The 115,343-nt window shown below is 42.3% G+C and carries 89 protein-coding genes and 3 pseudogenes (1 of these 92 running past the window's edge); 65 read left to right on the top strand and 27 right to left on the bottom strand.

All coding sequences use genetic code 11. The annotated features are described in order from the left end of the window. Nucleotides 1-2,223, top strand: the 3' portion of a protein-coding gene (locus E5329_RS03070) for a hypothetical protein (protein WP_135988117.1). Its footprint begins 795 nt before the window's first position; only the last 2,223 of its 3,018 coding nucleotides appear in the window; its start codon lies beyond the left edge, outside the window; it ends in the stop codon at nucleotides 2,221-2,223. A gap of 26 nt (nucleotides 2,224-2,249) precedes the next feature. Continuing rightward, the gene (locus tag E5329_RS03065) at nucleotides 2,250-4,964 is read left to right on the top strand and encodes an amidohydrolase family protein (protein ID WP_135988116.1); all 2,715 of its coding nucleotides are present in this window, start codon (nucleotides 2,250-2,252) and stop codon (nucleotides 4,962-4,964) included. A gap of 148 nt (nucleotides 4,965-5,112) precedes the next feature. Here E5329_RS03065 and E5329_RS03060 read toward each other — a convergent pair whose 3' ends face one another. From E5329_RS03060 to E5329_RS03030, 7 genes are all read right to left on the bottom strand, one after another. After that, on the bottom strand, nucleotides 5,113-6,354 hold the full coding sequence (locus E5329_RS03060) for an AGE family epimerase/isomerase (RefSeq protein ID WP_135988115.1): 1,242 nt from the start codon (nucleotides 6,352-6,354) through the stop codon (nucleotides 5,113-5,115). A 71-nt stretch (nucleotides 6,355-6,425) separates the two neighbouring features. Continuing rightward, nucleotides 6,426-9,569, bottom strand: a complete 3,144-nt coding sequence (locus E5329_RS03055) for an alpha-mannosidase (protein WP_135988113.1) — start codon at nucleotides 9,567-9,569, stop codon at nucleotides 6,426-6,428. 85 nt (nucleotides 9,570-9,654) lie between these two features. After that, nucleotides 9,655-10,974 (bottom strand): glycoside hydrolase family 125 protein, encoded by a 1,320-nt coding sequence (locus E5329_RS03050; protein WP_135988112.1) that lies wholly within the window; start codon nucleotides 10,972-10,974, stop codon nucleotides 9,655-9,657. 19 nt (nucleotides 10,975-10,993) lie between these two features. Next, the gene (locus E5329_RS03045) at nucleotides 10,994-11,812 is read right to left on the bottom strand and encodes a carbohydrate ABC transporter permease (RefSeq protein WP_330571917.1); all 819 of its coding nucleotides are present in this window, start codon (nucleotides 11,810-11,812) and stop codon (nucleotides 10,994-10,996) included. Beyond that, nucleotides 11,809-12,678 (bottom strand): carbohydrate ABC transporter permease, encoded by an 870-nt coding sequence (locus E5329_RS03040; protein WP_135988111.1) that lies wholly within the window; start codon nucleotides 12,676-12,678, stop codon nucleotides 11,809-11,811. The genes E5329_RS03045 and E5329_RS03040 overlap by 4 nt, the downstream gene beginning before the upstream one ends. A gap of 199 nt (nucleotides 12,679-12,877) precedes the next feature. Continuing rightward, complete coding sequence (locus E5329_RS03035) at nucleotides 12,878-14,320, bottom strand: extracellular solute-binding protein (protein WP_135988110.1); 1,443 nt, start codon at nucleotides 14,318-14,320, stop codon at nucleotides 12,878-12,880. 343 nt (nucleotides 14,321-14,663) lie between these two features. Continuing rightward, nucleotides 14,664-15,758: a GntR family transcriptional regulator gene (locus E5329_RS03030; protein ID WP_135988109.1), complete on the bottom strand. Its 1,095-nt coding sequence runs from the start codon at nucleotides 15,756-15,758 to the stop codon at nucleotides 14,664-14,666. A 331-nt stretch (nucleotides 15,759-16,089) separates the two neighbouring features. On the opposite strand from E5329_RS03030, the gene E5329_RS03025 reads away from it, so the two are divergent. From E5329_RS03025 to E5329_RS02990, 8 genes are all read left to right on the top strand, one after another. Further along, complete coding sequence (locus E5329_RS03025) at nucleotides 16,090-17,322, top strand: extracellular solute-binding protein (RefSeq protein ID WP_135988108.1); 1,233 nt, start codon at nucleotides 16,090-16,092, stop codon at nucleotides 17,320-17,322. Nucleotides 17,323-17,362: 40 nt separating this feature from the next. Continuing rightward, nucleotides 17,363-18,949 carry a HAMP domain-containing methyl-accepting chemotaxis protein gene (locus tag E5329_RS03020; protein ID WP_135988106.1) on the top strand — a complete coding sequence of 529 codons (1,587 nt, stop codon included), beginning with the start codon at nucleotides 17,363-17,365 and terminating at the stop codon, nucleotides 18,947-18,949. A 345-nt stretch (nucleotides 18,950-19,294) separates the two neighbouring features. Then, nucleotides 19,295-20,194, top strand: coding sequence for a Rossmann-like and DUF2520 domain-containing protein (locus tag E5329_RS03015; RefSeq protein ID WP_168356496.1), 900 nt, complete (start codon nucleotides 19,295-19,297; stop codon nucleotides 20,192-20,194). 56 nt (nucleotides 20,195-20,250) lie between these two features. Next, nucleotides 20,251-21,078 (top strand): 3-methyl-2-oxobutanoate hydroxymethyltransferase, encoded by an 828-nt coding sequence (panB, locus tag E5329_RS03010; RefSeq protein ID WP_135988173.1) that lies wholly within the window; start codon nucleotides 20,251-20,253, stop codon nucleotides 21,076-21,078. Nucleotides 21,079-21,189: 111 nt separating this feature from the next. Beyond that, on the top strand, nucleotides 21,190-22,041 hold the full coding sequence (gene panC, locus E5329_RS03005; RefSeq protein WP_135988104.1) for a pantoate--beta-alanine ligase: 852 nt from the start codon (nucleotides 21,190-21,192) through the stop codon (nucleotides 22,039-22,041). Nucleotides 22,042-22,113: 72 nt separating this feature from the next. Then, a complete protein-coding gene (gene panD / locus E5329_RS03000; protein ID WP_135988103.1) occupies nucleotides 22,114-22,500 on the top strand; it encodes an aspartate 1-decarboxylase in 387 nt (128 codons plus the stop codon). 77 nt (nucleotides 22,501-22,577) lie between these two features. Beyond that, complete coding sequence (gene coaBC / locus E5329_RS02995) at nucleotides 22,578-23,780, top strand: bifunctional phosphopantothenoylcysteine decarboxylase/phosphopantothenate--cysteine ligase CoaBC (protein WP_135988102.1); 1,203 nt, start codon at nucleotides 22,578-22,580, stop codon at nucleotides 23,778-23,780. Beyond that, nucleotides 23,755-24,006 carry a hypothetical protein gene (locus tag E5329_RS02990; protein WP_135988101.1) on the top strand — a complete coding sequence of 84 codons (252 nt, stop codon included), beginning with the start codon at nucleotides 23,755-23,757 and terminating at the stop codon, nucleotides 24,004-24,006. The genes coaBC and E5329_RS02990 overlap by 26 nt, the downstream gene beginning before the upstream one ends. Before the next feature lie 47 nt (nucleotides 24,007-24,053). Here the strand turns inward: E5329_RS02990 and E5329_RS02985 are convergent, their stop codons facing one another. Together E5329_RS02985 and E5329_RS02980 are read right to left on the bottom strand one after the other, a co-directional pair. Further along, nucleotides 24,054-24,677 carry a chemotaxis protein CheC gene (locus E5329_RS02985; RefSeq protein ID WP_135988100.1) on the bottom strand — a complete coding sequence of 208 codons (624 nt, stop codon included), beginning with the start codon at nucleotides 24,675-24,677 and terminating at the stop codon, nucleotides 24,054-24,056. A 1,497-nt stretch (nucleotides 24,678-26,174) separates the two neighbouring features. Further along, nucleotides 26,175-27,332 (bottom strand): alpha/beta hydrolase, encoded by a 1,158-nt coding sequence (locus tag E5329_RS02980; RefSeq protein ID WP_135988099.1) that lies wholly within the window; start codon nucleotides 27,330-27,332, stop codon nucleotides 26,175-26,177. 223 nt (nucleotides 27,333-27,555) lie between these two features. On the opposite strand from E5329_RS02980, the gene E5329_RS02975 reads away from it, so the two are divergent. Beyond that, the gene (locus E5329_RS02975) at nucleotides 27,556-27,987 is read left to right on the top strand and encodes a hypothetical protein (protein WP_135988098.1); all 432 of its coding nucleotides are present in this window, start codon (nucleotides 27,556-27,558) and stop codon (nucleotides 27,985-27,987) included. A gap of 24 nt (nucleotides 27,988-28,011) precedes the next feature. Then, the gene (locus tag E5329_RS02970; RefSeq protein ID WP_135988097.1) at nucleotides 28,012-28,794 is read left to right on the top strand and encodes an SDR family NAD(P)-dependent oxidoreductase; all 783 of its coding nucleotides are present in this window, start codon (nucleotides 28,012-28,014) and stop codon (nucleotides 28,792-28,794) included. 44 nt (nucleotides 28,795-28,838) lie between these two features. Here the strand turns inward: E5329_RS02970 and E5329_RS02965 are convergent, their stop codons facing one another. Further along, the gene (locus E5329_RS02965) at nucleotides 28,839-29,810 is read right to left on the bottom strand and encodes a CAP domain-containing protein (RefSeq protein ID WP_135988096.1); all 972 of its coding nucleotides are present in this window, start codon (nucleotides 29,808-29,810) and stop codon (nucleotides 28,839-28,841) included. Nucleotides 29,811-30,086: 276 nt separating this feature from the next. Here E5329_RS02965 and E5329_RS02960 point away from each other — a divergent pair, with 276 nt between their 5' ends. Both E5329_RS02960 and carB read left to right on the top strand, forming a co-directional pair. Continuing rightward, nucleotides 30,087-31,157 carry a carbamoyl phosphate synthase small subunit gene (locus tag E5329_RS02960; protein ID WP_135988095.1) on the top strand — a complete coding sequence of 357 codons (1,071 nt, stop codon included), beginning with the start codon at nucleotides 30,087-30,089 and terminating at the stop codon, nucleotides 31,155-31,157. Beyond that, nucleotides 31,157-34,369, top strand: a complete 3,213-nt coding sequence (gene carB / locus E5329_RS02955) for a carbamoyl-phosphate synthase large subunit (protein WP_135988094.1) — start codon at nucleotides 31,157-31,159, stop codon at nucleotides 34,367-34,369. The genes E5329_RS02960 and carB overlap by 1 nt, the downstream gene beginning before the upstream one ends. A gap of 131 nt (nucleotides 34,370-34,500) precedes the next feature. On the opposite strand, the gene E5329_RS02950 is transcribed toward carB, so the two are convergent. Beyond that, complete coding sequence (locus E5329_RS02950; RefSeq protein WP_135988093.1) at nucleotides 34,501-34,794, bottom strand: hypothetical protein; 294 nt, start codon at nucleotides 34,792-34,794, stop codon at nucleotides 34,501-34,503. A gap of 130 nt (nucleotides 34,795-34,924) precedes the next feature. On the opposite strand from E5329_RS02950, the gene E5329_RS32065 reads away from it, so the two are divergent. Then, nucleotides 34,925-35,089 carry an Arc family DNA-binding protein gene (locus E5329_RS32065; protein WP_135988092.1) on the top strand — a complete coding sequence of 55 codons (165 nt, stop codon included), beginning with the start codon at nucleotides 34,925-34,927 and terminating at the stop codon, nucleotides 35,087-35,089. Between the two features lie 192 nt (nucleotides 35,090-35,281). On the opposite strand, the pseudogene E5329_RS02940 reads toward E5329_RS32065, so the two are convergent. From E5329_RS02940 to E5329_RS02900, 10 genes and pseudogenes are all read right to left on the bottom strand, one after another. Beyond that, nucleotides 35,282-35,785: pseudogene (locus E5329_RS02940) on the bottom strand (tyrosine-type recombinase/integrase); the annotation flags it as partial. A gap of 571 nt (nucleotides 35,786-36,356) precedes the next feature. Then, nucleotides 36,357-36,488, bottom strand: coding sequence for a hypothetical protein (locus tag E5329_RS30375; RefSeq protein ID WP_275442953.1), 132 nt, complete (start codon nucleotides 36,486-36,488; stop codon nucleotides 36,357-36,359). 3 nt (nucleotides 36,489-36,491) lie between these two features. Further along, nucleotides 36,492-38,516, bottom strand: coding sequence for an FtsX-like permease family protein (locus E5329_RS02935; protein ID WP_135988091.1), 2,025 nt, complete (start codon nucleotides 38,514-38,516; stop codon nucleotides 36,492-36,494). Next, nucleotides 38,503-39,273 (bottom strand): ABC transporter ATP-binding protein, encoded by a 771-nt coding sequence (locus tag E5329_RS02930; RefSeq protein WP_135988090.1) that lies wholly within the window; start codon nucleotides 39,271-39,273, stop codon nucleotides 38,503-38,505. The genes E5329_RS02935 and E5329_RS02930 overlap by 14 nt, the downstream gene beginning before the upstream one ends. A gap of 266 nt (nucleotides 39,274-39,539) precedes the next feature. Further along, nucleotides 39,540-40,544 (bottom strand): sensor histidine kinase, encoded by a 1,005-nt coding sequence (locus E5329_RS02925; RefSeq protein WP_275442952.1) that lies wholly within the window; start codon nucleotides 40,542-40,544, stop codon nucleotides 39,540-39,542. Then, nucleotides 40,541-41,203, bottom strand: coding sequence for a response regulator transcription factor (locus E5329_RS02920; RefSeq protein ID WP_135988089.1), 663 nt, complete (start codon nucleotides 41,201-41,203; stop codon nucleotides 40,541-40,543). Before E5329_RS02920 ends, E5329_RS02925 begins: the two co-directional genes overlap by 4 nt. After that, nucleotides 41,200-41,388 (bottom strand): helix-turn-helix domain-containing protein, encoded by a 189-nt coding sequence (locus tag E5329_RS02915; protein WP_334295737.1) that lies wholly within the window; start codon nucleotides 41,386-41,388, stop codon nucleotides 41,200-41,202. The genes E5329_RS02920 and E5329_RS02915 overlap by 4 nt, the downstream gene beginning before the upstream one ends. A 323-nt stretch (nucleotides 41,389-41,711) precedes the next feature. Then, nucleotides 41,712-41,975: a hypothetical protein gene (locus E5329_RS02910; RefSeq protein WP_135988088.1), complete on the bottom strand. Its 264-nt coding sequence runs from the start codon at nucleotides 41,973-41,975 to the stop codon at nucleotides 41,712-41,714. Nucleotides 41,976-42,470: 495 nt separating this feature from the next. Continuing rightward, nucleotides 42,471-42,920, bottom strand: a complete 450-nt coding sequence (locus E5329_RS02905) for a CYTH domain-containing protein (RefSeq protein WP_135988087.1) — start codon at nucleotides 42,918-42,920, stop codon at nucleotides 42,471-42,473. A gap of 189 nt (nucleotides 42,921-43,109) precedes the next feature. Beyond that, a complete protein-coding gene (locus tag E5329_RS02900) occupies nucleotides 43,110-43,334 on the bottom strand; it encodes an alpha/beta-type small acid-soluble spore protein (RefSeq protein ID WP_016288208.1) in 225 nt (74 codons plus the stop codon). An 892-nt stretch (nucleotides 43,335-44,226) separates the two neighbouring features. Here E5329_RS02900 and E5329_RS30370 point away from each other — a divergent pair. From E5329_RS30370 to E5329_RS02830, 14 genes and pseudogenes are all read left to right on the top strand, one after another. Continuing rightward, a pseudogene (locus E5329_RS30370) lies at nucleotides 44,227-44,442 on the top strand (TnpV protein); the annotation flags it as partial. 51 nt (nucleotides 44,443-44,493) lie between these two features. Then, entirely contained in the window at nucleotides 44,494-44,862 is a 369-nt protein-coding gene (locus tag E5329_RS02890) for a ParM/StbA family protein (protein ID WP_275442950.1), read from the top strand. After that, nucleotides 44,807-45,190 (top strand): hypothetical protein, encoded by a 384-nt coding sequence (locus tag E5329_RS02885; protein WP_135988085.1) that lies wholly within the window; start codon nucleotides 44,807-44,809, stop codon nucleotides 45,188-45,190. Before E5329_RS02890 ends, E5329_RS02885 begins: the two co-directional genes overlap by 56 nt. Nucleotides 45,191-45,298: 108 nt before the next feature. Next, nucleotides 45,299-45,481, top strand: coding sequence for a DNA-binding protein (locus E5329_RS02880; protein ID WP_135988084.1), 183 nt, complete (start codon nucleotides 45,299-45,301; stop codon nucleotides 45,479-45,481). Then, nucleotides 45,478-48,663 carry a helicase-related protein gene (locus E5329_RS02875; RefSeq protein ID WP_135988083.1) on the top strand — a complete coding sequence of 1,062 codons (3,186 nt, stop codon included), beginning with the start codon at nucleotides 45,478-45,480 and terminating at the stop codon, nucleotides 48,661-48,663. Before E5329_RS02880 ends, E5329_RS02875 begins: the two co-directional genes overlap by 4 nt. Nucleotides 48,664-48,698: 35 nt before the next feature. Continuing rightward, nucleotides 48,699-49,421: a DUF4391 domain-containing protein gene (locus tag E5329_RS02870; RefSeq protein ID WP_135988082.1), complete on the top strand. Its 723-nt coding sequence runs from the start codon at nucleotides 48,699-48,701 to the stop codon at nucleotides 49,419-49,421. Nucleotides 49,422-49,516: 95 nt separating this feature from the next. Beyond that, on the top strand, nucleotides 49,517-52,165 hold the full coding sequence (locus E5329_RS02865; protein ID WP_135988081.1) for an N-6 DNA methylase: 2,649 nt from the start codon (nucleotides 49,517-49,519) through the stop codon (nucleotides 52,163-52,165). Then, nucleotides 52,155-53,099: a ComEC/Rec2 family competence protein gene (locus tag E5329_RS02860; RefSeq protein ID WP_135988080.1), complete on the top strand. Its 945-nt coding sequence runs from the start codon at nucleotides 52,155-52,157 to the stop codon at nucleotides 53,097-53,099. The genes E5329_RS02865 and E5329_RS02860 overlap by 11 nt, the downstream gene beginning before the upstream one ends. A gap of 41 nt (nucleotides 53,100-53,140) precedes the next feature. Then, a complete protein-coding gene (locus E5329_RS02855) occupies nucleotides 53,141-55,165 on the top strand; it encodes a site-specific DNA-methyltransferase (protein WP_135988079.1) in 2,025 nt (674 codons plus the stop codon). Between the two features lie 15 nt (nucleotides 55,166-55,180). Beyond that, nucleotides 55,181-58,273 (top strand): restriction endonuclease, encoded by a 3,093-nt coding sequence (locus tag E5329_RS02850; RefSeq protein ID WP_135988078.1) that lies wholly within the window; start codon nucleotides 55,181-55,183, stop codon nucleotides 58,271-58,273. A 17-nt stretch (nucleotides 58,274-58,290) separates the two neighbouring features. Next, nucleotides 58,291-59,106: a hypothetical protein gene (locus E5329_RS02845; RefSeq protein ID WP_135988077.1), complete on the top strand. Its 816-nt coding sequence runs from the start codon at nucleotides 58,291-58,293 to the stop codon at nucleotides 59,104-59,106. Nucleotides 59,107-59,148: 42 nt separating this feature from the next. After that, nucleotides 59,149-59,373: a YdbC family protein gene (locus E5329_RS02840; protein WP_135988076.1), complete on the top strand. Its 225-nt coding sequence runs from the start codon at nucleotides 59,149-59,151 to the stop codon at nucleotides 59,371-59,373. A gap of 6 nt (nucleotides 59,374-59,379) precedes the next feature. Further along, a complete protein-coding gene (locus E5329_RS02835) occupies nucleotides 59,380-59,565 on the top strand; it encodes a hypothetical protein (RefSeq protein ID WP_135988075.1) in 186 nt (61 codons plus the stop codon). 20 nt (nucleotides 59,566-59,585) lie between these two features. Next, the gene (locus tag E5329_RS02830; RefSeq protein WP_135988074.1) at nucleotides 59,586-61,052 is read left to right on the top strand and encodes an RNA-binding domain-containing protein; all 1,467 of its coding nucleotides are present in this window, start codon (nucleotides 59,586-59,588) and stop codon (nucleotides 61,050-61,052) included. Between the two features lie 154 nt (nucleotides 61,053-61,206). On the opposite strand, the gene E5329_RS02825 is transcribed toward E5329_RS02830, so the two are convergent. Then, the gene (locus tag E5329_RS02825) at nucleotides 61,207-61,557 is read right to left on the bottom strand and encodes a hypothetical protein (RefSeq protein ID WP_135988073.1); all 351 of its coding nucleotides are present in this window, start codon (nucleotides 61,555-61,557) and stop codon (nucleotides 61,207-61,209) included. 198 nt (nucleotides 61,558-61,755) lie between these two features. Then, nucleotides 61,756-62,643 (bottom strand): helix-turn-helix transcriptional regulator, encoded by an 888-nt coding sequence (locus E5329_RS02820; RefSeq protein WP_135988072.1) that lies wholly within the window; start codon nucleotides 62,641-62,643, stop codon nucleotides 61,756-61,758. 230 nt (nucleotides 62,644-62,873) lie between these two features. On the opposite strand from E5329_RS02820, the gene E5329_RS02815 reads away from it, so the two are divergent. From E5329_RS02815 to E5329_RS02785, 7 genes are all read left to right on the top strand, one after another. Then, a complete protein-coding gene (locus E5329_RS02815; RefSeq protein ID WP_135988071.1) occupies nucleotides 62,874-64,571 on the top strand; it encodes an alpha-glucosidase in 1,698 nt (565 codons plus the stop codon). A gap of 34 nt (nucleotides 64,572-64,605) precedes the next feature. Further along, complete coding sequence (locus E5329_RS32060) at nucleotides 64,606-65,244, top strand: sugar O-acetyltransferase (RefSeq protein WP_135988070.1); 639 nt, start codon at nucleotides 64,606-64,608, stop codon at nucleotides 65,242-65,244. A gap of 53 nt (nucleotides 65,245-65,297) precedes the next feature. After that, nucleotides 65,298-65,849 carry a DJ-1 family glyoxalase III gene (locus tag E5329_RS02805; protein WP_135988069.1) on the top strand — a complete coding sequence of 184 codons (552 nt, stop codon included), beginning with the start codon at nucleotides 65,298-65,300 and terminating at the stop codon, nucleotides 65,847-65,849. A gap of 374 nt (nucleotides 65,850-66,223) precedes the next feature. Further along, nucleotides 66,224-67,030 (top strand): delta-lactam-biosynthetic de-N-acetylase, encoded by an 807-nt coding sequence (gene pdaA, locus E5329_RS02800; RefSeq protein ID WP_275442946.1) that lies wholly within the window; start codon nucleotides 66,224-66,226, stop codon nucleotides 67,028-67,030. Nucleotides 67,031-67,221: 191 nt separating this feature from the next. Continuing rightward, nucleotides 67,222-68,256: a 3-deoxy-7-phosphoheptulonate synthase gene (locus E5329_RS02795; RefSeq protein ID WP_135988067.1), complete on the top strand. Its 1,035-nt coding sequence runs from the start codon at nucleotides 67,222-67,224 to the stop codon at nucleotides 68,254-68,256. Nucleotides 68,257-68,673: 417 nt separating this feature from the next. Beyond that, complete coding sequence (locus E5329_RS02790) at nucleotides 68,674-70,401, top strand: ABC transporter ATP-binding protein (RefSeq protein WP_135988066.1); 1,728 nt, start codon at nucleotides 68,674-68,676, stop codon at nucleotides 70,399-70,401. Between the two features lie 81 nt (nucleotides 70,402-70,482). Beyond that, a complete protein-coding gene (locus E5329_RS02785; protein ID WP_135988065.1) occupies nucleotides 70,483-72,303 on the top strand; it encodes an ABC transporter ATP-binding protein in 1,821 nt (606 codons plus the stop codon). 146 nt (nucleotides 72,304-72,449) lie between these two features. On the opposite strand, the gene E5329_RS02780 is transcribed toward E5329_RS02785, so the two are convergent. The 3 genes from E5329_RS02780 to E5329_RS02770 all read right to left on the bottom strand — a co-directional run bounded on the left by E5329_RS02780 (nucleotide 72,450) and on the right by E5329_RS02770 (nucleotide 75,611). After that, nucleotides 72,450-73,307: a carbohydrate ABC transporter permease gene (locus tag E5329_RS02780; protein ID WP_135988064.1), complete on the bottom strand. Its 858-nt coding sequence runs from the start codon at nucleotides 73,305-73,307 to the stop codon at nucleotides 72,450-72,452. A gap of 1 nt (nucleotide 73,308) precedes the next feature. Next, on the bottom strand, nucleotides 73,309-74,187 hold the full coding sequence (locus E5329_RS02775) for a carbohydrate ABC transporter permease (RefSeq protein WP_275442945.1): 879 nt from the start codon (nucleotides 74,185-74,187) through the stop codon (nucleotides 73,309-73,311). 98 nt (nucleotides 74,188-74,285) lie between these two features. Continuing rightward, nucleotides 74,286-75,611, bottom strand: coding sequence for an ABC transporter substrate-binding protein (locus tag E5329_RS02770; RefSeq protein WP_275442943.1), 1,326 nt, complete (start codon nucleotides 75,609-75,611; stop codon nucleotides 74,286-74,288). 266 nt (nucleotides 75,612-75,877) lie between these two features. On the opposite strand from E5329_RS02770, the gene E5329_RS02765 reads away from it, so the two are divergent. Next, nucleotides 75,878-76,099, top strand: a complete 222-nt coding sequence (locus tag E5329_RS02765; protein WP_275442942.1) for a hypothetical protein — start codon at nucleotides 75,878-75,880, stop codon at nucleotides 76,097-76,099. A gap of 143 nt (nucleotides 76,100-76,242) precedes the next feature. Next, nucleotides 76,243-76,407 (top strand): hypothetical protein, encoded by a 165-nt coding sequence (locus E5329_RS29600; protein WP_168356492.1) that lies wholly within the window; start codon nucleotides 76,243-76,245, stop codon nucleotides 76,405-76,407. Nucleotides 76,408-76,437: 30 nt separating this feature from the next. Here E5329_RS29600 and E5329_RS02760 read toward each other — a convergent pair whose 3' ends face one another. Beyond that, nucleotides 76,438-76,884, bottom strand: coding sequence for a hypothetical protein (locus E5329_RS02760; protein ID WP_135988063.1), 447 nt, complete (start codon nucleotides 76,882-76,884; stop codon nucleotides 76,438-76,440). Nucleotides 76,885-77,139: 255 nt separating this feature from the next. On the opposite strand from E5329_RS02760, the gene E5329_RS02755 reads away from it, so the two are divergent. The 27 genes and pseudogenes from E5329_RS02755 (at nucleotide 77,140) to E5329_RS02620 (ending at nucleotide 115,262) form a co-directional block, all read left to right on the top strand. Then, nucleotides 77,140-78,354, top strand: coding sequence for a hypothetical protein (locus E5329_RS02755; protein ID WP_135988062.1), 1,215 nt, complete (start codon nucleotides 77,140-77,142; stop codon nucleotides 78,352-78,354). Between the two features lie 530 nt (nucleotides 78,355-78,884). Continuing rightward, nucleotides 78,885-80,015: a tyrosine-type recombinase/integrase gene (locus tag E5329_RS02750; RefSeq protein ID WP_135988061.1), complete on the top strand. Its 1,131-nt coding sequence runs from the start codon at nucleotides 78,885-78,887 to the stop codon at nucleotides 80,013-80,015. Nucleotides 80,016-80,520: 505 nt separating this feature from the next. Then, the gene (locus E5329_RS02745) at nucleotides 80,521-81,066 is read left to right on the top strand and encodes a hypothetical protein (RefSeq protein ID WP_135988060.1); all 546 of its coding nucleotides are present in this window, start codon (nucleotides 80,521-80,523) and stop codon (nucleotides 81,064-81,066) included. An 87-nt stretch (nucleotides 81,067-81,153) separates the two neighbouring features. Beyond that, the gene (locus E5329_RS02740) at nucleotides 81,154-84,303 is read left to right on the top strand and encodes a DUF6273 domain-containing protein (protein WP_135988059.1); all 3,150 of its coding nucleotides are present in this window, start codon (nucleotides 81,154-81,156) and stop codon (nucleotides 84,301-84,303) included. Between the two features lie 16 nt (nucleotides 84,304-84,319). Continuing rightward, on the top strand, nucleotides 84,320-86,311 hold the full coding sequence (locus E5329_RS02735) for a serine/threonine-protein kinase (RefSeq protein ID WP_135988058.1): 1,992 nt from the start codon (nucleotides 84,320-84,322) through the stop codon (nucleotides 86,309-86,311). A 71-nt stretch (nucleotides 86,312-86,382) separates the two neighbouring features. Beyond that, nucleotides 86,383-88,575, top strand: coding sequence for a PASTA domain-containing protein (locus E5329_RS02730; protein ID WP_135988057.1), 2,193 nt, complete (start codon nucleotides 86,383-86,385; stop codon nucleotides 88,573-88,575). Between the two features lie 20 nt (nucleotides 88,576-88,595). After that, the gene (locus tag E5329_RS02725) at nucleotides 88,596-89,324 is read left to right on the top strand and encodes a PP2C family protein-serine/threonine phosphatase (RefSeq protein WP_135988056.1); all 729 of its coding nucleotides are present in this window, start codon (nucleotides 88,596-88,598) and stop codon (nucleotides 89,322-89,324) included. A 12-nt stretch (nucleotides 89,325-89,336) separates the two neighbouring features. Next, nucleotides 89,337-89,933 (top strand): FHA domain-containing protein, encoded by a 597-nt coding sequence (locus E5329_RS02720; protein ID WP_135988055.1) that lies wholly within the window; start codon nucleotides 89,337-89,339, stop codon nucleotides 89,931-89,933. Then, on the top strand, nucleotides 89,915-91,690 hold the full coding sequence (locus E5329_RS02715) for an FHA domain-containing protein (RefSeq protein WP_135988054.1): 1,776 nt from the start codon (nucleotides 89,915-89,917) through the stop codon (nucleotides 91,688-91,690). Before E5329_RS02720 ends, E5329_RS02715 begins: the two co-directional genes overlap by 19 nt. Nucleotides 91,691-91,693: 3 nt before the next feature. After that, on the top strand, nucleotides 91,694-92,992 hold the full coding sequence (locus E5329_RS02710; RefSeq protein WP_135988053.1) for an FHA domain-containing serine/threonine-protein kinase: 1,299 nt from the start codon (nucleotides 91,694-91,696) through the stop codon (nucleotides 92,990-92,992). Next, nucleotides 92,985-93,863, top strand: coding sequence for a PP2C family protein-serine/threonine phosphatase (locus tag E5329_RS02705; protein ID WP_135988052.1), 879 nt, complete (start codon nucleotides 92,985-92,987; stop codon nucleotides 93,861-93,863). The genes E5329_RS02710 and E5329_RS02705 overlap by 8 nt, the downstream gene beginning before the upstream one ends. Continuing rightward, nucleotides 93,844-94,545 (top strand): FHA domain-containing protein, encoded by a 702-nt coding sequence (locus E5329_RS02700; protein WP_135988051.1) that lies wholly within the window; start codon nucleotides 93,844-93,846, stop codon nucleotides 94,543-94,545. Before E5329_RS02705 ends, E5329_RS02700 begins: the two co-directional genes overlap by 20 nt. 2 nt (nucleotides 94,546-94,547) lie before the next feature. Continuing rightward, the gene (locus tag E5329_RS02695) at nucleotides 94,548-95,618 is read left to right on the top strand and encodes an FHA domain-containing protein (RefSeq protein ID WP_135988050.1); all 1,071 of its coding nucleotides are present in this window, start codon (nucleotides 94,548-94,550) and stop codon (nucleotides 95,616-95,618) included. Between the two features lie 21 nt (nucleotides 95,619-95,639). Beyond that, nucleotides 95,640-97,952 (top strand): ATP-binding cassette domain-containing protein, encoded by a 2,313-nt coding sequence (locus E5329_RS02690; RefSeq protein ID WP_135988049.1) that lies wholly within the window; start codon nucleotides 95,640-95,642, stop codon nucleotides 97,950-97,952. A gap of 119 nt (nucleotides 97,953-98,071) precedes the next feature. Continuing rightward, the gene (locus E5329_RS02685; RefSeq protein ID WP_135988048.1) at nucleotides 98,072-98,449 is read left to right on the top strand and encodes a DUF2752 domain-containing protein; all 378 of its coding nucleotides are present in this window, start codon (nucleotides 98,072-98,074) and stop codon (nucleotides 98,447-98,449) included. 66 nt (nucleotides 98,450-98,515) lie between these two features. Then, the gene (locus E5329_RS02680) at nucleotides 98,516-99,367 is read left to right on the top strand and encodes a DUF4234 domain-containing protein (protein ID WP_275442940.1); all 852 of its coding nucleotides are present in this window, start codon (nucleotides 98,516-98,518) and stop codon (nucleotides 99,365-99,367) included. Between the two features lie 17 nt (nucleotides 99,368-99,384). Further along, nucleotides 99,385-100,392 (top strand): lectin-like protein, encoded by a 1,008-nt coding sequence (locus tag E5329_RS02675; protein ID WP_135988046.1) that lies wholly within the window; start codon nucleotides 99,385-99,387, stop codon nucleotides 100,390-100,392. A gap of 31 nt (nucleotides 100,393-100,423) precedes the next feature. After that, nucleotides 100,424-101,764 (top strand): Ig-like domain-containing protein, encoded by a 1,341-nt coding sequence (locus E5329_RS02670; RefSeq protein ID WP_135988045.1) that lies wholly within the window; start codon nucleotides 100,424-100,426, stop codon nucleotides 101,762-101,764. Between the two features lie 176 nt (nucleotides 101,765-101,940). Next, nucleotides 101,941-104,544 carry a ZmpA/ZmpB/ZmpC family metallo-endopeptidase-related protein gene (locus E5329_RS02665; protein ID WP_168356495.1) on the top strand — a complete coding sequence of 868 codons (2,604 nt, stop codon included), beginning with the start codon at nucleotides 101,941-101,943 and terminating at the stop codon, nucleotides 104,542-104,544. Between the two features lie 112 nt (nucleotides 104,545-104,656). Then, complete coding sequence (locus E5329_RS02660) at nucleotides 104,657-105,286, top strand: YARHG domain-containing protein (protein ID WP_135988043.1); 630 nt, start codon at nucleotides 104,657-104,659, stop codon at nucleotides 105,284-105,286. A gap of 34 nt (nucleotides 105,287-105,320) precedes the next feature. After that, nucleotides 105,321-106,628, top strand: coding sequence for a zinc-ribbon domain-containing protein (locus E5329_RS02655; RefSeq protein ID WP_168356494.1), 1,308 nt, complete (start codon nucleotides 105,321-105,323; stop codon nucleotides 106,626-106,628). A 12-nt stretch (nucleotides 106,629-106,640) separates the two neighbouring features. Beyond that, a complete protein-coding gene (locus E5329_RS02650) occupies nucleotides 106,641-107,717 on the top strand; it encodes a hypothetical protein (protein WP_135988041.1) in 1,077 nt (358 codons plus the stop codon). 110 nt (nucleotides 107,718-107,827) lie between these two features. Beyond that, nucleotides 107,828-108,991 carry a zinc-ribbon domain-containing protein gene (locus E5329_RS02645; RefSeq protein ID WP_135988040.1) on the top strand — a complete coding sequence of 388 codons (1,164 nt, stop codon included), beginning with the start codon at nucleotides 107,828-107,830 and terminating at the stop codon, nucleotides 108,989-108,991. Between the two features lie 609 nt (nucleotides 108,992-109,600). After that, a pseudogene (locus tag E5329_RS32055) lies at nucleotides 109,601-110,894 on the top strand (AAA family ATPase). 23 nt (nucleotides 110,895-110,917) lie between these two features. Continuing rightward, nucleotides 110,918-112,489, top strand: coding sequence for an AAA family ATPase (locus E5329_RS02630; RefSeq protein ID WP_135988039.1), 1,572 nt, complete (start codon nucleotides 110,918-110,920; stop codon nucleotides 112,487-112,489). A 368-nt stretch (nucleotides 112,490-112,857) separates the two neighbouring features. Then, the gene (locus E5329_RS02625) at nucleotides 112,858-113,964 is read left to right on the top strand and encodes a DUF6273 domain-containing protein (protein WP_275442939.1); all 1,107 of its coding nucleotides are present in this window, start codon (nucleotides 112,858-112,860) and stop codon (nucleotides 113,962-113,964) included. Then, on the top strand, nucleotides 113,961-115,262 hold the full coding sequence (locus tag E5329_RS02620; RefSeq protein ID WP_168356493.1) for an InlB B-repeat-containing protein: 1,302 nt from the start codon (nucleotides 113,961-113,963) through the stop codon (nucleotides 115,260-115,262). Before E5329_RS02625 ends, E5329_RS02620 begins: the two co-directional genes overlap by 4 nt. Nucleotides 115,263-115,343 lie beyond the last annotated feature (81 nt).

Genomic DNA, 115,343 nt, shown 5'->3' with positions numbered 1-115,343 from the left:
CTCAGACAGGAAAATGTGCTGAACAGGGATATTTTGGACCAGAAAATGGGCAGCAATACGCTGCTTGCCAGCAAAAAGCAGCTTGCTTATGAATATCTGAAAAAAATTATTCCTCCTGCATACAGGTACAATATTAAACTTTGGTCTTTAGCGGAAAAGGGAAATTACTGTATTGCGGATGGGGAAGAGAATCAGACGGAAGAAGCCTCCCCTGCAGAAGAGCAGAGAGACAGAAGACAGAAAGTGGGAATAACGCTTTCAGAGCTGCTGGTTCAGAAATTAGAGGGTTGGGTTGATCCAGCTTTTTTCCGTTATGCGGAGATCGAGGAAGACACAGAAGGCCGAAGCCAAAAAGAAAATGAAAGTCAAAATCTGCCATATACATATCATTTATTTGACAATACTTCTCGCGGCCTGAACAATGTCTATAACGTATTAGGTGAAATTTCGGAGAAAAAGAAAGCGCCGGGGAGGGATTATTCCAAGGAAAAGAAACTGCTGTTGGATACCATTATTTCTTCCAAACCGATTTATAACAAATATAGAAATGATATTCAGTTGAATTTCTTCCATATAGGGACAAATACAGACAGCAAAGTGTTTTTTGACAATGCAGGAGCGGTTATTTACAAGAGTGCCAGGCTAGAAGTTCAAGGGGACAATCCACTAAGCCAGGAAGAATATCAGGAAATGTATCATATAGCGGATCCCATAGAAAGGTTTTCCCTGTTTATTCTGGTAGATTTTGCTGCCAGGCTTCTGTACGAAGTGGATCATTATGAAAAACAGATAAAAGAAGATGGATGTTACAAAGTTCTAAAGGATCAAGCAATGAAAGACTTGTTTTTCCATCCTGTGATAGCGGAAAAGGTTATGGAGGTTTCCGATTACAGATGGGAAACTGCAGAAGAGGCAAAATTGAAAAATGAGGCGTTAAAGAAATGGAAAAAAGAATACCCGGAGCTGCAAGATATGAAGCTGAAGGACGTAAACAGCAGCTTTTTGCTGAAGGGAGATTTGATCCTGAATCTGGCATATTATAAAAATCTTCCCTTAGATGGAATATTGAGATTATATGAAAATAAATCATCGGAAGCATTGGCTAAGGAGACGATTGCCACAGCGGAATTAGAACAGAGTGTTGTAATTGCTATGTGGAGGGCCTTTTCATCGGCAGCTAAGGTAAATGGGAAAAAGACATCAAAGATGATTGCCAGGTACTACTCTGTTTTTTGGAAGGAATTTGCATATATCCGTAATCAACTGTCAAGTTCTGTTACACAGAATATTGTGTTAAGATTATTTGAGGATGAAATAAATGCAGTTGTCAAGGATGAAGAGAACTTGGGAGAAAAAAAGGAGATGCGGCGGATTTTGTTAAATACATTGGACAGAATTCTGGCAGTGCAGGATAAGGATGAAATTGAAGAAAAGTGGAAAGAGATTCATTTGAATGATTTGTATGTTGTGGAAAAAAATGGAGAGCAGAAAAAGATTACAGATGATATAGAAAGAAGAAATCTGGAAAGAAAGACAGAAGTTTTAAAAGCAATAGATTCAGGCATGCTTTGGCATGCAGAAGTTGCAGAGAATGTAACTGTTTATTTAAAAATGATGATAAAGAGATATCTTAAATTTATCAAAAAGGCTCTGGAAGAAGAGGAAGAGTGGAGATTGAAGACAAGTAACGCCGATGAAAGTTGGAAAGATTTAATAAATACGTATGTTGGCGTATCCAAAACGGTAGCAAAACGCACACGTAATAGTGTTAAAAAGATTCTTCATGATAATAAAACGGACTTTCAGAAGGGAATGTCTCTTGAGACATATAGGAGTGTAATCAGGGAACTTGAACAATTAGCTGGAAATCCCTATGTCTGGTATGGGCAGTCTGAAGCGCAGCAGATTTTAAATGAATTGCAAAAGGCGTCAGCCGAGCCGAATATACAGGACGAGGATACATCGCAGGACTGGGATACATGGATTAGTCAGCATTCCTATTTTACGTTTCTTTTGCAATGTCTGTATAAATACAAAATGGAAGCGGAGCAGAGTGAAAATATTGTGCAGAATGCCCGTTTGTTGTCAGAGATAGCCAGAGAATTACCAACTGCACATAAGGAGGCTGACAAACAGACATTGGAGAATTTTATAGATGAATTGAATAAGAACTTAGAACAGAAAATAGATTCCGAAGACTTCGAGGAGTTATTTTCTTCATAGTTAATGGATAAGCAGAGGTAAATATCATGATTAATGATTCTATTAACCGCTTTTTGGGTGTTTTATGCTATCCATTTACATCTATGGAGGCATTCCGGGAAGACCTTATCAATGAATTTATTGTTGCTGTAAGAGCAGGAGAGGAAAAGAAGGCCAAAGAGATACGAAAGCGTCTGAAAAGTGAATTGATCAGCTATATCCGCCGAAACTATAATATCTATTCCTATGATGAAATTTACCTGTATCTGGAAAAATGCTACCTTTTTTATGGTTATGGTGATGGTGCAGAAGGCTTTGACAATGCTTTACAGCTGTATCAATATATTATGAAAAAGATGGCGGCTGCTTTAATTTCACATCGGGATGGACGGATCGTGTTTAAATACTGGAGAAACAAAAACGATGAAGAGCTATTTGGCGGATTTGCAAATAATAACAAAGTAACTTTGTTTCACAGCCTGAACTGTCACATTCCGATGGATGTGATTGCCATTGTCTATATGATTATCAACCACGGAGAATTGGATGCCAGTTGTCTGGATTATTTTTATGGAAATATAGAAGTGGCAGATCAGCAGCTGTCCAAAATTCTGGAAAAAGGAGTCGCCGAGAACCATCTGCACAAAGGAGTGTCCAGAACATTTCCAAGCATATGGGATTCACTGATGGCTCCGCTTACGATAAAAGATAGCAAGTTTTTTTGGGGGCGGAAATTTGTAGACGGCACGGAAGAACAAAATAAACGAATAATTTTTTACATCTTGGGCTGTGGAATTGCCAGGGCGTATCTGGCTTTGGAAATTTCATCTCTTTTGACTAAGGGGCAGCGGCATGGACCGGATGCATATGGGAAAGAAGTCGGGGAGCTGATTGAAAAATTTCAGGAAGGACAGCCGTTCGAGAAATTTTTCAGAGATAATTATCAGGATAAAAATGAAAAAGAAATCACCACTTATTATACAAGGCTATGGGACCGTCTTGCAGAAGTTCAACAGAAAGCTTTTTCTAGTGAGCGCTTTTGTACGTCTATCCTGAATGAAAACGCCGAGCTTCATACGATTGATGAAAATATTTTTTTATATTATGCGTTATATATGATGATAAACGAACAAATGACAGAGGATATGAAACAATGCATGATGCAGTATTTGAGGATCAGAAATTATTTGTTTCATGTGAGTGTGCAGCAAAAGACAATAAAAGGATTGGATTATTTTCAGCAGGAGCATTATAGCGTGAATTCTGCGTTGAATCATGTGAATATAAAAAATTTCTGGGAAACTGCAATGCGGGAACAGTTGCAGAACCAGGATTTATATAAGGTTGAATTTCGATCTTCCATACCGGTGGCTTACGCAAAGTGCAAAATGGAAATACTGGATTTTCTGAAGGCGTATCAGAAAATATTAAAGGAAGACTATTCCTATTATGATGAGGAAAAAAAGGAATATATTCTTTATCGCAAAATTCCACAGGTGGGACTGGTGATTCATTTTCTGAAAAAGCCGGATGAGTCAGTGCCGGAGAAATGTTTTCAAAACGGAAAAGCAGACTGCTCATATTTTCATTTTGGTGAACTTCAAAAAGAATATAAAGAGCAAATCGGAAATTTGATTCAATTGAGGACAGAATACAGCGAGTTGAGCAGATATCTGGTGGGGATAGATGCAGCAAGCTTGGAAAATTCAACGCCGGTTTGGGTATTTGCGCCGATTTATGAACAAGCAAGGGACAGCAGCATTGAAAAGATCGGAAGGAGAAATGAGTACGGAGACTATACCCAGAGTCTGGGTTTTACTTTTCATGCGGGAGAAGATTTTCGGCATATTTTGTCAGGGCTGAGAAGGATTGACGAATCTGTGGAATATTTGAAATTTCATGCAGGAGATCGAATCGGACATGGGATTGCACTTGGTATTTCGGCCCGGGAATGGAAAAATCAAAATCCAGTTATAATCATTCCGCAGATAGAGGCGTTGGAAAACTATCTTTGGGCGTATGATACATTGAGTAAAAATTACAGTGATTTCCAGGCCACTATTTTGGCGTATATGGAAAAGCAGATTTATGAGCTGTCTGGGAAAATCTATGGAACTAGAAAAGAATGTGTGGAAATGGAACAGGAAGGAATTGCATTGGAACTTCTGATATCAGGTTACCACAGATTATTTGCTTTCCATGAAACGAAATATGAAACAGAATATGAAATGGTAGAAAAGGAATTTTGCAGCAGGATGTGTTCAGGGAAAAAAATTCACTGGGATCCTATGCTGCTGGCTGCGGCCAGACACTGTAAAAAATTTGTGAAAGAGATGGAAAGGCCCATTCATTATGAAATTACGGAGCAGGATTTGTTAATTGTAGAGGAACTGCAGAAAATATTGAAGAAAAAGCTGGGGAGAAAAGGCGTTATTTTAGAAGTAAATCCTTCTTCCAATACGGCGATTGCTGATTTGGATGTAGTGGAGGCAAACCAGTTATATCAAATGAATCAGATAAACAACGCCCAGAATGTAATTGTCTGCGTTAACTCAGATGAACCGGCGGTCTTTAATACAAATGTATCAAACGAACTGGCGTATATTTATTATGGCATGTTGGAGCAAAACATCAGCCGGGAGGCAGCGTTGCTATGGATTGACAGGTTGAGGAGGAATGGAATGGATAGTTCATTCATCCATCACCTGGAGCCGGATGAGCTGCTGTTGAGAAAACTAAATGAATTGATTGAAAGCATGTAAATTGATCCGAACAAAAGGATTTCCGTTGGATAGTATGTCTATAGATATGAAAACGAATGAATATAACGGGAGAAAAGTAACAAAACTGTGGGAAAATATCATTCTCCCACAGCCCCGTTCTTAAACAGATAGTTACGTTGTCAGTCTCTTATGATATCTGTTTTCCTGCATTCTGCTTTACAGCCGCCGCAATTGACACATCTACCGGATAATACGGTATCAGCGTTGCCTGCAGGGCATGATAAATATCCGATTTCCCTGGCCATACAGTACCCATCAGCTGATTGTGCTCATCCAATTGATGGAACCAGGAGCCCTTTTCATGATCCAGAACGGTTTCGTCCAGATATTGCATGAACATGGCGTAATCATCCGCATATTCCTGCTTTTTGGTGATTCTGTATAATACGGCGGAAGTGTTAATGGCCTCTGCCAGCGTCCAGTGCATACGGTCATGCACGACTGGTTCTCCGTTCCAATTCGTAGTATAGACGATGCCCGGCGCGCCGTCTGCATTCCATGCGTCATTGATGGCCCGGCGGTATAACCGTTCGGCCATTTCAATATATTTTCCGTCGTTTTCTGTACCGTAGGTTGCGCATGCCCACTGGCTGATCAGCCTTGCCCATTCAATGCCGTGTCCCGGCGTTGCGCCGTAAGGCTTGAAGGGGTCGTCCGGTTTGTCCTGGTTGCATTCCAGATCCGCCTCCCAATTCTTAGTAAAATGTTCTGGTATTCTGTCCTGGTTATCAGCGGCCCAGCCGATGACATGGTCGATTATCCGGCCGGCCCTTTCCCGGTATTCCTGATTTCCCGTGGCGTCCGCCACTGCAAGGAATGCTTCTACGGTATGCATATTGGCATTAATGCCGCGGTAATCGTCCAGCACGGTAAGCTCCGTATTCCAGGCATCAAATGTCAGGCTGTTTTTTGTGTCCCAGAAATACTGATCAAAAGTCTTAAGAGCCTTTTCCAGCAATTCTGATGCGCCATCCCGCCCGGCCAGAAGCGCGGAGGTGGAGGCAAGAATCACAAAGGCGTGGGCATAGCACTGTTTCCCCTGCACAATGCTGCCTTCTGGAGTAATTCCTGCATACCAGCCCCCGTTTTGTTCATCCTTCAATATGCCGGTAAGCCCTTTGAGGGCCGCATCCACCAGCTGCTGGCTGCCTTCATGACCCAGCAAGGTTCCAATGCTGTACACATGGGCCATGCGGCAGGTGATCCATGTTTCACGGTTCCGTTCTTTCCAAGGGGTACCGTCATCTCCCAGATAGTAGGATGCTCCTTCCGGGGATGGGAACTGGCGCCCGAATTGCAATAGATTATCTCTGATTTCTGACATAAATGCTCTGTTTTCTGATGTGTCAATGATATATTTTTTCTCCATATTTTATCTCCTGATATGATAAGTGATATAGCTGCTAGTGTACTGTTAACGGGCTGCAAAGTTATGAACTCTCATTTTAATACGATCGTTTTGATTTCATAGGGCCTGATGTCTGTGTATATCGTATTTCCATCTGTTTTAAGTTTTACTTCCGGGTTCTCCAGCAGATCAGACTCCCACGCTTCTGTAAAATCCTCCTTAACAGTCAAGGTAATGCTGCATCTTCGGTTATAGCACTCGTAAAGGCGGATTACGGTATGTTCTGAACGTTCTGCCTGTTTTACCACTTCGATGACGACATTTTGTTCCTGCACTGTCACATAAGAGTAATTCTTCGGCAGTCTGCCTCCCGCCTTCTGTTTCATGACAGCAACCAGCGGATTATTAAATAAATATGCTTTTTCTACCGTATGCCCCTTTCTGAAATCATCTTCATGGGGGCAGATAGAATACCAGAAAGTGTGAAGTTCTTTGTCTGCTTCTGGATTTGGATATAAAGCGGACTTCAGCATTGTCAGGCCGATTACGCCGTCTTTTACGCTGCAGCCATATTTACAGTCATTTAAAATGCTGACGCCATACCCGTTTTCGCTGACATCCAGCCACTTGTGGGAGCAGACCTCAAATTTTGCAAAATCCCACATGGTATTGCTGTGTGCAGCGCGTGTTACATTTCCATATTGAATTTCAAACACTGCTTCGTCCGTATGGATGTCTACCGGGAAGTAGTCCCGGACAAGGATCTGCGCTTCTTTCCAGTCGATTTCATTGCGAATGTCAATACGGTACAGATCCCTGTAAAAATACAGATACTGTACAATTTTGGAATCCAGGTAGGGATGTTCGATACGGATACAAGCCCTTATCGGTCCATCCTCCAGGATTTCCATGGAAGCGGCCGCATCCACCTCCCAGGATTTTTCCGTATAATAATTGTTAATGTCCCAGGCGTCAAAATTGTGCGGCTTATCTTCATAAGTTATGATCTGGTTTGCAGTTTTTCCGTTCGGTATGATTTCCCGCTCCGTAACCTTGTCATAAATGCTGGTAAATTGCCCGGCTTCGTTCAGGGCAATATGGAAATAGGGCGTGTCAATGTCCTGGAAAGAACGGATCATCCTGTATTCCGGAGCTTCCTTTTTCACTGTCTGGTAGGTGCGGTATCCTCTGACTGGTATTTCATCCAGCACAGCGAAATATCCTTCGGCCGTTTTTTGAAGGGGATATTCTTTGCGGCCGTCAGACAATGCAAGTGAGCCAGAATCTTCCCCAATGCAGGAGCAGGGAATGATGACGGGCGCCGGCCCTTTTGCATTGTTGGGGTTAAAGAGCACAATATCATTTTCCCGGGCGTCCACATGATCGGCGACTGTCTGGAGAATTTTCCCTGTCATCTGTTCTGTTAAAGATAATACATGTTCATATTCCTTTCTGGAGTCTTCGTAGACTTCCAGAATCGAAGAACCTGGAAGAATATCATGGAACTGGTTTCTCAGCACGATTTCCCATAGTTCCTTCAGTTCTTTCTGCGGGTAGGGATGCTTAAGCAGCGCCTTTGCCAGCACACTGTAGAACTCCAGGTTTTCACAGGCGAACTCTGACTGGCGGTTATATTTTTTATTCCGGGCCATAGAAGTATAAGTGCCGCGGTGATATTCCAGATACAGTTCGCCAACCCATTTCGGCAGATAACGATTTTCCTTTACGGTTTTTTCCAGGTTTCGGAAAAATTCAAGGGCATGGGATTGTTTTGCCCTCGGGCTTCCTGGAATTCCCTGTTCCAGCCTCCTGCAATTTTCCAGCATTTCTGCTGTGGGACCGCCGCCTCCATCGCCGTATCCGAAGCTCATCAGCGTATCTGTATGAAGATCTTTCTGGCTGTAACGCTGCCAGTTCCCTTTTACCTGAGAGGGATTCAGCATTGCGTTGTATGTGGTAAAATGCTCCGTTTCTGCGCTTCCCTCAATTGCGCCTTTTCCATAATCCCTGGAAGGGGAAAAGTGCGTCAGCACTTTTGTGCCGTCTATGCCTTCCCACAGAAAAGTGTCATAAGGCATTTTATCAAATTCGTTCCAGCTGATTTTTGTGGTCATAAAATAGTTAATCCCGCATTTTTTCATAATCTGGGGCAGCGCTGCCGAATATCCAAACACATCCGGGAGCCATAAGATTTCATTTTTTCTTTGAAATTCCTCTTCAAAGAAACGCAGGCCATGCAGGAACTGGCGCACCAGTGACTCGCCGGAGGCGATGTTGCAGTCTGCTTCCACCCACATGCCCCCTTCGGTTTCCCAGCGTCCTTCTGCAACGCGTTCTTTTATCTGGGCGTAAATTTCCGGCGCGTTTTTCTTTACATAGTCATAAAGCTGAGGCTGGCTGGACATGAACTTATATTCCGGATATCTCCTCATAAGCTCCAGCACGGTGGAAAAGCTTCTTACCGCTTTGTCCTGGGTGGTCTTAAGGGTCCAGAGCCATGCGCAGTCTATGTGGGTATGTCCAACGCAGCAGACGGTTTCCTTTACATTCCCGCAGCTTTTTTTGTAAAATTCTTCTGTGATATATTCCTGCGCCCGTGCAAGGCTGTCATAAAATTCTGTGGAATATTTTTTCCTCAGGTCAAGCAGATTCAGGGATTCATTGAGATGTTGGATAATTTCTATATATTCTGCACTGTCCTCAGGCAGAAGCCTTGCCACCTCATAAGGCACGGAAATGTCATAGTAATAATGTTCCACTTCGGGTTCCAGGATCTTGTATTCTGAATCCATGAACAGGGAAAAATTATGATCTCCCGTGTAAGCCGACAGTAAAATCCGGTAGGTTTCTCCGACGTGTGCGCTCTTTGTGAAAAGAATTTCCCGGTGATTTACATCCAAACCTTGTACCATGCGCCCGTTTACATATGCCGAAAACTGCGGGTTGAGCGCATCCCATTCTCCTTCCCGGCCGGTTCTCAGCTCGTATACGAGAGCTTTTCCTTCACATTCGGGAGGAACGGTAATCACTGTTTCAAAATAGTAATTTTCATTGTGCCCTCCCCACAGCTGGCGGTTTGTCATGATTTCCCATCCGTTGGTAGTAATTGACTCCACATGCTCAAAACGCGTCTCCGTTTTTAACATTCGGTACTGGGTGATGGGATATTTTCGGCTGTAGATGAGTTCTTTGATATCCTGGATCAGCTTTCCTTCTCTTTCTTTTAATAGAATCATTCAAAATTCTCCTTATTTTTGTAAATGATATTCAAGACATTTGGCTCCGGGTATCCATGAAGCATAACCGGAAGCTTATGCAGCGTTAAGTCTGGCGGGAACTGTCCGCCAGGCTGTATCCGCAATAATCCAGAACAAGTTCTGTGAAAATCGCATTTGCCCATGAAAACCATGGCCTGGTAAACTTTGACGGGTCGTTAACGTCAATTCCTTCGTGCATCCAGCCTGTTCCGCCGTCGGTGGCTACCATAGCTTCAAGGATTTTTCTCTTTTCGCTGCGGGAGCGGGAAGTCAGTCCCTGCATCCCCATTGAAATATGCCACACATAGTTTGAGGCTGTGTGGAAACTTCCGATTCCCTCTGCGTATTTTCCGCTATAGTAATAGGGATTTTGCTCACTTAAAATAATCTCCCGGGTATTTTTGTAATATTCATTGTCCGCATCACAATAACCAAAATGAGGCATGGATAAAAGGCTGGGCAGATTCGCGTCGTCCATAATCAGATATTGCCCGTAGCCGTCTACCTCATATGCATAAAATGGTTTGAAAAAACGTTTTCCGTCTGGTCTTACGATAGCTGCTTGTTCAATTGCGGCCCGAAGTTCCTGGGAAAAAATTTTCGTCTCAGCGGCAAACTCATCTTCCTGATAGACTTGGGAGGCAATTTCAGATAAATAGTCCAGGATGACAGCCGCGAACATATTTGACGGAATCAGATAGCCGTAAACACAGGCGTCGTCGCTGGGGCGGAAGCCGGACCAGATCAGTCCCGTTTCAGGGTTCACCAGAGCCCCTTTTCCGTTTCTGGACAAGGTATCCGCAAATCCGCAGTTGAACCGTTCAAAAGAATAATTTGATTTCTGTTCATGATTCTGCTCTACCCTGAAAACAGAAACAATCAATTTGGCCGCTTTCAGAAAATCAGCGTCAAACGTCGTATTTATTCCGCAATATTTCCAATACAGGTAGGCCAGCTCTATCGGAAAGCAGAGGGAATCTATCTCAAATTTGCGTTCCCATAATTCTGGTTTCATGTCCGTCTTATCATGCTCCCAGCAGTTTCCATTGGCGCATTCATTGAATGCATTGGCGTAAGGATCAATCAGGATAGAGTTTATTTGCCTGCGGATGGCGCCCTCTATCATCCTGGATATGTCCGGGGAGTCTTTTGCCACAAACAAATAGGGCTTCACTTGACAAGCGGAATCGCGAAGCCACATTGCTGGAATATCTCCGGTTATAATGAATGTTGTACCGTCTTCTTTTTGCTGAATCGTGGTGTCGAGGGTGCTTAAAAAGCACCGCTCAAACACATCGCCGATGTCCAGCTTCTCAGCATTCAATTGCCTCCGGATTTTTTCTACAAATTGTTTTACAGACAATAAATCGCTAAGCTGCTGCATATTACAAAATCTCCTTTCACTAGCCTTTGTCCGCTCCTGACATACCGAAACCTTTCGACATCCATTTTTGGGTGATCACGTAAAGGATGACCGATGGCATTGCATAAGCAATGGAATATGCCGCTAATGTGCCATATGCTACCGTGTGCTGCCCGAAAAACTGGTACAGCATGATAGACGCCGGATATTTCTCGCCGGTGGAAAGCAGGATAAAGGGAACAAAGAAATTACCCCATGCGCCGGAAAACGTATAAATTGCAATGGTAAAAATTCCCGGAAGCATCAGGGGCATCACGATTCGGATGATTCCCTTCAGCTTTCCGCTTCCGTCTATCCATGCGGCTTCCTCCAGTGAAAGCGGAACCGCGTCCATAAAGTTTTTCATCATCCAGATTGCATAGGGCATGGATGAGGCCGTCATAAACAAAATAATGCCCAGCCGGTTGTCATACAGATCCACCGTTACGAAAATTTTGAACACCGGAACCATCACCGTTGTGATTGGAAGGGACGTCATAAAAAGCATGCTCAGCATGAATAGTTTCTTATGCTTCATTTCAAATCTGGACAGGGGATAAGCTGCCAGCATTGCAAAAATAACCACAAATATGGATGTTCCCAGAGCCATAAGAAGTCCGTTCCCAAAAGAACGCAGATTTGCGGCGTTTGTCAGCACTTCCGTATAATTATCCAGCGTCAGATTGGGCGCGCTGACGGCCAGGGTAGCGTTTGAGTCAAAGGAAGCCAATACGACCCAGGTCAGAGGAATTACAAAAACGACTGCCAGGATTGCTAATACAATATACGCAATAATATTATCTCTTTTCTTGTTCATCATTTACCTCCGTCCTTGTTCTGGATCTTAACATAGAAGATACTGAATATCACGCCGATCAAAAGTATCAGCATGGAAATGGCGGTTCCATAGCCCAGCTCGTAGTTTTTGAATGCACGGATATACATGAAAACTGGAAGTGTCTGCACCGTTGTGCTGGTCATTGTATATACCATACCGAAAGTTCCAAGCGTTGACAGGGTAATCAGCATGGTATTGGTCATAATGGTGTCTTTGATGATGGGAATGGTAATGTAAAACAGGTTTTGGAGCCTGTTTGCTCCGTCAATCATTGCAGATTCCGCCACCTCGCCGGATACATTATCCAGCGCTGATTGGTAGACCATCATGGAAAATGCGGTTCCATGCCAGATGTTTGCCAGAACTACCGAAAGCAGCGGGTACCGGAACAGCCAGGAAACCATTGGTAACCCGCCGGAAGTAAGAAGCAGATTGAGGGTTCCTTTGTCAGTAAAAAATGTATATGCGCAAATTGCAGCCACTGTCTCCGGCATAACCCATGCAGCCAGTACAACGGCTCCCACGATCCGGCGGAAGATTCTATTTTTTTCTCTCATCAGATACGCAATGACAAATCCCAATATGGTCTGTCCTGCCACAGAGCCGATCAGGAAAATGATAGTCGTTACAACACTCGTCTTAACAGCGGAATCTGACAACATTCTTTTATAATTCGCAATTCCTACAAACTCCTGGGAGCTGGCTGCGGAACCAGTCAGCGCCAGGTTCGTAAAGGAATAGTAGATGGTCAGAATAATCGGCCAGACGAAAAACAACAGCATGAGCAGGACTGCCGGAACCAGGTAGATATATTTACCCAAAAAATTTTTTTTCTTATATACTTCCATTCTTACCTCCATATTCTAATAGGAGCGTCTCTAAAACCAGAAACATATGTTCCATGGCATTGGGGACTGCTCAATGAAAAGGAAAAGCCATCCGGCAATCATCCTGAAATCAGACAATGCGGACGGCTTTTCCATTCATTACAGCCTTCCATACAGGAGCGGCGTTATCCGATATGTATCACTTGGCGAAGTTAGCGGTTTATTGGATAAGATCTTCGCCAAGTGCCGTTGCAGCGCCTGTTTTGAAGTCTGATAATGCTGTTTCGGTGTCTGTATTGTTTCTTACAACAGTGTCAACCATTTCATAAAGATAGGAAGAAACCTTGGAGTAATTCTCATCATGAGGACGGAAGAAAGCGTTTTCAGACATGGCAGTTGCCTCGTTGATGTACATTCTGCTGCTGTATGCGTCATAGCTCATCATGTCGTTTCTGGTGGCAAGGTTTCCGGTTCCTTCAATATAGATGATATAATTGTCTGTTTTCATCATTTCGGTGATGAATTCAAAGGAAAGGTCTTTCTGGTCAGAGTTATTGGCGATTGCCCAGCTCCAGCCGCCGGACATTGTTACATAGCCGCCTTTTTCCTGAGTGGGCATCTGTGCAAATCCAAGGGCGTCAGACAATGTGTCGTCTGTATAGCCTGCCATCGGATAGCCGGAATCCTGAAGATAATCATTGAAGCCCCAGCTTCCGTTCAGGTACATGCCCAGCTTTGCAGTAGACATATACTGGTTTGCATAGGTATAATCACTTGGGTCAAGTATTTCAGAAAGAGTTCCAAGGTATCCTTCGTCAAGGCATGTCTTGATGAATTCCAGAGAATCTTTCACGCCATCGCTGCTCAGGTTGTAAACTCCTGTAGCGTCGTCGCATAACGAATCGCCTGTTCCGGCTAGCAGCATCTGGAAGGTGTTCATGCTGGTTGCTTCAGCCTCGCCGCTGTTGCATGCAAACCAGATAGGAACTACGTCATCTTCACACTTTTCTTTGATTGCAGCGCATGCGTCCAGAATATCCTGCCAGCTTTCAGGCTGCCATTCCCTGCCAAGGCCGGCAGCTTCAAATACATCTTTGTTATACCACAGTCCGCGCACATCCGTGCTGATGGGAACGGCGTAGGTGTTTCCGTCAGTGCCGGAGGTGGCTTCTTTTAATGCGTCAATAATTGCGGAGTTCCAGTCATCCCAGCCCGCTACCTGATCTGAGATATTTGATACATAGCCAGCCGCTACATCTGTGTTCAACTGGAAAGTATCCTCAAGGAACAGATCCGGACAGGTGGAATCATCCTGTACAAGGGTCTGTATTTTTGTCACATAATCGCTGTCTGTTGCTACCAGCGCCTGGATGTCAAGCGTTATCTCATCTTTCTTATCCCAGTTCTCATAGGTCTGTTGGATCCACTGGTAAACAGGGCTGCTGTCTCCATTGTCGTTGGAGTCATTATAGACAATGGTAAGTGTCTGTCCATCCCCTGAATCAGCTTCATTCCCTGCAGAACCGCCCTCATCGCCTGCGGAATTCTCCTCATTCCCTGTGGAATTGGAGTTGGTAGGGGAATCTGAATTGCTGCCGCAGCCTGTCAACAAAGTTGCTGCCATTACGGACGCCACTAACACAGAAACAATTTTTCTTTTCATAGTTTTTCCTCTTTTCTTATTTTATTTTTTATTTCAGACGGCACAGGTCAGCGTATCCGCTTTATAATCTGCCGTCATAGAAATCCTTCTGACCGCATCAAGCATTATGTCTGGTTGAAATAATATATCATTATATCTTTTTGGCGAAATGCTTTGTGATGTTATGGCAAATATATCATTATTGGGCAAAATTGTCAATAGAAAAAGCTGACTCATAGGAAGTTTCGTAATTATGCCTATAAGTCAGCGTTTTTTTTATATCATTTACACATATCATTTACATATCAACTTGTGTAAGGTTTGTTCTATTTGTACTATTTTATCTCTTGAGATTTATGTATTATTACATCATGATATTATATGGAATGTTTATAACATCTTCCACGGCTTCTCCTTCCATTACAGCGCATAGTGCCTGTACCGCCTGTATTCCCATGGAATTTTCGTTTTGCTTAACATAGACGAAATCATATTCGTCCATATAAGCTTCGGACAGACAATCGAAAACGGCAATTTCTTTTTTTAGATTCATGGATTTCAGCGCTCTGCCAAAGAGAGCGCCCATTTGGAATTCTACAATGAGAAAAGCAGTGCAGTCTGCGTTTTTTTGGATTACCTTCATAATCTCTGAAGGATCAAAGTGGATTTTTTCCCGTACCGTGTCTTCTGACGCCGGATCGTAACATTTTATCTCATCAATCACCCCATTCACATCTTCATGCTCCATAATGCCATCCACAAAACCATTGTGGCGTTCATTAATTGTGGATGTATTGCTGAAAGAATGGGATACAAAACATATTTTCTTATGTCCTCGTGAGATCAAGATCTGTGTCAGCTTTTTTGAGGCTGAATAATTATCTGTTTTTACGCAGGGAATTGGAATGCCTTTCATCTGTCTGTCGATCAGAACCATTGGAAATTTATCCACAACAAGCTGAAGAATCATGCTGTTGTAGACTTCTCCCTGGGCGCACATTAAAATTAATCCTTGTGCTCCAAGCAAAAGGGCTCTTCGGATGGCTTCGTTTTCTTCTTCAATATTGCCATAGGAACACCGAAATAACATGTCATATCCTTTCTTCCGGCATTCTAACTCGATGCTGCGCAGCAGCCCGCTTCCAAAATCGCTGCCGAATGTATCAAAAACTATGCCAATCAGCGGCCTTTTCAGTATCGTTTCTTCTTTCGAAAAGACATTCCGGGTAAAAGCGTCACTTTGGTTTCCGGTGACAAAGGAACCTTTTCCCCTGCTGCGGGTAATATACTGATTTTCTGCCAGCATATCAAGCGCCCGCTTGCTGGTAATGCGGCTTACGCCGTATTCTTCCGATAATTCTTTCTCAGACGGAAGTTTATCTCCCGGGGCAAATACGCCGCGCCGGATCTTATTCAGTAAATCCGAATATATTTGCTCATACATAATTGTCTTTCCCATGATTTTTCCTCAATTCCTGGCATATTGTGAAATATCTTTCGTTTCATTTTATACTCGGGAGCGTATTTCTTTGTCCAGTGATTTGCTGCTCTTTGGAAAAGAGCGGGAACCTGCCGGCAAATTTTTGGCTCACGGGTATAGCAATAACAGTTTAGCACAAATCTGAGTGTACAACAAGAATTTAAAGGATGCAAAAATGACGAATTTATGTTACAAATTAAAATAATACTGTCATTTGGCGTATGGAAGCAGCAGCTCTTATGATTGCAAATATCCCCTGGCAATGATATAATAACCGTAGAAAAAACGGGAACATGAAGGATGGGAATCTATGAGAAAAAGAATATGCGGATTGCTTCTGTGCATGCTGTGCACCGCAGTCCTTACGGGATGTGAGAAGGAAAAGGAAACCGATTCGGAGGCTGCAGAAAATCCAACGGTGGAGCTGGTTGTCTGGGGAGCTGAGGAAGATACGGAACTGATGAATCAGATTATTCAGAGTTTTCAGACAAAGTATCAGGGAGAGGCAGAGTTTCAGATTTCATTTCAGGTGCAGGGAGAATCCCAGTGTAAAGACGCGTTGATCGGAGGACTGGAGGATGGCGCGGATGTTTTTACGTTTGCAGATGATCAGTTAAACGCCCTGGCAGCCGCCGGAGCATTGGACCCGATTGAAAATGCAGAGGAGATCATAGGCAGAAATCTTTCCAGTGCAGTAGAAGCAGCCACAATAAACGAACGTCTGTATGCATATCCATTAACAGCAGATAATGGATATTTCTTATTCTATAACAAGCAATATATTACAGAGGAACAGGCAAAGACGCTGGACGGAATCTTAGAAGCCGCGGCTGAAGAGGGCAAATTATTTACCATGGACTGGACTTCGGCCTGGTATGTATATTCTTTCTTTGGGAATACAGGGCTTCAGGTGGGGCTTAACGACGATGGGATCACCAACTACTGCACATGGAATCAGACAGGCGGGGACATTCAGGGGACAGATGTAGCTCAGGCAATGCTTCGGATTGCTGCAAACCCGGGCTTTGCCAGCCGTACAGACGAAGAATTTCTTAACGGAGTAAAGGACGGTTCCGTAATTGCAGGGGTCAGCGGCGTATGGAACGCTGTCGCAATTAAGGAGGCCTGGGGAGAGAATGCCGGAGCCGCTAAGCTGCCCACATACAGCTGCAAGGACAGCCAGGTGCAGATGGCTTCTTTTTCCGGATGTAAGCTGATTGGCGTAAACGCTTATTCCGAATATCCCGAATGGGCGTCCAGGCTTGCCGAATGGATTACTAATGAAGAGAACCAGAGGCTCCGATTTGAAATGCGCGAGCAGGGTCCTTCAAACATTGCGGTGGCGGATTCCGCAGAGATTCAGCAATCCCCGGCGATAGCCGCTCTTTTAGAGCAATCTGAATTTTCTCAGCTTCAGCGAGTAGGGGGAAAGTTTTGGGATCCGGTTTCAAAATTTGCGGCAAATATGGCGGCGGGAAATCCTTCCGGCCAAGATTTACAGGAGCAGTTAGATGAAATGGCAGAAGGCATTTCTGCAAGATAGATGGATACATACATACTTTGAAAGGATTTGTTAATGTAAGATGAAGAAGAAACTCACCATACAACAACGTCTGATACTTCCGATTATCCTTCTGGGAGCTGTGGCATTGATTTCAAATGTCCTGTCGGTTTTCAGTATCAACAATGTAAACGCCAATGCTTCGAAAATTGTAGATAATTATATGGTAGGTTCGGAAACGCTGCAGAACATCCGGCATACCACCACAAATATCCATAAGATGGCGCTGTCCCATATTGTAGCAACGGACTATAATACTATGGTTGAAGTTGTGGCGCAAATCAAAGAAGAAGAGAAAACATTGGAAGCGTATTTAAAAGATTATAAGAGTTATGTCACGCAAGAGGAAGAAGCCATCTATGGGCAGCTGCTGGAACATTATGATTCTTTTAAGCATGCTCTGGTCTATCTTGTATGTGCAAGCGCAGACAGCAAGACAGAGGATGCTTATGATTATGCCAATGGTGACGTTGCCCGATTTGGAACTGCCATAGCGGACAATACCGATGAGCTGTATGCGGCGGTAAGTGCAAGGACGGCCAGCGCAAGACAGAAGCTTTCGTTTGTTTACATCATTTCACTGATTATCGCTGCCGCATCTATTGCAGCATGCCTGGCATTAGTGCTTGCGGCTATTCGGATCATCAAAAAATATGTGATAAGGCCAATTAAGGGTACGGTGGATACGCTTCAGGAAAGTTCGCAGAAGCTTGATGAGGTAACAGGGGAGGTGCTGAAACACACCCAAACATCGGGAAAAAGCGTCAGCGGTCTTTCCTCTCTCGCAGGTTCCCTGTCTATGGCAATCCAGAAGGTGGCAAAAAATGCAGCGATTATTAACAGCAGTGCAGCAGACATCAAAGGGGACGTCCATGACATGGCAAAAGAATGCAGCGCCATCACGGATTATTCCTCTGGAATGAAAATGCGGGCAAATGAGATGGAGGAAGCGGCGCAGACAAATACAGAGGTCATTCAGAAGAAGGCGTCTGATATCCTGGAAGTGCTGGAAGAAGCAATTGAAAACAGTAAGAGTGTGGATCAGGTAAACAAGCTGACAAAAGATATTCTGTCCATCTCATCCTCCACCAATTTGATTGCCCTTAATGCGTCAATGGAAGCGATGCGCGCCGGCGAGGCTGGCAAAGGCTTTGCTGTCGTTGCGTCAGAGATTCAATCCTTGGCAAGCTCCTGCAGTGAAACCGCAGGACACATCCAGGAGGTCAATCAGATCGTTACAAACGCAGTACATAACCTGTCAAAGCATTCCCAGGATCTGGCAGACTATCTGAGTGAGACTATTTTGGCGGAATTCCAGGAGTTTGTCCGTTCCGGAAAGCAATACAAAGAAGACGCCGATTATGTAAAGGAAATGATCGACGCATTTAACAGCAGAACCGATCGGCTGAGAAATTCCATGATTGAGATAGCTGATTCTATGGAAAGCATTACAAAAGCCATTGATGACGGCGCCTCTGGAATTACCGGGGTTGCAGACAGCACGAAGAGCCTGGTTGGAGATATGGCGGACATTACGGGCCGCATGGATACAAACCGGGAGATTGTAGAGGAGCTGAAAAAACAGATGGAAGTGTTTGCGGATTTTTAAGAAGAAAGGATAGGAAACATAGCGAATGCAGCGCTTGTTACAATCCAATCTTTTGCCGTGCAGATGGAAATTATTCTGCGTAAAATTCTGCAGGATTTAACTGCCGGAGTAATAAAGTGCGCAAAATTCATTTGTGCACTTTATTTTATACAACTCAATCTTTCGTTTCCTATTGTAAAAATCCCCTATCTGTGTTAATTTAATGACGAACGGTATTCCAACAGAAACTGTATCATTTTGATGACTGCCCATGTGCCTGGCAGCAGGCTCATGGTCTAAGACAGACCGCCTTTCCATTAACAGTAAAACGGTCGGGAAATCATTTCCCGGGAAATGGAGGCTGATATGAAGATAGGAATCATAGGCGCTGGAAAGGTAGGAACTACCCTGGCAAAATATGTGAAGGATCACGGCGCATGTGTTACAGGCTTTTACAACAGAACCGAAAGCAGCGGAAGGGAGTCTGCAGAATTTACGGGCACAGAATATTTTACCACACTGGATTCACTGATGAAAGTAAGCGATACCCTTTTTATTACTACCACAGACAAAGAGATCGAGAAGGTATGGGATTGCATTGCAAAGAAAAATGTGAAAGGAAAAGTCATCTGCCACTTTAGTGGTTCTTTATCAAGTGATATATTTTCAAATTGGGAGGAGACAGGCGCATACGTCTGCTCTGTCCATCCGATATACGCGTTCAGCAACAAATTCACAGCTTATCAAAATTTAACAGGTGCAGCCTTTGCGGTAGAAGGCCATCGGACAGCATTGACAAGGATGCAGGAACTTTTTCGGCTGCTGCCAAATCGGATCGTGGAGATTTCCACTTCGGAAAAAGTGAAATACCATGCCGCCACAAGCATTGCCAGCAATCATGTAGTAGGTCTGATTTCCATGGCAGTGGAGCTTATGCAAGAAGCCGAAATTCCGGAAGCATCCGCTTATGAACTGCTGAAGCCTCTGGTGGAGAACAATGTGAAATCCATCTTTGAAAAGGAAACGCAGGAAGGGAATGCAAGCGGTACCGAACAGACAGCAGAATACCGCGGATGCGCACAGGCGCTGACCGGGCCCATAGAGCGCAATGATACAGAGACTGTCCGAAAACATTTGAAGCATTTGGACAGGCGCCAGTGGGAATTGGCTTACCGGGCAGTAGGGACTGCAGTGACGGAGCTTGCAGAGAAAAAGCATCCAGAGCGCAGTTATGAGACCATGAAAAAAATATTAGGGCATGAGTGAAACTGCAGGCAGCAGGATTTTACAATATGTACCGGAAAGCAAGTGAGGAAAGAACCATGAAAAACACAGTTGTAACAATACGTGAAGCCAAGGAACGGGGAGAAAAGGTAACAATGCTTACCGCCTATGACTATTCCATGGCAAAATTAATTGACGAAGCAGGCATCAATATGATTCTGGTGGGAGATTCTCTGGGCATGGTAATGCTGGGCTATGAAGATACCCTGTCCGTGACTATGGAGGATATGATACATCACACCAGCGCAGTGGCGAGAGGGGTCAAAAATGCATTGGTTGTGGCGGATATGCCCTTTATGTCTTATCAAACTTCTGTGTATGACGCAGTTTTAAACGCCGGCCGGCTGATGAAGGAAGGCCGGGCACAGGCCGTGAAATTAGAAGGAGGCCGGGAATTTGCAGACCATATCAGGGCCATTACAGCTGCCTCTATCCCGGTGGTTGCCCATCTGGGGCTGACGCCTCAGTCTTTAAACGCCTTCGGCGGTTTTAAGGTGCAGGGCAAATCAGAAGCGGCGGCAAGGAAGCTTTTGGAAGACGCCCAGATTGTGGAAGAAGCCGGAGCAGTGGCAATAGTTTTAGAATGTGTGCCGGCAAAGCTGGCCAAACTGGTGACCGAGAAGCTTCATATTCCCACCATTGGAATCGGCGCAGGCGCAGATTGTGACGGACAGGTGTTGGTATATCAGGATATGCTGTCTATGTTTGGCGATTTTAAGCCAAAATTCGTCAAACGTTTCGGTGAAGTGGGCGCAGCAATGAAAGAAGCATTCCAAAACTATAGCGAAGAAGTGAAAGCCGGGACATTCCCGGCGCCGGAACATACCTTTAAAATAGATGATGATGTAATAGAAAAATTGTATTAACAATGATAAATATTTCATAAAAACAATGGAAACAGAAGGGCAAAGCCTAAGGCAATAAGTGTTGAATGCCTCGTTGAAAAAGCGTGCTTTGCCCATGGAGTGGAGGAGATTATGCAGATTGTAACAACCATAGAAGAATTGCGTTCCATCGTGAAATGGTGGCGGGGAGAAGGTCATTCCGTGGGTCTGGTGCCCACCATGGGTTATCTTCACGAAGGGCACAAAAGCCTGATTGTCAAGGCAGTTAGTGAAAATGACCGGGTGGTGGTCAGTGATTTTGTAAATCCCACCCAGTTCGGGGCAAATGAAGATTTATCCACCTATCCCAGAGATATGGAAAGGGATGCGGCTCTTTGCGAAGCGGCAGGGGCGGATGTGATTTTTCATCCGTCGCCGGAAGAGATGTATTTGGAAGATAACTGCACCTTTGTGGATATGAACCGGCTGACAAAAGGGCTCTGCGGCAAAACAAGGCCCACCCACTTTTCCGGCGTATGTACCGTAGTGTTCAAGCTTTTCAATATTGTAACGCCGGATCGGGCATACTTTGGACAGAAAGACGCACAGCAGCTTGCAGTGATCCGCCGGATGGTGCGGGACATGAATTTTAACGTCAGGATTGTGGGGTGTCCCATTGTCCGGGAGGCAGACGGACTTGCCATGAGCTCCCGGAACGCATACCTGAATGAAAAAGAGCGGAAAGCAGCATTGATTCTCCATAAATCATTGGTATTAGGAGAAGAGATGCTTCGCGCAGGGGAAAGAGATGCAGGGAAAGTGAGAGACGTCATCCTGAAAAATATGAGGACAGAGCCCCTTGCCAGAATTGATTATGTGGAACTTGTGGACGCCAAGAATTTAGAGCCGGTGAAAAAGATTGAAGGTCCAATTTTGGCAGCCACTGCAGTTTATATTGGAAAAACAAGGCTGATTGATAACTTTCATTACGATTCTGAGGCATAGGGAAATTCCATATGCGAAGCGGTTCAGCCATTCTCAGGCAAAAGCAGCAGAGAACTGAAAAGGAGAAATGCCATGTATTTAAAAATGTTAAAAGGAAAAATCCACCGTGCCGTGGTAAAACAGGCGGAGCTTCATTATGTGGGCAGTATTACTGTAGACCCAGAGCTGATGGCGGCGGCGGGAATTCTGGAATATGAAAATGTACAGATTGTGGACATAGAAAACGGAAACCGTTTTGAAACCTATACCATAGCAGGGGAACCAGGCAGCGGCATGATCTGCTTAAACGGGGCGGCAGCCAGACAGGTGCAGACAGGCGATCATATTATTATCATGGCGTATGCCCAGATGACGCCGGAGGAAGCGAAGGAGTTCCAGCCAAACGTGGTATTTGTAGATGGGGAAAATAAGATTTCAAAAATCACAGCTTATGAAAAACATGGCGAGATTTCTGCCTGACAGCCAGACGTATTGTGTTTCTGCTGTGCAGGAAGCCAGAACAGGAAATTCTGAAAATTGTGAAGGAGGATTCCCATATGTTACAGGGAAAAACCGTTTTATTGGGCGTGACCGGCGGAATCGCCGCCTATAAAATGCCGAATGTGGCAAGGATGTTAAAAAAGCTCCATTGCAATGTGCATGTGCTGATGACAGAACACGCCACGAATTTTATTACTGCCACCACGTTTGAGACCCTTACCGGAAATAAATGCCTGATTGACACCTTTGACCGGAATTTTGAGTTTTCCGTAGAACATGTGGCATTGGCTAAGCAGGCGGATCTTGTGTTGATCGCTCCGGCCACGGCAAATGTCATTGGCAAAATTGCAAATGGAATTGCAGACGATATGCTGACCACGACCGTGATGGCCTGTACCTGCAAAATGCTGATCGCTCCGGCCATGAACCATAACATGTACCGCAATCCCATTGTTCAGGATAACCTGAAAAAACTGGAACGTTTTGGATACCAAATCATTCCGCCCGATACGGGAATGCTGGCAAACGGCGATATTGGAGAGGGAAAATTGCCTTCCGAGGAAACTCTGACAGAATATGTGTTCAAAGAGCTTGCCTTTCAGAAAGATTTGACGGGGAAAAAAATTATGGTTACCGCAGGGGCCACCCAGGAAGCCATTGATCCGGTGCGTTACATTACCAACCATTCCACAGGAAAAATGGGATACGCTCTGGCAAAGGCCGCCATGTTAAGAGGAGCGGAGGTTACCTTGGTGACAGGGGCTGCTGCGCAAAAGCCTCCCAGGTTTGTGGAAGTGATACCGACAGTTTCCGCAGAGGAAATGTATCAGGCGGTCGTCTCCCGGGCTCCTTCGATGGATGTGATCATCAAGGCTGCGGCGGTGGCGGATTACCGTCCTTTAAAAGCGGCAGAGGATAAAATTAAAAAGTCAGAGGGAATGAATCAGATTCCTTTGGAACGAACCAGAGATATTCTGGCAGAATTGGGCCGGATGAAATCAGAAGGCGTCATTCAAAGTTTCCTGTGCGGATTTTCCATGGAGACCCGGGATTTGGAGGAAAATTCCAGGGCCAAGCTTGAGAAGAAGCATCTGGACATGATTGCAGCCAACAACCTGAAAGTGGAAGGCGCCGGGTTTGGCACAGACACAAACGTGCTTACCCTGATTACCAGTGATAAAACCATCCATTTAGAGCGGATGAGCAAGGATGAGGCCGCAGGTGAGATTTTAAATGAAATCAGAAACAGAATGGGATAAAGGGCGCGTATCATATTTGTGGAATACATCCTGCAGAAATTATTTTTCCATATGTTTTTGTGCGGCAGCAGGCGGCTGGTATCTGGGTATGCGGGGGTTGTCCGTTTCCAAATATCAGCCGCCTGCAGCAGTGCTGCTTCTTAGAAGCCCTTGGTTTCCATATACCTGCATTCGTATTGTTTCTCAGAAGTCTCTTGCGGGTTTCGCATCGGAAGCAGAAGATTAGAAGGTACATGCCGGAGACAGAAAAATTCTGATTGTTCGGAACCTTTGCTATACTGGAAGTCCCAGTTTTTGGAACAGGGTGTTCATGGAAGAATATTCCAGAATCAGGATCATGCTTCCCTTAATCTGTGTGCCGGAAATACAGAAGCTTTCATCAATGAATAATACCTTCTTGCCCAAGGAAGTGAACTTATTAGAAGGAATGGACAAAATATTGCCTATTGTATCAATATGATCCTCCGGCGGCGTAATGTTGATAAAGGTACTTGTCATTTGGGCAATGGAATTTATGTAAGCGGCAGTAGTGATATTGCCCATTTCCCGTACCACAGATAAATCCATCTCAGTAATATCATGAAGGGTAGATATTTCTTTTTCATAAAATGTATTAATTAGCTTTTCCGCAAATTCTTTCTGTATAATTTGCAGCATCATTCCTTGAATATCTCCTTCCAGGGTAATGGTAAGACCAAGGGCAAAATTGTCCGGGCCGCCCAGATATTGGGAAACATCCTCAAAGTCGAGGAGATGAATGTTGGGAATTTCTATATCCACAAAGGTGTTTAGTAAAGTTGCAAGGGCGGTTGCGGCGTTGCCGGAACCAATATTTCCAATTTCGGTTAATACACTTAATTGCATTTCGTCTAATTTGTTCATTTCTGTTACGCCCATAAGAATCTCTCCTTAACAAATTTTTTTATTATTATACCATACTGCGGCCATTGGCTGCAATCAAACAAAAGGGCTAGAATGACATTTATTTCCAGAATGTGTAAAAAATAAATAAAAAAAGTTTACAAAATATACATTTTTTGTTAATTGTGTCTGTGAATTTATTGGTTATACTATAAATAACGACAAAAGTATTGATAAAATACGACAAAGGCGGAAAGTGTATGAGAAATCAGAACAATAAGGGTTTATTTTTTAAGTTTAGCGCGATATTTTATATGACAGCGGCTGCGTGGTGTCTCCTGACAGCAGGAAGATTTCATGCGGCCCGTTCTTTTTGTATAAATATGGAAACGGGATCGGAGCCGGCGCTTACCAGCACAGATTTTAGGTATGAAAAGAAATTTCAAGATACTTTAAGCCATTATCGGTCTTTTGGTAATCTGTATCAGGCTCAGTATTCTACAGCAGTGCCAGGGCTGGAGTCTACAGACATATTAGGAGAAAGCTGCGGTCAGATGGTGCCTCAGGGAATTTGTGTGGCGGGAGATTATATGCTGGTAACTGCTTATGACGGAGGAGATTTTTCTGGAAAAAATACAGGGCGAAAGAGGAATCCATCGGTGCTGTACGTGCTGTCAAATCAGAATCCAAAGCATCGTGAACTGTTGACTACCATCGTTTTGCCGGACATCAATCATGTAGGCGGAGCGGCTTTTGACGGAAAGAATATCTGGATTGCAAAGAGCACCGACAGGCAGTGCAGTGTGATTTCCTATGAGCGAATCAAAGAGGCTGTTGATTCAGGAAAGAGCAGCTATGAACTTTTGGAATATGATCAGAATGTGCCCTGCGGCGTGATTGCTTCCTTTGTGACCTGGCATGACAATAAATTGTGGGTGGGAACCTATACCAATCGAATCAGCGGGAAAGGCTGGCTGAGAAGTTTTCAGGTAATAGAGGAAAAAACGGAGCAGAAAAAGAATTCCGCTTTGCAGGAGCAGGAAACGGAACCAGCACAGGCTTTGAACATGCAAAAACAGGATCCAGAGCCAGAGCGGGAATTCACCCTGCAAAAGCAGGATGAAATTGTCATTCCTGGCTTTGCCAATGGAGCGGCTTTTATGGAACTGGGAGGAAAATCCTACTTGGCGGTTACTGCTTCCAGAGGGCGCTATTTTGATTCCAGAATTTACTTTTACGAAGTGCACAAAGATTCCTATACAGGGAAAAATGTGTACTATTCCTATTATTCCAGCAGATTTCCGCCCATGGCGGAAGAATTGGTCTGCGATGGAGCTTTCACTTATTTTCTGTTTGAATCTTCGGCAACCTGCTACAGTACGCCTGCTTATCAGAAATGCAGTTATCCGGTGGACAGAATCTGTGCAGTTTCCACCTGGCAGCTGTTTCGGCAAAATCAGGGCGCCGCTCTGCAAAGGGGGCAGGGTGACCATAAAGTTTCTGCCTGGGAGCTGTTTTTTCCAAATCAGGGCCTTACTCTGCAAAAGGAGCAAAGAAAGCAAGCATATCTTCACTCCATGTTTGACAGGAGCAGCCGTACCCAAGGCCTACTCCATGACCTCCGGTGGGGTATATTTGGCATAAATGCGGTATGCCTGCCTTGCTTAATGCTTCCTCCAGACGTGTGGCATTGCTTGCCGGAACACATTGGTCGTCAGCGTTGGCGAAGGCGTATGTTAAAGGATAGTCCGGGGTGATATGTTGTTCCACGGAAAGCAGCTTCCGGAGATTGAGATCTCCTTTGGTGTTGTTTTGGCAGGTTCCCTCATGATAATCTGACAGAAGGCTGATGACTGGGTACAGCAGACCAAGACCGTCTGGTCTGGCGGAAATATTCTGATAAAGAGAAACCAGACGATGGTTTTCCTGTGATTTTTCCATCAGAGCTGTCAGCGCCAGCTGTTTGAGATTTTCATGCCATAATGCTTCGCTGGCGCTAAGATGGCCGCCAGCAGATGCTCCCACCACAAAGATTTTGTTTGGATTGATACGGTATAGTTCTGCATGGGCGCGGACATACATGATTGCCAGTGCAAGATCCATTTGAGGAAGGGGATAGCTGTGAGGACTAAGGCGGTAATTCAGCAGAAAGGCTTTATAACCTCCGTCCCGTTCCATACGTTCTGCCAGTTGGATTCCTTCGGAATAAGAAGAAATCATCTCATATCCGCCGCCGGGACAGAGAATTACGGCAGGTCTGCGATCAGATTCCTGCTTAGTCAAATTTGCCGACGCAGAGGGAAATGGCGGAACCGTACTGGTTCCTGCAGTATGTGCAAATGCCAGGTTATCCAGGGCGGGATTGCCGGTAAACAGCCAGACGCCTTCGGCAGTATTCAGGTCTGCATCCGGAATCCAGGCGTTGTCCGGGACTGGCCGCCAGAGGGGAAGAAAGAGGAAGCGTTGGCGTCTGACGGTTTCCATCAATAGATTTGCGGTTTTTACAAAAGCTCCTGACAGAAAGGGCGCACCCCATTCCATATGATCTTCTTTTTGAATCTGTTCCATAGTTTTGTGGTGATGCTCTGGCGGAATGCAGGAGAGCCAGCAGGTGGGAAACAGGTTTCCAATCGCCCGTCCCACAGGTTCCGTATTCATGATTTCCATAAAAGTTTGATTTTTTGTGAACAATTGTTTCTGCTCCTTTCAGGTATACCTAAGGGTATCAGTAATAAGTCGTTTGTTTTTTTATTTTACTACAGGAATGTCTGCATGTAAACGTTGACAGGGATACACAGGAGAATTATACTGGAAGCAGAAAAGTGTTGATCAATTTGCTTACCGGATATCACAGGGATACACAGGAGAATTATACTGGAAACAAAAGGGGATATATATCAGGAGGGATGCAGTTATGGGTAAAGATACACGTCTTGTAAATATTTATATCAAAATACATAACAAACATACACTTACGATAGAGGATTTGAAGTATCTGTCCAAATATGATCCGGAGTGTTTTGAAAAAACCTGCAGGAATCTTGTGTATAAAATGCCGGAAACAAAAGAGATTCTGCAGCCGGAAATGGAGGAACCCAAGGAGCTGCCGAAGCCGCAGCCGATATTTGAAAAGCTGCCTACAGATAAACAGAAGATTGAGGCGGTGCTTTCGAATCTGAAACAGATGGAAATGGATCAGCTTCCGGTGGAGGAAGTGAATGCAGAAGAAGTCAAGGAGTTGTTGGGGAATCTTTATATGGAACTCCTGTTTCCCCACAATGACAGACAAAAATTTTTCAATATGGAGGATCATGAGGAATTGTCTGTATTTAATAAAAAGGTATGAAATAGAGAAAGGAATAGATGATAAATGAAAAAATATGCTGTAATTACAGGAGCAAGCTCTGGAATTGGAAAAGAATTTGCAAAAATACTGGCCCGGGAAGGATTTGCCCTGCTGCTTACTGCCAGAAGAGGAAACCGTTTAGAGAAACTGAGAAAACATTTAAAAACAGAGTGTCTGATTGTGGAAGCGGATCTTACGAAGGAAGAGGATTGCCGCCGTCTTTTTCAGACAGTGGAAGATAAAGAGGTGGCAGTTTGGATCAACAATGCGGGATTCGGCCATTGCGGTACGTTTAAAGAAGGGGATTTGCAGAAAGAGCTGGATATGCTTGCTGTTAACGTGCGGGCGCTGCATTTTCTTACCAAACTTGTATTAAAGAAAATGGAACGTCAGAACTATGGCGCTATTTTGAATGTGGCTTCCTGCGCAGGGCTGATGCCTGCCGGGCCTTATATGGCAACTTATTATGCTACAAAATCTTATGTGACAAGTCTGACCAGGGCAATTGCGGAGGAACTTCGATACGAGGGAAGCCCTGTTTATATAGGATGTCTTTGCCCTGGCCCTGTGAATACAGAATTTAATGATGTGGCAGAGGTGGAATTTGCCCTGAAAGGAATCAGTCCTGCCTGGTGCGCCCGCTATGGATATCAGCAGATGAAGCGGGGAAAAACAGTGATTGTTCCAAAACTTTCGGTAAAATTTGCGGTAACATTTGGTCGGTTTCTGCCGGAAACATTATATATACGGATAGCGGCTCACCAGCAGAAAAAGAAAAAATTCGGCCGTAGAAATGAAAGCCGGTGATTACGCCATCTTCTGGATTTTTTCAAAATGTTCAGATACAAATGCTATTTTGTAACAGTGATTGTCTTTTTGACGGAAAAGCCGCCTTTTACTTTGGCAGTAATAGTTGCTTTTCCAGCTTTCTTGGCAGTGATTTTTCCGCTGGAATTCACATGCAGCACGGAGGGCTTTGAGGATTTCCAGGTAACGCCTTTGAGAATGCGTCCTTTGGTGGTATTAGTGCCGCCCATAATTCCGGGGTAATTGATGTTACAGGAAACCGTCAGCTGTTTTGTTTTTTTCACTTTTAGCTTTGAGGGAGCGTTAAGTGACGGATTGGAAAGGTTCTTTTTGGAAACTTCGATGGTCTGGACTTTCTTGCCTTTTAATTTGGATTGGGTCTGTGAGCCGGCATTGCTGGAGCTGAACTCTGCGGAAACGCCGTACCATCCTCCGGTGCTTCTGCGGAAAGAGCCCAGGCCGATAAACTGGTAAGCCGGGTTGATTAAACTGGTATAATGGCCGGTTACGGCATTGGCGTTCTGGTTTACCCAGTCATTTTTTTCCTCATACCATTGTTCAATGCCCGCCATCAGGCCGGAGTAATTCCAGGCCAAGTTTTCTGCCCAGCTCTGCTCTCCGTTGTAGCGGATGCTGAAGCAGCTCTGGCCGTTGGGTCTGGTATGGCTTTCATTTACCGTGGATTCGGCTGCCCGAAGCAGGGCCACAAGTTCCAGATTGGAGGACCACTTCATTGGCCTGTAATCGGAAGGGGTCAGCTTTCTTCCGTTACTGGGATTCGGATAGCCTTTTTCGCAGGCTTCCTTGCGGATTTCGTTGATCCGCTTTAAGATTTTGGCTTTTTCTACCCGCTCAAAGGTGCCGGTTACTCCGGCAAGAATGTTGCCGCTGCCCGCTTTGGATGTATCAGAGGGGCGTGTGGAGGCTGCCTGGACGGTGCCTGATGCCTGAGACAATGACAGGGTAAGCAGCAGTAAAAAAGTAATGATTTTTGTAGGAATGTTTAATTTTTTCATAGAAGCTCCTTTTTGATGATTTTATTCTGTTGGTCTCTAAATATAAGATGTCACTATATCTATATTATCACGGCAGTGTGATGTAGTCAAATTGTAAGTTTATACAGTGTCAGACTGCATTTTCAGGAAAAACTTGAAAAATCGTTTTCATTATGTTAGAATATGCCCTGAAAAGGAAACAATAACAGAATAATACAGAACCCGAAAAAAAGACTGCAATGACGCAATTGACTCTTTTTTTTTGCCAAAAATCAGACAGAAAGGGTGGGAAATATAATGAAAGCATTTCTAATACTGGAAGATGGAACTGTGTTGGAAGGCATCCATATCGGCGCTGACAAAGAGACTGTCAGTGAGATTGTCTTTAACACTTCCATGACCGGTTATCTTGAGGTTTTAACAGATCCATCTTATGCAGGACAGGCCGTAGTCATGACTTATCCACTGATTGGAAATTATGGAATTACGCCGGATATGGAATCCAACAAACCCTGGGTGAAGGGATATATTGTCAGGGAGCTGTCTAGAATGCCAAGTAATTTCCGCTGTGAAGGTACGATACAGGATTTTCTGGTAAGGCATGAGATTCCGGGCATTGCCGGAATTGATACCAGGGCTCTGACAAAAATTCTCCGGGAAAAAGGCACCATGAACGGCATGATTACCACCGACGAAAATTACAGGCTGGAAAACATTCTGCCCAGGCTGAAGGAGTATACCACTGGGCCTGCGGTGGAGCAGGTGACCTGTGAGGCTTCTTATGCTCTGAAAGGCAAAGGAAAAAAGGTGGCGTTGCTGGATTTAGGAGCTAAGCAGAACATTGCCAAATCTTTGCAAAGCAGAGGATGCAGGGTTACTGTTTATCCGGCGCATACGCCGGCAGAGGAAATCCTTGCAGAAAAACCTGACGGCATTATGCTGAGCAACGGGCCGGGAGATCCCAAGGAATGCGGTAAAGTGATTCAGGAAATTAAGAAGCTCTATCATTCCGACACGCCGATTTTTGCCATCTGCCTGGGACATCAGTTAATGGCTCTGGCAAATGGGGCGGATACCTATAAGATGAAATACGGCCACAGAGGCGGCAACCATCCGGTGAAGGATTTGGAAACAGGCCGGGTGTATATTTCTTCCCAGAATCACGGCTATGTAGTGGATACGGACAAGCTGGATCCCTCTGTGGCGGTTCCGGCTTTTGTCAATGTCAATGACGGCACCAACGAAGGGCTGCGCTATACAGGCAAAAATATTTTTACCGTCCAGTTTCATCCGGAGGCCTGCCCGGGGCCTCAGGACAGCGGTTATCTGTTTGACAGATTTATTAATATGATGGGAGGGAGCCAGTAATGCCAAAGAATCCGAATATTAAGAAAGTGTTAGTCATTGGTTCCGGCCCCATTGTCATTGGGCAGGCGGCGGAATTTGATTATGCAGGAACCCAGGCGTGCCGTTCTTTAAAAGAAGAAGGCGTGGAAGTTGTTCTGGTGAATTCCAATCCTGCAACCATTATGACAGATAAGGAAATTGCAGATGAGGTATATATTGAGCCCTTAACGGCAAAGGTGCTGGAACAGATTATTTTAAAAGAAAAGCCGGACAGCGTACTGCCTACCCTGGGCGGACAGGCCGGGCTGAACCTGGGCATGGAGCTGGCAGAATCCGGTTTTCTGGAACAAAATGGGGTGAAGCTGATTGGAACCACCGCAGAAACCATTTTCAAGGCGGAAGACCGGCAGGCGTTTAAGGATACCATGGAAAAAATCGGGGAGCCCTGTGCTCCTTCCAAGGTGGTTCACAACCTGAAAGACGGCATTGCATTTACCAATACCATTGGCTATCCGGTGGTGCTGCGTCCGGCCTATACCCTGGGCGGAAGCGGCGGCGGAATTGCCCATAATGAAACAGAGCTGACGGAGATTCTCACCAATGGACTCAGGCTCAGCCGGGTAGGGGAAGTTCTGGTGGAGCGATGCATTGCAGGCTGGAAAGAAATTGAATACGAAGTGATGCGCGATGCAGCAGGAAACTGCATTACCGTCTGCAATATGGAAAATATTGATCCGGTGGGCGTCCACACCGGGGACAGCATTGTGGTGGCGCCTTCCCAGACTCTGGGAGATAAGGAATATCAGATGCTTCGCACATCTGCGCTGAATATTATTTCCGAGCTAAATATTACCGGCGGCTGCAATGTCCAGTACGCCCTGCATCCTTCCAGCTTTGAGTACTGCGTCATTGAGGTAAATCCCCGGGTCAGCCGTTCTTCTGCACTGGCAAGCAAAGCCACCGGATATCCCATTGCAAAAGTGGCGGCAAAGATTGCCCTGGGGTACACGCTGGATGAGATAAAGAACGCCATAACTGGGAAAACCTACGCCAGCTTTGAGCCGATGCTGGATTACTGCGTGGTGAAGATTCCCAGGCTGCCCTTTGACAAATTTATTACGGCAAAGCGTTCTTTGACTACCCAGATGAAAGCCACCGGAGAGGTTATGAGCATCTGCACGAATTTTGAAGGGGCGCTGATGAAAGCCGTCCGTTCGTTAGAGCAGCATGTGGACAGCATGAGGAGCTACGATTTTACCGGGCTTTCTGGGGAAGAACTGAAAAGAAAGCTGGAAAAAGTAGATGACAGAAGAATCTGGGTGATTGCAGAAGCATTGCGCAGGGGAATTTCCTATGAAGAAATTCATGAGATCACCCAAATTGATCTGTGGTTTATTGATAAAATCGCTGTTTTAACAGAGATGGAAGCCCGTCTGGAACAGGAAGAGCTGACGCCGGAATTGTTAAAAGAGGCAAAACGCATAGAATTTCCCGACAATGTGATTGCGTCGTTGACCGGCAGAAGGGAAACGGAGATTCGCCAGATGCGGTATGAAAATGGAATTACGGCGGCCTTTAAGATGGTGGACACCTGTGCGGCAGAGTTTGCGGCAGAGACTCCCTATTATTACTCCTGCTTCGGCAGTGAGAATGAAGCGTCGGGGGCTTCCCAAGGACGTAAAAAAGTTCTGGTGCTGGGTTCCGGCCCCATCCGGATCGGACAGGGAATTGAATTCGATTACTGTTCGGTTCATTGTACCTGGGCATTTGCCAGAGAGGGCTATGAGACCATTATTATAAATAACAATCCAGAGACAGTTTCTACAGATTTTGATATCGCAGATAAATTGTACTTTGAGCCTTTAACTCCGGAAGATGTGGAAAATATTGTGCGTCTGGAACAGCCCGACGGGGCAGTGGTTCAGTTCGGCGGTCAAACAGCCATCAAGCTGACGGAAAGTCTGATGAAAATGGGCGTTCCGATTCTGGGAACCAAGGCAGAGGATGTGGACGCCGCAGAAGACAGAGAATTGTTTGATAAGATTTTAGAGAAAACCCAGATTCCACGGGCGGCGGGAGGAACCGTATTTACCGCCCAAGAGGCAAAAGAGGTTGCAGCCCGGCTGGGCTATCCGGTGTTGGTGCGCCCTTCTTATGTGCTGGGCGGCCAGGGAATGCAGATTGCATACACCGGGCAGGAAATCGAAGAGTTTATGGAGATTATCAACCGGATTGCACAGGATCATCCCATATTGGTAGACAAATATCTGCAGGGAAAGGAAATCGAGGTGGATGCCGTCTGCGATGGCACGGATATTCTGATTCCAGGCATTATGGAGCATATAGAACGTACCGGAGTCCATTCCGGCGACAGTATTTCCGTATATCCGGCGCCTACTATCAGTATAGAGGTGAAGGAAAAAATTGTGGAATACACCAGGCGGCTGGCTCAGGCTCTGCATGTGGTTGGGCTTATCAACATTCAGTTTATTGCCATGGATGGGGATGTGTATGTGATTGAAGTAAATCCCCGCTCTTCCCGGACAGTTCCCTATATCAGCAAGGTGACAGGAATTCCCATTGTGGATCTGGCTGCCCGGGTGATGATTGGCAATACGCTAAAAGGGATGGGTTACCCCACAGGGCTTGCGCCGGAGGCAGAGTATGTAGCAGTTAAGATGCCGGTATTTTCTTTTGAAAAGCTTAGGGGAGCGGAAATCAGCCTTGGGCCGGAAATGAAATCCACAGGAGAATGTTTGGGAATTGCAGAAACCTTTGATGAGGCGTTGTACAAGGCTTTTCTGGGAGCAGGCGTACAGCTTCCGAAGCACAGGCAGATGATTATGACTGTGAAAGATGCAGATAAGCCGGAATCGGTGGAGGTAGCCAGACGGTTTGAAGCTTTAGGCTATAAGATTTACGCAACAAGAAGCACAGCAAAATATCTGCAGGCCCATGGCCTCAACGCAAGACGGATCAATAAGATTTCTCAGGAATCTCCCAATGTTATGGACTTGATTCTGGGACATAAGATTGATTTGGTGATTGACACTCCTACCCAGGGCCGGGATAAGAGCAGAGACGGCTTTTTAATCCGCCGGAATGCCATAGAGACAGGGGTGTACTGTATTACTGCTATGGATACGGCCAATGCTCTGGCGGAGAGTTTAGAGCATGCCTGTGCCAGTGAGGAGCTGAATTTGATTGATATTGCAAAGGTGAAAAATATTTAATTTATCACAAAGGAGATTTGAGGCCACCTGATATTCGTATGCAGGTGGCTTTTATATTATGATTGATATGACCAGAGATAGAAGTGATGATTCAACAGCGGTTATACAAAGTTAGATGATAAATATGTATTTTAAATTGGTTTCGAACATTCAGAAAATAATGCCCATGCGTATTTAAAGCCGAGTCTGAATAATAGTTCGTCTTTTCTGGAGCAGTAATAGAGGAGATATTCTTCCAGCCTTCGGTATTCCTTAACATCCAGGATGTCTAACAGAAAGTCGATATCAAAGTCAAGATTGCCAAGGGTCTCATTATATTCCCATGTATTGGTGAAATGTTCGTAAATTTCGTGAAGTTTGCTGTCGGTTTCATCCATTTGTAATTCCATGGGTGGATTTTTTTGTAGATTCCGTCTTTTATTCATAATATCTTTCATCCTTTCTCATAATATTCTTATTATAATACGACGGCAATATGCCGTCAATATACCGCCAATATTTTTTTGCCGTCATTATGACGGTATAATATTGAAAAACGTATGGATGTGATGATTGATGAAAAATAATATGTTAAAATTTACCCTTCGAATAGATGCAGAATTATTAGAAAAATTCCGGTATATAGCTGAGTATAATGCTCGTTCGGCTAATAGAGAATTGGAAATTTTAATCAGAAGGTATATTGAACAGTTTGAAAAACGAAATGGTAAAATTGAATAATATCTTAATTTTTCGGTATAAAATTATTGGTAAAATTAGATTATATCTTTAGAAATTCTTATATGTCGGAATAGCCTGTATTTCCGGGCTTTTCCGGCAGTTTAGATATGGGGAGAAGTTCACATATACCCTCATAAACCTTTAGGTTTTCCCTCTGGGCGGTAGTAAAAAAGTAGTAAATTCTGCCCGCGCCTATGCGGCAATCAGCCTTTCCATTTCAGCCCTTGCGGAAGCGAAAGTTGCATGTGCGTAATAGTTCAGCGTCATGGTGATGTTGGAATGTCCCATGATATACTGTAACGCTTTCGGGTTCATGCCCGCATTGGCTAAGTTGGTGCAGAACGTATGGCGCAGGGTGTGGGGTGTCATTACTTTAGGTAACGCTTCCTCATATTTCTTCCTGTTCTCCTGTGAGGGGGGTACTTTCGGCTCTGTGTCGTCCTCGATCACGGTGTTTAGCTGGAAGTCAAAGGGGTTCTTCCTTATACAGTCGTCCTGTATCGCTGTGTAAAAAGCAGCTTTCAGAGAACGCTTGTCATTGCTTATGGTCTTGTAGGATATTCCCTTTTCTTTCATGCGCAGCGCCCATTCTTTCGCGTCGGACAGCTTCACACTGTCAATGGGGCAGGAACCAAGTTTATCCGCTTCCAGCAGCTTCATCAGCCGTTCACGCCTCTTTGTGGTGTTGTGCCTTACTATTAGTTTTATAGTGATAAGGGGTACAACAATTTATTATCAACGTTGACAAATAGGTGTAAGCAAGAGCAGGGAACATATCGCTTTCATTATTGGTCGGTTCTCTGCTTTTTTATTACACTTTGGAACGCCGTATTAGGGGGGCAGGAATAAATCTCGGTCTCCTGTCAATTCCGTTCTGTAAACTGCCAAAATTAAATTCAAAAGGCTTCCTACCGCGTAACAAACCCATAATAAATTGAGGGCGAAATCAGTAGACTGCTTTCGACCTCGATTTATTATGGGGATTGTTACGCAGTAGGAGGTGTTTTACCCTTGATTTATGCGGCTTTGCGGGCGTTAAAATGACGGGGTAAGGGTTTTATATGTCTGCCCTCAAAAATAGCGTTCTATTGCGTAACAAAATGAAAAAGACAGGCAAGAAACGGTTTGCTTCTTACTTGTCTTTTTCTGCACCCTGTATGGCAGTTACCCTATTTCAGTTTGTTGGTTGATACTGTTTTATGAGTAGCTATCATACGACGGCTTTTTTTCTTTTGCCGTCGTGCGGCAGACTACTTTTTAAGTTTTATTATTTTTTTCGTTTTCTGATAATGTGAATGACAATGACCGCAACTACAATTAACGCAATCCCTCCAAATAAAGGAAGCCATGTGTCAGTAACACTTTGCCAAACAGCACTCCAATTTACATTTTCCGGCATAACTTAAACCTCCAATTCTTCAATTTGTTTTTCCATAACCATATGTTTACATGACAGGTAAGTGGCAATGAAATATCCACCATACACAATCAAGAACATCAAAGCAGTAACGCCAATATTTGTAGATATGTGCATATTTAGAAATTCTTCTACAATCGCTGTGATTTTTCCAATTCCAAAGGCTGAAAACATTCCTGCAAGCAAAAGCGGCGAGGCAAAGAATATCGCTATCTGCTTGAATAAAGCTCCTAAAAATAACCGGCTATCCGTCCCCAGCTTTTGTAATAACCCGTATCGGTAAACATTATCTGCGGTTTCTGTCAACTGTTTTAGGGACAGCAGCGCGGCGCATATCAGCAGAAACACCAGCCCGATATAGCAGCATAAGAATACCAGCAACGCGCAGGAGCCATAATACATACTGCTCAACATGATTTTTTCAGTATACCGATACCCCTCTGTTTCCCATTCCAGCCCAATCGGTATCATTTTCTGCAATATTTCATCTGTATTTATACCGGGTTTATACTGTACTAACAAAATATTCATGTCTTTTGTTAAAGACGCAGCGACATGATCGGGAACAATAAAAGTTCCCCTGTCGTTATTGCCTACCGAAGTCATCAAAACGGTTTCACCCAGCGGCTTCTTCCCACCCGGTTGTAAAATTGTCCCATTCAAGCCAATTTCCGTACAGGACTGCAAAAATGAATCAATATATCGTAAAGTACCTTTGTAATTACAGTTCAAGAGAAATTCATCATCAGCAAGATTTACGGGGGCTTTCCCCTGTGCTGCTAATGCACGGTTAAAATCTGAAATGGAAACTACCGAAACACCCACTTCGGAAATATCTTCGTCAATGTGCCATAAGTTTAAGTTCTGCCCCTCAAATAAATCTCCATAGGTTATTTCTGCTTCATAAAAACTGATCTGCGCTATGCTGTCTGCATAGATATCCATATCCACGTCCCTTGATTTCAGATATGCCGCAATGTCTGTTTCTCCTGCTACATCAATATCCGCAACAACATTCAGATCATAAGGAAGAGCAGCCTTAGACGTTTCATTCATGGTTAAAGCAGAACTTATCCCCACGGATATACCACAAATAGATATGGTGAGCAAAGCGCATACTACGCTCATAGTCATAAAATCTGTCTGCACTTTACTTCCAATCTGTCGGCTTAAAAAGGTATTCAGCCCTTTCAGATAAATTTTTCTGTTTGCCTGTATCGCTGTAAGCAATACTGCCGATACAGAAAAGAAGAAAAGTGCTGTTCCTGCTGCTAATAAAACTATTGCAATCTGAAACCATGAATTTTCGCGGCTGGGAAGTATACCATAGTGCTGAATAATCACGCCGGAAGAAACAATACAAAGGATAGAAAGCGCGGCTAAAGAAATTTGCGCGGCTTTGTTCCTTAGTGCCATGACTTCATTCTTCCTGCTGGCGGTCAACAGGTCAATCAGCTTGACCGAAGAAACCGTGCGCACATTAAAAATCATAACAATCAGAAAAATCAATACAAAACAACCGATTGTATTTTTCAGCGCACTTATGGAAAAAACAGTCTGAAACTTACTCATATCTATTGCAAACAGGCGTAAAGAAAATATGGAAAGTCCCTGTGACAAAAGCAGCCCTAATATAAGCCCAAACACAAGGGACAGAATACCCACGCATAAAGTTTCCCCTGCAAAAATCCTTGATATTTTCCCTTTTTCCATTCCTAACAATGTATAAATCCCTAATTCCTTTTTCCTGCGTTTTAAGAGGAACTGATTTGCATACAGGATAAGAAATGCAAGCACAACAGCCACTACAACAGATAGTGCAGAAAGCAATATCCCTAATTGGTCGGAAAGTAATTGCTTTGTTGCGTCAAGATCATTTAATGCTGGCTGGGTCTGAATGGAATTGAAAGCGTAAAACATACTTACCGAAACCGTAAGCGTCAGAAAATAAATCATATAGTCCTGTATGTTTTTGCGCACATTGCGAATAATCAATTTACCCTCTGTCATTGGTTTCACCTCCCAATACAGAAACTATCTCCATGATTTCCTCAAAAAATTCTTTCCGTGATTTTGTCCCACGGTGAATTTCATTGAAAATTTTACCGTCCTTAATAAAAAGAATACGACGGCAATAACTGGCTGTGAAAGAATCATGCGTTACCATGAGGATTGTTGCAGAAAGGTTTTGGTTCAATTCTTCCAACATATCCAAAAGCATATGGGAAGAACGGGAATCCAACGCGCCCGTAGGTTCATCAGCCAAAACAAGAGCCGGATTTGTTACCATTGCACGGGCGGCGGCAACACGCTGCTGCTGTCCGCCGGACATTTGATAGGGATATTTTTCCAAGACTTCCGTGATATTCAATGCCCTTGCAATTTCCTGTACCCTTTTATCAAGTTCTTTTGCTTTTATGCCGGAAATGGATAGGGCAAGGGAGATATTCTCATACGCAGTCAATGTATCAAGCAGATTAAAGTCTTGAAAGATAAAGCCCAGCTTTTCGCGCCGAAAAGCCGACAACTGTTTTCCGCGTAAAGTAGTAATGTCTTTTCCCTCAACTAAAATTTTTCCGCTGGTTACTGTGTCGATTGTGGAAATGCAGTTCAGCAATGTTGTTTTACCAGAGCCGGACGCACCCATGATACCGACAAATTCCCCTTTGTGGGCAGACAGGGAAATACGATTAACAGCTTTGGTAATGTTTCCTTTGTTTCCGTAATATTTTTGAATGTCAGAAACCTCTAAAATCGGGGTATTCATAATTTTGCTCCTCCTTAATTTAGCTAGACTCAAGAAAATGCTTCGCCTTTTCTTTCGTTGAACTATCAAATTTGCAAATTTGATAGTTCATATTGTACATTCAGAAATTAAAATGCGCCATTAAATAAGATTACATTTACATTACCGAAATGTAAGGTTCCGGGGAGAAAAGAAGCAGACATTTTTCATGCCTGCTCGTACAATCCCGCTTTGCAGGATATTCCTATGTCATACAATAGAATCCACGCTTCGCGAGTCTTCTATTGTCATGAATAAAGATTTTCTTTGGGGAACATGATTTTTACGGTTGTCCCATTTTCAAGGCTGCTTGCCACCGATATTTCCATATTCATCTTATGGCATAATTTCCAGCATAAATATAATCCAATACCTGTTGACTTTCCAAGTTTGCGCCCATTTTCCCCGGTAAAACCTTTATCAAAAATCCTCGGAATATCTGCTTCGGTTATACCAATTCCATTATCGGAAATAGAAAGGCTGCACCCGTTATCAAAAGAACTCCCCTCAAAAGTGATGATTAGATTTTCTTTTGCATATTTAACAGAATTAGCTATAATCTGCCCTATAATAAATACACACCATTTCCGATCGGCAAATACTGGAATATCCAAATTCTCAAATACAGGTCTGCCGTGGGCTTCAATGATTTGTTTGGAATAGTTTTTCAACGCTTCCTGTACCAATGTTTTCAAAGTTGTCTTTTCTATCTTAAAATCTTTTTCCAATGTTGTGCTTCTCGCATAGAAAAGGGCTTGTTCTACAAAATGGTCTATTTTATTCAATTCATCATCTATGCGGATTGTAGAAATATTTTTGTCATTCTCAATGATTAAATGGGCAGAGGTTATCGGCGTTTTTATTTCATGTACCCACATTTCGATATATTCCCGGTATTCTTGATTAGTAGCCCCCGCTTCCGCTAACTTATCATTCATGTACTTATTAGACAGGCGTAGAATTTGATATAACAGTTTCCCGTCAAGAAATCTCGGCTTTTCTGCAAGCTCTGCTAATAAAGTCTTGTCGTCAAGTCCGTCAAATAAAGCCATAAATCCGCAGTAATATTTCTTTTTTCTTGTGTAGTCCCATAACAACGCTGCAAGAAAGGAAAACCCGAATATTATTTCGATATAAATAATAAATTCATAACGCAATCCCATTAACCAAAGAAGCCCCATAGAAAAAATAACAGCTACCAAAAACATTACAACAGAAAAAAGGCGGTCAATTATATAATCGGTCAGTTTCATACTTTGTACCCAAATCCACGTTTTGTTTCTAAATAATCGGGCGTACCGATCTCCGATAACTTCTTACGCAATCGCACAATATTAACATTGAGTGTGTTTTCGTCTATAAATTCGTCGCTCTGCCATAATTCATCTATGATCGCGTCACGCGGTATCACATTGCCTTTGTTTACAACCAGTAAACGCAGTATGCCAAGTTCATTTTTTGTTAAATCTACCTCTTTATCCCCATAAGAAGCAGTAGCCTTTAGCAGATTGATTGTCAGCCCTTTATGAATAAGGACAGAATTAACCTGTGCTTCATAAGTCCTTTTTAATATTTTTTGAATACGCGCTATCAATACCTGTGCGTTATAAGGCTTTGATATAAAATCGTCTGCACCGATATTTAGGCTCATCAATTCGTCAAAGTCTGTATTTCTGCTTGTCAGAACGATAATCGGAATATCCGACTGTTTCCGAATCTCATGGCATATCGTATAACCGTCTTGATATGGCAAGTTTATATCCAGCAGTACAAGGTCTGCTTCCGCTTTCAAAATATGGTCTGCAATATGTGCGAAATCAGTGCTGCTTTCATAAGCATACCCATATTTCTGTAACAGAACGGACAGCTCTTTACAAATCTCTGTTTCATCTTCAACAACAAATATTTTCACTTTCTGTTTTCCTCCCGTTTCCTTTTATCTACTGGCTTTTCAGCGTCCTTTGGTATCAGCCACAAGCGGCTGAATTTTGCCACGCCCGGTATGCGGTTTTCCTCACATAGCTTTTGTACCCGTCTTTCTGAAATGCCCCATTTCTTCGCCGCTTCCGGGGCAGAAATATACTCTAACATCTTCATTCACCCTCACTTTCTATAAGTTCCATCACTATAATTATATGCGGTTAGCCGAATAAATTCAAGAAATTAAATAATACTTGATATTTCCCAAACTTCTTTGTAGATAGACTAAGAAAAACTTTTTTGGAATTTTTCTCAAAGCTTCGTTAAAATTGCCTTGTACGGTATTGTAGGTAGTGAGAAAACTATCAAGAGGGTTTGGGATACTTCCCAACAAGCAAATCAGTCCGGCAAGCTATATGGGCGGGCAGATTTACGGAAAAGAGTACTCTTTTCCTATGATTGCTCCGAAACTTATTTTTTTCTTTGATAGCTTAATCCGTTCATTTCCATTCCAGCGGTGGTGCTGCATTCCCGACAAAAGGAGAGGGATTAGGAATGTGGAAGGGAAAGGAAGGGGTATTTTGTATATCTGTATTTCTTTTCTCTTTATTTAGTAAATCAGTATTTAGTATATCTTTATTTAATTGCATTGGATTTTCCGATGTCGGATAATCCGGTATCGAAAAATCCAATATCGGGTTATCTGGTGTCGGGTTTTCCAATATCGGGCAAATTCGCTTGTGATTCTCTTGGAAGGCTGCCATAGCTTCAGAGCGTCTTTTGCTTGGGGTATGTTACGCAATAGAACGCCATTTTGCCGGGGTTAGGTATAAATCCTTATCTCCTGCAAAAACACGTCCGCAAAGCCGCTTGTAGCAAGGCTCTTTTGGCTTCTATCGCGTAACATGAGGGTATAAAAAAGCGGCATTCCTGCTCTTCCTGTTATGGGATAGAGAAACGCCGTGTCTGTGTCATATTCAGTTTTCATTTATTTTTTCAATGCTGTGCTGATATTGGGGCTTGCAGGATTCCGGGTGACATATCAAGGCTCTTCCCTTAAAAGTAGTAAATTGGTAGTAAATTCGGCTTGAAATCCTACTTGTATGCCCGTAAATCAAGGCTTTTTTGAGATAATCAACCATTTTCATAAGATAATTTTTGCAGTAAAATTGGAACAATACCGAATGCTGCATAGACTTAGGTAACGTTAAGAAATAACTTTTGAATCGTGCGCAGGATTTTTCTTAACAGTTCCTTGTTCAATCAGTAAAACGGCTTAATGTGCTGTTATGGTATTTTTCGGAATAAGTCACATCTTCTCCGAACCATTCCGGAGGAAGAAAATGATTCGCTTCTTCTTCTGTTGCAAACTCCACCTCTGCAAGCGTCAGAGGCGCCAGTTCTCCTTCGAAAATATCCAGCTCAATGGTATGGGAGGGAGGCAGCGGAATCAGGTATCTCTTTTTTGTAATAAGAATGCCGTCTGCTTTGGAACGGAGATGAAAATAAGCCTCTTTGGTAAGGGGCAGGTTATATTCTTCCCGGACCATCAGGCCTTTGGATTTGTAGGTAAGATAATATGTTTCATCCTGCATGCGGATGCGCACTACCGGATCAGTGCAGAGATATCCTTGTTCAATTTGGTGAAAAGGAAAAGAATTCAGGTTGTCCGGCAGTGACTTGATTAAATATTTGCGTTCAATTTCCATAAAAATATCCCCCCCTGGATTGCATGGGTATACTTGGAATAGAATAACATTCCTGTGAGTTAGATTGTAGCATCAGGCGGATGCCTTGTCAATGCAAGAGAATCCAATATAGAAATTCCCCTGCTCCGGACTTTGCCAAAGCAGGGGAATTTCTATATTGGCAGCTTGTCTGCTTATTGGCAGCAAAGATTACTGCTGTCCGCCGGACATCTGCTGTTCCTGTTTCATAATCATCTTCTTAACCATTTCTCCGCCGATAGAACCAGCCTGAGCAGAAGTTAAGTCACCATTGTAACCTTCCTTCAAAGGTACGCCGATTTCAGATGCAACCTCCTGTTTGAAACGGTTCATTGCCTCTTTTGCCTGAGGCACTGCCATTTTACTTGTGTTAGAACCAGAATTGCTGTTAGCCATTTCGATTCACCTCCAAATATTTTTCTTATTGTTTTCTTTCTGGCAAGAACATCATTCCGAAATGGTTCATTCCTGGGAATGATGTCCGCCTCGAAACGTTGTTGCTTACCATGGTGTTATTATCTGCAATGGAAATAAAAATATAATGGAAAATATTATGTTTTCTGGTTGAAATTGGAAAGGAAGTTAGAAACTATCTTGGCATTGAGAATGAAGAGGAAATACGCTATACTGAATCACATAGATAAGGATTTGTAAGCTTTTTCCATAAGTTTTCCCTATTTTTCAAGGCTTTACGCTATGCCAGCCTCAAAATATGTATCCTTTTCCCTTGTTTTTGCCCTCATGGACCAGTCACAAGGGAAAGTTTTTCTTATTCAGTTTTAATGAGGAAACGGAAGAACAATATCATTATGAAGTATCCTATGAAATTATGCCAGGAGATGATTTCTTAACTTCCTTTGCAAGGGTTTAAGCCACTTTTGGTTTTTAGGAGAAGTATCATAACTTATCGCAGAATAGTGTAGTTTGAAGAAAAGTTGGTGTCAAAAATGGTGTACAAATCTGACTGATGAAATGATGTATTTATGTGAAGAAACGAATTAAAATTGTTATTCACAGGAAGCACAATCTATGGAGAAGAATTATCTGATGTAGTGGCAGGCATACAAGTGTCTGTCATTTTTATTGGAAGCTATAAATTGGATAGCAGAAACGGAGGAAGTGAAAATGAGCAGAGAAAAATCAATATTTGAACAGATGGGCGGTACTTACACAGAGAGACGGTATTTTATATCCTAATATCCGTGTTACAGAAGCAGAGCAGGATACCTTTTCGGGAAAATATGGAGATTTATGGAAAAAGTATCTGAAATAAAACCAGCCGGACAGATATTATGGTTTAGTTCGTACAGGGCAGTTGAAGCAAAAGGCAGCGGAAGTAAATGAGGAAGCTAACGAACTGTTGGACAGGATTATGCAGCAGTATTTACAGAAGCATAAACCGAAGAATCCAGATTCTACAATGGAAATGTGGTGGCTTCGGGAACAAGCTAAGGCAATGGCAGAGGAAGTGATTCTTCATGATCTTGTCTACTGTTATCACTAAATTGAAACGAAAAGAGAGGGAAAAATTATGGTGAATATAAGAGAATATAACATGATTGGAACATTGATATTAGGAATTGATCATGGATATGGAAATATCAAAACAGCACATAGGGTATTTCCAACAGCACTGATTAAGAGTGAGAAAGCGCCAACTTTCAGTAAGGATTATCTGGAGTATGACGGATATTTCAACATTATCGGGGAAGGTCATAAGAGCTTTATCGCTGAAAAGCAATCAGATGATGATAATTATATCCTGACGCTTGCGGCAATCGCAAAAGAACTGAGTGCAAGGGAATTAACATCTGCTAGAGTACATCTTGCAGTAGGACTTCCGTTGAAGTGGGTGCAGGAGACAGTATATGCAGGAGAAAGAGCAGAAGCATATGGAATACAGGCGTACCATGCAGGATATTGAGGAAGCAAAACAGTACATTGATGATTATGAGGAATGGCGAGAAGAGCCGGAAAAAGCAGATAAATCAGCATATGTGACAGAAAATTCGGAGAAGGTTCGGAACAAAGAATCAGAAATCACATCGGGAGCAGACAAAAAGAGTAATGGTGATATTTCATTTTACGAAGCATTTTACCGCTTTCAGGCAGAGCATGATGTATCTGAAAATGATGAAGAAATCTTTTACGGAAGTGTTTTTCAGGAGTTCAATGAACAATGGCAGGGGAAAAACCAAGCTTTTTCAGGGAAAAAATCAGAGGTAATCAGAGAGGAAAAAGTAGAGAAATAGGGAACGATGATTTTTAGCAAGATAATTTATGAAATTAGTAACATTAAATAGGTAATTGCTTTTGTTCCGATAATGGAATATAATGGGAAGTGGCAGGAGGTTATGGATATGGAGTATTTAACAACAGTAGAAATGTCTAAAAAGTGGAATATTTCTTCAAGGAGAATTATTACACTTTGTATAGATGGAAGGATAGATGGAGTGATTAAGAAAGGTAAAATGTGGCTAATACCTGCTGATGCAAAGAAACCTGCTGATGCAAGGCGTAAAAAGGAGAAAACGGCTGAATGACAAATGTTATTAATTCAAATGAGCAGATGATTGAGAAAATTAACGAAGTTCTTCAGAATAAGAAAAATGCGGTAGTTAATATCGTCAATGATAAGCTGACGATAGCGGTGTTTTCTTTATTAGAAAAAAATTTGCATAACGTAAAAGAGATAAATTTTGTAATACGTGATGTAAAATTTTTGCCTCATCAGGCAGAGATTGCGCATGAATTTGAAATCAACCCTACGGATATATTATTTAATTCATATGATATTACTGAGAAGAATAAACTACAGCATTTTTCAAAAGCTCGGAATATGCATGATTTTATACAGAAACATGTTAATATTCGTAAGGTAAACACAGGGATTCGTATTGGTGGGAATGTTCTGATTATTGATGAAGACTTCATGATCCAAGGCTCATCTTCATTGGAAGTATCTAAGAAAATGAGCAGAGAATCATTTAATAATATTAATTTTGACACTATTTTAAATGGTAGCGCTGACAGAGAGCAGATATTAGGCGCATTAGACATTTTTAAACAAATTTGGTTTAATGAGCAAGTGTCTGTAGATTATAAAGAGGAATTGCTGGCTAGTTTGCGGTATGTATATAAAGAACATTCACCAGAATTTTTATATTATTTTACTCTGAATGAATTATTCGGAAATCAGTTGGACGTTGGTGTAGAACGATTTGAGAAGGACAGTACTAGATTTAAGAAAACTGAAATTTGGAATGCATTGTATGATTTCCAAAAAGATTGTGTTGTATCGGCAATCCGCAAGTTGAATACCTATGGCGGCTGTATCATTGCGGATTCTGTTGGTCTTGGCAAGACATTTGAAGCTCTTGCCATTATTAAATATTTTGAGATTGGGATGAACAGGGTATTGGTTCTTACACCAGCAAAATTGTACGATAATTGGAACTCATTTCGAGGAGATTATAAAGATTCATTCTTACACGAAACTTTTAATTACAGAATTATGTTCCATACTGATTTGTCCAGATATAGCGGTATGTCACGTTCAGGACAGGATTTAAAAAAGTTTGACTGGGGATTGTATGATCTTGTTGTGATTGATGAATCTCATAATTTTAGAAATCGTAACGACAGATATGATGAGAATGATCAACTTATTATGACACGTTATGCAAGACTGATGCAAGATGTTATTAAACATGGTAATAATAATACAAAGGTGCTTATGTTATCAGCAACACCCGTTAATAATAGTTTGGTTGATTTGAAAAATCAGATTAGTATTATTACGGGGGATAAGGACTATGCTTTCGCAGAAGAGGGTATTTCCAGTATAGACAATCTCTTAAGAAAAACCTCTGCTTGTATCAACGCATGGGAAAAACAACCTGCACATAAGAAAGAAGAACTGTTAGATAGTTTACCATCGGATTTTTATAAATTGCTGGAACTTATGACAATTTCCAGAAGTCGAAAGCACATTACAAATTACTATGGCAATAATGGTGTAGGACAGTTCCCCAATAAGAATGAACCAAAAACGTTAAATAGTGATATTGACACCAAGGGGGAATTGCTTAATTTTAAGGCAACGAATGAACTGTTGGAGGCTCTTATTTTAAGTGTATATACGCCTACAAGATATATCAGAGAAGATTGTAAAAAGATATATCTTCAGAAATATTCATTAATCGGAAAACATGGCGGGCGAATGGAGTTTGATACACAATCCAGAGGCATGATTATTTTACATAGATTTAATCTCTTTAAGCGGCTGGAAAGTTCTGTGTATTCGTTTGAGGAAACATTGCGCAGGCTTTTGGAACGTATTGAACGAACAGAGCAATTATTATTAAGAGGAAGCGGACAGCTTGACGAGGAGAATGGAGAACTGGAAGATGAAGAATTATATTTGGAAGGAAAGTATGAGATAGATGTAAAGCATCTTCGTGTGGATGATTATTTGGATGACTTGGCAAGCGATAAATATATTATTCAACAAATCCATAAGAATGCGAAACGGATTTTGGATGAGAGGCGAGATCAGAAATTACAAGATCTTCGAGAGATTCTTATCAATAAAGTAACAGAAACTCCTTATAATACAGATAATTGTAAAATATTGATTTTTACGGCATTTGCTGATACGGCAGATTATTTGTATCGTGAACTTGCAGACTTTATAAAAGAGTATGGTATATATACTGCCTGCATTACGGGAAAAGATATCCGATGCAATAATCGTAATGTGGATGCAGATTTTAATTCCGTATTATGTGCATTCTCTCCGATGTCAAAAATGAAAAGGGAGATTCCGGTAGAGGAACGGATTGACCTGCTGATTGGTACAGACTGTATATCAGAAGGGCAGAATTTGCAAGATTGTGACACGGTGATTAATTATGACATTCAGTGGAATCCGGTGTCATTGATTCAGAGATTTGGTCGTATTGACAGAATTGGGAGTAAAAACACGAATATTCAGATGATAAATTTCTTTCCGGCTATGGAACTGAACGAATACTTAGGCTTAGAGCAACGGGTGAAAGGAAAGATGACAACTATGAATCTGGTTTCGACGGGTGATGAAGATATTCTGACTCCTGAAATGAATGATTTTAATTTTAGAAAGCGGCAGTTGGAAAGATTACAGCAAGAAGTGATTGATATTGAAGATGCCAGTGAGAATCTTTCGCTTACAGACCTTAATATGAATGAGTACCTAAATGAATTATCAGAATACATACATTCAGTGCCGGAGATTAAGAAAATTCCGAGAGGTATTTATTCGGTTACAGACAGTGAGCATAAGGGAGTGCTTTTTTGCTTTAAACACCGTAATGATATGGACAAGCCAAAGTCAGATAGTTCTTTGTATCCATACTATCTGATTTATATATTAAATGATGGTACAGTATTATATGGTAATGGGCAAGCCAGAGAGGTAGTAAAACAGTTCAGAAAATTATGCTATGGTAAAAGTGTACCTGTCATGGAATTGTTTGGAAAATTCTTTGAGCGAACAAAGAACGCTACAAAGATGGAGTTCTACTCAGAGTTGCTAAATAAAGCGATTCGATCTATTAAGGGAGAGGAAGAATCCAAGGCTGTTCAGATGATGTTTGATTTTGGTGGATTTAACAATGCATTTGCAGAAGAGACTGCTGATGATTTTGAGCTGGTTTCATTTTTGGTTGTGGAAGATTTCTCTTAATATGTTGCAGACTATTTTTATGGGGTAGGAATGTCATGTTTAATATACCAGAACATTATAAGATTGATGTCAAACTGGCTTTGAAAGACTTTATACCGAAAGATTTAAAGCCAGAGGATAAAAAGCGTATTAAAGATGCGGTCAAAGAAGTAAGACTTATGTATCAGATTGCAGGGGAAGAGATTCGATCTGTAATTAATGATGAATACAGATGTGAGGTGGTTCAGTTTTATGAAATGGAACTACAAAGTATCAAAGTAGCACCATATTTGGCATCTGTTTATCAGAATCTGATTAAGCCGTTATGTGTCTTTCATATGCATGATTCACAGCATGAATTGTATTCATTCGCAATGAAGCGATTGAATCAGACTGACGAGAACCAAATAGTGGTTGAGCATAGCGTTCTAACAGAGAGTTATCCAGTGGGATTGCCGGATGATGGAAGAAACAGACTACTGAAATATTTGGATTATGTGCAGATAAAAAATAAGACAAACAAGATAAATTTGTATAAGGAATGGTATTATAGAACTTATATGATAATGAATGAGAGCGCATATTCCGGTACGGAGCTTATTTTAGATGGAAATGGGTGGTACGATAATAAACATATGGAATTGTTGTATACATATTATAAGAAACTGGTTGATGCAAGGGGCATGTTGAAAAAGGCAGTAACTGGTGCTGAAAAGATGAATCTGAATAAGGAAATTAAAGAGGTTATTCGGAGCATGGATGATATTAATATTAAATGATTTTGTCATCATGTAAGAACGAAAATATAATGGAGTTACTCTGTAAAATAATAAAGATTAGGAAGTAAATATTTGCTAAAAAGGAGAAATTAGTGATGGGTAGTACTTATATGAAGAATGTTCTTAATTCATTGGGGTATAGTAATGAACATATTTTCGAGGGTTATTCAGTTCAAATAAATGGAACATCTGCTATAAAGTTTGATTATGTTGCATTTAGTGATAAATATTTAAAAGATATATCAACTTCATGTATTGCAATGCAGAGAGTAAATGATGATAATGAGGAAGCGAAATATATTGAGGGAGCAAAATATTTAGCAGCTCCTATACTAGTTATTTCTAAATCGGATAATGTGCGTGTTTGGAAAATAGAACCTGACAAAAATGAACTCTTAAATGATGCTCAGGAAAATATAGTTTATTTATATTTTGAGAAAAATAGATTTGAGTTTATGTCAGAAAATTTGATTGCTTCAAAAATGGGATATAAACAGTTAAATATCTTTGAAGCATTAGGATTGATTGACTTTTCAAGAAAAGCAACATGCAAAATTCTAAGTGAAGAGTTTGAAAAAGGAATAACAGCAGCAAAAACGTATTTGGAAAGCATAAAAAAGAATAATGAGCGGGATATAAATAATGTTACCAGTATTACAATGCATATTATTTCTGCTTTAATCATAAACAGCAAGGTATATAGTAATGAAAAAATGCCAAACATATGGCAGCTTTTTGACAAGTTGTCACAAACATATAAGGAATATTTTGATGACAAGCTAATGAAAAAATACGGAAAGAATCTTCCTGATAAAATATGTGAGAGTTTGGAATGCAGCATTAATTATCAAAGTGTAGATCATGAGTTATTAGGCTATTTCTATGAATCAACGCTTTTACAACTTAATGAATCCAAAGCAAAAAATATTAGAAAGGAATTTGGAATTTATTATACACCAAAAGTATTGAGCCAAGAAATTGCCGCTCACATACCATTTGAAAACATTCCGGTTGATAATAGATTTGTTTTGGACGGGACATGTGGTTCCGGAAGTTTGTTATTAAGTGCATGTAAAAGGCTTGAAGATTTAATTAGCCTTGAAAAAGCGGACTTTGACAGGCATGAGTATTTAACAAATATGATTCAGGGGTATGATGTAGATAAGTTTGCTTCGGAAGTTGCAAAGTTGTCATTACTGTTATATAGTCTGCCGTATGGTAACAAGTGGAATATTAAGACGGGTAATTTGCTCCGTATGAATACTTCTGAAATTCGGACGCCTTATGTTATTTTAGGAAATCCTCCATATAGAGAAATAAGAGGGGATAGTGAGAGGATACAGAAAGCGGCAGCGTTTGTAGATAAGTATTTGGGGCTGATACATGATGGTGGATATATAGGAATTGTTTTGCCTGAAAGTTTCATGCAAAATGACAGCTGCAGTATGCAGAGGGAACGGTTATTGAATGAGTTGGATATATTGGAATTATGGATGTTACCGGGGCAAATATTTGAAAACAACTGTTCTACAATGGTACTGATTGCCCAGAAAAAACAAGTAGATAAGGAGAATATTACTAAAATAAAAATGCTGGCAAGAAATAAATATTCTGTGAGAAGGTACTTTAAGTGCAAAAAATGGGACTTTGAATTTTCGGTAAATATTCAGTCTAAATGGAAAAGAGACAGAGAAATGAAAATATCACCAGTTGAAAAAATACTTCAGAAAATTGTTGAAAATACCAAAACAATAAACGACATTACCGAAAATGGCACAGGAATTATGGCACCATCTTATATCCTTTCAAAACAGAATCACGATGGTTGGGTTCCTTATATTGCTAATGCAAAGAATTTTAGAAGATATGTTATTTCACCTGAGATGGATAGTGTACAATTTTTAAATTATGCAATGGCAGAAGAGGAGGAAAAAAGAATACAAGGGAATTATGGAGGATTTAGACTGCGAAGAGATTTTGAATATATTTATTCTTCGGAACGAAAAGTATTGGTAAAAATGTCATCAACTCCAGGTGAAATAGAATGTATCAGTGCATTTGTGGATGAAAGCCGACGGTATCCTAGTCACTCATTTTTTTGTTTGATTTCTAATGATGAAAAAATATCTGATTATGTAATATGTGCATTAATAAATAGTAAATTAATTAATGCTTACATGCGGCGGGAATGTGTAAAGCGGACATTGACGACAAAAGCAATCCGTAGTATACCGATTCCAAAATTTACAGAAGGTCAAATCAAAGAGATAGAAAGTTACTATTGGGGAATAAAGGATGCATATTGCTCAGATGATGAAAAAATGGTAAATGAATTTCAGAATAAGATTGATGATATTATTTTTGAAGCATTTGGATTGGCTTGTGAGGAATGTGATCAGATTAGAAAATTATTTGAGGTATATAATGGTGTTGAAAATGATATTGAAAAAAATGAAATTGTACCTCAGAAATATTCCAATGTTTCCGGTGAAGTAGAATGTATCAATATAGATGAAATGTATTGTCTTGTTTATCTGGCAGAGTTTGGTGAGCAGAAAATAGCAATAACCAGTACGATGCCTGGATGGTTCTTACGGGAAAATGCAGAATTTTCTGCTAAATATTACGAAGGGAAATTGTTTGATATAAAACCATTGGCATATTCGTATCTTAAAAGCGAGGACATCATTGAAATGTTAAGTAATGATTTATCATCGAGCAGGGAGGATAGCCATGTTAAGTGATGGAGAGAAAATAAAATTTTTAGATGTTGGTCATGGTGACAGTGCAGTTATTTATATGAATGACTTCCATTTAGGTGGAGTTAAGACTATTGTTATAGATATTGTTGATGCAGATAAATTAATAAATGAATTGGTTCAAAGTGAGATTAAAATAGTTGATATGCTGATTATTTCGCATATGGATGCAGATCATTGTAGAGGTGTTAATGACTTTTTGGAGAAATTTGCCATACGGGGTGTTATAAAAAAAATATGCTTTAATTTTGACAGAAGAAATCCGACACAGACGATGGAGCTCATTTTAAAGAGATTTTTGGAACTTTATCATAAGCAGAGAATTACCATATTAAGAGGAATAAATGATACCGATTTACAAAAACGTGAATTAGTCTCAAATAATACTACAAAATTTTCATTGATTTATCCGAATGTGGCTGAAGAAACAGAAGCCCTTTTGCATAAAAGTACAAATGATATGTCGATTGTATGCTTGTATGAAAATGAAGTGAGCAAAATTATCTTTACAGGTGATTTAGAAAATAATGGTTGGAGAAGATTATTAGAGCGTATGCCTGAATTGGAATGTGATATTTTAAAGATGCCACATCACGGTGCATTTTATAATGACGAAAATGGAATGGGTACAGAACATATATTAGATATGTTGAAACCACATATTGCAATCATATCAACAGGTGAAAATAAAAGGTATAGACATCCAAGTAGTGATACTATCAAGTTACTGAAAGAAAAAAATGTGGAGATTTACTGTACAGAGTTTACAAGCTTGTGCCACTGTGATATGGATTCACTTTCACGAAAATGTTATGGTGATGTGGAAATTGTTGTAAGTGATTCGGATTATGCGGTAAAGCCAGAATGCAGTAATACGTCATCATTATCGTGCTCTGCTTGTGGAGTAAATGTTGGGTAGTGCAAAAAATGGCAAGATTACTAATGGGAGGTTACTATAGAATGGAGTACAGTAAGATACAGCAGAAAATCAATGATGTGGTAGATGATAATGTAAAGAAGTTGGCACAATTATTTCCATCAGCAGTTAAGGATGGAGAGGTTGATTTTGAGGCATTAAAAGAAGAATTAGGACAGTTTGCAGAGGTGGATAGTGAGAAATATGAGCTGACGTGGGCTGGTAAGAAGAATGCAAAGAAGATCGCGCAGGAAGATATTGTTGGAAAGACATTGAAATTTATTCCGGAGGACAGTAAGAATGCAGATACTACGGAAAATCTTTATATTGAGGGGGATAATTTAGAAGTATTAAAGTTACTGCGGCAGAATTATTATGGTGCGGTTAAGATGATTTATATTGATCCACCGTATAATACGGGAAATGATTTTGTGTATAATGATTCCTTTGCAATGGAGCAACTTGAAAGTGACATAGCAGAAGGAAATATTAGTTATTTTGGAGAACGGTATACTGTAAATAGTAAATCTAAAAATAGATATCATGCAAATTGGATGAATATGATGTATCCGCGTATAAAAATAGCAAAAGATTTAATGACAGATGATGGGGTTATTTTTATTAGCATTGATGAAAATGAAGTATGTAATATTAAAAAAATGTGTATTGAGATATTTGGAGAAGAAAACTATGCAGGTGAAATAATTTGGAAAAACAGTAGCAAGAATGATCAAGCATATGTGTCCATTCAGCATGAATATATAGTTTGCTTTGTAAAAAATAAAGATGCTAATAAAGGTCTTTGGAATGAAAAAAAGGAAGGATTAGAAGAAATATACAGTGCATTTGAAGACTTTCATGAGAAATATGGGGATAATTGGGAGGAGATTCACAAGGAGGCACTGAATTGGTATAAACAGTTTTCAGAATCTAATCCTATATGTGCAAGCAAACATTATTCATGGATGGACACCAATGGAATTTATTTTCCTTCCGATATTTCAGGACCAAATTATGGACAATATAGATATGAGGTGATTCATCCGGTAACGGGTAAAGCAGTTAAAGAGCCTTCTAGTGGATGGCGTTTTCCAAAAGAGACAATGGAAAAGAAGATTGCGGAAGGAACAATTCACTTCGGGAAAGACGAGAAGACTATTCCTAATAATAAAACTTATTTAAAAGATACAGAAATGCAAAGTCTTACAAGTATTGTTTATAGAGATGGACGTGTAGCATCTAAAAATTTAATTGCATTAATGGGAGATAATTATTTTACTAATCCAAAAGATGCTGATATATTAATGAAATTGATTAATGCAATAGGACTAAGCGATAAGGATATTGTATTAGACTTCTTCTCTGGATCGGGCACAATGGCAGAAGCTGTTATGAATTGTAATACGAATGGAAAAAAACTTAAATATATTTTAGTTCAGTTGAGAGAAGATTTTGATGAAACTAGGGAAAAAGTGGACGTTAAAGCAAAAAAAGTTATAGATCGTTGTATAGATTTTTTGGATGAATTAAAAAAATCACATTATTTAAGTGAAATCGGAAAAGAGCGAATACGACGTGCAGGAGAACAGGTTAAGCGAGAAAATCCAGAAGCTGATATAGATATTGGATTTAAGGTATTTCGTGTTGCAGATACTAACATTAAGTGGAATTCACTAATGGATGCAGGGCAGCTTGATTTGGCACAAATTGAAAGTACATCTGACCTTGTAGATTTCATGCCAGGAGCCAAGGATATAGATATTGTTTATGAATTGATGCTCAGACAGCGTGATGTGGCGTTATCAGAAACTTTGGAATTGTTATCTGACATTGGAAATCGTACATATCTTTATGCAAGCAGTTATTTGGTGTGTCTGGAAACGGAAATTACTGTCGAGCTTGTGAACAAACTGGCAGAGATTGATCCGCTGCCGATTAAGTTTATTTTTAGGGATTCTGCATTTAAGGATGATATTGCATTGAAAGATGAAACATTCAGAAGATTAAAGGCTCTTATAGAAAAAAATGCAGGAAACAGTAAAGTCACATATACGGTAGAGTTTATTTAAGGGAGACAGAAGATTATGTCAAAACGCATTACATTCCAATTTGATGATGACCTAGATTACCAGTTGCAAGCAGTCAAGTCTACAGTCGAATTGTTTAAAGGATTATCCAGACAAGTGGATGGTATCTATCGTCCTAATCGTACTCGTAAAATTGGTGAAGGTGATCCGGTAAGAAACAATGATATTGTAGTAGGTTCCAGATTATTGGAGAACTTAAGGCGTGTACAATTACAGAATGATTTGTTTGCGGATTCTGCATTAGCAGAGGGCAATAATTTTACGATAGAAATGGAGACAGGTACAGGGAAAACTTATGTATATCTTCGAACTATACTGGAATTGTATAAAGAGTATGGATTTAAGAAATTTATGATAGTAGTTCCGTCTATTGCCATTCGTAAGGGTGTTGAAAAGTCAATGGAGCAACTGCTAGACCATTTTAAAAGGTTGTATGATGTAGACTTATCTAAACACAGCTTTATTTATGACAGTAACAATCCCAAGCAGGTCAGCTCGAAACTGGTAGAGAGCAATGATTTAAGCATCTGTGTAATGAATATTCAGGCATTCAATAAAGACACGAATAAAATAAGAACAGAAGATGAATATGGACAGATTCTTTGGGAAGATATCAAATATATTAAACCGATTATCATTATTGATGAGCCACAGAAAATTGAAGGTACAAAGAGAAACAAATCCAAGTCCTTAAAGGCAATAGAGGAATTGCAGCCATTATTTACTTTGAGATATTCAGCTACCCATAAACAGTTGTATAACCAGATTTACAAGCTGGATTCTTATGGTGCATATCAGAAAGATTTAGTAAAGAGAATTGAAGTAAAAACAGTACATGGAGTGATTCCGAAGGATTATCCATATATCCGTTATTTATCGTTTACTTCTGATTTGAGGGCAAAAATTGAGATATTTTCACAGGAACAGGGCGGTATAATTCGTTTTAAAACGTTTCAGGTTGGTGGCGGAGTATCTATTGAAGAACTGTCCGGAAACCTTCCTCAGTACAAAGATATGCGTATTGCAGAAGAGCCTCATAAGTTAAAACCATTGCAGGTTGCAACAAAAGAGAAAATAATAGAGTTGGAACAAGGACATAGTACATATGAGATTGAAAAAAATGAAGCAGTGCGCATCCAAATAAGACTTGCGATTCAGAATCATTTTGTAAAACAGATGAATATTTTAAGGACTGGCAGGAAAATCAAGACGCTTACATTATTTTTCATTGATTCTGTAGATAAAGTTAGAGATACTACAGCTCCCGATGGCAGAGGGGAGTATTTAAGGATTTTTGATGAAGAATATAAGAAATATGTATCACAAAATGCGGTTACGATTGAGAAGTTTAAGGAATACTTTCCTGATCATATGAATGTGCAGTCGGTGAGAGAGGGTTATTTTGCCTTAGATGCCAAGAAAAATGTGGTAGAAATTGATGGATGGGATTCATCAGTTGATGAAAACAACTTGAAAATTAAGGCAAAGTCTCAGGAAGATATTGATCGTGGCATTAGTCTGATTTTGGAAAAGAAGGACGAGTTAATATCTTTTGAAGAACCACTTGCATTTATTTTTTCCCATTCAGCGCTTCGGGAAGGTTGGGATAATCCGAATGTATTTACGTTGTGTACATTAAAGTCAGGCGGCTCTGAAATAGCGAAAAAGCAGGAAATTGGAAGAGGCTTAAGGTTGCCAGTAGATATTACAGGCAATCGTTGTTTAGACCGTAGAATCAACGAGCTTACTGTTATTGCCAATGATTATTACGATCACTTTGCAGCAGCATTACAAAAAGATTTTAATGATAATATGAATTTTGATAAGAACGAAGTAACTGCTGAGATTCTTATTTCAACATTGAAGACTGCCGGAGTTCCGCAGGGAAAAATCACACCGGAATTAGTAGATGTATTGAAACAGGAGCTAATTTCCGCTGGTGTTATGAATGGAGAAAACATTTTAAAAAGTGCACCATCTCAGATTACAAAACTATTTGATAATATGATTTTTGTTGATGATACGCTCTATGAACACATGGAGAAAATTAAGCAGCAGTTTAAAGAACTGATGATACAAAAAGGCACCAAGAAGATTGAGATTCGTAATGGTGACAATGAACCGCCGAAAAATAGAGTAAGGGCTTTTGTTTCAGAAGGTGAATTTCAACAGATTTATTATGCTCTAAGAGAAAATCTTACGAAGCGTACCATGTACAGATTCAAAATAGATAAAGATAAATTTATTGAAGACTGTGCTTTGGAAATCAATAATTATCTTATGTTTATGAAATCAAAAAATGAATATAAAGTGGAAGTTGGTAAGGCAAAATTTAATGAATCTGCAATGTTCGTAATGGAAGATGTATCTTATGGGGCCAAGGAACTGGAAGTTGAGATTGATTCCGATCCAAAGAGCGATTTTGAGATTGCAAATTATATCATGTACCACACAATGCTGCCAAGACTTGCCATATTTAAAATTATTCATGCTGTTAAGAAGAGGGAACTGTTGAATAATCAGGATATTTTAGATACAGTTACACAAAAAATCTTAAAGATGTTGAGTGATATAAAAGCAGCAAATATTACATCCTATGAAGTGATAAACGGATATGAGCTAGACAGTAGAAATATCTTTGAACTTGATACAATCAGCGAGGAAGATTTTAATGAGGAATGGCGGGTATTTCAAGCAAACACAAATCGCAGTTCTGCAATGAATGAGTACTACAAGATGGATAGTAAAGGTGAGAAAGAGTTTGCCCAGAAGCTTGAGAATAACCAGAATGTATTGTTGTTTACAAAATTGAAGAAGGGTGGTTTTATTATTGATACTCCTTATGGAAATTATTCTCCTGACTGGGCGGTTGTATGTAGGAAAGATAGTTTGAACAGTCCGGAATTGGGCATTTACTTTATTGTTGAAACGAAAGCAGATAAGCAGGAGGTTAATTTACAGGAAGTAGAACAAAATAAGATTCGGTGCGGCAAGCTGCATTTTCAGGCAGTAACTGAACAGATAAGATTTGACTGGGTAAATAGCTATGAGGATTTCAGACAGAAATTCGGAGTTGCGGAAAGTGAGTAGGAGAATGAGGAATATATATGTTTTCACCAATAAATCATTTTGAAATTAATAGAAATGGCGTGAGTACAAATCAGGATTTTATATCTTTGATAGAATTGCTTACACAAATTAGAGATTTTCTCAATGAATTAGGATATTTAGCTTTTGGCAGAGATATGTCTGTTTTTAGACAGACAGGAGTAGTAAACGGCAATCTTATTCTTGATTCTGCAACAAGGACTATGGAGAGCATTCGTTTTTGCTGTATGAATGCTAATTTTGCAGATGCATATTCTTTGTTGCGTAAATATCGAGGTGACTTGTTTTATTATGTGTATCTTTTTACAGTATCGAATAATAGTGATTTTACTCAGTGCGTTGATGTACAGCAATTAAATGAAGATGAGAAGAATATTTGGGATTGGGTACATAATCAGCAAAAGGATTTGCATATAGGCTTTGTTTTAAAGTGTATTGCGTCATATCCAGCCGCAAGAAAGGCAGTAAAGGAATTTCAATTAAAGGATTCATCTGATAAGCTTGCAGATAAACTAAATAATTATGTGCATTCCAATGGGTATCGGTTTTATAATGAATCATACAACCGATTGGATGTAAAAAACAAAATAAAAGAGGAGTGCAAGGAGTTTGGTAAAGCAGCGATTTTTATTACAATTTCATTTTTGTTCTTGGTGGTGTTAATAAAACCATTGCTTATAATGTCATCTGACTATACAGATTATCTGGATGTCGGAGATACGCCGCCAGACGGTTCACAGTATTGGGTTGCACCGTTTGTATCAGACTTTTTGATTAATCATAAGAATGTATTGGATGATAAGTGTGATAGTTAACTAAGAGAAAAAACAGGAATGCAGATTTAGTGGAGGTATATTATGGCAGATATTAAATATGATATCTTGAAAGAACTGGGAGTGCTTTCCGAGAGTGCTAAGGGATGGAAAAAAGAATTGAATCTTATCTCGTGGAATGGAGGGACTCCCAAGTACGATATTAGAGATTGGGCACCTCAACATGAAAAGATGGGAAAAGGAATCACTTTGAGTAAAGATGAAATAAAGGAACTATATAAAATTCTAGGTAAGATTTTAGAAGAATAGAATTGGATGGTGATTTTATTGAGAAGGTCAGAAGGCAGGGAAACATTTTATAGATTGTTAGAATGGGATAAAGGACAAGCGGCATCGGAAAGGCTGGCAGCATTGATTTTAGAGCAGGAGGGGGTTCGTGATATTGATCCTTCACATCCATTAGGGGGAAAAGATGGTGGAAAGGATATGCTGGATACATAGAAACAAAAAGAGGTGATTTTATGTCAATTACATCCATAGAATATTTGCAAAGTCTTGTACGGGAACTTGTAAAATTACCCACCGAAACGGAATGGGTGGAGTTTAAGTGTAATAATAAGGAGCCGCAGTTGATAGGAGAATATATCTCAGCATTGAGTAATTCTGCCATATTGTGCGGTAGGACAAAGGGATATCTTGTTTGGGGAATTCATGATGATACACACGAAATAATTGGTACAGAATTTCAATATCGGAAAATGAAAAAAGGAAATGAAGAGCTGGAAGCATGGCTTTCACGTATGGTTTCACCACGAATCAATTTTAAATTTTATGAAATTCCTATGGATGGGAAAAATGTTGTAATGATTGAAATTCCTTGTGCTGAGAAACAGCCAGTTCAGTTTGCAGGAGTGGAATATATTCGGGTTGGTACAAATAAGAAAAATTTAAAGGAATATCCAGATAAAGAAAGGGAATTATGGCAGGCGTTTGATACAACGCCATATGAGCTTCGCTTGGCAAAAAGTAATGTCACGGAAGATGAGTTGGTTGTTTTATTGGATTATCCCAAGTACTACGATAAGATGGAAATGCCGATTCCGCGTAATAGGGATAAAGTTTTGGATGATTTACAGAATGAAAAGTTTATTATTAAAAATGATGCTGGAAATTGGAACATTACCAATATGGGAGCATTGATGATTGCGAAAGATTTGAAAAAGTTTGATAATCTTCATCGGCGATCTGTGCGCGTTATTTGGTATAAAGAAAATTCCAGATTGGATGCAATTAGGGAAAAAGAATTTTCGGGCGGTTATGCTTTTGCGCATGAGGATATTGTTCAATATATTATGACAATTATTCCACAGGAAGAGGTGATAGTGGAAGCAACAAGGAAGTCCGTTATTAGTTTTCCAGAAATAGCAATTCGTGAATTGTTGGCGAATGCTATGATTCATCAGGAGCTGCAACAACGTGGTACGAATCCTATGGTGGAAGTGTTCAAAAATCGAATAGAGTTTTCTAATGCAGGTGCTCCGCTGGTAGCAATAGATCGTATTGTAGATACGGTTCCAGTATCACGAAATGAGAACATTGCCGGATTTATGCATAAATGTGGTATTTGTGAGGAACGAGGCAGCGGATATGACAAGATTATAGAGGCTACTGCAAAAAATGAATTGCTTGCGCCAAGAATTGAGAATCAGAATAATCAATTTACAAAAGCGGTATTGTTTGCAAAGGTTCCATTTGAAATGACAACAAAGGAAGATCGTGTTCGCACTTGTTATATGCAGGCTTGTTTGGCTTATGTCAATTATGAGGCTGTCTCTAATGGAGATATTAGGAAATTGTTCGGATTATCGGATCAAGAAATGACAAAAGCATCACGTTTAATTCAAAATACAATAGATGCAGGGCTGATTAAGGCAGTTGATCCAGAAACAGCACCGAGATATAAAAAATATATACCATATTGGGCATAATTTAACTTTCGCTAACTTTCACTAATTAGCAAATTTATGTTTCACAATAGTATATACAATGTCAAAAACCTTTATTTTATGCGGTTTTTGACATTGTTTTTTATGATTTAGATAAAGTTTTAACTTTCGCTAACTTTCATGGTGTCCAAAATTGTTATTGGCGTTGATGGGAACATTCAAGATATTTATTTTTATACGCTAAATCCTGTTCCGGTTTCTGACATCGGGAATATAGATTATTCAGGTACAAATAAACAGTTTTGGCATAATCGTTATCGGTTCCCATGACTTCCGAAATAATATTCTCTGCAGATAAAAGATGAAGCTCGGCTTCTTTAGCATTGCCCTCGAAAAGCGCAATTGCGCCATACATCATCTGGCAGACTCCGTTATCTAAAGTTTGCATTCCCTCATGTTCCAAAACAAGATTCTCATAGGTGGAAAGAACCTGTTTTGCCATATCTGTATTTTTGGAGAGAATCAGCATATTGGTAAGGTTCAGCAACCTCCTTCGTCTTTTTCATCAGCAGGTATGTATTGGAAAGATTGTTGTACAGGTTTTCTGAACAGTTCATGAGCTAATGAGAAATTTTAGAGAAAAGACATGGTATGGGTATTTCCAGAGTATAGAAAGAGAGGGCAAGGCAATTTATGGATCATGAATATTCAAGGAGTTTGGCAAAAGTGCGCAGAGCAATATTCACTATTTTTTCATTTTCAAAAATTCTCCGGGCGTCATATGGTATTTCTTTTTAAATGCCCGGTGAAAATAGGAAAGGTTATGAAATCCCACCGACAGAGAAACTTCCAGAATAGAGGCGTTGTCGTCTTCCAACAGCTCCACCGCTTTTTCCAGCCGGAGATTATTCAGGTATTCCATGCAGGTCATGTTCATGTGTTTCTTAAAAAAACGCATGAAATGATATTCGCTGAAATAGCAGAGGCCGGCCAGGTCTGCAACTGTCAAAGCATCCATATAATGCGCCTCCATATAATCCAGCACAGTTTTTAATTTTTCTGAATAAAGGCTTGCGGAATTATCTGGGACAGGCGCAGTTTCCTGATATTGCAGCAGCAGAAAAACAGCCTGCAGAAACAGAGATTTTAAAGCCAGTTCATAGCCTGGAATATCGCCGTTGTACAAAGAACTGATCTGAGCAAATAGTTTCCGCAGGGAAAAATAAGCAGGATGCTGCGGCTTTAACACCCAGGGCAGGATAATTTCATGGTGGGTTAAAGGAAGAAGATACCTGGTGGAACAGATATCGGTGGAATTTCCGCCCAGGAAATTCATATGGAATACATAAGTCTCAGAAAGCAGCGGCTCTGCTGTTTGGATAGAAGCTGAGTGCAGCATCAGCGGAGGGACGAATATCAAATCCTCTGGTTCCACAAGGTATTCTGCCAGATCAATCTGATAGGAGCCCTGGCCTTTCAGGATCAGGGTAAATTCCGCCTCCTCATGCCAGTGAGTGGTTAATACAGGGTATTGCTGTGACAGAGTAGTGATGTACTTTTGTATCGGGAAAAAAGCTTCCCCATGTCTTGCGTCTTCTTTTTGTTCTAAAATCAATGAATGTAATTTTTTCATAATGACTCCTTATGCTGCCGAACCTGCTATTGAGCAGGATTGTGTTATAATAGGCAAATATATTGCAAGAAAATCCAGATATATACCATTATAATAGCAGTATCTTACAAAAAAAGAAAGTGATTTTCAAAAATATAGTTCAAATGAAACTGCTGTCTGCAGAAGGAGTTCGGAGCATACAGGAAAGATGCGGACAGCGGAAGCCCGGGGCGGCAGAAAGGAAGGATATTATGAATAGAAAATGGTGGCATGACAAGGTAGCATATCAGATTTATCCCAAGAGCTTTTACGATACCAATGGGGACGGCATCGGGGATTTGCGGGGGATTATCTCAAAATTAGATTATTTGAAGGAGCTGGGCATTGACATTATCTGGATTTCTCCCATTTATCAGTCTCCTTTTGTGGATCAGGGGTACGATATTTCCGATTATTATAAAATTGCCCCGGAATTCGGCACTATGGAGGATTTTGATGAGCTGCTGGCGGAAGCCAAGAAGCGTGATATGCATATCCTGATGGATCTGGTGATTAATCATTGTTCCGATAAACATGAGTGGTTTCAGAAGGCATTGGCCGATCCAGAAGGGGACTATGCGGATTATTTTTACTTCCGCAAAGGAAAAGACGGGAACCCTCCCGGCAATTATCGTTCTTATTTCGGTGGAAGCTGTTGGGAACCGGTGCCGGGAACAGACAAATACTATTTTCATGCATTTGCCAAAGAGCAGCCGGATCTGAACTGGGAAAATCCCAAAATGAAGCAGGATATTTACGATATGATTAATTGGTGGCTGGAAAAAGGTCTGGCAGGATTTCGGATTGACGCTATTATCAATATCAAGAAAAATCAGGATTTTCCAGATTTGGAACCAGACGGCCCAGACGGTTTGGCAGGATTTCACCGGGCTGTAGAGCGTACAGAGGGAGTGGGAGAGCTGCTGGAGGAATTAAAGCAGAATACCTTTGCGAAATATGATGCGTTTACCGTGGCAGAGGTATTTAACATGCATGAAGAAGAACTGGAAGAATTTATCGGAGAGGACGGACATTTTTCCACGATTTTTGATTTCAGCGCCCATTGCCTCAGCGAAGGAGAACATGGCTGGTACGATGCGCCGGACATTGATTTTAAAGAATGGAAGGAAACGGTGATCCAGTCGCAGATGAAATTGCAGAAGGTGGGATTTGAAGCAAATATCATTGAGAATCATGATGAGCCCCGGGGCGTTTCCAGATTTTTGCCGGAGTATGCCAGGAATGCAGCGGGAACCAAGATGCTTGGAACTGTCAGCCTGCTGCTGCGGGGAATTCCGTTCCTCTATCAGGGACAGGAAATCGGGATGCAGAACTGTGTCTGGGAAAAGATAGAGGAATGCGACGATATTAGTATGAGAGATCAGTATCAGACCGCAATTGACGCAGGTCTTACCAAAGAAGAAGCCATGAAAGTATGCGCAAGGTTCAGCAGGGATAACGCCAGAACGCCCATGCAGTGGAGCGGCAAAGCTCATGCAGGCTTTACCAAAGGAACGCCCTGGCTGAAAGTAAATCCCAATTATACTGAAATTAACGTGGAGGATCAGCAGGAAAAGGAGGATTCCGTTCTGCGTTATTATCAAAAGCTGATTGCGCTGCGCAAGTCAGAAGAATGGAAGGAAACCTTTACCTATGGAAGTTTTGCCCCAGCCTATGAAACGCAGGAAAATATTATGGCATTTTACCGGACGCTGGCTGGCAGCAGCCCAAACGTTGGAGAAAAAGTACTGGTGGTGGCGAATTTTGGAAAAGAAGCGGTGGAACTGCCTTTGGAATATCCAGTAAGAAATGTGCTTCTTTCTAATCTGCCCCAAAATCATGCTGATGAGACGCTGAAGCTGGCCGGATGCGGCGTGATGGTTTTGGAGTGCGGCGCTCGAAAGGAATAATTAAATTGAGAGGATTTCAGGAGGAGAAAAATCTATGAATCAGAAAAAACGAATGCTGGCCGGGATGCCCTACAAAGCTTGGCTGGATGGACTGACAGAAGAAAGAAATGAAAATAAAATGCGGATCTACAGGTACAACCAGCTGTCCCCGGAGCAAAAAGAAGAACAAGAACAGCTCATACGGGAAATTCTGGGGAAATGCGGAGAAAGTATCCATATTGAGCAGCCATTTCACTGTGATTACGGCTACAATATTGAAGTGGGAAATAACTTTTATTCCAACTATAATCTTACCATCCTGGACGTAGGGAAAGTGGCAATGGGAGAGAATGTAATGATTGCCCCTAACGTATCCATCTATACGGCAGGCCACCCGATCCATCCGGATTCCAGAAATTCCGGTTATGAATATGGAATAGGGGTTACCATTGGAAATAACGTCTGGATTGGCGGAAGCGTTGTGATTAATCCGGGCGTGTCCATTGGGGACAATGCGGTAATTGGCGCCGGAAGCGTGGTGACGAAAAATATTCCCGCAAACGTCATTGCAGTAGGAAATCCCTGCAAGGTTCTGAGGTCGATTACGGAAGAAGACAGGAAATATTATTATAAAGATCGGGAATTTGACGTAACAGATTATAAGGACGGGGTTCTTAATATGAATGATTTGTGATACAATATCCCTGGAATTACAGTGATCAAAATATAAGAAAGGGATGAAAAATCATGAAACAAATAGGCGTGTTTTTTGCAGAAGGATTTGAAGAGATTGAAGGGCTGACGGTGGTGGATATTCTGCGCCGTGCGGGAGTGGAAGCAGTTACGATTTCTATTACAGGGCAGAAGGAAGTCCAAGGCTCCCATAAGATTGGGGTTTTGGCCGATCGCCTGTATGAGGAAGTGGATGTTTCTAGGCTGGACGGCGTTGTGCTGCCGGGCGGCATGCCGGGAACCGTCAATCTGGGGAACCATGCCGGGGTTTTGCAGGCGCTCAAATCCTTTGCGGAAGAAGGAAAATTGGTGGCGGCAATTTGTGCAGCGCCCAGTGTTCTGGGGCAGGCAGGGCTTCTTCAGGGAAAGAAAGCTGCGTGCTATCCGGGGTTTGAAGACAAGCTGACAGGAGCAGAAGTTGTGTATGAAGAGGTTGCAGAGGACGGAAATGTAATTACCAGCCGTGGAATGGGCACTGCAATTGCCTTTGGCTTGAAACTGACGGCCTACCTGACCTCCGAACAGAAAGCGAAGGAACTGGCGGAAGCTATTATTTACCGCCAATAGAGCGGAAGAAAGGCATTTTTGGTCTGTAACCACATTCGGTGCGAAAAAGGGTTGTGGAAAACGTGAGAGCGCTGCTCAAAATCAGTTACATAGACCGCTATGCGCCTGATTTTTGAGCAGCGTTCTCGAAGAAAAATCAGGCTATATATCTAGCGTTTAGAAATTGCCAGATATATAGCCCTACCGGGGGATGCGCACCCGCATGAAAACGTAGATGCCGCATGCGGCCGCATTTGGTGCAGAAGGAAATCATTAATCGCCATCTCTATTAGTTACAATCAAGATATTTTCTATCATCAAATCTCTGCAATTCTAATATACATGGAATAAAAGAAACTTTGCTCTCATGAAGGAGCAGAAAAGGAGTCATTGCATTGCAAAAAATCAAACTGACGTCATGTCTGCTGGTGCTTGTTTTATTTGCCGGTTCTTTTTTCCTGGGGCGGTTTGCGGCACAGGTGGCCCCTGCAATCAGTTCCGCCATCCATTCGGATGCGGAAGGAAACTGGGGATTGAGCTTTCAGGAGGAGGGCAAGCCTCCGGTGGCGGATGCCTCCTGCGATGAGCTGAAAAAATACGGCGCTTATTATATGGAAAACACACAGGAAAAGGTAATGTACTTAACCTTTGACTGCGGGTATGAAAACGGTAACACGCCGGCAATTCTGGATGCGCTGAAAAAGCATAAGGTGAAAGCCGCATTTTTTGTAGTGGGAAATTATCTTTCCACCAGCCCGGATTTGGTGAAGCGGATGGTGGAGGAAGGACATATTGTGGGAAATCACAGTTACCATCACCCTGATATGTCCGGCATGGGAAAGGAAGAATTTGCCAAAGAGCTGGGGGAACTGGAAACTCTGTATGAACAGACCGTGGGAAGTCCAATGGCGAAATATTACCGTCCTCCTCAGGGGAAATACAGCAATAACAGCCTTCAGATTGCCAAAGATATGGGTTATCAGACTATTTTCTGGAGCCTTGCCTATGTGGACTGGAATCAGGACAGTCAGCCTACCCATGAGGAAGCCTTTGATAAACTGTTAAAGCGCGCACATCCGGGAGCAGTTGTGCTGTTACATAATACCTCTAAAACCAATGGAGAGATTTTGGATGAACTTCTTACTAAATGGGAGGAAATGGGCTATACCTTTAAGTCGTTGGAGGAATTGCCCACTGCCTAATCCCGGGATTGTGATTGGTCAGCGTTCGCTGAAAGTAAATGGCGCTTACATAGGACAGATAAAATCCAGCCGCCAGTATCCCGCAGATACCAAAGAAAGGTTGACAACTGGCGGCGGAAAGAGGTATCATACATACGATAAATGACAGCCATGGGTCCGTCAGAGGGCAAAATGGCAAGTTGGAGGTTATTATGGAAATGGAGATGGAATTCCTGCGGAAGCTGCCCACGCCTGAAGAATTAAAGCGGCAGTTTCCGGTAAGCAGGGAGATTGCAGAGACAAAAGCGAAGCGGGATGAGGAAATCTGCAGTATTTTTGAAGGAAAAGACAACCGGCTGCTTCTGGTGATCGGGCCCTGTTCGGCTGACCATGAGGATGCTGTGCTTGATTATATTCTGCGGCTTCGGAAGGTGCAGGAGAAAGTGTCAGATAAAATTTTTATCGTTCCCCGTATTTACACAAACAAGCCCAGGACTGTGGGCGTTGGCTATAAAGGCATGCTGCATCAGCCGGACCCGGAGAAAGAGGCTGATATGCTCAAAGGGATTATTGCCATCCGCCAGATGCATATGCGGGCAGTGGAGGAGACAGGCTTTACCTGCGCCGATGAAATGCTTTATCCGGAGAACCACAGGTATCTTTCCGATCTGCTTTCCTATGTGGCGGTGGGAGCCCGTTCTGTGGAGAATCAGCAGCACAGGCTGACTGCCAGCGGCGTGGGGATTCCCGTGGGTATGAAAAATCCCACCGGCGGGGACTTTACCGTGATGATGAATTCCATTATTGCGGCTCAGTGCAGCCACACCTTTCTGTACCGGGGCTGGGAGGTGAAAACGGGCGGAAACCCTTATACCCATGCAATTCTGCGAGGGTATGTGGACAAGTTCGGCCGTAATATTCCCAACTACCATTATGAGGATTTACAGCATGTGCTGGAATTGTACGGAGAAAAAGAGATTGCCAATCCAGCGGCGATTGTGGATACGAACCATTCCAATTCTGGGAAAAATTTCTTAGAGCAGATCCGAATCAGCAAGGATATCATGCACAGCTGCAAGGTTTCGGCAGATATCCGAAAGCTCGTTAAGGGGCTGATGATTGAGAGTTATATTGAGGACGGAGCTCAGAAAGTCAGCGAACACTGTTATGGGAAATCCATTACTGACCCCTGCCTGGGATGGGAAAAGACGGAAAAACTGATTTATGAACTGGCGGAGCTTTGGTAATCTTCGGGTTTGCAGCGTTTAGAGGGCTCAGATCGCCAGATCAAATCCCCAGATGAAAAATAGTGATTGACAAATATTAGCAGCTGTGCTTTAATGGAAAAGAAGCTGAAAGAAATCAAAGAGAAAGCGAGGTAATATTATGATTAAGTCAAGAAATAACAGCAGGGACAATTTCATAAGGACAGATTGTAGATTTACCTCGGCGGCTGCAGGCAGAATTCCCCATTAAGTTCAGGAAATCAGTGACAGTATTTGTTTAGTTGTTCAGAATTGGAACAGCGGCAGTTTTGTATGCATGTATATAGAACAAGAAAATAACCCCGTGGTTGATCCACGGGGTTTTTAGCGCTCATTTTTAATGGATTTTAGGAAGGAATGTCTGCAGGGCAAAGCCAGTTGGAAAGGAGATGGTTGGGTATGAAGAAAATTTTGAAATATATCGGGCAGTACTGGTATGCGTATCTGTTTGCCATTGTCTGTATGGTGACGGCAATTCTTCTGGATATGCTGTATCCTCTGATAACAAGAAGTATTGTGGACGATGTGATTCTCGGGGGAAAGGTGCAGCTTTTGGGAGGTTTGCTGAGAGCGATTGTAGTCATTGGAGCAGGAAGGGCCATAGGCGGTTACCTGAAAGAATTTACCTTTGACGTGGTCAGTATTAAAATTGCGGCAAAACTGAGGAAGGATTTATTTGCCCATATTGAAAGCCTGTCCATGGATTATTTCAATGACGCCAATACGGGAGAATTGATGGCAAGAGTGAAGGACGATGTGGATGCGGTCTGGAATGCCCTGGGGTATGTGGGCATGCTTATGATAGAAGTGGCAGTTCATGTATCTATTGTCTTATACTGTATGTTTACCTTGAATTGGAGACTGGCGTTTTTCCCGCTCGGAGTAATGATTCTGATGGGAATTATTGCAGTGTTTATGGAGCAAAAGCTGGATGGAGTCTATGAATCCATCAGTGAAGAAAATGCAAAGCTGACTGCCATAGCAGAAGAAAACCTGGCTGGGGTAAGGACTGTGAAGGCATTTACACGGGAAAAATTTGAAATCAGCAAATTCCTTTCCCACAATCAGCGGTATTATGATTTAAATATGCAGCAGGCGAAGATTCTGGTGCGGTATTATCCCATATTTCAGTTTACCGGAAAACTTCTGCCGGTGGTTATGGTAATTATCGGCGGCGTGCAGGTGATTCATGGAGAAATGACATTGGGAAGTCTGGTGGCGTTTATTGAATACTGCAGGAATTGCGTCTGGCCCATGGAGATGCTTGGGTGGCTCACCAATGATCTTTCTTCTGCGGTGGCGTCACTGAAAAAACTCAATAAGATTTACAGACAGAAATCATCTATTTCCGAACAGGAACATCCTGTGGCGCTCAAAGAGGTAAAGGGAGAAGTTTCTTTTGAACATGTGTCATTTGCCAGAGGAAACCAGGAGATTTTAAAGGACATTTCCTTTACCCTGTCTCAGGGGAAAACTTTGGGAATTATGGGAGCCACCGGAGCAGGGAAAACCTCTATGGTGAATCTGCTGATGCGTTTTTTTGACGCGGAGGCAGGCAGCGTGAAGCTGGATGGCGTGGATGTGCGGGAATTGTCCTTAAAGCAGCTTCGCAGCAGCATAGGAGTTGTGATGCAGGATGTGTTTCTTTTTTCGGACACTATTTCTGAAAATATCCGGATGGGACAGCGCAAAACCATGGACAGTCATGCAATGCTCCATGCAGCAGAGCTTGCCCAGGCAAGAAGATTTATTGAAAATATGCCAAAAACCTATGAAACTGTTGTGGGAGAGCGGGGCGTCGGATTGTCCGGCGGACAGAAACAGCGGATCAGCATAGCCAGAGCGATTGCAAAGCATGATCCGGTTCTGATTTTGGATGATTCCACCTCTGCGCTGGATATGGAGACGGAGCATGAGATTCAGAAAGCGTTGGAAACGCTGGATTCCACCAAGATTATCATTGCCCACAGGATTTCAGCGGTGCGGAATGCAGATGAGATTATTTTTCTGGAACAGGGACGGATTAAAGAGCGGGGAACCCATGAGGAGCTTCTTCAGAAGCAGGGGCTGTATTATCAGACCTATTTGGCCCAGTACGGCAATGTGCCTGGGGAATTAGCAGGATAGTAAGGCGTTTGCAGAACAGGAAGTATCATAGGGACAGACAATGTTACTAAGTGGGAGAGTAAGAAAGCAGGTGATTCGGTTATGGCAGTAAATTCATTCAGAGAAGACGAACGGCTGGAGGGAATCGGGAAAGCGCAAACCTTAAGGCGGTTGTTTTCTTATATGCTTCAGTATAAGCTTCAAATCTTCGGCGTGTTAATCTGCATGTTGATTACCGTAGGGATTACGCTGATTAATCCGCTGATGATTGAAGCGGCAATTGACGTGTACATTGCCGGCAGGGATATGCAGGGACTGGCAAGGCTTGCAGTTCTTGCCGCAGCCTTGAATATTATATTTATTATTATGGTAAAAGTGCGTATGTACGTGATGGCAAAGATTTCCAATCAGATCCTTTTGGAAATCCGGCAGGAATTGTATGAACATATTCAGACTTTGTCCTTTTCTTTTTTTGACAGCCGTCCCACTGGAAAAATACTGGCGCGTATTATTGGAGACGTCAATTCTCTGAAAAATGTGCTGGTCAATGCAGTGACTACACTGATTCCGGATTTTATTACCATTTGCGGCGTAGTGGTGATTATGGTGGTGAAGGACTGGCGGCTTGCGCTGGCTTCTTTGAGCAGTATTCCCCTGATGGCGGCGGCAATCTGGCTTATTCAGAAATACTCTCATGAGAGCTGGCAGATTTTCCGGAAAAAGGGCTCAAACCTGAATGCATATGTGCATGAAGGAATAGCAGGGATGAACGTGGTGCAGAGTTTTCATGCACAGCATGAAACTCAGGATATTTTTGCAGGGCTGGTGAAGGAGCATGAGCAGGCGTTTATCCGGTCTGCGAGAGTTGCGGATTTATTCGGAAGTTCGGTGGATTTCTGCTGGGGGATTGGGGCTATGATTCTCTACTGGGTGGGGATTCAGATGATCGGCGCAGAGTATGTGAGCGTTGGCTTGCTGGTGGCCTTTGGAACCTATATTAATATGTTCTGGAACCCGGTGATGAATCTGAGTAATTTTTACAATCAGGTGATTACCAATCTGACGGCGGCAGAACGGATTTTTGATATTCTGGATACAGAGCCAGATATTGTTGACGGCGCAAAGGTGCAGGAATTACCGGAAATTGAAGGCCGTGTGGAATTTGAGGGAGTGTCCTTTACCTATGACGCGGGGACTCCTGCGGAGACAAAAGTGCTGGAGGAAGTAAGTTTTCTGATTGAGCCGGGAGAAACCATTGCCCTGGTAGGTCCTACCGGAGCGGGGAAAACAACTATCGTGAATTTAATCAGCCGGTTTTATGAGATTCAGAAGGGGAGAATTCTGGTGGATGGATACGATATCCAAAACGTGTCTTTAGAAAGTCTGCGCCGCCAGATGGGAGTGATGACCCAGGAGAATTTTATTTTTCAGGGAACGGTAAGGGAGAATATTCTTTATGGAAAAATGGACGCTGCGGAGGAGGAGCTTGTGGCTGCGGCAAAAGCAGTCAACGCTCATGAATTTATCCTGAAAATGGAAAAAGGATATGATACGGTATTGAAGGAGCGGGGCGCAGGATTATCCATCGGACAGAGGCAGCTGATTGCCTTTGCCAGAACCATGGTAAGTATGCCGAAAATCCTGATTTTGGACGAGGCGACTTCCAGTATTGACACCCATACGGAACTTTTGGTGCAGCAGGGCATTGAGGCTCTTTTAAAAGGGCGTACAAGCTTTGTGATTGCCCATCGGCTGTCTACGATACAAAAGGCGGATCGGATCTTTGTAATTGATCAGGGAGGGATTTTGGAACAGGGCAGCCCTTTGGAACTGATGGAGAAAAAGGGGCATTACTATCAGCTCTATATGGCCCAGTTTAAAGGAATTGAAAGAACTGACGGCAGAGCCGGAAATACACAGTGATAATAAAATGAATAGGAAGAAAAGCAGCAGGGCGCAGATGAAATGGCTGTGCCCTGCTTAAATTCTGATATATAATATTGTCTTTACATGATACGAATTGTCCCTTACATCAGAAGATGGCATTTGCATTGCGAAGGCGCTTGCCGTTAACCTTTTACGCCGCCGGATGCAAGGCCGCTGACCAGATTCTTCTCAATAATTGCAAAGAGAACCACTACGGGAGCAATTGCAAAGAGAGAAGCTGAGAACAGGTACTGCCATTCAATCATGTTATAGCCGTTAAAGATATTGATGCCCACAGTCAGAGGCTTATTCAGATCCTCGGAAATCAGAGTCAAAGCAACGGTATATTCATTCCAGGCATTGATAAATACAAAAATCAATGTCGTAACAATTCCAGGAGCAGCTACCGGAAGCAGAATCTTAATCATGGCTTCAAATCGGTTGCAGCCGTCAATTTTGGCAGCCTGCTCCATTTCAGAAGAAATTCCCATAAAAGTGCCTCGCAGCAGCCAGATGGTAAAGGCCTGGTTAAAGGCTGCATTGATAAAGATCAGTCCCAGAATGCTGTTGGTTAAGTTCAGTGTCATCATGACCTTGTAAATACCAATTAAAAGCACCACAGGCGCAAACATCTGAGAAACAATGACAAAGCCCAGAAATACAATATCGCCTTTGAATTTCATTCTGGACAACGCATATGCGGCGGGGATCCCGCAGAGCAGTGCGATGATGGTGGAGCCGCCGGCAATCAGAATGGAGTTCATCATATATTTTGCCATAGGAGCTCTGTTCCAGATATCGGCAAAGTTCGACCACAATGCATTTTTCGGGAAGACAGTTCCGTTGGCTGAGAATATCTCGGAGCGGTCTTTCAATGCGGTGCAGATCATAGCGAAATATGGATAAAGGATCAGCAGGCATATGAGGAATACAACCACATACAGGAGGATTCGCAATGCAAGCTTTTTGCCGCCGATGGACTTATTTGCATTTTCTTTCATGTTATTCATCCCCCTTTCTTAAGGTTGCAACCATGTAAACGGTTGCGCAGGCTAACAGTATCAGGAATCCAACCACGGAAACCGCTGCAGCTTCTCCCTGTTTGCCATTATAGAACGCAAGCTTATACAGGTAGGTTACAAGGGTGTCAGTCCGGTTGCCGGGATCTCCCTTTGTCATATTCCAGATAATCGGGAAAGAATTAAATACATAAATAATATTTAATACGGTGCTGACGGTGAGAGAGGAACTAACCAGCGGGATCGTAATTTTGAATAATTTCTGCCAGTAGTTGGCTCCGTCAACAGTTGCAGCTTCGTAGTAGCTGCTGTCAATGGACTGTAATCCGGAAAGGACAGTAAATGTAACAAAAGGAATTGTTACAAAGATACCGCAGGCAATTTCCCATGCAAACCAGGCTCCGGCGCTGGGAGTCCAGTTGACTGCATGGTCAATGACGCCAAGCTTCATCAGCAGGGTATTTAATGTGCCGTAGTCCGTATCAATGATAAATTTCCAGATGCTGGCCTGTACGACCAGTGTGGTTGCCCAGGGAAATACCACGATAGCGCGGGCAACTTTACGTCCTTTAAATGCGTTATTTAATAAAAGAGCCAGAATAAATCCAAGGAGGGTGGAAAGTCCCACCACTGCCACTGTCCACACAAATGTATTTTTCAAAACCATGGAAAAAGTAGGAGTGGACAGAATCTTGGAGAAATTGGCAAATCCGGTAAATCCTTTAATCAGTCCTGCTCTGCTGACTTTGCTTAACGCCATCCTAAATACGAATACAATAGGGATCAGGATAAACACAAACATCAGCAGAACGCTGGGCAGAATCCAGATATAAGGTTCTATTTTTTGAATAAATTTTTTCACAGGAACACCTCATTAATTATGATAAAAGAGACCGGGCAAAAGCCCGGTCTCCTGTTTTGTCTTAAGCGGGGCTTATGTGCTGCGTCATAAGACAGATGTTATGGAGCAATCTCTGCCTGTAAGTTGTCAAGCTGTTCCTGAACGCTTTCACCTAATAATGCGTTCTGTTCCGCACTGATAACGCCCTGTTTTACATCTGCCCATTCAGCCTTGGCAGTGGGATAGAATTTACAGCTTCCTACGATGTCAATCCATTCAGCCATGGATTCATCTTTTGCTGCAAGTGTCTCGCCGCCGGTCTTGGTTGCCGGTAAGAAGCCTTCCATCTCAACCCATGCAGAATAACGCTCATCCTCATAGAAGTAATCGAAGAATGTTTTGATTGCTTCCAGCTCTTCGTCAGAGTATTCGTTGTCAAAGCACATGAAACGGTCCATAACGCCGGCAGATACAGAAGTGCCGTTGTTGTTGGGGATTGGAGCCATGCCGTAGTTTACTTCGTTGCCGCCGTCTTTCACATAGGTAGGAAGACTGTTGGGAGCAATCATCATGGCAACTTTGCCGGTTCCGAACATATCCTGCAGGTCGTAACGAGTCTCATTGGCAGGGTCGGTGTTGGTGTAGCCATCGTTGATTAAGCCGATTGCATATTCAATTGCAGCTACGTTTTCCGGGCTGTTCAGTGTCCAGTTGCCGTCAGCGTCTGTAAAATCGCCGCCGTTGTTCCAGATATAATAAGCGAATGCAGCCTGGCCTTCGTCGGTTGTCATATCAATGCCCCATGGATAAACATCGGGATATTTCTCTTTAATCTTCTTGCAGGCCTCGGTCAGTTCATCCCATGTGGTGGGAGGAGCTTCAATGCCGGCGCCTTCCAGGATATCTTTGTTGTAGTACATTGCACGTGCGGAAGCCAGGTCTGGAATTGCCCATATGGTTCCGTCCACATTGGACTGCTCTAAAAATGCTTCATACATTTTGCCGTAGGTCTCTTCCGAAACATAATCCTGTGCCGGCAGAAGCAGATCGTCTGCCTGGTAATCTGCGAACACGTCAATGTTCAGGATATCAGGAGCCTGGTTGTTTGCCACACGTGTATTTACTGTGGTAGAGATATCATTCCAGGAAATAACTTCTACATTGATGTCAATTCCTTCATTGTCTTTTTCAAAATCACTTTCAAAAGTTTTCCACCAGTCTGCGGTGTTCTGGCCGTACTGAGCAGCAATAATGCTGAGTTCGATTTTATCGCCGCTTGCTTCTTCCGTATCATCCGTGTTAGTGTCATCCGTATTCTCTGTTTCCGCATCCTGTTTGTTAGTTGTCTCAGATGATGAGGGAGAGCTGCCGCATGCTGCAACGGACAGAGCGGTTGCCATACTCAGAGTAAGTGCGATAAATTTCTTCAGAGTTTTCTTTTTCATGGTTTCCTCCTCCTTAATTGGAAAGCACTGTACCTGCCGGAAAATTGTGTCTGTCTTTATGCTGTTTGACTGCAATATATGCAAAATTACAATCGCTCCGTAATATCCCCGCAAAGAAGTACTGCAAATAGCACAAAAAATAATAAGAAAATTTCCTGCGATTTGTACAAAGTGCTCTAAAATTTAGTGAATTAATCTTACCATGTTATCGTGAATGTGTCAATATAGAAAATTTGCATTATTGAAAAAAAGAGGACAGAAGTACCATGGATGTAAGAAGAACAGAAGGAGAAGCCTTGGCGACTGTTATCTGCCGGGAACTTTACTATATGGTGGAGCAGGGCTGGGTTTCTCCTCAGGACGCAGAAAATGTGCTGAAATATACAAACGGACTCGGAGAGAAACTGATTGCAGAAGGCAAAACTGGGGTTCGGGCAGGAGAAGGCATGCTGGGCAAATATCCTGCGGATGTGGACACTTACATTTAAGAAACGGAACAAACGCATTGTTGCAATGTACAAAATGATGAACTAGTTTGAAGTGGAAGACGAAGTGTGAGAATTAGGAAAAATAAACCAGTTTGAAGTCGAGGAATCCAGATGAAAGGAAAGAAATCAACGGATGGAATGATATGAGCAAAAAGTCTCTGCCCGCGACGGCGGCGATTTTAAAGACGAGGAAAGCTTCTTTGCGCCTGAGGCGGCAGAGCTGCGCAACAAATACATCATGCGCAATCCGGATTACATGGCGGCGGTTCCCCATTGATGGAAGAGATTACCATGATGAGCCGTTATGACCTGGTACCAGGAGAGGAAAATGTTGCCGGTCAGTATTGTATCTTTAAATCAATATCTTCACAATCGTAGCCGACAATTTTCAGGCGATTCTGTCCTTTCTGTAAGGATACGGTTTTGGTTATAAATCCATCTGTCGAAGTTTCAGGGGAACATTCAAGCAATGTTGTAACATGGTTATCATTATCAATATGCACTATTTTCGCCTGGCCTTTTGAAAGGCAAAAAGAAAGGTCTATCTCCATATTCTGATTTTCTGCAAATGTTTCGTTCCATATTGTTTCGCGGCCGTTAAACTTAGAGATGGTAAGAGAATATTCCTGATCTGTGAAATTGCCGACAGAAATTTCTTTGGCATAGCGGTCTGCTTTTTGGGATATCTTTTCATCAGAATTATATTCTCGTTTGGCGAATTCGCTGCCGCACGCCGTTAAAAGGAAACACAGAAGAATCATCCATATTAAATTTAGTTTTTTCATATTTGAAGCTTCCTGTTGAAGATTTTTACCATTATAAAACAAGTTGCCCAGATTTTCAAGAATTAATTTGGCTCACGGGTATATGGGACAAGAGCCGAAAATTGTGGATAAAACTGGAAACATAAGGGGCAGTTATCTTGCAATCCTGAAATTCGTGTGTTATAATAGCCATAACTAAAGATTTTGTAGGATATATCGAATATATCAGGCATAACCACATGGAAGTATATATTTTTTTCAAAGGAGTGATGATGTATGAGTCAGGGTTATTCACAGTTGTTCCAGAGCCTTTCAGGCAGCAGCGGAACGGGAAATCAGAATTTTCTCTCAGATTACGCCAGCATTAAGAGCGGCAGTTATGGCAAGCTTTTAAAAGCTTATTACAGTACAGAGCAGAGTTCAAGCACAACAGCCAGCAGCAAGAGCAAGAGCAACAGTTCAAAATATACTCTTGATAAAATACTGGAAGAGAAAAAGAATCCGACAATTTCAAAACAGGCGCAGGAAGCAAATTCCAATCTGACCACGGGGCTTTCGAATTTGAAGAGTTCTTTGTCGGCATTGCAGAATGATTCAACTTATACGAATACGGATAACGGTCAGAGCGCGTCAGACAAGGTAGTCTCTGCAATGAAAAATTTTGTGGAGGATTATAACAGCGTTGTAACTGCGGCAAAAAAATCCACGCTGGCGGGCAAGACAGCGTATGTAGCCAATATGATGAACAGCACCTCTGCCAATGCGGATAAGCTTTCAGAGCTTGGCATTACGATTAATGCCAATGGAACCCTTCAGCTGAATGAAGGCAAGCTGAAGGAAGCAGATGTTTCGAAAGTACAGGAGCTGTTTTCCAGTAATGATCTTATGAGTTATGGCTCTAAGATTTCGTCGCGTGTTCAGTTTGCAAATGTTGCCAATACTACTACAAACAAGACAGATAGTACCGACAAGACAGATGATACAGATAGTACAGGGACAAACAATGCGACAGGTTCCAGCGCAGCTTCCCTTAAGGCGGACAGCGAAACGCTCGCTTCTGACAAGTTATATGAAAAGATAAAAGATAAGGATGGGAACGAGACATACGACATTGACAAAATTTTTGCAGCGGCAAAGAGCTTTGTTAACAATTACAACGGTATGTTTGATAAAGCAGAATCCAGCACAAATTCCGGCGTATTATCGAATCTGTCTCAGATCAAAACAAAAACAGCCCGCAATGCGGATGTGCTGAAACAGTTTGGAATCAGCTTGGATACAAAAGGCAGATTGAAGATTGATGAGGACACATTTAAGAAAGCAGATATGTCCAAGGTTCAGAAATTCTTCAAAGACTATGGTTCTTCTGTTGCCACCAACGCTTCACTGGTGGATTTTTATATGACGACGCAAGCCAATGCTGCCAATGGTTATACAGCTGCCGGAGCATATGATGTACAGGGAAGTTCCCGTTATGCTGGCTATATCTAATCTGATTTTAGAAAAATAAGGACATACAGGATGCAAATCAACCAGAAATTGGTCTGGGGATTTGCATCCTTTTTGTTTGCCATAAATTATAATTTATCAGCAAATTTTTAGGCAGCGGCAATCAGTGCGTCCAAATCTTTTGACGGCAATATTCTCTGTGATAGAGCTGAAAACAATTCGAATGGGATAAAAAAATAGAAAAATTATAAATGAAAAAATGCGCAGAACTGCAGGTTCTACGCAATAGGAACACTTAAATTATAAGTGACAAAAAACGTCTTGTCAATATAGTCTTTCGGCATTTTTGACAAGTTTTTTTTATTATTCCGAAAGTTTTTCACAATTCTATGCATTCCTAGGCAGTAAGGAATGTGATAGAGAACTCAGGACAGCTTAAATTTGTTGCTCAAATGGAATTGAGAAAAAACAGGCAGCTTTTTGTGAACTTTCCAGGACGAAAACAGAACTGCAATTTAAAATGAAAGGGGTCGAAAACCGGGTCACAACAGGAAAGCAGAAGGGAGAAATTTATGCCGAAAAGAGGAGAAAACATAAGGAAACGCAAAGACGGACGCTGGGAAGCCCGCTATATTGCAGAGAGGGATGAAAATGGCAAAGCAGTCTACCATTCCGTTTATGGAAAATCTTATGCAGAGGTAAAAGAAAAACAGAAACGGCAGCAGTTGGAGGTAAAAAGGGAATGCTTTAAGGCAGCAGGCATGTCCTTGAAAGAATTGCTGGAACAATGGTTGCAGAATCACAAAATGCGTTATAAGCAGTCAACCTATTCCAAGTACAAATATATCATTGGCAGACATTTGGCGCCGGGAATTGGAAGTATGCAGGTGAGAAATGTGAATGTTTCGGAAATAAACGAATTTTTAGGAAATAAACTGCAGCAAGGCGGACTTGAGGGAGGAAAGCCATTATCTCCTGCTTATGTGCGTACAATGGCATTAATTTTAAACGCTGCTTTTAATTACGCTGCAGCCGAGGAATTCTGCAGTCCCCTAAAAACAGAAATTTTTAAACCTGCAGTAAAACAACCAAAGGTTTCCACCCTCAGCCACAGAGAATATAACCATTTAAGGCAATACTGCCAGGAGCATTTGAATGTTACCAGCCTGGGCATTTTGATTGCTTTGGGGGCTGGACTGCGGGTGGGAGAAATCTGCGCCCTCCGCTGGGAAGATGTGGATTCCGACAACCGTCTGCTCTGCGTCAATCATACTGTTTCAAGGATTAGTGATGATCAGGGCAAATGCAGATGGATCATCGAACTGCCTAAAACTATGTCATCCATCCGGGTGGTTCCTATTTCTGACGCGCTGATGGATGCGCTGCTGCAAGTCCGTGAGAATTCGGATTCCGATTATATTGTCTCGGATTGTAAAAGTTTTACGAATCCAAGGACGTTTGAGTACCGCTATCACAGAGAACTTTCTGCCAGCCGGGTGACGGAGGTTAATTTTCATGCGCTGCGGCATACATTTGCCACCAGATGCGTGGAGGGCGGGATGGATATTAAAACCTTAAGTGAAATACTGGGGCATTCCAATGTGGGCATTACGCTGAATACCTATGTGCATTCTTCGCTGGAATTGAAGAAAAGGCAGGTGGAGAAAGTAGAGAGGTTTTTTCAGGAAAGGGGTCAGGATTAGGGGTGGGAATTTGGAAAGAGGATGAATTCAGGGGATTTTGGGAAGATTGCGTAGAACCTGCAGTTCAGCGATAGATGATTTGGGGTATTGATAGTATGTGAAACAGCCAGAAAAATCATACAGGATATCAGCTGGAAAATGGTTGAGAAAGAAACTCCATGAAAAAAGTATCACTAACTTTAGTAAAAGAAGAAAGGAGTTGAAGCTATGAAGGGAAGGATGGTTTATGAAAATGAAAAGAATGAGTGAATATTTTTTGGCTTTTATGATGTTATTCAGCATATGGTTATTCTTGGGAGGAACGGCGGATGCTGCAAATTCTAAGGAGATAGATCTGCAGCCAAATAAAGTTTACAAAAACTATGACCTGACAGGAAATGGGAAAAAAGACAGTATAAAAATTAAAATGTCAGATGACACATATCGGACAGTTGCTATTATTATCAATGGAAAAAGGCAGGCTGCGTATAAAAATGTGAACGATGTTACGGCAAAACTGTATATATTGGAGAATGGAAAGCCTTTTCTGTATTTTTGGCTGGTAGAAGAAGACGAGGAAGGTCCCGTATGCGGAGTTTTCCAATACGAATCAGGTAAGTTAAAGCAGGTAATTGACTGTAAGAATTTTTTTGGTAAAAAACATAGATATGGTTATTCTGTACATAGTTCTGGAATAAGGGCAAAAGGAAATGCTTTGGAAATTGATTTCTGGTTAATGAGTTATACAGTGGGAGGAATGTCCTGCAATTACCGTTTTGAGTATAAAAATGGTTCCTTAAAAAGAACAAGCAGCCAGACTTCTGCTGTAAAGGCGCCTTTCACAACGATGACTGCTTCAAAAAATATAAAAATATATGACAGTCCAAACAAGAAAAAAGTGCTCTATACACTAAAAAGTGGTCAAAGAATCATGGTAATAGGAGCCTATGTGAAATCGGGAAATTTTTCTTTGAAAGTCAAAAATCTATCTACAGGAAAAAGTGGATGGATAAAATGTCTGAAAAAATTTCCGTCAGAAAAGCTTTTTAAAGAGGTGGTTTATACTGGATAGAAATTAAACTGTATTGCAATTTTTTCGATTATGTAAAGCGGGAATTGATGGAGGAAAGATATTCAATTTATAGAAAGGAGAATCAGGGTGGAGAGAAGAGCAGGAATAGGGAAAAAATTGCTTTCTATGCTGCTTGCAACAGTGATGTTTGTTACGGCACAGGAGGCAATGGCATTTGCTGAAACGGATGCGCGAGGAACAGATGCTACAAGTGCACGAAATCCAGTATATGATACAGAAAGTGATACGACAACGTGGAATTATGTTTCTTTTGGAAGTTATCCCCAGTCGGAAGTAACAGGAGAAGCGCTGACGGATGAAATTATCCAGGCAATCTATGACAAAGCAGGAGATGCATGGGTAGATGGAGTCAAGTATCGCAGACTTAGCAGAACCGATACGGATAACAGTGATTATTTTGGAGAAGGGGATTACCGCTATTTCAAATGGGAAAAGATAAAATGGCGTGTTCTAAACCAAGATGAAAGCGGAATACTTACTGTGATAGCAGACCAGGGACTTGATTGTAAGAAGTATGAAGAAGAAAGCAGTGCGGTTTCATGGAGATATTCAACGCTCCATAACTGGCTGAATAATACATTTTACACTACAGCATTTAATGCAAACGAACGGGGCAAACTACAAGGAAGTACAGGCGACAAGGTATATTTGCTTACTAAGGATAAGGCGGTATCTACGGAATATGGATTTTCAGATGTTTCTACAAAAGATTCTCAGAGCAGGCGGATGAAGGCAAGCGCTTATGCCAATGCAAGAGGAGCTTTTGTTGATGCACAAAGCGGTTATGAAGGAAATTGCTGGTGGTGGCTGCGTCCAGAATATGACTACAACTCGTATTCTGCTGGAGAGAGGGTGACAAAGGAGGGTAAAATTGAAACCTGGGATTTCGGAAAAACATATGGCGCAGTGCTTCCAGTAATCCAACTGAAAGAGGAAAGCGCAAATACACTTAACCCGGTATACAATTCCAGTACAGATGACACAACATGGAATTATGTTTCTTTAGGCAGTTATCCGCAGACAGAGATAGATGCTGAAAGTGACAGGGCATTGTATGTACAGCTAGAAAATGCCAGTTATACGGAAAGTGGTGATGTCCAAATAGGTGAAAATAGATATCGCAGGGTGGAAAAAAGCGATAATAATTACTCTTATTTCAAATGGGAGCCGATTATCTGGAAAATATTGAGGGCAGATGATTCTGAATTGTTTTTGATGTCCAACGAGGCTTTGGATGCCAAATACTATGATAACTCGTCTAATACTTCGTATGATTGGGAGAATTCTTTGCTGCGCAGTTGGCTGAATGATACATTCTATAACGCAGCTTTTAGTGATACGGAAAAGAGTGCCATTATAAATAAGACGGTGCAGAACGAAGCAAATCCAAGTTATTCTACAGGAGGAGGGAACAGCACGGAAGATAACGTATATTTGCTGTCCATTCAGGAAGCAGAAACTTCTGTAAATGGATTCAGAGGGGACAGTTCTGCAACATCCAGCCGAGAGATCCAATCCAGCAGTTATGCATGCCATATGGGAGCAGATGCCGGAAACAGCAGGTGCTGGCTGCGTTCTCCTGGTGGGAGCAGCTCATATGCAGCAATTGTTGATAAAACCGGAAGAGTTGACAGATTTGGGAGTAATAAATCAAGCGGCGCTTTAGCTGTTGTACCGGTCTTGCATGTTAGTAAGACATCAACAGCCTGGTCTTTGATAGAGAATGAGGGGCAGCTGCTTAGGGTGTCTCTTGAACATGGGGAAGGGATGAGCTGGTCCATATCGGAAGGAGGCAGTGAGACTTTTTCCGCAATAGTTACCGGCGCCCATCCATTCGGCTATACCTGCCAATGGTATCATGCCCCAAGTGCGGACGAAGAAGGAACCAGGATAGATGGGGCAACCTCTTCCAGTTATACCATAGAAAATGCAACTGTTGCAGATTCCGGCAGTTATTATTGCGTAGTGACAAGCGGAAAGTACCAGGTGACAAGCGGAAGAACAAACCTTACGGTTACAGAGCCTACAACGATCACTTTGAGTGATACAAATCTGGACTTAAACGTAGGAGCCAGACGGAAATTGACTGCTGCTATAACTCCTGCTAACTCATCGGTGAGTTGGTGGAGTGGCAATTCAGATGTGGCCAAAGTAGAATATAGTTCTCTTGTAGCCGGGAATGATTATCCTGTGAAATATAGTTCTGTAGAAGCCACGGTAACAGCAGTTAAGGAAGGCACAGCTACAATTTATATATCTGCAGGAAACACAAGTGAGTCATGTACCGTAACAGTGAAAAGGGATGGAGAACAGACCGGAGACTCGGAACAAACTACGATAACAGCCATTACTTTAAAACCAGATAAACTGTCCTTGAAAGCAGGTGCAAAAGGCGAAGTAACCGCTGCATTAACCCCGGCCTCCGCTAATGTGTCTGTAAAATGGACCAGCGATAACGTAAAAGCAGCAAAGGTCGAATCCAATGGAGGAACCAAAGCCACTATAACGGCGGTTGCAGCAGGGAAAGCTACCATTACTGCAGAAGCAGGAGGAAAAACAGCTTCCTGTGTTGTGGAAGTGACTGCAAATACCAATACCGGTACAGATACGCCGCCGCCAGGAAATTCCTCTCCCGGTACGTCAACGAATCCCACAGTGAAACTGGCAGCTCCGAAACTGACTGTGAAATTGTCTTCTGCAAATGCCGTAAAGCTGTCCTGGAACAAGGTAAGCGGAGCGGCAGGATATTATGTATACCGTTCCACATCCTCAAAAGGCAAATTTACAAAAGTAGGAACCACGAAAAAAACTTCTTTCAAGAATTCGAAGTTAAAGAGCAAAAAGACTTATTATTACAAAGTTGCGGCATACAAAGGAAAGACGGTAGGAGCAAGTTCCAATACAGCGTCCAAGAAAATTCTTGGTAAATTGTCCACTCCTAAAATGAAATTTTCTAATGTAGCGGCTTTCCAGAAATTTACTATTTCCTGGAATAAAATAAAGAATGCAAGCCATATAGAAATTTGGCGTAAAGTGGATCGGAAGGGAACCTATAAAAAATGGAAAACAGTTTCTGCAAAAAAGAGAAAAGTTACATATTCTTACAGAAGCTATACCAGGGGGCATACTTATTTCTATCAGATACGCGCCTATTACTCCAAGGATAAAGTGAAAGTGTACAGCGGGTATTCTAAAGGTTTGGGAATACAGTTATAAGCTGGAAAGAGGAAAAATGGAAAATCAGTTATGTTTTCGATGTTTTAAGATGAAAGGCAGTTACGGGGTATGCCCCCACTGCGGATATGAAGAAGATACAGGTGCGGCGCAGGCTTACCAGCTTGCGCCTGGAACTGTCCTGCGGGGCAGGTATATCATAGGCGTAAGTATTGGGTTTGGAGGTTTTGGAATTACCTACAAAGCTTTTGATACTGTTTTGAGTATCGTTGTGGCAATCAAGGAATTCTACCCGGCAGGGCTTGTGAATCGCGGGGAAGGAGAAGTAAAAGTAGGCATATTTTCAGGGGAAAAAGAGAAAGAATTTAAACGTCAGTTAGAGCGTTTTCTGGAAGAGGCCAGGAATATGGCAATTTTTTCTAAGGAAAAAGATATTATTAATGTATTTGACTATTTTGAGGAGAACCAGACTGCCTATATCATTATGGAATATGTGGATGCGCCTCTGCTCAAAGAAAGTTTGAAAGAAAAGGGAAAGTTTCCTGCAAAAGAAGCAGAGAAATATATTCTGGCGCTTTTGGAGGCTTTATCCAAAGTGCATTACCATGGCATTATCCACAAAGATGTCAGTCCGGATAATATTTTTCTGTTGGGTGAAGATTCCATAAAGCTTTTTGATTTTGGAGCGGCTAAATTTCAGGGGACAGAAACAGAACGTACAGAAGATGTGGTGGTAAAAGCAGGATATACGCCTCCGGAGCAGTATCGCTCCAGAAATGCACAGGGTGCGTTTATGGATATTTATGCAGTTGGGGCGGTATTTTATGAGATGGTCACCGGCGAGAAGCCTATGGAGGCTCCCGATCGATCGGTTGGAGATGAATTAAAAAAGCCGGGAGAGTTTGAAATTGAAATTGAAGAACGGTTAGAGCGAATTATATTGAAGGCCCTGGCGCTAAAGCCGGAATTGAGGTTTCAGACTGCGGAGCAGATGAAAGAGGCAATAACAGGCCGTAAAAAAGTGGGGCTTCCGGAAGAAGAATTGCGGAAATATCAAAAGAAGAAGAAAGCATTTGCAGTAGGATTAGTGTCTGTATTTACCGTTTTAGGGAGTATTTTTCTGTTAAGCCAGACGTATTTTTCAGGCAGGGGAAAAATTGATGTGTCAAAAATACGGGAAGAGGATATGGAGGTTTGGATTTCTTCCGAAGATGCAGATACAGGAAAAGAACTTTCAGAGGTGTTTTTGGAGAGTGTGGAAAAAGAATGCCCCAAGTTGCATGTAACGGTGCGGGTAGTTAATAGGGAAGAGTATGGCGCAAGGCTGCAGCAAGCTGCCGAGAAAGGGAAACTGCCGGATGTATTCTGTACAGAAGGCATTGAGGCGGCAGAGTACTGCACGGATTTGTCCAGGCTGCTGAATACAATGGAATTATCCTCTTATTTGTGTCTTGGGGAGCTTGGAAAAAAAGCCTATGAACTTCCCACTGCCATGCAGATTGCAGTTGCATATATCAGTGAGGAAAAAGAAGCGGATTTGCCGGAGTTTTTGGATGCGGACTCTTTATCAGATCAGAAGGATATTTTGGAATATGCAGAGACGGAGGAAGCATTTTTGGCATTTCAGGATAAGAATTCCCCTGTTTCTCGAATTGCAGGGGATCTGTCTGATATGGACAGGGTAAAAGAAGTGACCGTAGATGTAATACCGCCCACTGATTTTTCTGTGCTTCCTATCTTAAAGGATGGAAAATTAGTTGGGACGCTGGAGCATCCCTATGGCGTCAGCAAATATGGAGACAGTTCCAGGCAGGAAGCCGGAATGTTCCTGTTATCTCTGTTGTTCAGCGATGGCATGCAGAGCGCGGCTTATATGGGAAATGAAGAGGGAATTCCGCTGAACCGAAGGGTATTTGCCAATTATGAAGAAAATAAAATGACAACTTATCTGGATTTTTTAAAGGAATATGATTTGGAAAGTGCAGAACTTTATGGGGATGGCGGGATATGCCAAATTTTGCAGGAAGAGGCTGCAAGAAACAGTAAGTGATACAGTGAGCGGTGAAGAGCTGGGCGCTAAGAAAGAGATTTCAAAGGGAAGAAAAGCGGAGGAAACAGTAAATGGTTAGATGTTTGGGCTGTATGGCGGACATTCCGGAGGAAGAGGAGATTTGCAGGCATTGCGGCTATCAGAAGGGAACAGATGTAAAAGAGGCTTATTATCTGTTGCCGGGAAAAATGCTGGGAGGAAAATATCTGATAGGAAAAGTTCTGGGATATGGCGGCTTTGGAGTGACTTATATTGGATGGGACGCCACATTGAAACGGAAAGTGGCAGTGAAGGAATATCTGCCCAGTGATTTTGCTACCAGAAGTTATGGAGCAGAGCTGCTTACAGTGTTTTCCGGAGAGGCTACCGTACAGTTTGAAGCGGGGCTTAACAGCTTTATTTCCGAGGCAAAGCGGTTGGCCAAATTTAATCGGATTCCGGAAATTGTGGATATTTATGATTGCTTTATGGAAAACGGCACAGGGTATATCATTATGGAGTTTTTAGAGGGAGTTACCGTGAAAGAAATATTAAAGACGCAGAAGAACATTCCTGTTGATGAGGCTCGCAGGATAGCCATGGCTGTGCTACGGGGGCTTTCAGAAGTGCATAAAGAAGGAATAATTCACAGGGATATTGCGCCGGACAATATTTTTATCAATAACAAGGGGGAAGTAAAAATTTTAGATTTCGGCGCGGCAAGGTATGCAACGGCAGCTCAGTCCAGAAGCCTATCGGTGGTATTGAAGCCGGGATATGCGCCGGAAGAGCAGTACCGAAGCAGAGGAGAACAGGGGCCATGGACGGATGTATATGCCATGGGCGCAACTTTTTACCGGATGATTACAGGAATCCTGCCGGAAGAATCCATTGAGCGGATGGTAGAGGATCACCTGAAACCGCCCTCTGCTTTAGGCATAACGATTGAGCCTAATACAGAGGCCGCCCTTATGAACAGCTTAAATGTCAGGAAAGAATTCAGAACCAGGGATGCGGAAACCTTTTACAAGGAATTGGACAGTGATGAGAAAGTGGAGCGCATTCAGGAGGAAAAGACGGTACAGGAAGATTTTAAGATTCCTGCCTGGATGCGGTGGGGAACTGTAGCGGCAGGCATGTTGGTATGTTTTTGTATTATTTTACTTGCAACAGGGAAGATCAGCTTTACGAAAAAGCAGATTGACAGTGTAGGAGGGGCGGAGGCGTTAAAGGAAGGGGAATGTTATGTGCCCAATGTCTCTGGGATGAGTTATGAGGAAGCGGAGAAGGTTTTACAGGAGAAAAACTTGACAGTGCTTATTAATGGAATGAATTACAGTGAAAGCATTGAAAAAAATAAAATATTGAACCAGACGCCGAAAGACGGAGAAATAATAACGGAGGAAGAAACCGTGTATGTCATTATGAGCGGTGGAGGCCAGGAGGTGATGATGCCGGATCTGTCCGGAATGGAATATGAAGAAGCCCGAGAATTGATCGCAGCTCAGAACTTAGTGCTGAAAACAGATGGAGTAACAGAAGAATACAGCGATTTTGTGGAAAAAGGCAGAATCATTTCTCAGAACGTTGATCCCGAAGAAAGAATTAAGGTGCAGACGGAAATTACGCTTACAGTTTCCCTCGGCAGCCTTTCTACGGAAACTGCGGTTCTTACAGTGCCGGATGTCAGGGGAATGACGAAAAATGAGGCGTTGGCTTGTCTTTCACAATTGAAGGAATCCACCGGATTTACTTATTCTCTCGGAAAGGTAAAGAAAGAATTCAGTACAGAAGTGGAAAAGGGAAAAATAATCAGCCAGGGCTTAGAGCCGGGAAGTGAGGTGCGGACCAATGAGCCGCTGACTCTTGTGCTCAGTAAAGGGCCTCAGAAGGTGCAGGTACCGGAAGTTGTATATATGTCCAAGGAAGAGGCGGTAAAAAAATTAGAAGAAGCAGGTCTTTCCGTCCAGATCCAGGAGGAGTACAGTTCTAAAGTGTCCAAAGGGCTTGTGATTAGCCAGAGTCAGACTTCAGATGCCAAAGTGGGGAAAGGTACGGCAATTACTATCAGTATCAGCCTTGGAGAAGAACCGAAGAAATCAGATTCCGGCAATTCCAATAAGACGCCTTCATCTCCCACAGAACCCCAGGAACCTCAGCAGGAGCCCCAAGAACCACAACCGCAGCAGCCTCAGGAGCCGCAAGCGCCGCAACCGGGCGGAGAAGTCCTGGAAGATGACGGTGGAGTTGTAGAAGATGATAATAATAACGTAGTTGCAGACTGATACTGGGAATGGAGGAAATCATGGTTACATATGAGATTTTGTCAGAACCGGGAGAACGGGAATATAACGAAGATTATGCAGGAGCAAGGCAGAATGGTGAGGCGTTTTGCTTTGTTCTTGCAGACGGTTTGGGAGGACATGGCGGAGGAGATGAAGCATCCCGTATGGTAGCAGAGTATATTTTAAATGATTTTGAGAAGAAGGGAGAGGCATCAGAAGAATACTTAAGAGAATGTTTTGAAGAAAGCCAGAAACTATTGATGGAAGAGCAGGAAAAGCAAAACAGGCTCTATGAAATGAAAACGACTTTGGTTGTGCTTCTTGCAGATGAACATATTCTGCAGTGGGGACATATCGGGGATTCCCGGTTGTATTTCTACCGAAATAAGAAGCTAAAACAAAGAACTTTAGATCATAGTGTTCCCCAGATGCTGGTAGCTGCCGGAGAGATCAGGGAGGAAGATATTCGGGGCCATGCAGACAGGAACCGTCTGCTGCGGGTGATGGGATCTGAGTGGGATCATCCCAGATATCAGCTTTCACCCCCGGTGGAGCGCAGCGGCCAGGAGGCATTTTTACTTTGCTCGGATGGGTTTTGGGAATGGATTGAGGAAAAACCCATGCAGGCTGCATTAAAAAGGGCAAAATCCCCGGCAGAATGGTTAGAACAGATGCAAAAAACAGTACAGAAAAACGGAACGGGCAAAGGAATGGACAATTATTCTGCAATTGCAGTATTTGCAGATTAGAGGAGGAAAGACATGGCAATTATACAATGCCCAGACGGGCATTATTACGATAATGAGAAATTCGGCAGCTGCCCCCATTGTGCAAGCCTGGCGGAAGGCATGGGAGGACAGCAGGAATCCCTTACGGTGGCTTTGGCGCAGGAGGCCCGGCAGGTGGAAAATTATGCAGTGGAATACTTAAAGCACAATGCCCCGCAAACTGTAGTCCCTGCATCTGTACAGAGAGAGGAAGAAAAAACAGTGAGCCTGTTTGAAAAAGAGGGGGTATCTAAGTGTATTGCAGGTTGGCTGGTGTGTACTGAGGGCGAGGAATATGGCAGGGATTTTCCGCTGTATGCAGGGTTTAACCGTATTGGCAGAAGCCGCAGCAACGATATTGTACTGACCGATCCCCATGTGTCCAGAGAGGAGCACTGTTCTGTCATATATGAGGAGAAGAAGAATGTATTTTACCTGTTTCCCAAGGATGGAAACCTCGTTTATGCAGGGGAGGAAATGGTGGAACAGGCACAGGAGCTTATAGATGGGCAGGCCGTTGCCATAGGGGAAACAAAGCTTGAGTTTGTGGCATACTGCAAGGGAGAGAGAAAATGGGAAAAGAAGAAGTAAGTTCATTCAGGGTTTGTGTCTTAAAGCGGTCAAAATGTATGGCAGCCCATATGTTTTCACTGGTGTTTGCGGCATGTCTGTGTCTGGGGTGGAGCCCGCAGATTCTGGCAGCGGATATTGACAGCCAGATAGGGGAGGTCAGGATTGAGGGCGCTGTTGCAAAAATGCCTGAGATGAACATCTTCTGTTATCCAGGCCAGCAGGAGCTTTTAGAAGGTGTAAGCATTACATATGGGAAAGAAGAACTTATGGTGAGTCTGGCCCTTCCTTTTGCGCAGACAGAAGCAGGTACAAATTACTATATGCTTTTAGATATTTCAGCTTCGGTCAGCCCTGAGTATTTTGAAGGGATGAAAGGAAGCATTTTGGATTTTTGGCAGAATATGGGGGCAAAAGATAAGCTTTCCCTGATTACGTTTGGAGATGCAGTAACTGTAGTTTTTCAGAATCAGACGGCGGCAGATGATATTTCCGGAACAGTAAACGCATTGCAGAATACAGATCAGACTACCTGCTTGTTTGAAGCCATTGACAAAACAGCAAAGCTTGCGGATACCAAAGAAGAGGCGAATGTCCGAAAGGTGGCAGTAGTTTTGACTGATGGAGAAGACTTTTCACAAAATACTTCCACCAAAGAAGAGGCTCTTACAACGTTAAAAGAAAAAATGTTCCCTCTTTATGCCATGGCGGCTAAAGAAAATAACCAGGGAACAGAGAATATTTATTTAGACAGTATGGGTGCATTTGTTCGGGAGTCCGGCGGGGTGATGGAGGTTTTTGACGCAGAAAACGCAGTTGCTGTGATGCGGAAGCTGCATCAGACCTTTGCAGAAGCTTTTGTGATTTCTGCAAAGGCAAGAACCAATATGGTGGATTATAAGAAAAAGGCTCTGGCAGTTACATTTTCTGATGGAAAGACAAAAACTTCGGACTTTGTTGCGTCTTATTATCAGGAGGATGAAGAGGCTCCTGTGGCCTCTGTAAAACAGAATTCCAAGCACTCCCTGAAAATAACTTTCAGCGAACCGGTAAAAGGTGCAAATAAGACGGACGCCTATGAGATTAAGTATGAGGACTCCCGGATCACAGATGGATATATGGTGCGTTATAACAAGGAAAAAGCCTCTGCGGTTCTTACTTTTGAAGAACATTTGCTGAATGGAAAATACGAAATAAAGTTCCGCGGAGTGACAGACGATTCTATGGAAGAAAATGAATTAACCAAAAGATGCGCCATCCAGGTGAAAAAGGGCAGGAAATTGGGTGTTTCTGATTATCTGGAAAAGTATCAGGCATTTGTGGCAGGGACGGTTATTCTGACGGTACTGTTGATTGCCGGAGCCATTGTGTGGCACAGGGTGAAGAGACAAAAGGGGATTGTCACTATAGAAGGAAAAGCAGTGCTGCAATCTAATGTAGAGAGAAAGCATCATGTACAGGTGCTGAAGAAACAAATTCCCAAAAGACAGATACAGTTTTTCCTGGAGGGAGCCGCTGGTGCAGGACGGCAGTTGACGGTGGATGTTTCAGGGAGCATTATTGTAGGGCGTTCCAGAAACTGTGATGTTTCTATTGAAGACGAAAAGATGTCCCGTCAGCATTTTGCAATTTCTGACAGGAACGGCACGTTTTATTTGGAAGATCTTCATACTACCAATGGAACTTTGGTGAATGGAAAGCAAGTTGCTGCGCCAAGTCCTCTTGCATCCGGAGACAGGATACAGGCAGGGGACATTGCAATGACAGTGAGGTGGTAAGGTATGAAAGATGAGTATAGATGTCCAAACTGTTTTCAAGGGGATATCGGTACAGGGACATGTACCCGCTGTGGATTCAGCAGAAAAGAGGAAAAGCAGAATCCTATGCGCCTGCCGGAATGGACTTTTCTTGCGAATCGCTATTTGATTGGGCAGATTCTGGGCAATGGTGGATTTGGGATTACCTATAAGGCATTCGATGTGTTAAACCAGTGCATTTGTGCAGTGAAGGAATTTGTTCCGGTAGGCGTTGTAACAAGAAGAGAAGATAAGTTTCAGATTACAGTGACTTCCAAGTCGAACATAGAGGATTTTGAGCACGGAAAACGGCAATTTATGGAGGAAGCGGAAGTTCTCAAGAAATTGACGGATGTGCCGGAAGTGGTACAAATTATGGATTACTTTCTGCTGAATAATACGGCTTATTTTGTTATGGAGTATATAGAAGGCGCAACTTTGAAGCAATTGATGAAGATTTATGGAGGAAAAATTCCGCTGCCGGATGCAATGTCTATGGTTTGCCGTGCAGGGTTGGCTCTGGATCAGGTACACAAAAGGGCAGGAATCTTTCACAGAGATATCAGCCCGGACAATATTATGGTGACAGGGGATAACAGGATTAAGCTAATTGATTTCGGCAATGCCAAACACATTATTGGAAAAAGGAGCCAAACTCTTTCCGTGATTTTAAAGCATGGATATGCGCCTCCGGAGCAGTATTCCAGTACCAGCAGCCAAGGAAGTTATACGGATGTCTATTCTTTGGCAGTCACTTTCTATTATGTGGTGACAGGCATTATGGTTCCTAATGCGCCGGATCGTTTTGGTGGAGTAGAATACCGTCCGTTGTTGGAAATATGCCCGCAGGTTGGACTGGAAGCATCAGAAGCAGTAGATCGGGCATTGGTATTAAACAGCAGAAACAGGACGGGGTCTACGGCGGAGTTTGTTCGTGCCATTTCTTTGCCGATGGGAAAATCTGTGTCAGCTTATTTGAAACTGTCAGGAGAGAACGGAAAACAGGAATGGAACCTTCCGGAGAACAAAAAGGTGGTCATTGGCCGTTCCGGCGGGTGGGCGGATATTGTTCCCACCAACGACAGTAAGGTCAGCAAGCAGCATTGTGAATTGTTTTGGGATAGCCTGGAAAAGCAATTTTATCTTATTGACTGTTCTACTAACGGAACATTTATCGGCGGTGCAAGGTTGGAAAAGGGAAAACCTTATATTATTCCAAACGGCGGACAGTTTTCTCTTGGAAATCATATCTGTGATTTGGAGGTGGGATGGAAGAATGGCTGAAATGGAAAAAGACATTGTAACGCTTCGGTTGTTTCCCGAAAACAGGGCGGAACTGCAGATGAAAATAGAAATCGGCACATCCAGCATTATTGGAACCAGGCACAGCCAGGAGGATACAATTTTTGGATATGGATCCGGCAAAGAGGCCATTGCATTGGTCTGTGATGGCATGGGAGGGCTTTCCGGCGGAGAAATTGCAAGTAAAGCGGCGGCAGAGAGTCTGATCGATGCATGGTTTGGCCGGAAAGAGATTGTGGATATCCCGGAATTTTTGGAAAAAGAGGCGCTGAAAGCAGATGAGAGGGTATTTCAGCAGAAAAATGACAAAGGAGAACGGCTTCGGGCAGGAACTACCATCGTAGCGGCAATTATTCGTGGAAATGAACTGTATTGGCTGTCAGTGGGAGACAGCAAAATTTATATTATCCGCGGAGAGGAGATCCTGTCTGTGTGCAGGGAGCATAATTACAGGCTTACATTGAACCGTCAATTGGAGCAGGGAGAGCTGACGCCGGAGGAATATGCAGCAGAGGAATACCGGGCGGAAGCTTTGATCAGCTACCTTGGAATGGGAAATGTGTCTTTGATGGATTTAAACCGTCAGCCTTTTTGTCTGGAAAACGGAGACATTGTTCTTTTAAGCAGCGACGGACTGTACAGAAGCCTTGCGGAAGAAGAAATTTTGTGTCTGATAAAAGAATTTGGTGGGAATATGCAGGAGACGGCAGATGTGTTGACATCGGCTGCTTTGGGAAATAAACAGTCCGGTCAGGACAATACCTCTGTAGTGTTAATGCGCTATAGCCTGCAGGACAAAAAAGAAGAGAAAAAGCGAATGGGAGGAAAGAAGGATGAATTTAAAAAGATGTGAGAATGGACATTTTTATGATGGTGACAAGTTTCAGATGTGTCCCCACTGCGCAGCATTGGGCGGCGGAGAGCAGCAGGCAACCATGCCTTATGCAGAGACGGACAGCAGTTATAATACGGCTATGACAGAGCCTGTGACTGTTCCGATGTATGCTCCCCAGGAACCGCAGGCTGCCGGGGCTTTTCCGGTACAGCCTCAGATGGCAGAACAGCCCTCGGGGAACCTTTCTTTGCAGGATGCAGTGAGCAGGGCAATCACTGTCCCCGGAGGCATGGAACAGGATGAAGAGAAAACAGTCAGTCTTTACCAGTATCAGAACCATACAGATCCGGTAGCCGGGTGGCTGGTATGTATTGAAGGGACAGATTTCGGCAGTAGTTTTACGGTGAAAAGCGGCAGGAACTTTATTGGACGAGCGTCCCACATGGATGTTGCGCTGCGGGGGGATAACAGTATTTCCAGGGAAAAGCATGCCATTATTCTCTATGAGCCGAAACGCAGGGAATTTATAGCTCAGGCCGGAGAATCCAGAGAATTGTTTTATCTGAACGATGAGGTTGTTCTGAATCCGGTTCGGCTGAAGCAGTATGATATTTTGACCATCGGGAATACCCGGCTGATGTTTTTCCCCTGCTGCGGCGAGAATTTCAGTTGGGATGATTTTAAGAAAGACGGGGAGTAGGGATGGGTAATTTAAAGACAAACAGAAGCGTTGGGCTTTATGTGGCATTGACAATCCTAATGAATTTCCTGCCTATGATACTGGCAGTTGTAATTGGAAAGCGGCTGTTGTCGAATAGTTCCGGATTGGCAGTTTCTGCCTTGGGTTTGGGCGGAGGAAGCCTGCAGAGTATGTTGACAGATATTCTGGCGTTTCTTATTTTCGCATGGGTTTTTGCTGTCGCTTATTTCATATATATCCTTGTGTTGTTTTGGGGCGTCTGTCGTGATATGAATTCTATCTGTGGAAGATATGGCCTGGGGAACAGCATGAATTATATCCTGGTGATGCTGTTGTCGGCAGTTACCCTGAATATCTATTATATTTTTTGGTCAAACCAGCAGGGAAAACGGCTGAAAGAAGCAGAGGGACATTATCAGAGACAGGTGAAGGGAACCGGAATTTCACATCTGGTATTTGCCCTGCTGGGATCCGTTCCGGTATGGGTGTCTGCGTTTTTCGTATATAAACTTCGGACAGATCCTTTCTATTTGATGGCGCATGCTGGATTTATTGCTGGGGTGTCCATCGCAGGTTTTTTCCTTGGTTTTCTGGATATGTTGAATCGGGCATATTTTATCAAAGATGTGAATATCCTGGCAGAAGCATACAACGGGCAGGGAACCTGGGAGGAGAATGGCAGTCGGCAGGCTGGAGAAGAATATACTATGCCGGTAGACGATTTGACGCCTGACGCAGCCCAGGCATGGAAATCGAAGGATGCCGGGATGCAGGGCGGATATCTGGTGGGATGCAAAGGAGAATATCAGGGAGCGTCCATTCCAATAGAAGGAGAATTGCTTATTGGAAGAGATGAAACAAGCTGCCAGGTGGTGATTAAAAGACAGGATATCAGCAGGAAACATTGTACGATCCGTTATAACGGGGAAGGATCTTATACAGTGACAGATTGCTCTTCTAATGGTGTTTATGACAAGGAAGGAAATGCGTTTCCCAAAAATGTTCCAGTTGTCTGCGGCTTTGGTACAGTTCTTGTAATCGCAAAAAGCGGAAATGAGTTTCTGCTGAAATAGACAGACAGGGGATGAAATGTGATGGAAGATAGGACAGGAGAATTCAACAGGAAACTTACCGTAATGGACGGTGAAAGCAGAGTATTGGAATTATCCTTGGATGATTTGCATAAAGAACGAATTTTCTGGGGAAGAGATCCTGGGCACAATGATATTGTAATTTCTTCTCCCGCAGTATCCAGGCTTCATGGTAAATTTAAGATTGCGTCCCAGGGAATTCTTTTTGCAGATGTCGGCAGTACCAATGGAACTTATCTGGAAAATGCTGCCGGAAAACATTTGATACATAAAAACAGCGGATATGTGTTATTAAGAGACGGAGATATGCTGCGGGTACAGCCTCCAGATGAAAGACAGGGAAATTCTGTTTTGCTTCTGTATACGGAATCCATGCAGGAAGGAAAATGGCAGAAATATGCGCTGCCTGCCTCAAGGATTGCCATTGGCCGCGGAAGTGAAAATGATATTGTGCTGCAGCATATGGGGATTTCCAGAAAACATGCAGTGATTGAGCTGAAAGTGGACGCCTATTTTGTTTCCGACTGTCAGAGCGCCAATGGGGTTCTTGTAAATGACAATATACTGAATGGAACATGCAGGCTCAGGGACAAAGATGTGATACGCATCCTGAACAGCATCCTGATTTTTACCAATTCTGGAATTTATTATAAGAGTTCTCAGCAGGGTGTAAGCCTTCGGGTACGCAATATGAATAAAGTGGTGGGGAAAGGGAAACAGATTCTCCATGATGTGAACGTAGATATTGACAGCAATGAATTTGTAGCGATTGTGGGCGGCTCCGGCGCCGGAAAATCCACATTGATGAATGCTATCAGCGGTTTTGACAGGAAACGGCAGGGGACAGTCCTTTTTTCAGGATTGAATTTGGACGAGAATTTTTCGGTTTTAAAAAGCCTAATCGGCTATGTTCCCCAGCAGGATATCATCTATGAAAATCTTACGCTGAACCGTATGCTGGTGTATACGGCAAAATTAAAGATGCCCAAAGATACTTCAAAAGTGGAAATTGAAAAGAGAATCCATGATGTACTGGAAATGGTGGAATTGTCTGAACACCAGAATACATATATCCGTAAACTTTCCGGCGGACAGAAAAAACGTGCCAGCATTGCAGTGGAGCTTTTAGCGGATCCCAGTCTGTTTTTTCTGGACGAACCAACTTCCGGCTTAGATCCTGGAACAGAAAAGAAATTGATGGGAACTTTAAGCCGACTGGCAAAATCCCAGGGGAAAACAATTGTTATGGTAACCCACACGACGCAAAGCCTGGATTTATGTGACAAAGTGATATTTATGGGGCAGGGAGGAAGAGTCTGTTTCTGTGGGACATGCCAGGAAGCAAAAATGTTTTTTGATACAGATAATCTGGTGGATATCTATAATGAAATGGCTGCCCAGCCCGAGGAATGGGCGGCTCAGTATGCCGGATGCGTACCTTTAGAGCCAATCGGTTTCGGAGAAGGAAAAGAAGCGCCCAAAAAGAGAAAGTTTTCCGGGATCCGCCAGTTTTTCATATTAACCATGCGCTATGCAGAGATTATGAAAAATGACTTGCCAAGGCTGGCTCTTCTGTTTTTACAGCCCATTTTGATTGCGCTGCTCCTTGGGATTGTGGCAGATGACCGTGTATTTGAGATCTATGAAAGCACCAAATCTATTCTGTTTGCATTAAGTTGTGCAGGTATTTGGATTGGGTTATTTAATTCCATCCAGGAAATTTGCAAGGAACGTGCAGTGCTGAAACGGGAATACATGGGGAACATGAAATTATGGTCCTACACCTTGTCGAAATTTGTAGTCCAGATGGTTGTGGGCGTTCTTCAGGCGGCAATTATCGTAGCGGTATTTGGTGCGGTAATTGGTTTGCCGGAGAAAGGAATCCTGATGAAAAACAGCTTTCCAGAGATGTTTGTAACAATATGGCTGACAATCACATCGTCTATGGCTTTGGGATTTATTATCTCCGCATTTGTAAAAAGCGGAGATAAAGCAATGGCCTGTGCGCCTTTTGTATTGATTATCCAGCTTCTTTTTTCCGGCATTCTTTTTGAATTGAAAGGGGCGGGAAAAAAGATTGCTTATGCAACGATCAGCAAATGGTCAGTGGAAAGCCTTGGGAGCATTGCAGACCTAAACAGTCTTACAATGAAAATGCAGGAAGAATTGCCGGGAATTGAGCATGAATTCCAAGAAATCTTTGAATTTGCTAAAAAACATCTGCTGTCAAACTGGACAATACTGGCGGCAATGGTGGCGATATGTTATGTAATTACGGCTTTGATGCTTCGGAACGTGGCGAAAGATGGGAGGTGACGGAAAAGTTTGTCTTACGGGAGTTTTCCGAATGCGGCAGAATTTGCCATGCAAAGATATCCTGATGCGGCAGGGGATGGAGGCAATGAAAAGATGGGGTAAAACAGTTAAAGGAGCGATTGCTTATTCTAGCCGGGCTTGGGGCTGTCTGCTTTTGGCTGCATGTTACAGGAATTGGCTGTCCGATCAAATGGCTCACTGGCATTAGCTGCGCCGGGTGCGGAATGACAAGGGCTGCAGTTTGCATTCTGCGTCTGCAATTGGGCAGAGCATATCATTACCATCCACTGGTTTTTTTGATGCCTGTTTGCGTTTTGCTGTTCCTGTTTTGGGAAAAAGTTCCGGAGAAAGCGCAAAGAGAGCTTCTGATAATGACAGCCGCTTGTTTTGCAGTTGTGTATCTGGCACGGCTGTACAGCTCTGATCCCGTGGTTTCCATTGCGCCTGAAAATGGAATGATTGTGCATTTATGGCATTATTTGATGCAAAGGAAATAATGAAAATCAGGCACAGAAATATAAAAATGAAATGTTGAAGAACATGGTATGAACGGAGGAGAAAAAATGGTAAAAGAAGATCGTAGTTTAGGCATGTATATTTTGCTGTCAATCTGTACCTGCGGGATTTATGGATTGTATTTTATTTATTCCATGGCGCAGGATTCCAATACCCTTTGCGAAGGAGACGGGAAGAAAACGCCGGGGCTTTTCAGCTTTATCCTGCTGACAATTGTAACCTGCGGAATTTATGCAATTTACTGGGAATACAGTCTGGGAAACAGGCTGTCGGAAAATGCGCCCCGTTATGGGATGAATTTCCAGGAAAACGGCACAACCGTGCTGCTTTGGAATATTTTTGGCTCTATGCTGTGCGGGATGGGGCATTTTGTGGCAACAAATATTTTGATTAAAAATATGAATGCGCTGGCCCATAAATACAATGAAGCGAATCCTCAGCCTCCGGCAGCTCAGAATGTTGGACAGGCAGGGCAGCAGTCAGGCATTCAGGATAATGTCCAGTCAGATTCGCAGAGTTATGTTCCGGTTAACGGAGATGACGGTTATACCGTTCCGGCAGAAGAATGGGCGCCGGATTTTGGCAATGTTCCAGAGAGCGGCAGTATGGAATGCTGCAAAGGAACATATGAAGGGACTGTGATTCCTATTGACGGAGAAGTGATAATCGGCAGGGATGAGACCTGTTCCCATATTGTAATCAAAGGGCCGGAAATCAGCCGGAAGCATTGCGGAATTACTTATGATAAAGGAACAGGGAGTTATATTGTCACAGATTATTCTTCCAACGGCGTGTACTATAAAAATGGACAGGCATTTCCGAAGAATGTGCCGGTTGCCTGCGGATCGGGGACAATTCTTGTGATTGCAGAAAGTGGGAATGAGTTTTTGCTGAAATAGGGAGAGGAGAAAGGTGTATGAGGAAAAAGGTATTATCAGCGATATTGGCATTGGTAACGGCAGTTACCTGTATGACGTATCCTGTTGGAAATGCTGTAGCGGCAGGCAATATTCCAGAGGGAGCGAAAAGCTATCAGGGGAATTATTACTATGTGTATGAAGATGCAGATTCATGGGAGGATGCGAAAGCAAAATGTGAAAGCCGCGGAGGGCATCTTGCTACAATTACTTCTGAAGGGGAGGATGACATAGTATATCAATGTTTAGAAGACAGCGGATATGATGATGGCTATTTTGGCTTATACCGGGATGACAGTGGAACAGAAAGTGTATGGAAATGGGTGACAGGGGAGAAGGTAGTTTATACAAATTGGAAACCGGGAGAACCAAATGCTGATTATGGAGGAACAGAGGCTTTTGGCGGATATTGGGGTGGAGAACAATGGAATGACTTTCGGACATCAGAGTTAAGTGTCTATATCTGTGAATGGGAAGGCTGCACGATAAGGCTGAATGAACAATCTCTTATTATGAAGCCCGGAGCTAGTGAATATTTAGAATATTCTGTAATGAATCCGGACGGGATTCAAATAAATAAGTCTGCTACGTGGAAATCCAGTAATACGAAGGTTGCAAAGGTTTCTGCACAGGGAAAGGTATCAGCAATAAATCCTGGACACTGTACGGTTACTTGCAGAGTAGAAAACAGCAGTAAAAAAGTGAAAATTGTAGTAGTGCCCAGAAAAGTTACAAAATTGTCTGTCTTGTCAAAAACTAAGAACAGCGTGCAACTGAAATGGAAGAAACAAAATGGAGTAAGAGGGTATATCGTTTATATGTATAATCCCGATCTGAAAAAGTATAAAAAAGTGAAAAATGCAAGCGGAACTTTCCAAACGGCTGTGATTCGTAATTTAAGAAAGGGCAAAACATACCGTTTTAAAGTTTGCGCTTATGTAAGAAGCGGTTCTAAAAATTATAATGGAGATTATAGTAAGGTTTGCAAAGTGAGAATGAAGGAATAAAAATATAAAAACTGAAAGGAATGCAAAGGTTATGAAACAAAGATTATTAAAATGGGTCACAACGTTAAGCAGTTGCATTGTACTTTTGTTATTATGTGGGATTAATGTTCATGCGGCAGAGTATAGTATTTCTACCAATGATAGTTGGATAGAAGGAAGCACAGAAGAAAAAGGCGTAAATTATTATGTTTTTACAATACCGTCAGCGGGAAGGGTAACAGTTACATTTCAATCTTATACGCTTGGTGGAAGATGTTATTTATTGGATAAAGATTTGGTAAAGGAATATACAAATTTGGCTCAGTCGGGGAGTGTTACAAGTCCGTCTACAGGTAAATTTAGTATCGATCTGGAAGCAGGCGCATATAGCCTGAAAGTGTTTGGAGATCATTATGGGAATAAATATGCGTCAAGCTATAGGGTGAAGGCATCCTTTGTACCTGCACATAATAATGAAAAAGAGCCCAATAACGATTTTGAAACAGCAATGCCGCTGGCAAATGGCACGCTTGTAAAAGGTTTCTTTTCAGCAGATGACGGAATAGACTTTTATAGATTTTCCATAGGGGAAGGAGCAAATATTAGAACTACAGTTAGCAGAGGAACATTAGGAAAATATGATTTTTCGGTGTGGGACTCGGATTTGATGGAAGTGGATTCTTATGGTACATATGAGCAAACAAGGACGTGGGAGAAATATCTGGCTCCCGGAACATATTATATAAAATTAAGTAAGTTTAGTTATGGTGATAACAGAACAGGCACTTATACCTTAAAATGGGAAGGCTTCACCTATGTTAAATCCATCCAACTGAAAAAATCAACTCTGGTATTGGAAAAAGGAAAATCCTACAGCCTGCTTCAATCCATCTCTCCGGCAAGCGCAAACAATAAGAACATCCAATGGACTTCTGACAACACATCCGTTGCAAGAGTGGATTCCCACGGCAAGGTAACTGCCAATGGAATCGGAGCTGCAACGATTAAAGCAGCGGCCATGGACGGCAGTGAAGTAGAAGCAACCTGTCAGATTGTGGTAAAACCGGCTAAGACTAAAATTACAAAATGTAAGAGGACAAGGGACAGGAATGTATATGTAAAGGTAAAGGCTCAGAAAAATGTGTCCGGTATTCAATATCAGATGAGCAGAAGCAGGAATTTCAAAGGGAAAAAATCTTCCTACTATGCCGGAGCAACTGAGACAAGTGCCACTACAGCTGCCCTTAAAAAGAACAAAACTTATTATTTCAGAGCCAGGATGTATATTGATTACGGCGGAAAACGGTATTATGGAGCATGGAGTCAGACAAAAAAAGTAAAGACAGGAAAGAGAACCATGCTGACAGGATATTATTCCTGGAGATCTATATAGAGGCGGTACTTATACAAAATATCTATAAATGAAGAATGTGCCGTTGATTTTGGAATGTCATACCGGCGCACAGAGTTGCGCCGGTATGCAAAAGGATAAAAGGAATGGAATAAATTATGAAATGGAAAAAATATTTATGTTGTAGCCTATGTGCATTCATGATATCAGGCTGCAGTTTGCAAAATACGAGCCGTAACATACCAAAGAGTGAAACTGCTGTTTCAGAAAGTAATAGAGAGGAAGCTGTATCAGAAACACATAAGGACGCTGATGCTTTAGAACAGAAAAAAGAAGATAGTGAAAAACAGGAAATAGATTTCGCAGTGCGTCAAGGCTTCATGACTGAGGGTGAAAAATTGGCGGAGCCTCCGGAGAATTATGTTCCAATATATACGGCAGATGAATTGAAAAATCTGGGTAACGATACGGAGAAAAATTTTATCTTAATGGAAGATATTGATATGCAGGGAGTGAAATGGGATACATCAGCTGTTAAAAAATTTAGTGGTGTTTTTGATGGAAATCACCATAAAATTCGGAATATGAATAACTGCTTAATGAATTCTATAAAAGGTGGAACAATAAAAAACCTTGCTTTTGAGGATGTGGAAATGCAAGAGGCGGCATTGGCCTTAGAAATGATAGGTGGGACGGTATCAAATTGCTATGTATCAGGAAATATATCTGGCAGTGGAAAAAAAGCGGGCGGATTGATAGCTCAAATTTCATTGGATGGGATAAACTCAAATGTGAATAATTGTTATAATCTTGCAGATGTAAGTTCGGATTATTTAAGTAGTGTAGTAGGAGGCATTATTGGAAAGATAGAAATTATAAGTCAGTTGAATGCAGCTTTAGAGATACATGATTGTGAGAATTATGGAAATATTTCGGGGTGTCTGTATACAGGTGGAATTGTTGGTTATTGTTATTATGATGGAAAGTATGATAAAAACAAGATAAGAAACGTAACGGGCATGGAGTCAGCTCTGGATTATTCTGTGAACAGATGTTTTAATTATGGCAGTATAGAAGCACAATCAGGTATAGATGAAAACTCAGAAATAGCGGGAGGAATTTTGGGGAGAGGATTAATCAGCAATGGCTGGGATGAACAAGCTGTAACGCTTTCCATCAGTCAGAGTGCAAATTATTCATCAGTGGATTCGTCAAAATATGCCGGAGGAATTTGTGGAGATATTGAAATTTCCACAAATGAAAAAGGGAATACATATGTTTTAGTTAGCGATTGCATGAATGCTGGAGCAGTGCAAAAGGATAAATATGGACGTGGAATTTGTGGGAGAAATACAATGCTTTATGGCGGAATAATTTTTGAACGTTGTATTAATATTGGAGATTGTCATTATGCAATAACAGTTGGGCCATCAATGATAAATGGAAGACAGGGAAAATGGGAAATCACGGATTGTTATTATACAGATGGAGAAAGCACAGCAGAAGTAGAACTTGGTTCAGCAGATGAGACAAAATTGAAGGAGGAAGAAATCAAGAATCCTGATAATCTGGAGAACTTTAAATTTCCATTCATATGGGGAATGAATGAGAAGATTAATGGCTTTCCACACCCTCTTAACAGGGACGAAGCAGATTCCGCACAAGCCAATTATAAGGGATGGGAAAACCAAAAATTGGATGATATGCTTGCAGATGAATCAAAAAGCAATATAAACGCTATTCTTCTGAACAGGCATTATGCAGATATGCTGGCCTCTATTGGACAGGGCAGCCGGTGGCCGGAAGATGATTCCGGAACCTATCAGAACTATTTATCAGAGTATGATCGTGAAAATAATTTTGCGGTGTATGACATTGACGGAGACGGCATAGAGGAACTTCTTGTGGAAATCTCAAGCGCAAGTATGGCAGAAATGAGATTTGTCATTTATCAATATGATTTGGAAAGTGATACAATCAAAGTAGAATTGGATGAATTTATCAACAATACCTTTTATGATAATGGGATAATTGTTTCGAACTGGTCACATAACCAGGGCTTGGGAGACGCCATTTTTCCATACAATGTGTATCAGTATGATAAGAACCAGGATGTATACGTCAAGTTAGGAGATGCAGATTCGTGGAATAGAGAATTTGCGGAGAAAGATTGGAATGGGAATGCCTTTCCTGATTCTGTTGACAGAGACGGAGATGGAAATATTTATTTTATTTCCGATGCAGAAGGGAAAACAGAAACGGTAGACGGAGCTGAATTTGATAAATGGGAAAATTCGTTGTTTGGCAATGCAAAAGAAGCAGAAATTGATTGGAAAAATTTAAAATCAGAAAATTATTCTATTTACACAAAGGCATATTTAAAATATTGTCTGGAACAAGCGGAAAGAAGTAAAGGATTTGATGCGTCAGATATTGGTTATGTGTATATGAAAAATGAAGGTTCTCAGGATGCGGTGAAAGAAGTGCTTTCTTCGGAGTTCGGTATAGACATGCAAAGCGAAGAAGATGGATTTGAGTATACAGGAAATTATGATGGACAGCCTGTCATTGCCATGTACGCAGAGGATGGGGGCAGTATTGTTTATCAGAACCAAGAAGTCAAAAATCTGAACATGTTTGGTGTACATCCGGGAATGAGAACATCAGAATTAGAAGGAAAATTGAAAATTTATGGTTTTGAGCCCCATGAATATGGATTTGCTACAGGTGATGCTACAGGAAATTATTATCTGAATTTTAGTGAAGAAGGAGGAATTGTACAAAATATTACAGTATATTTAGGCGGCCGTTATGTTGGATAATAAACACGGAATATAAAATTATTAAAACGAAAAAATTGGAAATATCACCAAATAAAGGAGAGCATTTTCAAAAGAAAAAATTGAAGATATCACCAATAAAGGAGAACAGCGCATGAAAAACAAAAACCAAGGCACATTGCTAACTATTGCCCTGGGCATTATCCTTGCAATTTCTGCAGCTATATTTGTATTTCTTACAGTGACGGCAAAGCCGCCTAAATTATCTCAGGAGAAAATGCAGAAAACAGCAGAAGCTGCAAAGAAAGCAGAAAAAAATAATCGGCCGGAAGAATTTGCGGATGATGAGGAAGAAGCCTATGTGAAATCCATCAAAGCCTTTCAGGTAACGGCGGGAGAATCATCCGTCACTGACACAGCAAAGGCACAGCCGGAAGATACGGACAGTTCTGATAGAGAAGAGGCAGAAAATGCAGATGGCGGATATTTGTGCCCATACAGTTCGGAACGGCTTATGACAGAAGCAGACGTTCAGGAACTGAAACAGGGAACGTATGCAGATTTACCTCAGGGCAAAGGTATCATTCGGATGGTAGTAAATGAATTATATGCCAAATATGGCTATCAATTCGGCAAAGAAGAGATTCAGGCATATTTTGACCAGAAGGAATGGTATCAGGAGATACCAACAAGGAGCACGGATATGAACGATATCATAAAGAAAATGACAGACACAGAACGGGCTAATGTAGAGTTTCTGTCTCCATACATAGAAGAGGAATAGAAAGTGTTTGCAGGAAATGAGGGAGGAAAAGCTTGTGGAAAGAGCAGGTAACAGTACAAATAAGAAAATATGCCCTAATTGTGGAACAGCAAATTTTGAAGATGCACGGTTTTGTGAAAACTGCGGCACAGATATGGGAAATTATGGCGTCGTATCCAGTCCGCCGCAGCCAATGGTAAAAACGCCCATTCCCAAATGGCTGCTGATTCTGATTGCAGAAACTGTTTTGTTGGCAGTCAGTATTTACGGAAGTACAATGGCAATTCAAAGCAACAGGAGCCCGGAGCGGGTAGCTGAAAGTTTTTTTGTACATATTGCAAACGGCGATTGGGAACAGGGGTACTCTGAACTGGATGCAGAAGGTTCGGAATTTATCAATGCCAAAATGTTCGCAGGGGCAATTGCAAGAAATAATACACTGGGTATTGTCACCAACTACCAGATAGAAAGCCCGTATGATAAACAGGGGGCGGATGTGCTTAAAAGCTTGTATGAGCTTGCGGATAATCTGGGCCTGGAAGAATATTTGGGGCAAGGGAGCAGCGGATCTTCTTTTGAGAAGACATTTGAAATAAATTATCGGCTGAAAGGGGACACGGAGAAGTATTCTTATCTGATTATGATGAATCAGACGCCGGAAGGATGGAAGGTTGAAGCATCCGATTTTATATGCAGAGATTTTTGTATTTATGTTCCCAAAGGACTGCATGTCAGCCTGGATGGAATTGAGTTGGGGGAGAAGTATTTGCTCCAGGAAGGAGAAGAAGGATATGAAGGGGACGTTTATAAATCCATGGACAGCTATTCTGTTCCCAAGATTTTTTACGGAGATCATGAAATAAAAGTCACCATGGAGGATATGGAAGATGTATCGGAATCCTTTCAGATTGGATACGGAGATTATCAGTACCGGTTGGAAAATGTGCGGTTAAAGGAAGAAGTCCGGGACATGTTAATTCAAAAAGCGGGAGAAAACATGCAGCAGATTTACAGCGCTGCTTTGGCGGGAAAGAATTTCAGCGCCATAGAAAATTTGTTTTTTTCCAACGAGGAAATGAGAAAACAGGCGAAGGAAGATTATGAGTATCTTCTGGCTGATCTGAATGAAGGGGAATATCTGCCTACAAGAATTATTTTCCAGAATATAGAAGGAAAATCTGATCCCTCTAACAGCATTGTGTACATCAGCCTGGACTATATTGTGGAATATAAATATGAAAGCTGGAGCGGGGACTGGAAGAACAGCCAGTCTGACGGCAGCGAAGAATGGATGTTTGGATTCCGAAAAGAAACTGGGAATTGGGTTCAAACAAATTTGGGGTGTCAGACATTATACTACTAAAGGAGAAAAAAGATGAGTAAATTTTGTACGAAATGCGGCCGTCCTATTCCGGAAGGAGGGATCTGTTCCTGCCAGCTTCAGACAGGGATGAAAAATACAGAGAATCAAGTCGGCAGCCAACAACCGGCTGCAGGAGGAAACCAGCCCTCCAAAGCCCAAGCCGGCAATCCGCATGTGCAGCAGAACATGCAAATGCCGTTGAACCATAATAATCAGCAGCAGTCCCAGGGGCAGCAATTCCAAAACCAGCAGCAGTTCCAGGGGCAGCAATTCCAAAATCAGCAACAATTCCAGGGGCAACAATTCCAAAACCAGCGGATGTCCCAGAATCGGCAATTTCCCAACCAGCAATTTGACGGCCAGCAATACAAAGAGCAGGCTTCTGCATTTGCCCAGAATTTCTTTGGAAGAATGCTGCACCTGATAAAAAATCCGGTAACGGCAGGGAGGAACCTGATTTTAGAAGCGGATATGAAAACAGCTTTTTTGCTGATTGCATTTCAGGGGATATTTAGCGCGTTTTTTGCTATGGTTGCTGCAGGAAAATTATCTGGTTATATTCAAGCTGCATCTGGCCTGGCGGAGGGAATTTCATCCGGGCTGGGAAATGTGGTAGCAGGAGTTTTGAGTATGCCGTATTTCCGAATCTTCCTTGTGACAGTGTTATTTTCCATAGGGATGGCATGTGTGCTTGCGCTAATGCTGATGGCAGGGCACTTTGCATTAAAGATGCCGGTTTCTTTCCCGCAGATGATTTCTGCGGCGGCTATCCGCAGTGCAGTACTGGTTCCGGCCATTTTACTGTCCATTGTCATATTTGAGCTATCAGCGGGAATGGGAATTGCTTTGTTTGTTCTGATTAACATCTGGGGATTTACGGCAATGCTTGCAGCTATGTATGCCTTTGTCCGCACTGAAAAAATGGATTTTTTTGTGCTGATGGTAAGCATTATAATTCTATTTTTCGTAGTTCTTGCTGTATTTGTATTTACAAAGGCATGGACATTATACCTTCCCGATTTGATGAGGACAGCGATAAAAGGGATGGGTGGCATATCATGGCAACAGATTTTGGAAGAGCTGATGTAAAATTGGAATGAAAGAAATAGGTAATAGCAAGTAACATGGTTGTTTGCAGAATATATGCCTGAAGATTGTTTCCAGCGTGGAATTGAGAGCATAGGAAATGATTTTCAGGCATGTTTTTGAAAGGAATGGTGGTAAAAGTGAAGATATGCACAAAATGCGGGATTCGTTATACAGACGATAATATGTTTTGTGAAATGTGCGGCTCAAAATTAATGAAACAGATACAAAATTCAGGAATGCAGGAGCAATGGAAGCTGGGAGGAAATGTGCGGGGACAAGTAATGCGGGGACAGAATGAACATAATCCAAACAAATTAAATTCATTGCTTTATGTAATTCCAATAGTAATCATAGGACTGCTTTTGGTTTTACTTCTCTTGTTTTGGGATAATCTGCCAGTTGGAAAAAAAGGGTCGGCTGCACAGGAAACTGTCCAACAGGAATCTTCTGATGCTGCAAAGTCTGATGAACTTAAATTAGATTCCGGAAAGGAAGATGCAGAAAAGGAAGGAGCTCAGGAATCAGAGGCATCTTATGCAGATGCCGATATTAATGGTGTTGATAATGCCTATGTGCAGGTAACTGGAGTAGTAAACAAAGAAAATGGGAATTTTATCCTAAAACTACAAAAAGCGTCTTCTGTTAGCGCATATAACGTAGAGGAAGATATTATCTATAAGGAAGAGACAGAAAGTTTTACCCTTGACGGATTTGATCTTGAGGAGTATCTTGGAGATACCGTGGAAATAAAAGGAAAATTATCTGCCGATTTTGACGGGAATATTTCTTTGCATCCGGTAACCACAGAAATAAAGCAGCAGGAAAAAAAGGAAGCAGCTTCTAATAACCGCTATCAATTAATTCAGGCGGATGTCACCTGGGAGGAAGCTTTTTTAGATTGCATCAATCGCGGCGGCATGCTTGTGCGGATTAATTCTGAAGAGGAGTTTCAAAAAATAACTGAATTGATAGAAGAGCAGAATATGCAGAATATTCATTTTTATTTGGGCGGCAGGCGCGATTCGGATAACAAGTCATATTATTGGGCGGATGCAGACAATTGTTTAGAAGACGAACTTTTAAATCCCCAGGGGCAATCTTGGGCGGCTGATCATTGGATGGCAAATGAGCCGAGTTTTGTGTCAGAAGGTGACATGGAATTGTATTTAAATCTGATATACTATCAGGAAAATTGGGTGCTTAATGATGTACCGCTTGATATTACTCAATATTATCCTGGAAAAACAGGGTATATCTGTGAATTTAATGAATAAAAAGAAAAATAGCCGTAATGCGGTTTTACACCAAATAAAGCCCGGGAAGCGTTTGTATGAACAAATCAGCGATGAACTGTTTGAACGGGATTATACGAAAATTGCGGAGAATATAAGGGCATATAATTTGAGAGTAAAGTGGACAAGGGAAACGTGACAATTTCCAAGGATGCTCCTGTGAAAATCCAAGGAGAAACACGTGTTACGTCTATCACGCTTCGCAGCGGGGCTGTGGAGGAAGTTGACGGTGTATTCTGCCTTAGAAATGCAAAAAATTAGTTTCAGGGATTAAAGTAGAAAATGGACATATTGTGGTTGACCGCCAGATGGCAAAATCTGCCAGGGTGTTTTGCAGCAGGAGATTGTACAGGCAGGCCCTATCCGTATACAAAGGCAGTAGGGGAAGGGAATGTGGCAGCGCATAGCGCTATCTCTTTTCTTGCTTCACAGGAAATGTGAGAGTGACATATGAATCAACAGCTTAAGAAAGCATTTGGGGGATAGCCTTTCAAGTGCTTTTTTGTATACTCTTTTCCTGTTCGGCAATTTCTAATAGATTTGCCAGGGTGTTTGTGGTAAAATGAGGTAGGCAAGGAGCGTGGGGATTTGGTGGAAATGGAAAAAAAGAAGATTCCGGTAGGGATTGAAAGTTTTGAGAAAATCAGGAAAGAAGGATTTTATTATACAGATAAGACAGGACTGATTCGGGATTTGCTAAAGAACTGGGGTGAGGTGAATCTTTTCACTCGTCCCAGGCGGTTTGGAAAATCTTTGAATATGGATATGCTGAAAAGTTACTTTAGCCTGGATGGGGAGAAGAAGATTTTTGATGGGTTGGAGATTTTAAAGGAAACTGCTTTATGTGAACAATACATGGGGAAATCTGTTGGAAAAACATCATGGGAGGAAAGTAATTCTTTTGGTGGATGAATATGATGTTCCTTTGGCGAAAGCTTTTGATAATGGCTATTATGACCAGATGGTTTTCCTGATTCGGAATATGTTTGAACAGGTATTGAAGACAAATGGCAGTTTACATTTTGCAGTGCTGACTGGGTGTATGCGGATTTCAAAAGAGAGTATTTTTACCGGGTTGAATAACCTGAAAGTTTTGTCCATAGCAGACGCGCGTGTTGATGAGTATTTTGGGTTTACAGACAGGGAAGTAAAGGAATTGCTGGATTATTATATGCTTTCTGATAAGTATGCAAACGTAAAAGAATGGTATGATGGGTATCAGTTTGGAAATAAAGAGATATACTGCCCATGGGATGTCATAAACTATTGTGATGTCCTGCGGGCAGATCCCGATGTGCAGCCCCAGAACTATTGGCTGAATACCAGCAGCAATGACGCTGTAAGGCGGTTTATCCAAATGACAGGCAGCGGGCAAATGAAGCGGGAGGTGGAAAGTCTGCTTGCCGGGGAAATCATTACGAAAGAAATATTTACTATGGGTTATTTGATCCAAAGGGGAAAAACAGATGGAGGCCGTTTTTGCCTGGCAATTTCGAATATGGAAATCCGAAGTATCTTTACCACGCAGATTATGGAGTTTTTTAAAGAAACGGTTCAAAAAGACGGCGAGACTTTGGACTGCTTCTGTGATGCGTTGCAAAATGGAGATGCGGAGAAGGTGGAAAAATGCTAGGGATGGGACGTGTCGTCGAATCAGGAATCCGGGGACGGTTACAGCGGTATCCTGATAGAGATTGAAGATGCGGGGATAGGAATTGTGATTGAGGTAAAATATGCCAGAGACGGAAACCTGGAAGCAGGCTGTAAGGAGGCATTGAGACAGATAGGACAAAAGCAGTATGAAGAAATCCTGCTTGAAACGGGCGTGGAAAAGATTCTGAAATATGGGATTGCATTTCATTTTCGGAATGATTTTTCTGGTTGATCCAGGTTAGGAAGGAGAAGTATATGGGAATATATTTGAATCCGGGAAAAGAAAAGTTTTTTCAGGCAGTGAGTTCTAAAATTTATGTGGATAAAACAGGGCTGATAAAATATACGAATTCAGTGATGCGTACAAATCAAAAATTTGTCTGTTTCAGCAGGCCCCGCCGTTTTGGGAAGTCCATGGCAACGGATATGCTGACAGCTTACTACAGCAGAGGATGCGGCTCGAAAGAACTTTTTGTGAAGTTGGAAATTGCAGAGGATGAAAGTTTCTTGGAACATCTGAACCAATATGATACGATTTTCATTAATATGCAGGAATTTTTAAGCAGGACGGAATCCATAGAGGGAATGCTTGCCATGCTAAGAAAATCCCTGTTATGGGATTTGTTGGAGAAATATCCAGACTTCCGGTATTTTGATGATACGGATTTGGTGCGGACGATGCAGGATATCCATCAGAAAACAAAATGTTTTTTTGTTTTGATTATTGACGAGTGGGATTATATGTTCCGGGAATATAAAGAAAACCGAAAAGCCCAGGAAAAGTATCTGGATTTCCTAAGGGATTTTATGAAAGACAAAGAATATCTTGCCCTTGCCTATATAACAGGAATTTTGCCGATCAAAAAATATGGAACCCACTCTGCGCTGAATATGTTTTCGGAATTTTCCATGATGAATCCTAGGCAGTTGGCACAGTTTGTAGGATTTACGGAGACGGAAGTGGAAAATTTATGCGAAAAATACCATATGAACCTGGCTGAATTAAAGGAATGGTATGATGGATATCACTTTGGACAGGCAGAGTCTGTTTACAGCCCTAAATCGGTGGTGGAGGCAGTTACATCAGGGGTCTGTGACAGTTACTGGAACCAAACAGAAACATTTGAAGCATTGCGGATGTATATTGATATGAATTTTGAAGGGCTGAAAGATGACGTATTAAGTATGATGGCAGGAGAATCCATTCCCGTGAATACGGGAAGTTTCAGTAATGATATGACTACGTTTCACACGAAAGATGATGTGCTGACACTGCTGATTCATCTGGGGTATCTGGGATATGATTTTGACAGTAAGTGTGTGTTTATCCCCAATCATGAAATACAGGGCGAGTATGTGACAGCGGTTTCTGTTTCTGGGTGGGGAGAAGTGTCCAAGTCCTTGAAAAATTCTGCTGAAACGTTACAGGCCATCTGGAAGAACATGCCGTCCCAGGTGGCAGAAGGGATAGAACAGGCTCATGTTGAGACTTCCCATTTGCAATATAACGATGAAAACGCCTTGAGTTATACGATTTCGCTGGCTCTTTATGCGGCACGGAATTTCTACCATGTACATCGGGAGTATCCCACAGGAAAGGGATTTGCGGATATGGTATTCCTTCCCCGCAGGAAATTTCCAGATAAGCCTGCTGTTGTGGTGGAGTTGAAGTGGGATAAGACAGCAGAAGGGGCCATTGCCCAGATAAAGGAAAAACAGTATTGCAGGAGTTTGTCTGAATATCAGGGAAATCTGCTGCTGGTGGGCGTGAATTATGAAAAGGAAACCAGGAAGCATACCTGCGTGATAGAGAAGTTTGTGAAGTAAATGGAATTTAAGTAACAGGAGGAACAAATGCTGATTTATAATGTATTGATTTGTACTTACGGGATTATAGGTTCTGTATTTTGGGAATATTTCATTGTCGGGGCTGTTTTCACAGGCGTTTGATATGTTTGCAAATCTGGCGTCCAAGGGTGTGGCTTTGACTACGCTGCTGTCAGTGGCAGCTATTCCGATAGTTGCGGCAGTTTGCAGGGGAATGGGGATTAATATTCAGGAATGGTAATGGCAAGCTTTCGTTTTTATCTTACGGATACGGAAAAGGCTATGGGCTTTTCTGTGCTGATAAAGGCACCCAAAAGGAGGGGAGGTTATCATGAAAAAGAATAGAATGATTCAAAGCGGGGACAACCGTGCTCCTTGACTGTGACAGTATACTTTGGTATGGAAATGATCCAAACAATTGGTATGGGGAAACTACCAATGTGTGGGCGCAAAGTAAAATAAAGACTTATTTAAACAGTACTTTTGTTTATAACCATTTTTCTATCATCGAACAGAATGCCATGGCAAGAAGCATAAAGCCAACGCCGGCAAATACAGACGGTAACAGTGTACCGCATTTGATTTTTGAACCCCTTCGAGGAGAGAAAATCTTTCTGCTTGATGCAATGGAAGCAACTAATACATCTTATGGATATAAAGACTACGACAATGATGGTGATGATCGTACAAAAAGTGAAACTCGGAACAAAACAGGAGGCAATAAACAGTGGTGGCTGCGGTCGGCTGATGACGAGATAGCGTATGCTGTTGGCTACGTTAACTCGTCTGGGCACATCTCGGTTGAGACTGTCTACACCTCCGAGCCTAACCCCACCTTCACCGTTGGCGTGAGCCCCGCTTTTAACCTCAATCTGTCATCTATACTTTTTTCATCTGTGATTTCAGGTACAGCGGGACAGACAGGTGCGGAGTATAAGCTGACGCTTCTGGACAGCAGTATGAACATTGCAGTGGAGGGTGATATTGGCAGAAGCGGCGATACCATAACGATTCCCTACATAATTAACGGCGCCAGAGCAGGCAGCGCCACACAGGTATCCGTATTGATATTGGATCAGGAATATTCAGCAGGCAATACCAATGGCGCAAATGTGCTTGCCTATGAGGAGTTAAATGTGGACAGCTTTTCCGCAAGCGGCACGGGAACCTTTGTCCTTCCTGCTGAATTGTCGGGAAAGGTGTGCGGAACCGATTATTTTATTTATCTTGTGGCAGAGGATGTAAATGGCCAGAAGGAAACGGATTATGCTTCAGAACCTGTTGCAATTGACATCCAAGAGACGAAAAAAATTACCAGCGTGCAGGTGATACTGGATGCTCCGGCAGCTGGACAGGTATTTGATACTACAGCAGAATGCAGCACAGAAGGTGTGGAAAGTGTGTCAGCAGTATGGATGGATGCGGACACCCAGTCCATAAGCGGCTGTGCAGGTATAACAGGACGTATACCTTGAGGCTTACCATTGTCCCGGCGGACGGATATGTTCTGAATACAACTACATTAATTCAATTAAATGACGGCAGCAGGATAGTGGAGGATATTACGCTGAATCCCAATGACGGAAGCTTAAGCGGGACTGTTATATTTGAGACAGCGAAAGCAAAGCTCTTAAGCATTTCTGAACCAGCCCCCATAACTGGAGTTGCCAATGGCACGGAAAAGACAGCGGCAGCTTTCGGACTGCCAGATACAGTCACTATTGAGACAGAGGATGCTGCTGTGACAACAGCGGCTGCAGTATGGGCGATGGATGAAATCACACAGGAGCAGTACGATCCGTCAATCCTGAGTAGGGAGCAGACCTTTACGGTTCATGGAACCATAACCCTGCCAGAGCAGATAGACAATCCAGAGGGAATCAGTCTGGGTGCATCTATAAAGGTCACTGTCCTTGCGGCAGGTTTTGTAGGAAATCCGGCTGCGTACCCGGCAGAGGGAACCTATGCAGAAAATCAAAGCGTGGCTCTGCGTTCATCCACCCAAGATGCAGAGATTTACTATACGACGGACGGCGCCGCGCCAGACCAGGCAACTGGCATCCGATACACCGGGGCGATCCCTGTCACAGGAGTGCCTGGAGAGAGCGTAACGGCAACGATTCAGGCAATAGCGGTAAAAGACGGGATGCAGGACAGTGAGGTGGCAGCCTTTACTTACACGATTAACCTTCCGGCGCTGAAGTATGCTGTAACCGTACAAAACGGAACCGGGAGCGGCGAATATGAGCAGGGGCAGACCGTAACCATAACAGCCGATGCCCCGGAAGAAGGAAAGCAGTTTAAGGGCTGGAAGGTAGAGAAAGGTGCAGTCATCCTTGGGGACAGCAATGCCGCTACAACTACCTTTACTATGCCAGCGGAGGCGGTTAGCATTACCGCAGTCTATGTGGATAATCCGGATGCCACGGATATACCGGATAACCCAGACAACCCGGATAACCCGGACACACCAGATAACCAGGATAGGCCGGATAACCCGGACACACCAGATAACCAGAATAGGCGGGATGACCCGAACATTCCGGACGCGTCAGATAATCCGGATACAGAGGCTTATTACATTTTATCTGGGGCAGACAGCAGTTGGACGAAGGAGAGCAGGCATTCCCTCATTATAATCGGAAGCGGAGACTTTTCCAAATTTGCCGGAGTAAAGGTAGACAACAGCCTGTTGGATAAAGAATGCTACGAAGCTGCGGCAGGTTCTACCGTAATTACTCTGAAAGCAGCATATTTAAATAGTGCCTGCTGATTAAACTTAAAATGCTTGATTTTACTCAATGTCATTAACTTAAGGAAAAGAACAATACCGGATGTCTTTACACCCATTCAT

The organism is Petralouisia muris (genome assembly GCF_004793545.1).
GTDB lineage: Bacteria > Bacillota > Clostridia > Lachnospirales > Lachnospiraceae > Petralouisia > Petralouisia muris.
The sequence above is the reverse complement of the archived record's forward strand: the minus strand, read 5'-3'. Positions and strand labels throughout refer to the sequence as shown.

Coding starts and splice junctions, on each gene's coding strand:
- E5329_RS03065 (WP_135988116.1), top strand. CDS start 2,250: ATGATTAATGATTCTATTAACCGCTTTTTGGGTGTTTTATGCTATCCA.
- E5329_RS03060 (WP_135988115.1), bottom strand. CDS start 6,354: ATGGAGAAAAAATATATCATTGACACATCAGAAAACAGAGCATTTATG.
- E5329_RS03055 (WP_135988113.1), bottom strand. CDS start 9,569: ATGATTCTATTAAAAGAAAGAGAAGGAAAGCTGATCCAGGATATCAAA.
- E5329_RS03050 (WP_135988112.1), bottom strand. CDS start 10,974: ATGCAGCAGCTTAGCGATTTATTGTCTGTAAAACAATTTGTAGAAAAA.
- E5329_RS03045 (WP_330571917.1), bottom strand. CDS start 11,812: ATGATGAACAAGAAAAGAGATAATATTATTGCGTATATTGTATTAGCA.
- E5329_RS03040 (WP_135988111.1), bottom strand. CDS start 12,678: ATGGAAGTATATAAGAAAAAAAATTTTTTGGGTAAATATATCTACCTG.
- E5329_RS03035 (WP_135988110.1), bottom strand. CDS start 14,320: ATGAAAAGAAAAATTGTTTCTGTGTTAGTGGCGTCCGTAATGGCAGCA.
- E5329_RS03030 (WP_135988109.1), bottom strand. CDS start 15,758: ATGGGAAAGACAATTATGTATGAGCAAATATATTCGGATTTACTGAAT.
- E5329_RS03025 (WP_135988108.1), top strand. CDS start 16,090: ATGAGAAAAAGAATATGCGGATTGCTTCTGTGCATGCTGTGCACCGCA.
- E5329_RS03020 (WP_135988106.1), top strand. CDS start 17,363: ATGAAGAAGAAACTCACCATACAACAACGTCTGATACTTCCGATTATC.
- E5329_RS03015 (WP_168356496.1), top strand. CDS start 19,295: ATGAAGATAGGAATCATAGGCGCTGGAAAGGTAGGAACTACCCTGGCA.
- panB (WP_135988173.1), top strand. CDS start 20,251: ATGAAAAACACAGTTGTAACAATACGTGAAGCCAAGGAACGGGGAGAA.
- panC (WP_135988104.1), top strand. CDS start 21,190: ATGCAGATTGTAACAACCATAGAAGAATTGCGTTCCATCGTGAAATGG.
- panD (WP_135988103.1), top strand. CDS start 22,114: ATGTATTTAAAAATGTTAAAAGGAAAAATCCACCGTGCCGTGGTAAAA.
- coaBC (WP_135988102.1), top strand. CDS start 22,578: ATGTTACAGGGAAAAACCGTTTTATTGGGCGTGACCGGCGGAATCGCC.
- E5329_RS02990 (WP_135988101.1), top strand. CDS start 23,755: ATGAAATCAGAAACAGAATGGGATAAAGGGCGCGTATCATATTTGTGG.
- E5329_RS02985 (WP_135988100.1), bottom strand. CDS start 24,677: ATGGGCGTAACAGAAATGAACAAATTAGACGAAATGCAATTAAGTGTA.
- E5329_RS02975 (WP_135988098.1), top strand. CDS start 27,556: ATGGGTAAAGATACACGTCTTGTAAATATTTATATCAAAATACATAAC.
- E5329_RS02970 (WP_135988097.1), top strand. CDS start 28,012: ATGAAAAAATATGCTGTAATTACAGGAGCAAGCTCTGGAATTGGAAAA.
- E5329_RS02965 (WP_135988096.1), bottom strand. CDS start 29,810: ATGAAAAAATTAAACATTCCTACAAAAATCATTACTTTTTTACTGCTG.
- E5329_RS02960 (WP_135988095.1), top strand. CDS start 30,087: ATGAAAGCATTTCTAATACTGGAAGATGGAACTGTGTTGGAAGGCATC.
- carB (WP_135988094.1), top strand. CDS start 31,157: ATGCCAAAGAATCCGAATATTAAGAAAGTGTTAGTCATTGGTTCCGGC.
- E5329_RS02950 (WP_135988093.1), bottom strand. CDS start 34,794: ATGAATAAAAGACGGAATCTACAAAAAAATCCACCCATGGAATTACAA.
- E5329_RS32065 (WP_135988092.1), top strand. CDS start 34,925: ATGAAAAATAATATGTTAAAATTTACCCTTCGAATAGATGCAGAATTA.
- E5329_RS30375 (WP_275442953.1), bottom strand. CDS start 36,488: ATGCCGGAAAATGTAAATTGGAGTGCTGTTTGGCAAAGTGTTACTGAC.
- E5329_RS02935 (WP_135988091.1), bottom strand. CDS start 38,516: ATGACAGAGGGTAAATTGATTATTCGCAATGTGCGCAAAAACATACAG.
- E5329_RS02930 (WP_135988090.1), bottom strand. CDS start 39,273: ATGAATACCCCGATTTTAGAGGTTTCTGACATTCAAAAATATTACGGA.
- E5329_RS02925 (WP_275442952.1), bottom strand. CDS start 40,544: ATGAAACTGACCGATTATATAATTGACCGCCTTTTTTCTGTTGTAATG.
- E5329_RS02915 (WP_334295737.1), bottom strand. CDS start 41,388: ATGAAGATGTTAGAGTATATTTCTGCCCCGGAAGCGGCGAAGAAATGG.
- E5329_RS02910 (WP_135988088.1), bottom strand. CDS start 41,975: ATGGCAGCCTTCCAAGAGAATCACAAGCGAATTTGCCCGATATTGGAA.
- E5329_RS02905 (WP_135988087.1), bottom strand. CDS start 42,920: ATGGAAATTGAACGCAAATATTTAATCAAGTCACTGCCGGACAACCTG.
- E5329_RS02900 (WP_016288208.1), bottom strand. CDS start 43,334: ATGGCTAACAGCAATTCTGGTTCTAACACAAGTAAAATGGCAGTGCCT.
- E5329_RS02890 (WP_275442950.1), top strand. CDS start 44,494: ATGATTGGAACATTGATATTAGGAATTGATCATGGATATGGAAATATC.
- E5329_RS02885 (WP_135988085.1), top strand. CDS start 44,807: ATGCAGGAGAAAGAGCAGAAGCATATGGAATACAGGCGTACCATGCAG.
- E5329_RS02880 (WP_135988084.1), top strand. CDS start 45,299: ATGGAGTATTTAACAACAGTAGAAATGTCTAAAAAGTGGAATATTTCT.
- E5329_RS02875 (WP_135988083.1), top strand. CDS start 45,478: ATGACAAATGTTATTAATTCAAATGAGCAGATGATTGAGAAAATTAAC.
- E5329_RS02870 (WP_135988082.1), top strand. CDS start 48,699: ATGTTTAATATACCAGAACATTATAAGATTGATGTCAAACTGGCTTTG.
- E5329_RS02865 (WP_135988081.1), top strand. CDS start 49,517: ATGGGTAGTACTTATATGAAGAATGTTCTTAATTCATTGGGGTATAGT.
- E5329_RS02860 (WP_135988080.1), top strand. CDS start 52,155: ATGTTAAGTGATGGAGAGAAAATAAAATTTTTAGATGTTGGTCATGGT.
- E5329_RS02855 (WP_135988079.1), top strand. CDS start 53,141: ATGGAGTACAGTAAGATACAGCAGAAAATCAATGATGTGGTAGATGAT.
- E5329_RS02850 (WP_135988078.1), top strand. CDS start 55,181: ATGTCAAAACGCATTACATTCCAATTTGATGATGACCTAGATTACCAG.
- E5329_RS02845 (WP_135988077.1), top strand. CDS start 58,291: ATGTTTTCACCAATAAATCATTTTGAAATTAATAGAAATGGCGTGAGT.
- E5329_RS02840 (WP_135988076.1), top strand. CDS start 59,149: ATGGCAGATATTAAATATGATATCTTGAAAGAACTGGGAGTGCTTTCC.
- E5329_RS02835 (WP_135988075.1), top strand. CDS start 59,380: ATGGTGATTTTATTGAGAAGGTCAGAAGGCAGGGAAACATTTTATAGA.
- E5329_RS02830 (WP_135988074.1), top strand. CDS start 59,586: ATGTCAATTACATCCATAGAATATTTGCAAAGTCTTGTACGGGAACTT.
- E5329_RS02820 (WP_135988072.1), bottom strand. CDS start 62,643: ATGAAAAAATTACATTCATTGATTTTAGAACAAAAAGAAGACGCAAGA.
- E5329_RS02815 (WP_135988071.1), top strand. CDS start 62,874: ATGAATAGAAAATGGTGGCATGACAAGGTAGCATATCAGATTTATCCC.
- E5329_RS32060 (WP_135988070.1), top strand. CDS start 64,606: ATGAATCAGAAAAAACGAATGCTGGCCGGGATGCCCTACAAAGCTTGG.
- E5329_RS02805 (WP_135988069.1), top strand. CDS start 65,298: ATGAAACAAATAGGCGTGTTTTTTGCAGAAGGATTTGAAGAGATTGAA.
- E5329_RS02795 (WP_135988067.1), top strand. CDS start 67,222: ATGGAAATGGAGATGGAATTCCTGCGGAAGCTGCCCACGCCTGAAGAA.
- E5329_RS02790 (WP_135988066.1), top strand. CDS start 68,674: ATGAAGAAAATTTTGAAATATATCGGGCAGTACTGGTATGCGTATCTG.
- E5329_RS02785 (WP_135988065.1), top strand. CDS start 70,483: ATGGCAGTAAATTCATTCAGAGAAGACGAACGGCTGGAGGGAATCGGG.
- E5329_RS02780 (WP_135988064.1), bottom strand. CDS start 73,307: ATGAAAGAAAATGCAAATAAGTCCATCGGCGGCAAAAAGCTTGCATTG.
- E5329_RS02770 (WP_275442943.1), bottom strand. CDS start 75,611: ATGAAAAAGAAAACTCTGAAGAAATTTATCGCACTTACTCTGAGTATG.
- E5329_RS02765 (WP_275442942.1), top strand. CDS start 75,878: ATGGATGTAAGAAGAACAGAAGGAGAAGCCTTGGCGACTGTTATCTGC.
- E5329_RS29600 (WP_168356492.1), top strand. CDS start 76,243: ATGAGCAAAAAGTCTCTGCCCGCGACGGCGGCGATTTTAAAGACGAGG.
- E5329_RS02760 (WP_135988063.1), bottom strand. CDS start 76,884: ATGAAAAAACTAAATTTAATATGGATGATTCTTCTGTGTTTCCTTTTA.
- E5329_RS02755 (WP_135988062.1), top strand. CDS start 77,140: ATGAGTCAGGGTTATTCACAGTTGTTCCAGAGCCTTTCAGGCAGCAGC.
- E5329_RS02750 (WP_135988061.1), top strand. CDS start 78,885: ATGCCGAAAAGAGGAGAAAACATAAGGAAACGCAAAGACGGACGCTGG.
- E5329_RS02735 (WP_135988058.1), top strand. CDS start 84,320: ATGGAAAATCAGTTATGTTTTCGATGTTTTAAGATGAAAGGCAGTTAC.
- E5329_RS02730 (WP_135988057.1), top strand. CDS start 86,383: ATGGTTAGATGTTTGGGCTGTATGGCGGACATTCCGGAGGAAGAGGAG.
- E5329_RS02725 (WP_135988056.1), top strand. CDS start 88,596: ATGGTTACATATGAGATTTTGTCAGAACCGGGAGAACGGGAATATAAC.
- E5329_RS02720 (WP_135988055.1), top strand. CDS start 89,337: ATGGCAATTATACAATGCCCAGACGGGCATTATTACGATAATGAGAAA.
- E5329_RS02715 (WP_135988054.1), top strand. CDS start 89,915: ATGGGAAAAGAAGAAGTAAGTTCATTCAGGGTTTGTGTCTTAAAGCGG.
- E5329_RS02710 (WP_135988053.1), top strand. CDS start 91,694: ATGAAAGATGAGTATAGATGTCCAAACTGTTTTCAAGGGGATATCGGT.
- E5329_RS02705 (WP_135988052.1), top strand. CDS start 92,985: ATGGCTGAAATGGAAAAAGACATTGTAACGCTTCGGTTGTTTCCCGAA.
- E5329_RS02700 (WP_135988051.1), top strand. CDS start 93,844: ATGAATTTAAAAAGATGTGAGAATGGACATTTTTATGATGGTGACAAG.
- E5329_RS02695 (WP_135988050.1), top strand. CDS start 94,548: ATGGGTAATTTAAAGACAAACAGAAGCGTTGGGCTTTATGTGGCATTG.
- E5329_RS02690 (WP_135988049.1), top strand. CDS start 95,640: ATGGAAGATAGGACAGGAGAATTCAACAGGAAACTTACCGTAATGGAC.
- E5329_RS02680 (WP_275442940.1), top strand. CDS start 98,516: ATGGTAAAAGAAGATCGTAGTTTAGGCATGTATATTTTGCTGTCAATC.
- E5329_RS02675 (WP_135988046.1), top strand. CDS start 99,385: ATGAGGAAAAAGGTATTATCAGCGATATTGGCATTGGTAACGGCAGTT.
- E5329_RS02670 (WP_135988045.1), top strand. CDS start 100,424: ATGAAACAAAGATTATTAAAATGGGTCACAACGTTAAGCAGTTGCATT.
- E5329_RS02660 (WP_135988043.1), top strand. CDS start 104,657: ATGAAAAACAAAAACCAAGGCACATTGCTAACTATTGCCCTGGGCATT.
- E5329_RS02650 (WP_135988041.1), top strand. CDS start 106,641: ATGAGTAAATTTTGTACGAAATGCGGCCGTCCTATTCCGGAAGGAGGG.
- E5329_RS02645 (WP_135988040.1), top strand. CDS start 107,828: ATGTTTTTGAAAGGAATGGTGGTAAAAGTGAAGATATGCACAAAATGC.
- E5329_RS02630 (WP_135988039.1), top strand. CDS start 110,918: ATGGGAATATATTTGAATCCGGGAAAAGAAAAGTTTTTTCAGGCAGTG.